We start from the raw sequence: 97,857 nt of genomic DNA on the forward strand, positions 1-97,857 counted from the left end.
CAAAAATCCCCTGTGGGAGCAAAGCTTGCTCGCGATAGCAGTGGGTCAGTCTGCCTTGATGCTGAATGTGCCGCCGTCATCGCGAGCAAGCTTTGCTCCCACAGTTTGGATGGGTGCCAGCCTGCGATTTGCCGACCAACAAAAATCCCCTGTGGGAGCAAAGCTTGCTCGCGATAGCAGTGGGTTAGTCAGCATCCACGCTGAATGTGCCGCCGTCATCGCGAGCAAGCTTTGCTCCCACAGTTTGGATGGGTGCCAGCCTGCGATTTGCCGACCAACAAAAATCCCTGTGGGAGCAAAGCTTGCTCGCGATAGCAGTGGGTCAGTCAGCATTCACGCTGAATGTGGCGCCGTCATCGCGAGCAAGCTTTGCTCCCACAGTTTGGATGGGTGCCAGCCTGCGATTTGCCGACCAACAAAAATCCCCTGTGGGAGCAAAGCTTGCTCGCGATAGCAGTGGGTCAGTCAGCATCCATGCTGAATGTGCCGCCGCTATTGCGGGCAAGCCTGCTCAGGGGGCAATCAGGCGGTGAAGTCGCTGGCGTGCAGCTCCTTGACGCCGACCAGTTCGAATTCGAACTCGGGGGTGGCGTCGGCGTTGGTACTGCCGGAGAGGATGCCATCGACGAAGCGCAGTTGGCCGGTGGCGTTGTTGGGATCGAAGGCGCTGTTGCCGATGAACGTGAAGGCATCGATTGTGGCGGTCAGCGGGTTGGCGTCCAGGCCGGTGAGGTCCAACTTGTCGAACTCCGCGCTCTTGAAGCCGCTGATCACATCGCGCAAAGCCCCGACGCCCATGTCCGACAGCGCACCAAATGCGTAGGTGTCCGCACCCGTGCCACCGCTGAGGTTGTCGGTGCCCGCGCCGCCGATCAGCCGGTCATCGCCCGAACCACCCACCAGCGTATCGTTGCCGGCCCCTCCGTCGAGGACGTTCGCCGCGCTGTTCCCCGACAGCGTGTCGGCGGAGGCGCTTCCTTCCAGGTTCTCGATGAACTTCAAGGTGTCGAGCCCGGACCCCACGGTGTTCTGCTGCGCAGACGTCGAGAGGTTGACGGTCACGCCGGACAGTGCCCGTTCATAGCTCGCCGTATCCATGCCATCGCGTCCATCCAGGACATTGTCGCCGGCACCGGCGAACAGCGTGTTGTTCAACGCATTGCCGGTTCCATTGGCAGCGCCGGTGCTGTCGACATACAAGTTCTCGACGTTATTGCCCAAGGTGTAGGCCGCCAGACTGCTGTGCACGCTGTCGATCCCGCCCGTCACCGCGTTGGTGCTGGTCTCGATCACGCTGTCGTCGGCATTGTCGACAAAGTAAGTGTCGTCCCCGTCGGCACCGCTCATGCTGTCTGCCCCGGCGGCGCCGTTGAGTACGTTGTTGGCGGTATTGCCGGTGATGAAGTTGCGCCGTTCATTGCCGGTGCCGTCGATCTCCGACACACCGGTGAGCACCAGGTTTTCCAGATTGGCCCCCAGCGTCCAACTGACAGAGGCTTGCACCGTGTCGATCTGCGCGGTCGAGGTGTTGGTTTCCACCACGCTGTCGAAAGCATTGTCGACCACGTAGATGTCGTTGCCATCGCCACCGGTGAGGGTGTCGGCGCCCAGATCGCCATCCAGCGTGTCATTGCCCGAGCTGCCCACCAGGGTGTCGTCCTGGTCGGTGCCGGCGATCATCCCGCCCTGGTTCTGGCCTTTGTTGAAGATGTCCTGCACGCTGTTGTTGTCGTCGGGGTTGCCCTGGAAGCCCAGGTCATCGGCAATGTAGTCCGCCAGGCGTTGGCCGACGATCTCCGCCGACTCCTCGTGCAGGTGCCAGACGTCATCGGGATACACCAGTGGATCGACTTCGTAGCGCAACGGCAGGTCGGTGTAGTCCACCGCCAGCTTGACGTCGGCGCGCTCGGCGGCCATGGCTTCCTGGGCGGCGCGGACATAACCGACGCCCTCGACAATGGACGCGATCTTCTCTTCCGAATAACCCCGGGCCCGGGCCGCGTCCTCCGAGTAATGACCGGTTTCCATCAGGTACACGTTGAAATTGCCAAATTGGGCATGCAGGTAATCGAACACCTTCAGGGTCGCGGCCTTGTACGCCGCCGCAGCCGCGGCCTTGTCGGTGGAGCGGGCGATTTCCTGGGCGGCTTCCTCGCCCTGGCCCCAGATGATGCCCATGGTGACGTTATCGATCGACTGCAGTTCGGTGCGCTGGTCGCGCAGCAATGTCACCGCGCGCAACAGCGCCTGCCCGGGTTGGTTGGTGTCGGTCAGCCACCAGCACAGCTGGAGCTCCTCGGCGCTGAGTGTGGAGAGGCCGTTGACCGTGCTGCCGCCCACCGCGATGTCGATGCCGTTGCCATCGGCATCGTTGAACTGGCTGCGCACGTCGTAGGTGGTGTAGCGGTTGAGGTCGTTGACCAGCATCGAGGTGCCGGATTGGTCGTCGTCCTCGGACATGCGCAACAGACGTGCGTTGGATTGGCCGAGGGTCGGCAGGTAGAGAATATCCTGCTGGGCGCGCTCGCCGAAGACGAAGTCGTTGGCCGTGAGGGTGTTGAGGTAGTTGCCGTTGAGGGCGATCTCGAAGCGATTGCCATCGGCATCGGCTTCGGCGGACTTGACGTAGGTCTTGTCGCCGGCCGCGTTGAGGGTCATGTACAAGGTGCTGTTGGTGCCGTCGCCGAGACCGAGAAAACCCAACCCGGAGACATCGATTTTGTCGACGCCGACGGTGAAGTCATAAATCGTATCGGTGGCCGTGACGCCCCCGGTGTCGTAGTCGCGGTAGCTGTCGGAGAGGTTGCTGTAGCGGAAGGTGTCGGCACCGTCGCCGCCGTACAGCGAATCGCGTCCGGCACCGCCGACGACGATGTCCGCACCGGTGCCGGCCTTGATCGTGTCGTTGCCGCCCAGGCCAAGGATCAGGTCCGCGCCGGTCGTGCCGTTGAGGGTTTCGGCGTTGTTGGTGCCGGTGATGGTATTGGCGGGCGCATCGGCCACCACCAGGGCGAAGTTGTCACTGACTGAGGCGCCAGAAGGATCGGTGGCCTTGACGAGTACGTCGTAGTTGCCCGCCGCAGTGCTGATTGGCGTGCCGCTGAAGGTCAGGCTGGTGGCATTGAAACTCAGCCACGCGGGCAGGGCGCTGCCGTTGGCGAGGGTCGCGGTGTAGGTCAGTACATCCTGGTTGGCGTCGGTGAAGCTGTTGCTCGCCACGGTGTAGCTGAACGGCGTGCTTTCACTGGCGTTCTGGTCCAGCAGCGGAGTGGCCACGACCGGTGCCACATTGGTGGGGGTGCCTTGGTCGGCGAAGACAAAGTGACTGGCCGTCAGGCTGCTGACGAAGTTGCCTGCCATCGAGACCTCAAACCGATTGCCGTTGGCATCGACCGTCAAGTCCTTGAGGTAGGTGCGGTTGGTCGACGAACTGTAAGTGACCTGCAGGGTGCCGTTGAGTCCGTTGCCCAAACCGGTATAGCCAAGCGCCGACACATCGATCTTGTCCGCCGTCACGTCGAAGTCGAGGATCTGGTCACTGGCGCTGGTGGAGCTGGTACGGTAGCTGTCGAGCTTCGAGGTGTAGCGGAACACATCGGCCCCCGTACCGCCGGTGAGCTTGTCCACCCCGGTGCCGCCGACCAGGACGTCGTTGCCGGCGCCGCCGTTGAGGGTGTCGTTGCCCGCGCCACCGAACAGTTGCTCATTGGCCGCGGTGCCGGTCAGCGTGTCGTTGTTCGGCGTGCCATTGATCACAATGGCGGTGGGGACGTCCTGCACGGCGAGGGTAAAGCTGTCGCTGACGGTGGCGTTACTGCCGTCGCTCGCGGTGACCTGGATGGCGTAGGTGCCCGACGCGGTGTCGGGTGGCGTTCCGCTGAAGGTGCGGGTGGCGGCATCGAAGACCAGCCAGCTGGGCAGAGCGCTACCATTGGCGAGCCTGGCGGTGTAGCTCAGGCTGTCGTTATCCGGGTCGGTGAAGCTGGTGGCCGGCACCACGTAGCTGAACGGGGTGTTTTCGGTGGCGTTCTGATCCACTAGCGGCGTCGCCAGTACCGGTGCCTGGTTGGTCGGCGAGGTGGTGGCGAAGACGAAGTTGGCGCTGGTCAGGGTGTTGAGGTAATTGCCGTCCAGCGCCACTTCGAAGCGGTTGCCATTGGCGTCGGCCTCCAGGGATTTGATGTAGGTCTTGGTACCGGCACTGTTGAGCACCAGGTACACGGTGTTGTTCTTGCCGTCCCCCAGGCCGGTGAAGCCCATGGCCGACAGGTCGATCTTGTCGGCGCTGATGTCGAAGTCGGTGATCAGGTCGCCCAGGTTGGCGCCGCCAGTGTTGTAGTTGCGGTAGCTGTCCAGGCGGTTGGCGAACACAAAGGTGTCTGCGCCAGTGCCACCGGTGAGGGTGTCCATCCCAGCTCCGCCGTCGAGCTTGTCGTCGCCGGCGCCGCCACTGAGGCTGTCGTTGCCTGCCAGGCCGAGCAGGGTGTCGGCCGCATCGCTGCCCAGCAGCGAGTCGCTGCCACTGGTGCCGGTGATGACGCGATTGAAGATGAAGTTACTGGCGGTCAAGGTACTGGCCAGGTTGCCCGAGAGGATCAGCTCGAAGCGGTTGCCGCTGGCGTCGGCGTCGAAGTCCTTGATGTAGGTGCGGTCGCTGGTGGCGTTGTAGCTGACTTGCAGGGTGCCGCCTCGGCCATTGCCCAGGCCGGTGAAACCGAGGCCGGCGAGGTCGATCTTGTCCTGGGTAACGTCGAAGTCGGTGATGGTGTCATCGAAGCTGGTGGTCGCGTTGCGGTAACTGTCCGACTGTGCGACGAACCGGAACGTATCGGCGCCAGTGCCGCCGGTGAGTTTATCGAGGCCTGCGCCACCCACCAGGATGTCGCCACCGGCCGCACCGTTGATGGTGTCGTTGCCGGCGCCACCGTAGAAAATCTCGGCGGCGGCGCTGCCGAGCAGGGTGTCGTTGCCCGCCGTACCTTGCACGGTGGTCATCGGCACTGTGGCGCTGACGTAGCTGCCGTCGCCATACACCAGTGTGGCGCCCTTGCTCGTGTGGCTGATGGTGTTGGCGATGATGGCGTTGCGGTCGGTGCCGTCTTCGTTGCGCTCTGCGACACCGTAGGTCGACAGGTCGCTCCCGCTGATGATGTTGCCCTGGATGAGGTTGTCGCTGCCGTTGAAGTACTTGCCGGACACGCCCAGGGTGTCGTCATAGGACTGGATGATGATTTCCGGTACGGCACTGCCCAGGGAATTGTTGTTGAGGGTGTTGTCGATGACCTCGACGTGGTTGCTGCCGTAGATACGGATCCCGGCGCTGGCGTTGTCGTGGATGTCGACGCCGGTGACGGTCACTTCGCTGGAGAGCTTGACCAGCACGCCTTCGGCGCCGTTGCCATACACCTCGCCACCGGTGATGGTGATGTTGCTGGGGGAGGGGATGTCCTCGCTGCCGCGCTGGATCACGATGCCGTTGCCGCCGTTGTCGTAGGCAACGTTATTGGTCATGGTGAAATCGTGGGTGCTGGTGACGACGTTGAAACCGTGGCGGTCGTTGTTGTAGGCGATGTTGTTTTCGAAGGTGCTGTCGCTGAGGAAGTCGGCGACGAAGCCGTCCAGGCCGTTGCCGTGGGACACGCTGTTCTTGATGACCATGTTGACGGTTTGCTCGTGAGGGTCGAAACCGTACCCGGAGCAATCCTTGATCTCGACGCTGTCGAGGGTGACGTTGGAGTCGTAGCCTTCTTCGCCGGGAATGTAGCCGTTGAACCAGCCGTCGACCTTGCCGGTGGTGCTGTCGCGGTTGCCGTCGATGGTGAGGTTGCTGACGCCGAAGTCGTGGGTTTCTTCGCCGTAGGCCGAGCGGATGATCCCGGTGATCTTGGTGTCGGAGCCGTCGGCCAGCTTGACCGTGGTGTCGCCCATGCCGTCGCCGTACAGGTAGACGTTGCTCTTGAGCATCAGGCAGCCATCGGAAGGTTCCTCTCCCCCCGAAACGATGTACGTACCGGTCGGCATGTACACCTGCCCACCGCCGGCCGCGGCCGCCGCATCAATCGCACTCTGGATGGCTGCCGTGTCGTCGGTGATGCCATCTCCTTTGGCGCCAAAATTTTGTACGTTGAAAATCATGAGCTTATCTCCGTATCAGGCTTAAACCTCGGTAGACGCCAACATTCCATCGACGACCTCGGTGTTATGACCCAACGCAGCGCAAAAGTTGTGACCGCATATCGGGGAAAGTGTCAAAAAGCTGGACTAACTGATCAGCGGTTGTGTGGGGATTGCGCAGGAGTAACGTTCTGTTGACGCTTTTAAGGCCGAGCGATGCCCCTTGTGGGAGCGGGCTTGCTCGCGAAGGCGGCGAATCAGCCACCATTGCCGTGACTGACACACCGCTTTCGCGAGCAAGCCCGCTCCCACAGGTTCTATGGCGACTGATGGCGCTTTCCTTGATTGGCATCAACCCCACTTTTGGGATGGCGCGATAACCTCGAATAAACCATCGCCCCGTTGAAGAGGGCGACCGAGGAAGCTCATGAGTTATCCGCTGTTTCTGACCTTGCACCTGTTTGCCGCGCTGGTGTTCATCGGCACGGTTTTCTTCGAAGTCCTGTTCCTGGAGAGCATTCGCAAGCAACTGCCCGCCAAGGTCATGGTGCTGCTGGAGCAAGGCATCAGCCAACGCGCCCGGCAGTTGATGCCGTGGGTACTGCTGGTGCTGTTCGGCGCAGGCATTGGCTTGGTCTGGCTGCGCTATTGGCCGGTGCTCTTGTCACCGTTGCAGTCATCCTTCGGTTTGCTGCTGGGGCTCAAGATCCTGTTGGCGGGCAGTGTGCTGGGGCATTTCCTCTGGGCCATGTGGCTGTTCAGGAGCGGGCGCATGAACGCCCGCTACGTGCACATCATCCATACCAGCGTGTTCCTGCACATGGTCGCGATCGTGCTGCTGGCCAAGGCCATGTTCTACGTCACCTGGTAAGCGCTGGCGCGTGGTTCCAAGGCGCTTGATACAGGTCAAGGTGGCCCGGCGGGTTACCCCGCAAACTGCTCGCGCACAGCCACTCGGAGATTGTCATGTTCGACCCGTTCCATACCCTCGGTGAGCGCCCCTCGGGACGTGCCCCTGTGGTGGCTGATTTCGATTGTCCGGTCGGTACGCGTAGATTCCACGCAGGTGTCGGTTCGCTCGACCTGCTTCGAGGGTTGCGCAGCAGCCGTCAGAAACGCCGACCCCTATCCGTTGCGGTGCACCTGCCTTCGCGCTTGCGGCTGGCGTCGTGTTCGCCCCTGGCCAGTGACTGCCGCTGCGGCGAGATCGAGGGCTACCTGCAACGCCTGACCTATGAGTTGGGCTTGGTCGGTTGTCACCTGGGCGCAGGGCGGCGCGTCGAGCAGTTTTGCCTGACCGGTGGCACACCGGTGATCGCTCATCTGCAGAAGTTGATGAGTGAGCTGCGCAAGCGCTTCGACTTCAGTGAATACGACGGCGGCGACCACAGCATCGAGGTGGACCTGCACCACACGGATTGGTCGACCATGGGCCTGATCCGTGACCAGGGTTTCTCCCATGTCAGCATCGGTGTGCCCGACATTGGCGTCGACAGCGATCTGTCGGTCGATTGCTATCAGAACCCGGCACCGATCCATTCGTTGATCGATGCGTCGCGCACGTTTGGTTTTCGCTCCATCAACATTGACCTGGGCTACGGCCACGCTTGGCAAACACCGAGCAGTTTCGCCCTGAAACTGGCGACGCTGATCGAACTGGAACCTGACCGGTTGCACGTTTTCGACTATGCCCGCGCGCCGTATCGTTACCGCTCGAAAAACGCCGGGATGGCCGGCGAGTTTTGCAGCCCGGCCGACAAGGACGCCATGCGGAAAATTTGCTGTGAACAGCTGATTGGCGCCGGCTATCACTACATCGGCCTGGGTCAGTTCGTCAGGGCCGACGATGACCTGGCGGTGGCCCAGGAGCACGGACGCCTGCATCGCAATTGCCAGGGTTTTACCCGTCACGGTTGCTGTGATCACGTGGGCTTCGGTTTGTCAGCCATCACGCAGATCGAGCACCTGTACGTACAGAACACCGACGACCTGCTTCACTATTACCAGCAGTTGGACGCCGGGCAATTGCCGGTGTGTCGCGGCTGGCGCTGTGAAGCGCAGGATCAGGTCAAGGCGAGCGTGACCGAGCAACTGTCCTGTGACCTGGAGCTGGATATCGTGGCCATCGAGGCACGCTTCGGCCTGGTGTTTCGCGAGCATTTCGCGTCCGTCTGGCCGTCGCTGGAAGTGTTGCATGACCAGGGATTGATCGAACTGTCGAGCCGGTTTATCGGCATCCTGCCCGCCGGGCGTTTGAACGTCGATGCGATCTGCAATCTGTTCGACCCAGGACTGGATGACGCAGGCCCACACCCTTTTGAAAAGTTGAACCCATCATGAATGCTGCATCCGGTTTCAATCGTGCCCTGGTGGAGAAGTACGACCGCCCGGGGCCGCGCTACACCTCCTATCCGACGGCGCCGCAGTTCCACCAGGCCTTTGCCATGGACGAATACCAGCAGGCTGCCCAGCGCAGTAACCAGGCGCCGCTGCCCAAGTCGTTATCGGTGTACATCCATATCCCGTTCTGCCAGAGCCTCTGCTATTACTGCGCGTGCAACAAGATCATCACGCGCAAGACCCATCGTGCCGTCGAATACCTGACCTACCTCAAGCGCGAAATTGCCCTGCAGGCGGCCTTGTTCGACCGCTCGCGCAAACTCACCCAACTGCACCTGGGCGGGGGCACGCCGACTTACCTGACCCATGAGCAACTGGCCGACTTGATGGACTGCCTGCACCAGTCGTTCGACATGGACGACAGCGACGCCCATGAGTTTTCCATCGAGGTCGATCCGCGGACCATCGATGCGCAACAGATCCAAGGCCTGCGCCAGCTGGGGTTCAACCGCCTGAGCTTTGGCGTCCAGGATTTCGATGCCCAGGTGCAGATCGCCGTCAATCGAGTGCAAAGCGAAGCCCAGGTCGTCGAGCTGGTGGAGGCCGCGCGCCGGGCGCGCTTCAAATCGGTCAGCGTCGATCTGATCTATGGCCTGCCTTTGCAGACCATCGCCAGTTTCGATGTGACCTTGAGCAAGATCATCGCCCTGCGTCCGGACCGGATCGCGGCCTACAGCTACGCCCACCTGCCGCAACGGGTGCGGGCGCAACGGATGATCCGGCCAGAAGACATGCCGCCGCCAGAGCGCAAGTTGGAGTTGCTGGAACTGACCATCAATCGCCTGACTGAAGCCGGCTACGTCTACATTGGCATGGACCACTTCGCCTTGCCGGATGACGAACTGGTACGCGCCCGCGCCCAGGGCAGTCTGCAGCGCAATTTCCAGGGTTATTCCACCCACGCCGACTGCGACCTGATTGGCCTGGGGGTATCCTCGATCGGCAAGGTCGGTGACAGCTACAACCAGAACGTCAAGGAGCTTTCCCAGTATTACGCCCGGCTGGACCAAGGCTTGCTGGCGGTGCAGCGCGGTTATCGGCTGAGTGACGACGATCGCCTGCGGCGCGAGGTCATCAGCGAACTGATGTGTCATGGGCGAATCGATTTCGGCCGGATCGAGAGTGCCCACGGCATTCGATTTACCGAGTATTTCGCCGATGCCCTGGAGCGGCTCCAGGAACTGGTGCGCGACGGGTTGCTGGACCTTCGCGACGACGAGCTGGTGTTGTTGCCCCAGGGGCAATTGATGATGCGCAACGTGGCCATGGCCTTCGACGCGTACCTGGGGGCGGACCAGACGGTCCAGTATTCGCGTACGGTCTGAGGTGGGGCGATCAGCTGATATACCTGTGGCGAGGGGATTTATCCCCGCTGGGCTGCGCAGCGGCCCCGAAACCTGACGTCGCGGTGTGTCAGGTTCATGTAATCAGCTTTTTTTGTGGGCTGCTTCGCAGCCCAGCGGGGATAAATCCCCTCGCCACAAGTGATTTGTTTCCCCTATCGAGAGCGGTTTCGTTTCGACTCCCCAGGCTGCAAAGCCCTTTTCAGAAACTCCGCCGTCCGGCTTTCCCGGCAGGCTGCGACTTCCTCTGGAGGCCCGCAGGCCACGACGTTCCCACCTTGGGAGCCTGCGCCCGGGCCGATGTCGATGACCCAGTCACTCTGCGCCACGACGCGCATGTCATGTTCCACCACAACCACCGTGTGACCTTCCTCCACCAGGCGATTCAGCTGTACCAGCAAGCGATCCACGTCTTGGGGGTGCAGCCCGTTGGTGGGCTCATCCAACACATACAACGTCGCCCCCCGGGCTTTGCGCTGCAGTTCTGTCGCCAGTTTGATCCGCTGGGCTTCGCCGCCGGACAGCTCCGTGGCCGGTTGGCCCAGGCGCAGGTAGCCCAACCCGATATCCTGCAGCACCTGCAATGAGCGCCTGGCCGCCGCTTGCTCGGCAAACACCTCAAGAGCCTGGTTTACGGTCAGTTGCAGCACTTGGGAAATGTCCAGGCCTTGCCAGCTCACCGCCAGGGTCTGCGGGTTGTAGCGCGCGCCGTGGCAGGTGGGGCAGGGCGCGTACACGCTGGGCATGAACAACAATTCCACGCTGACAAAGCCTTCACCTTCGCAGGTCTCGCAACGGCCCTTGGCGACGTTGAAGGAAAACCGCCCGGCATCGAATCCCAGTGCTTGCGCCTGCGCCGTCGCGGCGAACAGTTTGCGCACGTGATCGAACAGCCCGGTGTAGGTGGCGAGGTTGGAGCGCGGGGTGCGGCCGATGGGTTTCTGGTCCACCTGCACCAGCCGCTTGACCGCGTCGAGCCCGGCGGTAACGCGCCCGCCGCTGGTTTGCACGGGTTCGTCTTCCAGGCCTTGCTCATCGGGTTCGGCGTTGGGGCTGGCCTGGCCCAGGTGGGCGCCCACCAGATCCAGCAGGGCCTGGCTGACGAGGCTGGATTTGCCTGAGCCGGAGATGCCGGTCACGGCGGTGAAGCAACCCAAGGGAAAGGCCGCGCTCAGGTTGTCGAGGTTGTTGCGGGTGATGCCTTCCAGGCGCAGCCAATCGCTGGGCGTCCGAGGGCTGCGTGCCATAACGTGTTCCTCACCAAAGAGGTAGCCACGGGTGCGTGATTCCGGCACTTGGCCAAGGCCTGCCGGCGGCCCGCTGTAGAGGACTTTCCCGCCTTGTTCGCCGGCGTCCGGGCCGACGTCGATGAGCCAGTCGGCGCGGCGCATGGTATCGAGGTCGTGTTCGACCACAAACACCGAGTTGCCCGCTGCCTTGAGGCGTTGCAGGGCGCCAAACAGCGCTCCGCTGTCGGCCGGGTGCAGGCCGGCGGAGGGTTCGTCCAGCACGTAGATCACCCCGAACAACTGGGAATTGAGCTGGGTCGCCAGGCGCAGGCGTTGCAGTTCGCCGGACGAAAGCGTCGGTGTGCTGCGCTCCAGGGCAAGGTAGCCCAGGCCCAGGTCGATCAGGGTGACGATCCGCTCCAGCAGCTCGGCGGCGATGCGTTGGGCGGCCAGGCGTTTCTCCAGGGAAAGGTTGGGGGTGTGGCGGGCGTCGGGTCCACCCGCGTGCGGGTTGTCGCCCCTGGCGGCGCGTTGCTCGCGGGCTTCTCGGGTTTGCCGGTGGCTGAGGACGTCTCCGGTTTCTTCAGCCTGTTCCAGGTAGTCGGGTGCCAGGACGCCCTTGAGCACGTCGGCCAGCTCAAGCAATGGCAGGTGCGACAGCTCGGCGATGTCCAGGCCGGCAAAGGTCACGGTCAGCGCCTGGCGTTTGAGGCGCTTGCCCTCGCACACCGGGCAGGGGCTGGCGCGCATGTATTGCGCCACGCGTTTGCGCATCTGCGCGCTTTGCGAGTGCATGAACGTGTGCAGCAGGTAGCGCCGGGCGCCGCTGAACGTGCCCTGGTAACTGGGTTCGAGCTTGCGCTTGAGGGCGGCGCGGGTCTGGGCTGGGGTCAGTCCGGCGTACACGGGAGCGGTAGGGGTTTCTTCGGTGAAGAGAATCCAGTCCCTTTGCTTTTTCGGCAGGTCGCGCCAGGGAATGTCGACGTCATACCCCAGGGTCACCAGGATGTCTCGCAGGTTCTGGCCCTGCCAAGCCATGGGCCAGGCGGCCACGGCGCGCTCGCGGATGGTCAGCGACGGGTCCGGCACCATGGACGCTTCGGTCACCTCATAGACCCGGCCCAGGCCATGGCATTCCTGGCAGGCACCCTGTGGCGTGTTGGGCGAGAAGTCTTCGGCGTAGAGCATCGGTTGGTCGGCCGGGTAGCTGCCGGCGCGGGAGTAGAGCATGCGAATCAGGCTCGACAGGGTGGTGACGCTGCCCACCGATGAGCGTGCACTGGGGGTGCCGCGCTGTTGCTGCAAGGCGACTGCCGGCGGCAGTCCCTCGATGCTGTCCACGTCCGGCACGCCGACCTGGTCGATCAGGCGCCGCGCATAGGGTGCGACGGACTCGAAGTAGCGACGCTGGGCTTCGGCGTAAAGCGTGGAGAAGGCCAGCGACGATTTGCCGGACCCCGACACGCCGGTAAACACCACCAGGGCATCGCGAGGGATGTCCACGTCGACGTTCTTGAGGTTGTGTTCGCGGGCACCACGCACCCGCACGAAGCCGGTGCCTTGCGGCAGGTCGGCGGTTGAAGCAGGGGCGGAGCGTGGGGGCATCGGGCATTCCTTGTGGACGTTGGTGCAACGCTTCAGGGCGTTATGGCGCTGCATTATGGCGATGGCAGAGTGGACTGGATCACAGCGCTGACAATTATGCGACCGGGTTCAACCGTTCGCGTGCGATAAAAATTTACTCCGGGCGCAAGAGATGAGAAAAGCTCTGCAGATTTTTCCCATGGATACGGACGCCTCATGCCTCGATCGAAGTTGTTCTCCACACTGTTTGTCGCGCTGCTGGCCGGTGCCGCGCTCTGGTACATCTGGATGATTGCCAGCGCCAAACTGGAGTTGGGCGGCGACAGTCCTGACCAGCGACAAGTCGGTGAAGTGAAGGACACCGAGTTGCGAGCGATGTCCTCGTATTGCACGGGCGTGACGGTGACGCCACAGGGAACCTGGCTGGTGGCGCGCCTGGAGAGGGAGGCCCGAGAGCTCGAACCGTCCGCTGACGTGTTGGACCTGGATGCGCTGGTCTATGGCCAGCCGAAGCAGCCCAATGAAGCGGAAGAGTCTGGAACCTTTGCCGGTTTGTTTTCTCGCGCTGACAAGGAAACCACCTTCATTTCCCGCCTGGACGCCCAAGGTCAATTTCAGCTCGTGGCACATGTCAGCGGCAGCGCTTGTATGGTAGCCAGCCCCGACGGCACCAGTGTGTTCCTGCTCACGGGCCTTCGTCGCCCTGAAACGGCGAATACCCAGGACCCCGATCAGACCGTGGTCTTTCGCACTGATGATCAAGGCCAGCGCTGGACCTGGTTGACCAAGGGTTGGTTTCCCCAGGCCGAATCGTTGGCCTGGAGCCTGGCTCCTTATTTCCACGGCTCGAATGAAGTCTGGGCCGTGGGCACGCCGGACGCGGTGGATGAAGACAGCGAAGAAGAGAAGCCGACAGCCGTTTCCACCGGCGTCTTCTACTCGGCTGATCGGGGGGCGAACAGCGCGCCGATAATGGCGCCCGAGTCGCTGCTGGTGCCCGCCAAATACGCCCACGGCAAACGCCCTGACATCACTGACTGGGGCACAAACGCAGGCGAACAGGGGGAAATCCAGACCAATGTCCTGCAACTGGATGCACAGACGGCCTTTATCTGGGTGTCCCAACGCTTCTGGGGCGTCCATCCGGATGGCGTCAGCGACAATATCGCGATCAACGTCACGACACGGGCCCGGTTGCAAGCCAAGGCCGGACGGTGGCAGGTGGTCGACGTACAGCGTGACGACAACCTGTTTGTGAGCAAGCTGGTACAGAACGACGCCGGACGGGTGATTGGGCTGATTGACCAGGGTGACCGCGGGCAAGATGTTGTCGCCGAACTGGACACCGCCGCCCTGACCTGGATGACCATGGGTGACCTGCCCAGTGTGTTCGCCCCCCTGGCATCGCAGACCCAGGTACGTGGCGACAATCTCTGGCTGGGCCAGAACACCCTGCTGATCAACACGACCAGCGACCACCATCCACCGCGCTGGCTCTACTGGTGGTCGGACGCGAACATCTCCGCCGATGGGGTGTTCTACTCCAAGGATTGGGGCCGCTCCTGGCAGCGCCTCGCCATCGACGGTTACCTGGGCATTCTCGGCTTTCAACCGACGCAGGACCGGGTGTTCTGGGCCAACGGCAATTGGTACGACAATAATGACGGCCGTCTCTATGCCTATGGGTTGCGCTGAGGATTGGACCGCGCGCTGTTATTTGAACTGACACCAACTTGTGGCGAGGGGATTTATCCCCGCTGGGGTGCGAAGCACCCCCAATGAAGCTGATCAGAATCAACCTGACACACCACAGGGACAGGCTTTGGGGCTGCTTCGCACCCCAGCGGGGATAAATCCCCTCGCCACAGTTTTTGGGGGGGCGGGTTTAAGTTTTTTCCAAGTTGATTTCAATCAAGGGCCGAAGAAGGGGCCGGCCCCTACCATGATCGCCAAGATCCTGTCTTTAAGCCCTGGCGTCCATGACCCGTTCCTCTGCGATGTTGTACCCATCCCGCTCCTGGCTCCCCGGGCTGTTCGTTCTACTGCTGATCTTCGCCGGAATTGTCCAGGCCAAGGACTACGGTAACATCCAACAACAGCGCATCCACCACGTACTGAGCCAGACCGACGCGATCTCCGAGCCCGATGGGCCCTTCAAGGTTCGCAAATTGTCCGCTGCCGGCAAGGTCCTGGGCTATGTGTTCCAGAGCCTGGATGTGGTGGACATTCCCGCCTATTCCGGCAAGCCGATCAACGTCCAGGTCATTCTCGATCCGGCGGGGGTGATCCTCGATGCCTATGTGCTCGAACACCATGAGCCGATTCTGCTGATCGGCATCGCCGAAGAAAAACTCCACGCGTTCAGCGCGCGCTACAGCGGCATCAAGGTCAACCAGCGGGTGGTGGTGGGGCATTCCAGCGCCCCGAATGCCGTGACCGTGGATGCCATCGCCGGGGCCACCGTGACGGCAATGGTGGTCAACGAGGTCATCATGCGTGCCGCCCACGATGTCGCGGTGTCCCTGGGCCTGGTCAAGGGCGATGCGGGGTTGGCCGTGGCGCCGGCGCGTGTGCGTGAGGACATCTACGAGCGCGCCGACTGGAAGACCCTGACTGGCAACGGCGCTATCCGGCGCCTGCTCCTGACCCGCGGCCAGGTCGATGCGTCCTTCAAGGGCACCGAAGCCGAACAGGTCGAGACCGCCAGCGGCGAGCAGGTGAATGACACCTTCATCGACCTCTATGCCACCCACCTCAATCCACCCACCATCGGCCGCAACCTGCTGGGCGAGGCGCAATACCGCACACTGATGGCCGAGCTCAAGCCGGGCGAGCAGGCCATCGCGGTGATGGGCAGCGGTCGTTATTCCTTCAAGGGCTCGGGATACGTGCGTGGCGGCATCTTCGACCGGGTGCAGCTGCGTCAGTCCGGCGACACCATCAGCTTTCGCGACTTGGATTTTCAGCGCCTGAATGACGTGGCCCTCGATGACATGCCGGACTTCGATGAAATGGCGATTTTCATCATCCGCGCCTCCCACCGTTTCGACCCTGGCTCACCCTGGAACCTGGAGCTGCTGGTGCGCCGTCAGACCGGACCGGTCAGCGGCACCTTCAGCAGCTTCGAGCTGGCCTATCAGCTGCCGGAGCCCTACCTGGAGCGGCCATTGCCCACCGCCGAGCAACTGGCGGCCGCCGAAGAAGCCAGCCGGCCGATGTGGCTGACGCTCTGGTATCAGAAAAGTGTCGAAATCAGTGTGCTTGGGGCCGCGTTGCTGGTGCTGACGGCGATCCTGTTTTTCCAGGATTCACTGGCCCGGCGGCCGACGCTGTTGCATTGGCTGCGCCGCGGTTACCTGGTCTTCACCGTGGTTTTTCTCGGCGGCTACGCCTTGGCCCAGTTGTCGGTGGTCAACGTGCTGACCTTCGTCCACGCCTTGTTCGAAGGCTTTCGCTGGGAGTTGTTCCTCACCGATCCGCTGATCTTCATTCTCTGGGTGTTCACCGCCGCCAGCATCCTGCTGTGGGGGCGCGGGGTGTTCTGCGGCTGGCTGTGTCCGTTCGGCGCGTTGCAGGAGTTGATCAACGAACTGGCGCGCAAGCTCAAGGTGCCCCAATACGAGTTGCCGTTCGCCGTGCATGAGCGGCTGTGGGCGATCAAGTACATCATTCTGCTGGTGCTGTTCGGCGTCTCGCTGGAGTCGATGGCCAGCGCCGAACGGCTGGCCGAAGTCGAACCCTTCAAGACCGCCATCACCCTCAGGTTCGACCGCCAGTGGTGGTTCGTGGCGTACGCCGTGGGCCTACTGCTGATCAATATCTTTACCCGCAAAGTCTATTGCCGCTACGTCTGCCCGCTGGGCGCGGCCCTGGCGATGCCGACCCGGCTGCGCCTGTTCGACTGGCTCAAGCGCCGCAAGGAGTGTGGCAACCCCTGCCAGCTGTGCGCCAAGGAATGCGAGATCCAGGCGATTCATCCCGATGGCCGGATCAATGCCAACGAATGCCATTACTGCCTCGACTGCCAGATGACCTGGCACAACGAAAACAAATGCCCGCCGCTGATCAACAAGCGCAAGAAGCGCGGCAAGGCGACCGCGACCGATCCGCAACTGATTCCCGTGGTGCAGGTGAGCCCGGCGCCTTGAGGCACCTCAATGGCCTGTCCCTTGACCGTTTCATTCTTCATGGAGCACACAGCATGAGCGACAAAAAAAACCAAACCCCGGGCTCGGTGGAAGAACCCAGGGGTGTCAGCCGGCGCAGTTTTCTCGGCACTGGCGCGGTAACCGGTGCGGTACTGGCCGGCGCGACGGCGCTGGGGGCCGGGACGTTCACCCGTGAGTCCTGGGCGGCGGCGGCCAAGGAGGCCAAGTCCAAGGTTCACGTCGGGCCTGGGGAGCTGGACGAATACTACGGTTTCTGGAGCGGCGGCCACCAGGGCGAGGTGCGGGTGCTGGGGGTGCCATCGATGCGTGAGCTGATGCGCATCCCGGTGTTCAACGTCGACTCGGCCACCGGTTGGGGCCTGACCAACGAAAGCAAGCGCATCCTGGGCGATAGCGCCAAGTACCAGAACGGCGATTGCCACCACCCGCACATCTCCATGACCGACGGCAAGTACGACGGCAAATACCTGTTCATCAACGACAAGGCCAACTCCCGGGTCGCGCGCATTCGCCTGGACATCATGAAGTGCGACAAGATCCTCACCGTGCCCAACGTGCAAGCCATCCACGGCCTGCGCCTGCAAAAGGTGCCGTACACCAAGTACGTGTTTGCCAACGCTGAGTTTGTGATCCCGCACCCCAACGACGGCCATACCTTCGACCTGCAGGACAAAAACAGCTTCACGATGTTCAACGCCATCGATGCCGAGAAAATGGAAATGGCTTTCCAGGTGATCGTCGACGGCAACCTGGACAACTCCGACGCTGACTACACCGGCAAATACGCTGCCAGCACCTGCTACAACTCCGAGAAAGCCTACGACCTGGGCGGCATGATGCGCAACGAGCGCGACTGGGTGGTGGTGTTCAACATCCCGCGGATCGAGGCGGCGATCAAGGCCGGCAAGTTCATCAACCTGGACGGCTCCAAGGTGCCGGTGGTCGATGGCCGCAAGACCGATGGCAAGGACTCCGAATTCACCCGCTACATTCCCGTGCCGAAGAACCCCCACGGGCTCAATACCTCGTCGGACGGCAAATACTTCATCGCCAACGGCAAGCTGTCGCCCACGGTCTCGATGATCGCCATCGACCGCCTGGACGATTTGTTCGCGGACCGCTTCAAGGACCCCCGCGAAGTGATCGTCGCCGAGCCGGAACTGGGGCTCGGGCCGCTGCACACCACGTTCGACGGGCGCGGCAATGCCTATACGACCCTGTTCATCGACAGCCAGGTGGTGAAGTGGAACATGGACGAGGCCATCCGTGCCTACAAGGGCGAGAAGGTCAACTACATCAAGCAGAAACTCGACGTCCAGTACCAGCCTGGCCACAACCATGCGTCCCTCACCGAAACCAGCGAGGCGGACGGCAAGTGGCTGGTGGTGTTGTGCAAATTCTCCAAGGACCGCTTCCTGCCCACCGGCCCATTGCACCCGGAAAACGATCAGTTGATCGACATTTCCGGTGAAGAAATGAAGCTGGTGCACGACGGCCCGGCGTTCGCCGAACCGCACGACTGCATTCTCGCCCGGCGTGACCAGATCAAGACCCAGAAAATCTGGAGCCGCAACGATCCGTTCTTCGCCGGCACCGTGGAGCTGGCGAAGAAGGACGGCATCAACCTGGAAACCGACAACAAGGTCATCCGCGACGGCAACAAGGTGCGGGTGTACATGACCTCGATGGCGCCGGCCTACGGCCTGACGGAGTTCACCGTCAAGCAAGGCAACGAGGTGACGGTGACTATCACCAACATCGACCAGATCGAAGACGTGTCCCACGGCTTTGTCATGACCAACCACGGCGCGAGCATGGAGATCAGCCCGCAACAGACCTCATCGATCACTTTCACCGCCGACAAGGCCGGTTTGCACTGGTACTACTGCAGCTGGTTCTGCCACGCCCTGCACATGGAAATGGTCGGGCGCATGCTGGTTGAAAAGGCCTGAGTCATTCACGAGGGAGACAGGCGCAATGACCGGGAATATGCAGCATCCAAACGTTCGTCGAGCGGTCATTGCCCTGGTGTTCTGCCTGCTGTCGGGCGGCGCGCTCGGTGCGCCGCAGCCGATCACCGATTTGCCTTTGCAGGCCGAGGGCGACCAGCAATGGCGCCTGCCTGCGGGCCAGTACCGGGGCTCGTTCAGCATCGACCAGCCCATGACCCTCACGTGTGCGCCGGAAGCGGTATTCCAAGGGCAGGGCGAGGGCAATGGGCTGATCATTCGCGCCCCGAACGTCCAGGTCCAGGGCTGTACCTTCCTGGACTGGGGCCACGACCTGACGGCCATGAACGCCGCCGTGTTCATCCAGCCGGTTGCCCAAGGAGCGGTGGTGCGTGGCAACCGGATGCAGGGCCAGGGCTTCGGTATCTGGGTCGATGGCACGCGGGACGTCAGCCTGATCGACAACCGCATCCAGGGCGACCCCAGCCTGCGTTCCCAGGACCGTGGCAATGGCATCCATTTGTATGCCGTACACGGCGCCCGGGTTATCGGTAACCAGGTGCGCGAAACCCGCGACGGCATCTACATCGACACCTCCAGCGGCAACCTGCTCCAGGGCAATGTCCTGGAGGACCTGCGCTACGGCGTGCATTACATGTTCGCCAACGATAATCGCCTGCTGGATAACGTCACCCGGCGTACCCGCACCGGTTATGCCTTGATGCAAAGCCGCCAACTGACGGTCATCGGCAATCGCTCCGAACAGGATCAGAACTACGGGATCCTGATGAACTACATCACCTATTCGACCCTGCGCGACAACTTCGTCACCGACGTGCGCGACGGGTCCACCGGCGACACCATGATCAGCGGCGCCGAGGGCAAGGCCCTGTTCATCTACAACTCATTGTTCAACCGTATCGAAGGCAATCATTTCGAGCGCAGCGCCGTGGGCATCCACCTGACGGCCGGCTCGGAGGATAACCGCATCGCCGGCAATGCCTTCGTCCACAACCAGCGCCAGGTCAAATACGTGGCCACGCGGTTGCAGGAATGGTCGGTGGATGGCCGCGGCAATTACTGGAGCGACTACCTGGGCTGGGATCGCAACGGCGACGGCTTGGGCGATGTCGCCTATGAACCCAACGACAACGTCGATCGCCTGCTGTGGCTGTACCCCCAGGTGCGCTTGTTGATGAACAGCCCGGGAATCGAACTGCTGCGTTGGGTGCAGCGAGCCTTCCCGGTGATGAAATCCCCCGGGGTGATGGACAGTCATCCGCTGATGGAAACGCCTGTCCAACCCCCGCCACGCAACAGTGCCCAGGAGGACGCGTCTTGAACGTCGTCGAGATCGAAGGCGTCAGCCAGTACTATGGCGATGTCGCCGTGCTGCGCGGGCTGGACTTGAACCTGGCCCAGGGCGAGGTGCTCGGGCTGTTCGGGCACAACGGCGCGGGCAAGACCACCACCATGAAGCTGATCCTCGGTTTGCTGCAAGCCAGCGAGGGCGAGGTGCGTGTCTTCGGTCGCGCGCCCAGCGACCCGAGGGTGCGGCAGATGCTCGGTTATCTGCCCGAGAACGTGATGTTCTATCCGCAGTTGAGTGGGCTGGAAACCTTGCGCCATTTTGCCCGGCTCAAAGGCGCTGCACCGGAGCAGGTGCAGCGTTTGCTGGAAGAGGTTGGGCTGGCGGCTGCCGCGACACGGCGCGTGAAAACGTATTCCAAGGGCATGCGCCAGCGTCTCGGTCTGGCCCAGGCGCTGCTCGGCCAACCGCGCCTGTTGTTGCTGGATGAACCGACCGTGGGCCTCGACCCTATCGCTACCCAGGACCTCTATCAGTTGCTCGACCGCCTGCGTTGGCAGGGCACCAGCATCATTCTCTGTTCTCACGTCTTGCCTGGCGTGGAAGCGCACATCAACCGCGCCGCGATTCTCACCCGGGGGCGTCTGTTGGCCCTGGGCAGCCTGGCCCGGCTGCGCGAGGACGCTGGGTTGCCGACGCTGATCCGCGCCTCGGGCCTGTCGCGGGCCGACTGGCTTCGCCAGCATTGGCGCAGCGAAGGGCACGCCACCCAGGGCTGGGGCGTCGAAGGGGTGCAGGTGTCCGCGCCGGATGGCAGCAAGCTTAAATTGCTGCGCCAGTTACTGGCCCAGGATGATCCGTCGGATGTCGAGATCAAGCCGCCGTCGCTGGAGGATTTGTACCGGCATTACATGGTCCGTGCCGCGGCCGAGGAGACCCGCCTATGAATCCGGTCTGGAACATGGCCCGCAAGGAATTCAGCGATGGCCTGCGCAATCGCTGGTTGTTGGCGATCAGTCTGTTGTTCGCGGTGTTGGCGATCGGCATCGCCTGGCTCGGCGCGGCGGCGTCCGGTCAACTGGGGTTCACCTCGGTGCCGGCCACGGTGGCGAGCCTGTCCAGCCTGGCGACCTTCCTGATGCCGCTGATTGCCTTGCTGCTGGCCTATGACGCGATTGTCGGCGAGGACGAGAGCGGCACCTTGCTGCTGTTGCTGACCTACCCGTTGGGCCGTGGCCAATTGCTGCTGGGCAAGTTTGTCGGGCACGGCTTGATCCTGGCCCTGGCCACCTTCATCGGTTTTGGCTGCGCGATGCTGGCCATCGCCCTGTGGGTGGACGATGTCCAGTTGAGCCTGCTGCTCTGGGCCTTCGGTCGGTTCATGGTATCGAGCACGCTGCTGGGCTGGGTGTTCCTCGGCTTGGCGTATGTGCTGAGCAGCTTGTCGGCAGAGAAATCCACCGCGGCCGGATTGGCGCTGGGGGTCTGGTTTTTCTTCGTGCTGGTGTTCGACCTGGCCTTGCTGGCGTTGCTGGTGCTGAGCGAAGGGCGCTTCAGCCCGGAACTGTTGCCCTGGCTGCTGCTGTTCAACCCTACCGACGTGTATCGGCTGATCAACCTGTCCGGGTTCGATGCCACCTCCAGCGGCGCCGCGGTGCTGACCTTGGGCAGCGACCTGCCGGTGTCGGCGCCTTTGCTCTGGCTGTGCCTGGGCCTGTGGATGGCGGTGCCGTTGTGGTTGGCCTATCGGCTGTTCAATCGCCGGTGCCCGTGAATTTCAATCTTGATAAGGGAGCATGCAACGATGAACAGGGTGTATTTCAAGGCCGGTCGCCTTTGGGGCGCGGTGTTGATGTGCCTGGCACTGGCGGCCTGCGGCAAGGCCGAACCACCGGCGGCCAGCGAGGCGGCGCTGGCGTTCCATCCCAGTGACGAGTGCCATGCGTGCGGCATGGTCATCACTGACTTCCCCGGGCCCAAGGGCGCGGCGGTCGGGGCAGGGGGCGTGAAGAAATTCTGCTCGCCGGCGGAGATGCTGGGCTGGTGGTTGCAGCCGGAAAACCATCGGGCCGACGTCAAGCTGTATGTCCACGACATGGGCCGCAGCCATTGGGACACGCCGGATGACGCCCACCTGATCGACGCCCGGACCGCCTACTTCGTCATTGGCAGCGGGCTTAAAGGCGCCATGGGCGTTGTCCTGGCCTCGTTCTCCGACCCCCAGGCGGCACAAAAACTCGCCAGCGACACCGGCGGCCGAGTGCTGCGCCTGGAAGACATCGACCAGAAACTGCTGGGGCAGGCGAGTGCCATGGCGCCGATGAGTCACTGATATTGCCTGTTCGGCAAACCACGCTTGTGGCGGGGGCGCTTGTGGGAGCAAAGCTTGCTCGCGAAACAGGCGCCTCGATTCTGCCAGACCGCATCGCCTCTATCGCGGGCAAGCCTTGCTCCCACATAGAGGGAGCAATCTCATCCCATGGAAGCGGCCACCCGCTACCCAAGTAGCATTCGTGGAGCCGGCGCAGCTTCGTACACTCAGGGCTCCTATCACGCACCCGTCGGAGGCGAAGATGCAGCAGGCCCAGAGCGAAGGTGTGGTGAGCGCCATGTCCCAGGCGACGGACGTCCAGCAGGTGGCCCAGGCGTTGGCGCGGCAGTTGTTGCACCCGCACCTGGGCTTCGTGCTGTTTTTCTGTTCCGCCGAATACGACCTGCCGGCCCTGGGCCAGGCGCTGTCCCAGAGTTTCGGCGGGATTCGCCTGGTGGGCTGTACCAGTGCCGGTGAAATCACCGCGCAAGGTTATGGTCGCAACTGTGTGACGGCGGTGGGGTTCGATCACCGGCACTTTTCCATCGCCGCCGAACTGATCGGCGAAATGGAGCACTTCAGCCTGATCGACGCCCAGCAAATGGTCGAGCGTCTGGCGAGCGGCTGTCGCAGCAACGCCTTGGCGCCGATCAAGGGCCACAGTTTCGCCTTGACCCTGCTCGATGGCCTGTCCAGCCGCGAGGAAATGGTCCTGGCGGCCTTGAGCGCTGCGCTGGGGGATATCCCGCATTTCGGCGGGTCGGCCGGCGATGACAACTACCTGACCCACACCCACGTGTATTTCGAAGGCCAGTTCCACTGTGGCGCGGCGGTGGTGGTGTTGATCAACACCTGGCTGGAATTCGAAGTCTTCACCACCCATCACATCCTGCCCCGGGAGGAGAAACTGGTGGTGACCGGCGCCGACAGCGCTTCGCGACGGGTCTACGAGCTCAACGCCGAACCTGCCGCCGAAGAATACGCCCGGCACATCGGCGTGCCGGTGAGCGCCCTCGACTACCGGGTCTTCGCCGCCCATCCACTGGCGGTGCGCATCAACGACCAGTACTACGTGCGGGCGATCCAGCAGGTGCATTCGGACCTGAGCCTGAGTTTCTACTGTGCGGTGGAGAACGGCATCGTTCTCACGGCCATGACCCCCGGGCCCTTGCTGCACAACCTGCAAACGCTGTTTGACGGTTTGCAGGCACGCCTCGGTGACCTGTTGCTGACCATCGGCTGCGATTGCTTCCTCAGGCGCCTGGAGCTGGAAGATCGCGGCGGCCTGGAGCAGATCGGCCAGTTCCTGCGCGAAAAACGGGTGATGGGGTTCAACACCTATGGAGAACAGTTCAATGGCATGCACATCAACCAGACGTTCACCGGAGTTGCCATTGCCCGACATCGCGTCCCCGGCCATCGCTGAGCTGCAGGCCCAGCTCGCTGCCCTGCAGCATGAAAACCGCAAGTTGCGGCGCATCAATGAGGCGCTGATCGAGCGGGTGGAGTCCGGCGTCACCCGGGGCAACGACCCGTATGCGGCGTTCCAGCACTCGGTGGTGCTGGCCGAGCAGGTGCGCGAGCGCACTGATGCGCTGAACCAGGCCATGGCTGAACTCAAGGCCGGCAATCACTTGCTGGGCGAGGCGCGGCTGCGGGCGGAAACCGCCCACCGGCACCTGATCGACGCCATCGAAAGCATCTCCGATGCGTTTGTGCTGTTCGACGAGCAGCAACGCATTGTCCTGTTCAACAGCCGCTTCAAGGCCTTCTGGGCCAACAGCCGGGTGCGCATCAGCGCCGGCATGCGTCTTTCCGAGGTCAAGCGCTTGATGACCGCCAACGGGCTGTTCAGCGAAGAGCCCCGGGGCCAGGCCGATGAGCACGTGCTGTATCGCTTGCAGAACGGGCGCTGGTTGCAAGTCAGCGAGCGGCCGACCCAGGAGGGCGGCCGGGTCATCCTGTTCACCGATATCACCGACGTCAAGCTCAGTGAAACCGTGCGCCGCGAGCAGGCCATCGCGCAGAAATCCCACCTGTTGCAGCGGGCGGTGGACAACCTGTCCCAGGGTGTGGCGATGGTCAACGCCCAAGGCGTGCTGGAGCTGTGGAACCGACGCTTCCTCGAACTCAGTGGCCTGGCACCGGTAGCGGCCCACCGGCCGTTCAATGAAGTGATTGCCGACAGTGAGTTGCAACTGCTGACCCCAGCCAGTCGCGACAGCAACGGCCGGCTGATCCACGAATCCGAGCAGCGCCTGTCGGATGGCCGGGTCCTGGAGATCCGTACACATCCATTGCCCACGGGTGGCTACGTCAACACCTTCACCGACATCACCGAACGCTACCAGCACGCCGAGGCGCTGAGCGAAAGCGAACGCTGGATTCGCCTGATCACCGACCATGTGCCAGCGCTGATCGCCTACCTCAACGCCGACCTGGTCTATGAATTCACCAACAAGGTCTACGAGCAGTGGTACTGCTGGCCCCGTGGCGTGATGCTCGGCCAGAGCCTGCGCGAAGCCCATAGCGAGCAGCATTACCAGCGCCTGGAAGCCTACGTGGCGCGGGCGTTGGCGGGTGAGAGCGTCACCTTCGAATTCGCCGAGACCAACATCAACAGCCAGGAACGCTACATGCTGCGCTCCTATGTACCCAACCGCTTGGCCAACGGCGAAGTGGTGGGGATTTTCGTGCTGATCCGCGACATCACCGAACGCCGGCGCACCGCCGAAGCGCTGCACCAGGCCTACCAGAACCTGGAACAGCGGGTCCAGGAACGCACCGCCGAACTCACCACGCTCAACGACCAATTGCTGCGCGAAATCGACGAGCGCAGCCGGGTGGAGTTGCGCCTGCGGGAGGCCAAGCGCGAGGCCGAGCAGGCCAACCTGTCGAAGACCAAGTTTCTCGCAGCGGTCAGCCATGATCTGCTGCAACCGCTCAACGCCGCCCGGCTGTTCACCAGTGCCTTGCTCGAGCGCCGCGAGCCGGTTGCCAACGCGCAACTGGTGCGCAACGTCAGCCATTCGCTGCAGGACGTGGAGAACCTGTTGGGCACCCTGGTGGACATCTCCAAGCTGGACGCGGGGGTGATCAAGGCCGATGTCGCGCCGTTCGCCCTCAGCGAGCTGCTCGACAACCTGGCCGCCGAATACGCCCAGATCGCCCGCAGCGAAGGGCTGGCGCTGCACTTTGTCGGTTGTTCGGTGCTGGTGCGCAGCGACATGCAACTGCTCGCTCGGATCTTGCGCAACCTGCTGAGCAACGCCATTCGCTACACCCCCAGCGGCCGGGTGGTGCTGGGTTGTCGGCGGCACCGCCAGCGCGTGTCGATCCAGGTCTTGGACAGCGGCATCGGCATTGCCGAGAACCGCCTGGAGGAAATATTCCAGGAGTTCAAACGCGGCGACGTGCAGCGGCCGAACCAGGACCGTGGGTTGGGCCTGGGCCTGGCGATTGTCGAGAAAATCGCCGGGATCCTCGGGCACCGGATCCAGGTGCGCTCCTGGCCGGGCAAGGGCTCGATGTTCTCTATCGACGTGCCGCTGAGCGCCACCGCGCCCAAGCCGTTGCCGTGCCTGGACATGAGCGAGCCGATGCTCGAACGCCTGCGTGGGGCGCGGGTCTGGGTGCTGGATAACGATGCGGCGATCTGCGCTGGCATGCGTACGTTGCTGGAGGGCTGGGGTTGCCAGGTAGTGACGGCGTTGTCGGAGCAAGACCTGGCCCGCCAGGTGGACAACTACCACGCCGAGGCCGACTTGTTGATCGCCGATTATCACCTGGACAACGATCAGAACGGCGTCGATGCGGTGGCCCGGATCAACGCCCGCCGGGCCTCACCGATCCCGGCCATGATGATCACCGCCAACTACAGCAACGAGCTCAAGCAGCAGATCCGCGAACGCGGGCACACCCTGATGCACAAGCCGGTGCGGCCGATGAAGCTGAAGATTGCGATGAGTCATCTGCTAGGCCAGACCCAGGGGCATTAAGTCGAACGCTGTTGTGGCGAGGGGATTTATCCCCGCTGGGGCGCGAAGCGGCCCTAAGACCAGACAACTCGGTATGCCAGATAGATCCAGGGGGCTGCTTCGCAGCCCAGCGGGGATAAATCCCCTCGCCACAGGGATTTGTGCCGGTTGATCAACGCCGCAAATAAGCCCCGAAATCAATATCCCCGGCACTGAGGATCGCCTGTACCCGGTTGTGCACGTTGAGTTTGCGCAGGATCGCCGAGACGTGGGCCTTGACCGTGGTTTCGGCGATGTCCAGGGTGTAGGCGATCTGTTTGTTCGACTCGCCCTTGGTCATGCGTTCGAGTACCAGCAGTTGCTTGCGGGTCAAGGCCTGGAGCATTTCCGGCGGGAAACTCGGGTTTTCATTGAGGCGCCGGCCCATCGGGCTTTTTTGCGTGCGAATGATGTCGGGCGGCAGGTACACGTTGCCGTTGAGGATTTGTTCGATGGCGTCGGTCATCTGCGAGCGTGGCGAGGATTTGGTGATGAAACCCACCGCACCATAGGTGATGGCTTGCAGCACCACCTGCTTGTCCTGCTCGGCGGAGACAATCACCACGGGGATGGTCGGTGCCTCGTTGCGCAGGTTGATCAGGCCATTGAGCCCGTGCATGCCGGGCATGTTCAGGTCCAGCAGGATCAGGTCCAGGTCGTCGTGCTCGGCGGTCAAGGCCAGGGCACTGTCCAGGTCGGCGGTCTCCATGACCTCGCTGCCAGGAAAACCGTCGCTGATGACGTTGTGGATGGCTTCGCGAAACAGTGGGTGATCGTCGGCTATCAGGATTTTATACATGGCCATTCACCTCGTTATTGTCGTGTGGGGCAGGGCAGTTGCACGCACTTCTTGCAAGATCAGGGAAAGGGTTCGGGCCGGGCCGCTTGCAGGGGCAGGTTGGCCGCCTCCCAGGCATCGAGGCCATCGCGATACCAGTACACATGGTTATAGCCCATGGCGGCGGCGCGTTTTACCGCGTTCCAGCTCAGCCAGCAATCGGCGCGGCAATAAAAGACCAACGGCGAATCCAACCGCCCGCCGGTGGCCGTGCGCAGGTGATGGCTGAAGTAGTCCTGCCAGGTCGGATCGAGGTCGCCGTCACCGGTATTGGCCAGCCATAGGCTGCCAGGAAGGTTGGCGTGGGATTCGTTGTCGATGAAACGCCCCTGGAGCCACGGCCGACGATAAACGTCGATCAGCACCGGAGGCTGGGCTTGACCAAGCAGACGTTGCAGGGCCTGGGTGTCGAGGGTCTGGGCGCCGTCGACGGTGGCGGGCGTCGGGCTGCGGTATTGGGCGATGCGATAACCCTGCGCTGAAAACAGCGTGGTATCGGCCTGCGCGACATTCAGCGCCAGGCCCAGCAAGAGGATCGCCAGTAAACGGGGCATAGGATTTATCCTTTTTGTTATGCGCCCATTACATGCCAGGGTCGAGGTCTTGTGAATGCGACCATAGACAGGAAAACCAGTACTAAAGTAGTAATTTGAGTGCTAAAGACCCGCGCGAAATGGAGAACATGCACCGAACCCTGTGGGAGCAAAGCTTGCTCGCGATAATGGTGTGCCAGTCGGCATCAATTCTGGATGAGCCGCCGCCATCGCGAGCAAGCTTTGCTCCCACAGATTGTCTGTGCAATGAGGCGTTAGCTGCCGGCCTTGCGTAACGCCGCATGCTGCGGATTGAACGTCCACACCGCCAGCAGCGCAAACACCAGGGTCAACCCCACGCACACCGTCATCGCCAGCAGGTTGAACTGCTCGTACAGCGCAAAACGCACCAACTCCACGCCATGGGTGAACGGGCTGACCGCGCAGAGCCAGTACAGCCAAGGGCTGGCTTCCTGCATTTTCCACAGTGGGTACAGCGCTGAAGACAGAAAGAACATCGGGAAAATCACGAAATTCATCACCCCGGCGAAGTTCTCCAGTTGCCGGATGGCATTGGACAGCAGCAAGCCCAGGGCGCTGAGCATCAGGGCCACCAGCAACAGGGCCGGCAGGGCCAGCAGCAGGCCCATGGCCGGTGGCTGGATGCCGTACAGCCAGGCGATGGCGAGAAAGGCATAGACCTGCAACAGCGAGATCAACGACGTCGCCAACAACTTGCTCGCCAGCAGGAACGCCCGGGGCAGGGGACTGGTGAGCAACACGCGCATGCTGCCCATCTCCCGGTCGTAGACCATCGACAGCGAGCCCTGCATACCGTTGAACAACAGGATCATGCAGGCCAGCCCGGGCACGATGTACACCTCGTAGGGAATGTAGGTGTCGTAGGGCGCGATGATCGCGATGCCCAATGCCGCGCGAAAACCGGCGGCGAACACCAGCAGCCACAGCAGGGGCCGTACCAGAGCGCTGAGCAGTCGTGTGCGTTGCAACACGAAGCGCAGCCATTCGCGCGTCACGATGCCGCTGAAACATTGCCAGTACGCATTCATGGCCGGACCCCCGAGGCGGTCAAGTGGGTGAAGGCCGAGCCGAGGCTGCCGCCGTGTTCCAGGCTCACCGCGTCGGCCTGTCCGCTGGCGACCAGGCGGCCCTGGTGCACGATCAACAGGTCGTCGCTGGGCTGGACTTCATCGAGCAAGTGAGTGGTCCAGAGCACGCTGATGCCTTGCTCGCTGCACAGTTGCCGGATGTGCAGGCCCAGGGCGAGTCGGCTGGCCGGATCAAGGCCGACGCTGGGTTCGTCGAGCAGCAATAGGCGTGGTTCGTGGAGGAGCGCGCGGGCGATCTCAACCCGGCGTCGATGGCCACCGTTGAGGTCGCGCACCCGTTCATGGCGGCGCTCGGTCAGGTGCTGGCGGGTCAGTTCGGCGTCGATGCGGGCGCTGCCCTGGCGCCGCGAAAATCCGTGCAACGCCAGGTGATAGCGCAGGTTCTGTTCAATGCTCAGGTCCAGGTCCAGGGTGCTCTGTTGGAACACCACGCCCAACTGGCGCAGGGCCGGTCTTGGTGATTTCTGCAGGGAATGACCACCGATGCGGATCTCGCCACGTTGCAGGTCGTACAGGCGCGTGAGCAGAGCGATCAGCGTCGACTTGCCAGCGCCGTTGGGTCCCAGCAGCGCGGCGAAACGTCCGGCCGGCAAGCTGAAACTCATCTGCTTGAGGGCTTCGCGGGCGCCATAGGCAAAGCTCAAGTCGCTGACCTCCAGGGCGTTCATGGCGTGACCACCACGCCCCAAGGGTAGCGCCCGACTTTCACCGACTTCAGGACCTTACGGCTCTCTACATCGATCACTGAGACATCGCCGCTGACGCCGTTGGTCGCCAGCAGCTGTTTCTGGTCCGGGGTGAACGCCAGTTGCCAGACCCGCCGGCCCACCAGCAGGTAATCCAGTACTTCGAAGGTGTTGGCGTCGATCACCGCCACATGGTTGGCCGGGCCCAGGGCGACGAACGCCAGCTTGCCGTCGGCGCTGAGCTTGATGCCCACCGGTTGGACCTTGTCTGGATGCACGCCCTTGATCTGGAACGTCAGGGTCTTGAGGATCTTGCGCGTCGCCACGTCGAGCACGGTCAACGTGCCGCCGATCTCCGCCGAGGCCCAGAGCTGCGTACCGTCGCGATTGAACTCGACGAAACGTGGCCGCTGGTCCACCAGGGTGTTGTCGGCCAGGGTCTGGGTGCTGGTGTCGATCCAGTGCAGCATGTTCGTGGTTTCACTGGTGTTGACCGCCCACTTGCCGTCGGGGCTGACGGCCATGCCTTCGGGCTCGACACCCACGCCGATCTGGCCCAGTACTTCGGACGTTTGGGTGTCGATCACCGTGACCAGGGCATCGTCTTCGTTGGACACGTAGAGCCAGCGGTCGTTGGGGTGCAGGGCGAACTGCTCGGGGTCCTTGCCGGAGGGCAGTTCCTTGATGATCTTGCGGGTGGCGACGTCCATCACCTGGACCCGGTCCGAGTCGCTGGCGCAGATGTACAGCAGGCGATTGTCGTGGGACAGCAGCAGGCCCCGGGGGCGCTGGCCGACCGGCAGGGTCTCGATGACTTCCAGGCTCTGCATGTCGATCAGGCTCAGGCTGTTGTCCTTCTCGTTGGAGACCCAGGCGATGCTGGCGGCGGCGCAGGGGCCAGCGGCGAGCAATGCCGCGCCCAGGGCGAGGGCTTTGCATAACCGGGTCGGGCAGAGCCGGGCCGGGTGAATCAGGGAGCGGCGCATGGCGGTTTCCTTATTGTTGTTATCGATCAGGGGTAACGGCAGCTCACTTCGGGCTGGTCGTAACCCAGGCTGTCCATTTCATTGGAAGGGTGCAGAAAACCGTCCTGGGGTGAGGTGCTCACCAGTGCCCGTGGCTGGACCAGCGCAATGGGTTGGCGCAACTGGCCGTTCCAGAGCCGGTAGCTGAGCTTGCGACCCTTGAAACCGTCCAGGGGCAACTGGTCGCTGAGGGCCAGTTGGCGAATGGCGAGTGGGTCGTCCTGACGCAATTTGCTCACGGCGCTGGCGATGCTGCGCACGGCGATCCAGGCGGCGAAATCGCGGTCGTTCATCCAGCGTCCGGCCAGGGCTTCAAAGCGTTTTTGCAGTTGCGCTGCGCCGTAGGTTTCCACGGTCTTGTGCCAGCCGGTGGGGGTCAGCCCTTGGGTGCCGGCTACCGGGCGTGGGTACCAGGTCTGGTAGGGCAGGTATTCACCGAAATCACCGCGCTCGTCGGCCACCAGCACCACGTCGTACTCGGCGGTCTGGGTGAACAGCGGCATGTCGGCCTGGGCGCTGCGGCGCTGGTCGTTGTCGAACTGCCAGGTCTTCTCGGCGACGATCTTCATGCCGAAGCGTTTCATGGCCCGGCGTAATGCGGCGGCGTAGGCCTGGTCCTCGGGCGTCTGGCCGACGATCAGCAACGCCCGCTGCCATTTGCGCACGACGCTGAACTGCACCAGGGCATCGGCGAGCATGGCGCGGTCGGGCAGGCTGTGCAGCACGTTGCCCAGGCAATCGGTGGTGCGCAGGCTGTCGTCGGGGCTGCCGGCGTTGAACAGCAGGCTGTCGGGCAGGGCGGCGCTGAGTTGGCGCAGGCTGGCGGCTGGTGCGTTGACCACGAACAACCGCAAGCCCTGGTCGTGTTGGGCCCGGGCGGCCTGGAGCAGCGCTTCGGGCGTGTCGACGCTGGCGCTTTCCAGGCGGTAGTCATGCTTGAGGAAACGCCCGGTGCTGTTGCTGTCGACGATCGCCAGTTCAGCGCCGCGCAACCCGGCATCGGCCGGTTCGGCAATGACGTTGGACAGCAACGGGCCCGGATCGGGACGGTAACCCAGGTAGCCGATGCGCACTTGCAGCGGCGTGGCATCGCCCGCGTGAGCGGTTGCCGCTGCCAGCAGAGAAACCAGGGCGTAACTGACGAGCCGGCGCATGACATCCTCCATTGCAGGTAGCGCCAGCATAGAAAGCCCAGGGGCATGGGGAAATATGCAGAAAGTACCGCCGGTGCAGTACCAAGGTAGTAACTCACCTTGGCGGCTGGGGTTTTAGCATGCAAGGCATCGTCATTGACCAGGAGGGGACAGACCATGCGGATTCTCAAAGCGCTGCTGCTGCCGTTTCTGCTGATCCTGAGTTTAGTTGGCGTTGATCGGTTACCTGGCAAGCACAAAACCAGCAAACACCCACAACCCCATGTGGGAGCGGGCTTGCTCGCGAAGGCGGCAGTACTGTCGATACCTATGCAAGCTGACCCACCGCTTTCGCGAGCAAGCCCGCTCCCACAAGGGATCTGTGGCGTGCATACAAACTGCGAGCTCGTTCCGGAAATGGGTCACTAAACATGTCAGCCCTCTGGCGCATCAACCTCTGGGTTTGTGCTTTTTTCGCCCTGGTCACCCTGGCCTGTGCGGTCCTGTTGTTGCACCAGGCCACGGCCGATGTGAAACGCGAGCTGCAATCGGCCGAGTCGGTGGTGCATTACCTGCGCGAAACCGCCGAGCGTGATCCGGCCAGTCTCCAGCCGCGATTGACCGGCAGCCTGCGGCATGTGCGGGTCCGTTGGCTGGCCCCTGGACAACTGTTCCCGGCGGATGAAGCCGGGATGAAGGCCTGGCTCGGCCGCCGGTTACTCGATGACGGCCCTGCGGCTCAGGTGGTGGATTTGCCGGACGGTCGGCGGGCCTGGATTGCCGTCGACCCTCGCGATGAAATCGATGAGATTCTCGATTCCTTGGTGCAACTGTTGTACGTCTGCGCCCTGGCGCTGTCGCTCAGCCTGTTGGTGATTCGCTGGGGGGTACGCCAGGGCATGCGTTTGCTCGATGAGTTGCTGGATGCATTGCGTCAGGTGTCAGCCGGGAACCTGCAGGTGCGCCTGGGCACTGAGGGTGTCCCGGAGGCGCAGCAGTTGGCGGGGCATTTCAATCGCATGACCGCCGCCCTGGCCGAGGCCCAGGCCGATAACGCCCGGCTTACCCAGGCCTTGTTGGCCGTGCAGGAACAGGAGCGCACCCAACTGGCCCAGGCCCTGCACGACGATCTGGGCCAATACGTGGCCGGCATTCGTGCCCGCGCCTGCCTGCTGCGGTTGGTGATGGATCAACCGCCGGCGCTGGAGCAGACCGTCAGCCAGCTCGAAGAGCATTGCGAGCATTTGCAATTGGGTTTCCGGGCACTGGTGCATGACTTGTACCCAGTGGTGTTGCAGCACCTGCCGTTGTGCGAGGCCATCAGGCTGTTGGCCGGGCAATGGCAGGCCAGCCAGGGCATCACCTGTCAGGTGTGGATCGACAAAACGCTGCCGCCCTTGTCCGGTCCGGACAAGACTCACTTGTATCGTTTGTTGCAGGAAGCGTTGACCAACGTCGCCCGGCATGCCGGCGCCACGCAGGTGCGGATTCGCCTGCAACACCGCGCCGGGCGCCTGCGGTTGCTGGTGCGCGACAACGGTTGCGGAGCGACGCAACCATCGCGCGCCGGTGTTGGCTTGCACTCGATGTCCGAGCGGGCGCGCAGCCTGGGCGGTGAGCTGCGCATCATCAGCCAGCCTGGCGCCGGTTGGGCGCTGGCCTTGAATATTGCCCTGGAGGCGTGATGAACATTTTATTGGTGGACGACCATGCGGTGGTTCGGCAGGGCTATGCCAGCCTTTTGCGGGTGTTGATGCCGGACTTGCAGGTCCGCGAAGCAGCCACCGGTGAGGAGGCGTTGAGCCAGGTGCAGGAGCAGGTGCCGCATCTGGTGATCATGGACTTCGGCCTGCCCGGTATCAGTGGCTTGGAAACCACCCGCCGCCTACGCCAGCGCCTGCCGCAACTGCGGGTGTTGTTCTTCAGCATGCACGATGAATTGCCCTTGGTGCGCCAGGCCTTGGACGCTGGCGCTGCGGGCTACCTGACCAAGAATTCGGCACCCCAGGTGCTGGTGGACGCGGTGCGGCGAGTGCTGGCCGGGCATGTCTACATCGAGCAATCCCTGGCCACGCAACTGGCCTGCACCAGCTCGCGCCAGGATGTCGACCCGCGCCTGCAATGCATGACCCAACGGGAGCTGGAGATCTTCGTCATGCTCGCCAAGGGCACACCCGCCCGTACCATTGCCGAACAGCTGTGCATCAGCGCCAAGACCGTGTCCAACCACCTGACGCTGCTCAAGAGCAAGTTGCAGGTCAGTTCCCATGCCGAGCTGGTGCACTTGGGGATCGACATGGGGGTGGTGCGGGTGGCGGGGTGAAAATTCTCATTCCCAGGCGATGACGATCCACTGTGGCGAGGGGATTTATCCCCGCTGGGGCGCGAAGCGGCCCCCTAGATCTATTTCGCATACCGAGTTGTCTGGTTTTAGGGCCGCTTCGCAGCCCAGCGGGGATAAATCCCCTCGCCACAGGGGTTTGTGTGATCCAGGGCCTTCACTGATCCCAGGACGTTGGGCACCCGGTACAGCCTTGCATATTCGCATCCTGGAAATTCCCGTAATGCTGGCGAGAACCGCTCAGGTTGGCCTGTTCCAGGTTGCTTTCGCCGAGCTTGGCTTCCTGCAGGTTGGCGTCGCGCAGGTCGGCGCCCTTGAGGTCGGCCTTGCTCAGCCAGGCCATTTCCAGGTCTGCCGCCTGCAGGTTGGCCTCGTGCAAGCGGGCGCCGGACAAGCGGGCAAATTGCAGGTAGGCCGCCGTCAAGTCGGCACGCTGGAATTGCGCGCCCTGGGCGAACAGGCCCCAACCCTGGATCGCCTTGAGCGTGGCGCCGCTGAAGTCTGCCAGGCGCAGGTTGCTTTGTTGCAGGCTGGCACGGGTCAGGTTGGCGCCCTGTAGCTGGGCTTTCTCAAGGTTGGCCAGGTCCAGCCGCGCGTGCCGCAGATCAGCATCGCGCAGATCGGCCCCGCTGAGGTTCATTTTGCGCAGGTCCTGGTTGGCCAGTTTCGCACCGCGCAGGTTGGCGCCGGGGCATTGGCTGGATTCGGCGATGAGGCAGCCGTTGATTGTCAGAGGGGTGTCAGCGTCGTCGGCATGGGCAACGGCGCCGATGAACAGAAGCAGCAATAGCAATAGTTTCATGGCATGAACTCGGGCAATTGTGGGAGCGGGCTTGCTCGCGAAGACGTTGGCACAGTCAAAATCCATATCAACTGAACCACCGCTTTCGCGAGCAAGCCCGCTCCCACAGGGGATTGTGGTGTGGGTCAGGTTCAGGCTATTTCTGCGCCGTTGCCTTATCCCAACTCGGAATCTTGAACACCCAGAACGAACCACCCTGGGCCACCGGCTTGGTCAGTTCGGCCATGTCGCCGCCCCACAACGGCACGGCGCCGCCGTAGCCGACGGTCACGCCGATGAATTGCTCGCCGTCCTGCTCCCACGTGATGGGCGGGGAGACGATGCCGCTGCCGGTCTGGAATTTCCACAGCTCCTTGCCGGTCTTGGCGTCGAAGGCCTTGAAGAAGCCGTCGCCGGTGCCGGTGAACACCAGGTTGCCCTTGGTCGCCAGCACGCCGGCCCACAGCGGCAGCGGCTCCTTGTGCTCCCAGACCACCTTGCCGGTGGTGGGGTTCATCGCCCGCAGGCTGCCGACGTGATCGTCGTACATGCGCTTGATGCGAAAGCCCATGCCCAGGTAGGCCGAGCCTTTCTTGTAGTTCACTTCCTCGGTCCAGTATTCCTCTTTCCACTGGTTGCCGGGGACGTAGAACAGGCCGGTGTCCTGGCTGTAGGCCATGGGGTTCCAGTTCTTGCCGCCGAGGAAGGGTGGCGAGACTTCCACCGGTTTGCCCTTGGTTTCACCGGGCAATGGCTTGGCCGGCCGCTGGCCGGGGTTTTCCACCGGGCGACCGGTCTTGAGGTCGATGTGGCTGGCCCAGGTGATGTTGTCGACGAAGGGGAAGGCGTTCTGCAGCTTGCCGTTGTTGCGGTCCACCACGTAGAAGAAACCGTTGCGGTCGGCGTGGGCGGTGGCTTTGACCACCTTGCCGTCCTTGTCCTTGTAGTCGAACAGCACCAGCTCGTTGTTGCCGGAGAAGTCCCAGGCGTCGTTGGGCGTGTGTTGGTAGAACCATTTCACTTCGCCAGTGCTTGGGTCGACGCCGACCTGGCCGGAGGTGTAGAGGCTGTCGTAATCGTGAGGGTTGCCGTCCTTGGACGTGCGCGCCCAGGTGTTCCACGGGCCGGGGTTGCCCGCGCCGACGATGATGGTGTTGGTCTCGGGATCGAAACTGGCGCTCTGCCAAGGTGCGCCGCCGCCGTGGCTCCAGGCTTCGACCTTGCCGGTTTCAGTGGTCTTGTCGTCAGGCCAGGAGGGTGCCTTGACGTCGCCGGTCGGGGTGCTGTCCTTGCCGTTGAGGCGGCCCATGTGGCCTTCGACAAACGGGCGCATCCAGACTTCTTCGCCGGTGTCCGGGTCGCGGGCGAACAGTTGCCCGACCACACCGAACTCGTCGCCGGAACTGCCATGGATCAACAGGACCTTGCCGCTGGTCTTGTCCTTGATCAGCACCGGGGCGCCGGTCATGGTGTAGCCGCCGGCGTGGTCGCCGAACTTCTTGTTCCACACCACCTTGCCGGTGTTTTTATCCAGGGCGACGACTCGCGCGTCAAGGGTGCCGAAGTAAATCTTGTCGCCGTAGATGGCCGCGCCGCGGTTGACCACGTCGCAGCACGGGCGAATGTTGTCCGGCAGCCGGTGGTTGTAGGTCCACAGGCGCTTGCCGGTCTTGGCGTCGAGAGCGAACACCCGCGAGTACGAGCCGGTGACGTACACCACGCCGTCGCTGACGATGGCCTGGGACTCCTGGCCACGCTGCTTCTCGTCGCCGAATGAGTAGGACCAAGCCGGGGTCAGCTTGAACACGTTCTTGTCGTTGACCTGGGCCAGCGGGCTCCAGCGCTGGGCGTTGGTGCCCATGCCGTATTGCAGCACGTCCTGGGTGGTCAGGTGGTCGTTGGCGATGTCTTCCCAACTGACGCCTGGGGCTGCGGCGCGGGCCAAGGGGCTCAGCGACAGACTGCTGGCGAGCAGCAAGGCAACGGTCAGGGAGGAGAGGGCGGGTAGCGTTTTTATTCTCATGGTGGCAGTTCCCAGTGAAAGGTTTTGGCCTGACTAGGGTGAGTCGCGCCAAGGCCTGGCCGATACGGAAAAAGTCCCGCCCTTGCCGGGAAGACTTCCCGAACCGCCTGTCTTTACGACCTGCGTCGGATGGCCTGCTACCAAGGAACTAGACCCCGGCCACCAAAGCAGCATTCGGCTTGTGCCAGGGGGTTCCTAAGATGACGGCACGGCCTCCGCAAAGAGGTCTTGCGTGCAATCCAGAGGGCATAACAATGACAACAAAACGCAACGCCATCATCGCTACCGCACTGCTGATGGGGCTGACCGGCGCAGGCTCCGCATGGGCCCATGGCAACGTAGTGCCCCAGGCAGTGGAAACCAAGGGACTGACCCCGATCAAGGACGCCAACTTGCCGTTGGACGCTGATGGGTGGGCTGCCCAGAACCCGTATCGCAACTCCCCCGAGCGTGAAAAAGCCGTGGAAATCGGTGCCTCGGCCTACAACCAGAACTGTGCGGCCTGCCATGGCCTGGAAGCCAAGTCCGGCGGGATCGCCCCGGACCTGCGCATGCTCGACGCCGCCGAAGTCGGTGATGAGTGGTTTGTCGAGCGCGTACGTCACGGTGCGGTGCGCGACGGTCGGGTCTACATGCCGAAAATGGCCGACTACCTGAGCCAGGAAGCCTTATGGGCGGTGCGCACCTATCTCGACAGCGTGCACGTCGAGGAGTGACGGCCATGCGCCTGTTCGCGTGGGTAATGTGCAGCCTGCTCCTGTGGGGGCAGGCGGTGCAGGCGCAGGTGCGCAGTTACGACCAGATGATCGCCGCCGGGGAGTTGAAGGTCGCGGTCTACAAGGACTTCGCGCCCTACAGTTTCGAGGACCACGGCCAACCCAGGGGCGTGGACGTGGAATTGGCCCAGGCCCTGGCCAAAGCGCTTGGCGTGCGCCTGCGATTGATGTGGGCACCGCCGGGAGAAAAACTCGATGACGACCTGCGCGATTACATCTGGCGTAGCAGTCCGTTGCACGAGCGGCAATTGGCCGACCTGATGATGCGCGTGCCTTACGACCACGACTATGCGCAAAAGCGCAACGACATCGGCGAACTGGCAAACGCCCAGGTGGTGATGTTCGGACCTTATCAGCAGGAGTGCTGGCAGGTGGCGTACGACCGGCGCCGGTTGGATTCGGTGGGCAGTGTCGCGGTGTTCCAGCAGCACCCCATTGGCGTTGAAGTCGACAGCGTGCCGTCGTTCTACCTGACGTCGGTGTTCAACGGCATGCTCCGGACCAGGACCCACCATTACCCCGGTGTCAGCCAGGCCTTCAAGGCCATGCAGGCCGGGGAGGTGGACGCCGTCATGGCCATGCGCGGTGAGGTCGATTGGCAAGTGCACGAGGCGGCTGATCCGCAACTGGCGCTGGCGGAAAACGCCTACCCGAACATGGGCAAGCAACGCTGGGAAATCGGCATGGCGGTGCATGAAAGCAATCGTCAGCTGGCCTATGCGGTGGAAGAGGCGCTGGAAGGCTTGATCCGCGACGGCAGCGTCAAGACCGTCTATGCCCATTACGGCCTGCGTTACGAAGTGCCGGAGATGTATCAATAGGAGCACCGGGATGAAATGGGCGATGTGGTGCCTGCTGTGGTGTGGCCTGCCGATGACCACGTGGGCGGCGGTCGAGCCAGGAAAAGATCCGGTGCCGTCGGTGATGTGGGCCTTTTATCACAAGCAATTGCTCGCGGATGCGCCGTTCGTGTTTGACGACCGGGTGCGGCTGCTGGCACCACCCTTTGCCGAAGACGCACGCCAGGTGCCACTGGAAATCGATGCCCGGGCCTTCACCGGCGACGTCGTGCGGGTGCTGGCCTGGGCCGAACTGAACCCGTTGCCGAAAATCGTCGACTTCCAACCGGGGGAGCGAGTGCTGCCCTGGCTGTCGATCCGCATTCGCATCGAGCAAGCCACGCCGTTGCGCGCCGCCGTGCAGACCCGCGATGGCCTGTGGCACGTCGGTTCGACCCTGATCGACGCGGCGGGTGGCGGCTGCACCGCCCCCAGCGTGGTGCGCACCCAGCCGGGTTGGGAGGAACACTTGGGCGAGGTGCTGGGCGCCCGCTATCCCCGGGGCGATTCGAGCCGCCTGCGCCTGCAGGTGGCCCATCCGATGGATAACGGCCTGGTGAGCGGTATCCCGGAGTTTTTCCTCAACCAGGCGCAACTGCTGGACGCCGACGGCCAGGTGCTGGCGCGCCTGGAGCTGTTCCCGGCCGTCAGCGAAAACCCCAACCTGGGCTTCGACATCCGAGGCCCGGGCCAGACCCGCCTACTGCTGCGCGACAACAGCGGCAATACGTTCGAGGCGGCGATTCCCTGACCACAAGGAGCGCGCCATGCGCTGGTTGTTGCTGATGTTCCTGAGCCTGGGCTGGCCGACGTGGGCCGGGACGGACTATGCACTCAAACCCCGGCAGATCGCCGAAGGCACCTGGCTGCTGGAAGGCAGCACCGAGAATTTTGCCAAGGCCAACGGCGGCAACATCGTCAACACGGCGTTCATCGTCACCGATGCCGGCGTGGTGGTGATCGACACCGGGCCGTCGAAGCGCTACGGCGAGGCGCTGCGCCAGGCCATTGCCGCGACCACCGATAAACCGGTCATCCAGGTCTTGTTGACCCATCATCACCCCGACCATGTCTTGGGCAACCAGGCCTTCAGCGACGTGCCCATCGGCGCCTTGGCGGGCACCACCGACCTGTTGCGGCAACAGGGTGATGCGCTGGCGGAAAACATGTACCGGCTGGTGGGCGACTGGATGCGCGGCACCGAGGTGGTGTTGCCGACCCGGGAGCTGGCGGCCGGGACGTTGAATGTGGGCAATCATTCGTTGCGTCTGTTGGCATTGGCCGGCCACACCGGGGCTGATCTGGCGGTCCTCGACGAGACCACTGGCGTGCTGTTCGCCGGCGACCTGGTGTTTTACGAACGGGCCCTGACCACCCCGAACAGCCCCGGTCTGGAAGCCTGGCTCCAGGACTTGGACACCTTGCAGGCCTTGGCCTGGAAGCAGATCGTGCCCGGCCACGGCCCGGTCGCGACCGACGCCGGGCCTTTTGCGCAGATGCGCGACTACCTGGGCTGGCTCGACCAACTGCTGCGCGACGGCGCGGCGCGGGGCGACGACATGGCCGAGATGATCCGCAGCCCCATTCCCGAGCGCTTTGCCGGGATCAGTTTGAGTCGGTATGAGTTGATTCGTAGCGTCAGTCATCTCTATCCGCGCTACGAACGCGTCGCAATGAAACGGGTGGACACCCACAACCCTGGCTGAATACACCTCCTGTGGCGAGGGGATTTATCCCCGCTGGGCTGCGAAGCAGCCCCTGAGCCAGTTCAGTCACCCCAACAGTCAGCAAAAGACAGAGGGCCGCTTCGCGCCCCAGCGGGGATAAATCCCCTCGCCACAGGGAATGTGCACACCACAAGGAATGTGGGCAGGCACTGCCAACCCCCGTCCCATGTGTACCAAGGAACTAGAAAACTCAACACAGCGGGCAATTGTTGGCAACGGCCCCGAGCCCAAGAATCTGTGGCAGACCGGGAAAAATTCCCGGGTATAACAATAACCGCAGAGGTAGCCGTCATGAGTCATCCCGCACGTCGCCAACCCTTCGCCGTGAGCCTGCTGCTCAGTGCCATGCTGCTGTCCGGTTCGGCCCTTGCAGCCGTGACCGATCAGGAAATTCTCCAGGACCCGAAAAACCCGCAACAGATCGTGACCAACGGCCTGGGTGTCCAGGGCCAGCGCTACAGCCCGCTTGATACCCTCAATGTCAATAACGTCAAGGATCTGCGCCCTGTCTGGGCGTTCTCCTTTGGCGGTGAAAAACAGCGCGGCCAGCAAGCCCAGCCGATGATCAAGGACGGGGTGATGTACCTCACCGGTTCCTATTCGCGGGTATTCGCAGTGGATGCACGCACCGGCAAGAAGCTGTGGCAATACGATGCGCGTCTGCCCGATGACATCCGCCCTTGCTGCGACGTGATCAACCGCGGCGTGGCCTTGTATGGCGACCTGGTGTTCTTCGGCACTCTCGACGCCAAGCTGGTGGCCTTGAACAAGGACACCGGCAAGGTGGTGTGGAGCAAGAAGGTGGCCGACCACAAGGAAGGTTATTCCATCAGCGCCGCGCCCATGGTGGTGAACGGCAAGCTGATTACCGGCGTGGCCGGGGGCGAGTTCGGCGTGGTGGGCCAGATCAGCGCCTACGACCCGAAAAATGGCGAACTGCTGTGGACCCGCCCGACCGTGGAAGGCCACATGGGCTACGTCTACAAGGACGGCAAGGCGGTCGAGAATGGCATCTCCGGCGGCGAAGCCGGCAAGACCTGGCCGGGCGACCTCTGGAAAACCGGCGGCGCCGCACCTTGGCTGGGCGGCTACTACGACCCGGAAACCAACCTGCTGCTGTTCGGCACCGGCAACCCGGCCCCGTGGAACTCTCACCTGCGTCCTGGCGACAACCTCTATTCGTCGTCGCGCCTGGCCCTGAACCCGGACGACGGGACTATCAAGTGGCACTTCCAGAGCACGCCTCACGACGGCTGGGACTATGACGGCGTCAATGAACTGATCTCGTTCAACTACAAGGAAGGCGGCAAGGACATCAAGGCGGCAGCGACTGCTGACCGTAACGGCTTCTTCTATGTGCTCGACCGCACCAACGGCAAGTTCATCCGCGGCTTCCCGTTTGTCGACAAGATCACCTGGGCCACTGGCCTGGACAAGGATGGGCGGCCGATCTACAACGAGGCCAGCCGTCCGGGTGCGCCGGGCAGCGAAGCCAAGGGCAGTTCGGTGTTCGTTGCACCGGCGTTCCTCGGTGCAAAAAACTGGATGCCGATGGCCTACAACCAGGACACTGGCCTGTTCTACGTGCCGTCCAACGAATGGGGCATGGACATCTGGAACGAAGGCATCGCCTACAAGAAAGGCGCGGCGTTCCTCGGGGCCGGCTTCACCATCAAGCCGCTGAACGAGGACTACATCGGCGTGCTGCGGGCCATCGACCCCAAGACCGGCAAGGAAGTCTGGCGCCACAAGAACTACGCGCCGCTGTGGGGTGGGGTCCTGACCACCAAGGGCAACCTGGTGTTCACCGGCACGCCTGAAGGGTTCCTGCAGGCATTCAACGCCAAGACCGGGGAAAAGGTCTGGGAATTCCAGACCGGCTCCGGCGTGCTCGGCTCGCCCATCACCTGGGAAATGGACGGCGAGCAATACATCTCCGTGGTCTCCGGCTGGGGCGGCGCGGTGCCGCTGTGGGGTGGCGAGGTGGCCAAGCGCGTGAAGGACTTCAACCAGGGCGGCATGCTCTGGACCTTCAAGTTGCCGAAAGAGCTGGTGGCAAAACGCTAAGTAACTATTGAGCCGGGCGTCGCCCTTGTGGCGACGACTCTGTGGGAGCAAAGCTTGCTCGCGATGCAGTCGCCTCGGTTCCCAGGGAGACCGCATCGCCTTCATCGCGGGCAAGCCTTGCTCCCACAGACGTTTCGCCAAATATCCTCGTCCCAATGCTTGAAATCTACGACCAAATAACGAGAGTCCCCCCTGCCAACGACGCATTCGTCCGGCAGCCGGGGCTCTCTACCATCGGCCTATCGCCTGTCCCGTGACAGGCATCGACCAGGCAGAGGCCCCATCATGATCTACGCACAACCCGGAACCCCAGGCGCCGTCGTTTCCTTCAAGCCGCGCTATGGCAACTTCATCGGCGGCGAATTCGTCGCGCCAGTCAACGGCGAATACTTCACCAACACCTCCCCGGTCAATGGCGAAGTCATTGCCGAATTCCCGCGTTCCAGCGCCGCCGACATTGACAAGGCCCTGGATGCCGCCCACGCCGCAGCCGATGCCTGGGGCAAGACCTCGGTGCAGGACCGTTCCCTGGTGCTGTTGAAAATCGCCGACCGTATCGAGCAGAACCTGGAAATCCTCGCGGTCAGCGAAACCTGGGACAACGGCAAGGCCGTGCGCGAAACCCTCAATGCCGACGTGCCGCTGGCGGCCGACCATTTCCGTTATTTCGCCGGCTGCATCCGCGCCCAAGAGGGTGGGGCGGCCGAGATCAACGAACTGACCACGGCCTATCATTTCCACGAGCCGCTGGGCGTGGTCGGGCAGATCATCCCGTGGAACTTCCCGCTGCTGATGGCCGCCTGGAAACTCGCCCCGGCCCTGGCTGCGGGTAACTGCATCGTGCTCAAGCCGGCTGAACAGACGCCGCTGTCGATCATGGTCTTCATCGAGCTGGTCGCCGACCTGCTGCCGCCCGGCGTGCTGAATATCGTCCATGGTTTCGGTCGCGAAGCCGGTGAAGCCCTGGCCACCAGCAAGCGCATCGCCAAGATCGCCTTCACCGGTTCCACCCCGGTGGGCTCGCACATCATGAAATGCGCCGCCGAGAACATCATCCCGTCCACCGTGGAACTGGGCGGCAAGTCGCCGAACATCTTCTTCGAAGACATCATGCAGGCCGAGCCGGCCTTCATCGAAAAAGCCGCCGAAGGCCTGGTGCTGGCGTTCTTCAACCAGGGCGAAGTCTGCACCTGCCCATCTCGCGCCCTGGTGCAAGAGTCGATCTACGTGCCGTTCATGGCCGAGGTGATGAAAAAGATCGCCAAGATCAAGCGTGGCAACCCGCTGGACACCGAAACCATGGTCGGCGCCCAGGCGTCCGAGCAGCAATTCGACAAGATCCTCTCGTACCTTGAAATTGCCCAGCAAGAGGGCGCCGAGCTGCTCACCGGCGGTGCTGCCGAGCGACTCGAGGGGGATTTGTCGAGTGGTTATTACATCCAGCCGACCCTGCTCAAGGGCCACAACAAAATGCGCGTGTTCCAGGAAGAGATCTTCGGCCCGGTAGTGGGCGTGACCACCTTCAAGGACGAAGCCGAAGCCCTGGCGATCGCCAACGACACCGAGTTCGGCCTCGGCGCCGGCCTCTGGACCCGCGACATCAACCGCGCCTACCGCATGGGCCGGGCGATCAAGGCCGGTCGCGTCTGGACCAACTGCTACCACCTGTACCCGGCGCACGCCGCGTTTGGTGGCTACAAGAAGTCTGGCGTGGGTCGTGAAACCCACAAGATGATGCTCGACCACTATCAGCAGACCAAGAACCTGCTGGTGAGCTACGACATCAATCCGCTGGGGTTCTTCTAACCCGATAACACAGCACGACACCCTGTGGGAGCGAGCTTGCTGAGGGAGCAAGGCTTGCCCGCGATACAGGCAACTCGGTCTCCGGCCAGGCCGAGGCGACTCATCGCGAGCAAGCTTTGCTCCCACAGTAAGCCTTGCCCTCACAATGGGTTTTGTAGCTCTCCTGAATCGCTACCAACGCACCCCACCCACCGCTTCGAAAGTAGCATTCGAGCCCCAGGCGTGGCGTGCATTAATGACCTTGCCGGAATCGCCCGGTACAAGAAGAGGAAAGACCCATGTGGACTAAACCCGCGTACACCGACCTGCGTATTGGCTTTGAAGTGACGATGTACTTCGCCAACCGATGAGTGCCGGCCCGGCCTGACGCGTTCAGGCCGGGCTACCCATTGGTCTGATTGCAATCACGGTGGGATGCTTTAGGCTCAAGGTATCCCAAGACAATAACAACAGGCTTACCGATGAGCCACGTACCTGAAAAGATGAGCCTCAGCCCGCTGCGCAAGTTCGTTTCCCCTGAAATCATGTTCGGTGCCGGTTGTCGGCACAATGTCGGCAACTACGCCAAGACCTTCGGTGCACGCAAGGTGCTGATCGTCACCGATCCCGGGGTCATCGCCGCCGGTTGGGTGGCTGACGTCGAAGCCAGTCTCCAGGCCCAAGGCATCGACTATTGCGTCTACAGCGCGGTCTCGCCCAATCCGCGGGTCGAGGAAGTGATGCTCGGTGCCGACCTTTACCGGGAAAACCATTGCGATGTCATCGTCGCGGTGGGCGGTGGCAGCCCGATGGATTGCGGCAAAGGCATCGGCATTGTCGTTGCCCACGGCCGCAACATCCTCGAGTTCGAAGGCGTCGACACCCTGCACGTACCCAGCCCGCCGCTGATCTTGATTCCCACCACGGCGGGGACGTCGGCTGACGTGTCGCAGTTCGTGATCATTTCCAACCAGCAAGAACGCATGAAGTTTTCCATCGTCAGCAAGGCGGCGGTGCCGGACGTATCGTTGATCGACCCGGAAACCACCCTGAGCATGGACCCGTTCCTGTCGGCCTGTACCGGCATCGACGCCCTGGTGCATGCCATCGAGGCGTTCGTGTCCACCGGTCACGGCCCGCTGACCGATCCCCATGCGCTGGAAGCGATGCGCCTGATCAACGGCAACCTGGTGCAGATGATCGCCAACCCGGCGGACATCGCCCTGCGGGAAAAAATCATGCTGGGCAGCATGCAGGCCGGGCTTGCGTTTTCCAACGCGATCCTGGGCGCGGTGCACGCGATGTCCCACAGCCTGGGCGGTTTCCTCGATTTGCCTCATGGCTTGTGCAATGCGGTGCTGGTGGAGCATGTGGTGGCGTTCAACTACAACTCGGCGCCGGAGCGTTTCAAGGTGATTGCCGAGACGCTGGGCATCGACTGCCGGGGGCTCAACCACCGGCAGATCCGCACTCGGCTGGTGGAACACCTGATTGCCCTCAAGCGCACCATCGGCTTCCACGAGACCCTGGGCCTGCATGGCGTGAGCACCTCGGACATTCCGTTCCTGTCGCAACATGCGATGCACGACCCATGCATCCTCACCAACCCTCGGGAGTCGAGCCAGCGGGATGTCGAGGTCGTCTATGGCGAAGCCCTCTGACGAGCAGCAAAAAGCCCTGGAAGGGCTGCTGGGGCTGGGCAATCACTCGACGCGCAAGAGTCACTACCCGGAACTGGCGGCGCGCCTCGATGAGCTGGAACAGGCCCGGCAACACCTGCAACAGCTCAATGACCAACTGGAGCAGCGGGTGGCCGAGCGCACCGATGCGCTGTTGGAAGCCAACCACAACCTGCAGCAGCAGATTGCCCAGCGCGAGCTGGTCGAACAGCAATTGCGCGATGCCCGTGACGTCGCCCAGGCCGCCAACCGCAGCAAGGATAAATACCTGGCCGCCGCCAGCCATGACCTGTTGCAGCCACTCAACGCGGCACGCCTGCTGATCGCCACCTTGCGTGAACGCCAATTGCCTGCCGCCGAGCATGTGTTGGTCGAACGCACTCATCAGGCGCTCGAAGGGGCCGAGGACCTGCTCACCGACCTGCTGGACATTTCCCGGCTGGACCAGGCCGCCGTCAAGCCCGACCTGGCACCGTATCGGCTGGATGAGTTGTTGGGGCCGCTGGTTTCCGAGTTTCAATCGGTGGCCGGCGCCGCGGGGTTGGAATTGCGGGTGCGGTTTGGCGATGAAGCGGTGCTGACCGACCTGCGATTGATCAGCCGTATCCTGCGCAACCTGCTGAGCAATGCCTGCCGCTACACCGCTCAGGGCGGTATTCTCCTGGCGGCCCGGCGCCGGGGAGGGCAGTTGAGCATTGAGGTCTGGGACACAGGGCGGGGCATCGCGGCCGATTGCCTGGAGTCGATTTTCCTGGAGTTCAACCAGCTCGACGTTGGCCGGGCGGCGGATCGCAAAGGCGTGGGCCTGGGGTTGGCGATTGTCGAACGCATCGCCCACATCCTCGGTTACCGGGTCCAGGTGCGCTCTCGGCCGGGACGGGGCTCGGTGTTCAGTATCGAGGTGCCGCTGTCCAGCGAAAAACCCTTGCCCGTGTCCCAGGTCCCGGTGCAGGCGGTCGCCGGCAACCCGCTGCCGGGGCGCCGTCTATTGGTGATCGACAACGAACTGAGCATCTTGCAAAGCATGGCGGCGCTGTTGGGGCAGTGGGGCTGCGAAGTCTTGACCGCCACCGACGAAGCGGGCGCCCTTGATGTGCTGCAAGGGCGAGCGCCGGAGTTGATCCTGGCGGATTTCCACTTGGATCATGGGGTTGTGGGGTGTGAAGTGGTCAAGCACCTGCGCGAGCATTTCCACCAGGCGATCCCGGCCGTGATCATCACCGCCGACCGCAGCGACCAGTGCCGCCGCGCCTTGCGCAAGCTGGATGCACCGCTGCTCAACAAACCGGTCAAGCCTGGCAAGTTGCGGGCGGTGTTGAGTCAGATGCTTGGATAGGTTGGTGCTGTAGATACTCTGTAGGAGCTGTGTAGGAGCTGAGAGCCAGCAAAATGCCGTCATTTGGTCGGCGTTTTTGCCCGGAATGTAAAAAGACGCTTCGATCTGTTTATTTCCTTATGTAAACTCCCCTCGCTGCGACAATCGGGCACGGCCGCGCCAGGCCCGATGAACACCGTTTGCAGCGGCCCTCACCCCAGCTGAAGCCAAAACCTACAAGAAGTCAGCGCCGGAGAGACATAAACGAGAGGCCGACGTATTGCTCGGCCCTGTAGGTCCATCCTCCAGTCCGTCTCGATACCCATCCTGCTGGCGTTGCCGCTCGCGGATGTGGTCTATCCTTGACCAGGACAGGTGGGCGGAATGGCGTTCATCCTAGGGATACACACATGTTGAAGAAAACACACACGGCGCTACTGGGCCTGGCGATGGCGATGGGTCTTGCGACCACGCACGCCGCCGAGCCAAAAAAAGTGGATGTCTTGCTCATTGGTGGGGGCATCATGAGCTCGACACTCGGCGTCTGGCTCAATGAGCTGGAGCCGGGCTGGACCATGGAAATGGTCGAGCGCCTGGACGGTGTTGCCGAAGAGAGCTCCAACGGCTGGAACAATGCCGGTACGGGTCACTCTGCGCTGGCCGAACTGAACTACACGCCGGAAGACAAGAACGGCAAGGTCGAGATCGTCAAGGCCGTTGAAATCAACGAAGCTTTCCAGATCTCCCGTCAGTTCTGGTCCTGGCAGGTCAAGAACGGTGTGCTGAAGAACCCGCGTTCGTTCATCAACTCCACGCCGCACATGAGCTTCGTATGGGGTGATGACAACATCGCGTTCCTGAAGAAGCGCTACGAAGCCCTCCAGGCCAGCCCGTTGTTCGCCGGCATGCAGTATTCCGAAGATCGCGAGCAGATCAGCAAGTGGGTTCCGCTGATGATGCAAGGGCGTGACCCGAGCCAGAAAGTCGCGGCCACCTGGAGTCCACTGGGTACCGACGTGAACTTCGGCGAAATCACCCGCCAGTTCGCGGCTTACCTGCAAACCAAGCCGAACTTCTCCCTCAAGCTGTCCAGCGAAGTGGAAGAGATCACCCGCAACGAAGACGGCACCTGGCGCGTTTCGTACAAGAACCTCAAAGACGGTACCGAAACCGAGACCGACGCCAAGTTCGTGTTCATCGGCGCCGGCGGCGGTGCCTTGCACCTGCTGCAGAAGTCCGACATCCCGGAAGCGCGTGAATACGCAGGTTTCCCGGTGGGTGGTTCGTTCCTGGTCACCGAAAACCCGACCGTCGCCCAGCTGCACCTGGCCAAGGCCTACGGCAAGGCTTCGGTGGGCGCACCGCCGATGTCGGTTCCGCACCTGGACACCCGTGTGCTCGACGGCAAGCGCGTGATCCTGTTTGGCCCGTTCGCAACCTTCTCCACCAAGTTCCTGAAGAACGGTTCGTACTTTGACCTGCTGACCAGCACCACCACCCACAACGTGTGGCCGATGACCAAGGTCGGTATCGAACAGTACCCACTGGTCGAGTACCTGGCCGGTCAACTGATGCTGTCGGATGAAGATCGCTTCAACGCCCTGAAAGAGTACTTCCCGGAGGCCAAGCAAGAAGACTGGCGCCTGTGGCAGGCTGGCCAGCGCGTGCAGATCATCAAGCGTGACGAAGAGAAGGGCGGCGTGCTGAAACTCGGCACCGAAGTGGTCGCCTCCCAGGACGGCAGCATCGCCGGCCTGCTGGGTGCCTCGCCAGGCGCTTCGACCGCTGCACCGATCATGCTGACCGTGCTTGAGAAGGTCTTCAAGGACAAGGTTGCCAGCCCGGCCTGGCAGGAAAAACTGCGCCAGATCGTGCCAAGCTACGGCACCAAGCTCAACGATAGCCCTGAGCGTGTTGCCCAGGAATGGGCGTACACCAGCGAGGTCCTGCAACTGGACCCGCCACCGGCAATCGGCAAGCCAGGCGCTAACGTGGCACCGGCCAAGCCGGGCGCAGCCCCTGAGGCCAACCCAGCGGCTGACATGGCGCTGTAAGCCGGACGCTGTCTGGTGAAGTACAAGAACGCTGCGCATTGAGCGTAATGCTGTTCACTTAAGGATACGGCGCTTTTTCCGAGGGAGGGGAAGGCGCCGTTTTCTTTGGTGTTGGTGTTGGGTTGGATTGGGTTGGATTGGATTGGATTGGGTACATATCCTTTGCTGCGGTAACGGCGGCTTAGGGTTCCGCCCTGACGGCGGGTCACTTTTGGAAGAGCGCCAAAAGTAACCAAAAACGCTTTGCCCCACCACTCGGTGCCTCGCTTAGGCTCGGCATGCCCGAACGCAGGCATTGCTCCGTGGGCCGCCGCGAAGGGCCATCCATGGCCCAGCGCGGCTACCTCGGCATCCATGCCGAGGTGCCCACTGCACAATGCCTGCGTTCGGCCATCGTGGTTAACGGGGCGCCCCAGATCAAGATCAAAAGCGAGGCGGCCTGGTAGCCGACCTGGTTCTCTTGGTCGTACACCCATCAGATCTGTGGGAGCAAAGCTTGCTCGCGAAGACGGCCTGACAGCCGACCTGTCTCTGGCGGCTGTACATCGATCTGACTGTGGGAGGGGCCTGCTCGCGATAGCGGTACACCCACCAACATCAATGCCCGATCTGCCCCACCTGCGAAAGGTCAGCCCCGTCCTCTGCGTAAACCTGTCGAAACCGCGCGTCAAAATCCTCCGCCAACTGCGCCAGGGTAATTGCCCCCAAACGCTTGAGCAGCAATGCCTGGGCCTCGTCGAACGCATCCGTCAGCACCGCATTCACTGCTTGTTCCACCAAGCATTGCGGATGATCGGTGGACAGGCCGATGGCAAAGATCGACGTGCTGTCCAAGGCCTGGTGGATATCCAGCAACGTCATCTGCGACAGCGGCTTGCTCAAGCTCCAGCCACCGCGATGGCCTTTTTCCGAAGTGACATAACCCTGCTCCTTGAGCAGCGCCATGGTCCGGCGCACCACCACCGGGTTGGTGCCCAGCATCTGCGCGAGGGTGTCGGACGTGGCGGATTGTTGGTGGCGATCCATGTGGATCAGCACGTGGAGCATGCGGGACAGACGGGTGTCGGTTCTCATGAGCGTTGCAGCGTTCTGTGGCGGAGACGGGCGTAAGTATCGCCTGTAATTGCAAAAGTTACGAGATCGTTGACAGTTGCTTTTCAAGGAACTTACGATGTGTCGAGACTTTTCAATTCCACCAAAACCACGTTGGAGAATGATCATGCGCTACGACGTCATCATCGCAGGCGGCAGCTACGCCGGTATGTCCGCGGCCTTGCAACTGGCCCGTGCCCGCCGCACCGTGCTGGTGATCGATGCCGGCCAGCGCCGCAACCGGTTCGCTGCCAGCTCCCATGGTTTTCTCGGGCAGGACGGTCGGGCCCCTGGGGACATTGCCGATGATGCCCGTCGCCAGCTAATGGCCTATCCGACGGTGGAATGGGTATCGAACACGGCGGTCAAAGCCAGCCAGGACGCGGGTGGCTTCACTTTGGAAACCCTCGGCGGGCAACGCTACAGTGCCCGGCGCCTATTGTTGGCCACCGGAGTCATCGATGAGTTGCCGGACGTGGAAGGGCTGGCGCAACGCTGGGGGAAAAGCGTATTCCATTGCCCGTATTGCCACGGCTACGAGCTGGAACAAGGCCCCATCGGGGTGTTGGCGACCTCGTCGATGTCGCTCCACCATGCCTTGATGCTGCCCGACTGGGGCCCGACGACGTTCTTCACCAATGGTGTGTTCGAGCCTGACCTTGAGCAACTGGACAGCCTGGCACGACGTGGCGTAACCCTGGTGCCGGAACGTGTCGAGCGTATTGAAGGCGAACGGGCCGACGTGGTGCTGGCCGACGGACATGTGATCGCCCTTGACGGCCTGTTTGTCTTGCCGCGTATCCAGGTTGCCGGTTCACTCGCGGCGTCCTTGGGTTGCGCGTTTGAAGACGGCCCGCTCGGGGCTTTCATCCAGGCCGACCCCATGACGAGGGCAACCAGCGTCCCAGGTGCATTTGTCTGTGGCGATGCGGCGATGCCGTTCGGCTCGGTTGCGTTGGCTGTTGGCGATGGGGTGAGAGCGGGCTCGGGGGTGCATCGATCACTGATCTTCGATGCACATTGAGGCTTGCCCTTGAGCATTACACCTGTACCGCTCCAGTCATCACGGCGAAGGCGAGCATCACCAGGCTGACGCCCCAGGCCCAGAAGAACGTATAGGCGATGTGCTTGCGCAGCTCTACGCCGGACAACGCCAGCGCCAGGTACACGCTGGGCACCACTGGGCTGATGGAGAATCCGGTGTTCTCGCCGATCAGCATGGCCCGGGCCACGGCCTCGAGGGGGACACCCGCGGCAGCGGCCACGTCCTTGATCACCGGCAGCAGGGCGAAATAGTAGGCGTCCGGTGAGAAGATCATCCCCAGCGGAACGCCGAAGAAGCCGACGATCACATGCAGATACTGGGCGGCGCCCGCTGGCATGATATCGATCAGTGCCAATGCCATGCCATCGGACATCTTCGCGCCGGAGAGCACGCCCAGCAGGACGGCGGCGGCCATCATCACCAGGACCATTTGCAGCGCATCGGCCGCATGGGCCTTGAGGCGTTCGGCCTGGGCGTCCAGGGACGGGAAGTTCAGGGGCAGGGCGATGCCCAGTCCCACCATGAAGCAGGCATACAAGGGAAAAATGCCGGTGAACAGGCACGCCAGGATCCCACCGGTCAGCGCCACGTTCAGCCAGTAGCGCAGTTCTCGTGGGGAGAGGGCGAATTCACGGTCTTGGGGTTGCAGGCTGTCCATGTCACACGTTGCAGCCGCGCCCAGCGACATCGGTTGGCGACGCTGGGCGCGCAAGCCCAATACGGTCGCGACAACGAGCATGCACGTCAGGCCCACCATCTGCACCGGCAGCAAGCCTAGCCACAGTTGGGTGGCATCCAGCCCCGACACGGCGGCGGCGCGGGCAGTCGTGCCCCCCCAAGGGACCATATTGATCACGCCGGCCGTGGTGCCGACCAGGCACAACAGCATCGCCGGGCTCATGTTCAGGCGTTTATACAAGGGCAGCAGGGCCGGGATGGTCAGCAAGAACGTGGCGGCGCCGACGCCGTCGAGATGGACCACTGACGTCACCAATACCGTCACCAGTGCCACGGCCAGGGGCTTGCCGCCCGTGCTGCGGATCAGCAGATTGACCAAGGGATCGAACAATCCCCGGTCACGCATGATGCCGAAGAACAGGATGGCAAACAGAAACAGTGCTGCGGTCGGGGCCACCGTGATCAGGCCGGCCTTGATGAATTCACCGATCTGCCCGAGATTGAAGCCGGCCAACAGGCAAACGATCACGGGAAGGGTGGTGAACGCCACCACCGGACTGATCCTGCGCAGCAATATCAATCCGATAATGGCGAGCATCATCAGGAAACCCAGGGTTGTAATCATGTTGCAGCCTCTCTTTTTATTGTTGTCGAAGGTTCGTGGGCGGTGAGTCGATCAGCCTTGCGGTCCGGGCAGGCGCAAGGCCAGAAGCAGGTAACTCAGGCTCTTGCCGTGACGATCAAGACCGCAACTGCGGTTCACACCGCCCTCCAGGGCGTCCTCGAGCACGAAATTCAGCGCATTCAGGTTCGGCAGTTCATAGCGATGCACCTTGGAGGGCTGTCGTGTCGCGAATTGCTCGGCCACTCGGGCGCAGGTCAATTCCCGTAGCAGCCATGGATAGTGGGCCGGATCGTGGGGGAACAGGGCGATGCTGAGAATGTTGCCTTTGTCGCCAGCACGGGCATGGGCATAGTCGGCGAGGGTGACCAGGTTCATCAGTACCACTCCAGGGTTGTATGGATTTCATCTCGCGGCAGCAGGAAACTGCGGGTGGTCACGGTCTCGGTGAGATGCCGGCGGACGCCACCGCCACCCGCCGGCCCGTTGGTGTAGAGCGACTCGACCTCTGCCAGCAGGGCCTCCACCAGCCGTCGATCGGTGTGAGTCAGGCCGATCCGCACGCGCACATCCTCCAGGGCGGGCGCCTGGGCCAGTTGTTGTTGCAGATAACGGCCGCCCTGATCGTTGAAGAGGCTGGCGATCCCGGACAGGTCGATCCAGGGTTGGACCCCGGGTGCCAACTGGTCGAAGCGCTGCAGCAGGATTTCCCGCGCCAGAGCGGCACGCGCCACGGCGCCGGGGCCTGCGTAGGATATTTCCGCCTCACCGAACCAGAGGCCGCGCACACCCGCCAAGCCCTTGAGCGTGTCGGGACGCGGATGACCCAGCAGGCCACTGATTTCAACACGGTCATCGCCCAAGTCCTGTACACGGGCCTGGCCCAGGTCCAGCACGACATCCGGCGTCAGATAGCGTCGAGGGTCGTGTACTTCGTAAAGGAGTTGTTCCTTGACGGTCTGTTCGCTGACCCTTCCGCCGCAGTGGCGGGTCTTGCCGATGATCAGGCGGCCATCCTGATGGATTTCGGCAATGGGGCAGCCGAGATTGGCCGGGTCCGGAACGTCTTTCATCCCAGGATGAGCAAAATAGCCACCGGTGACCTGGGTGCAGCACTCCAGCAGATGACCGGCTGTGGTGGCGATGGCCATTTTCTGCCAATCGTCGGCCGACCAACCCAACCCATGGCGGATCGCCCCCACGGCCAACGACGGATCCGCGACCCGGCCACACAGCACGATGCCAGCGCCCTCGGCCAACGCCTGGGCGATACCGTCGGCCCCGGTGTAGACGTTCACTGAAACCGGGTGCTCCTCGGGACCTGAGGACAACCAGCGTTCGTAACGGGGCGGTGTTTCTTCCAACAGGTCATCACCCAGCACGCAGGCGATTTTCAGTGCAGGGAAGCGGCCCGCCAGCGTCTGGCGCAGTCGTTGCGCGGCCGCCCTGGGATTGGCGGCGCCGCCGTTGGTAATGATCGGGATGCCGGCCTCGATGCACACATCCAGCATGGGCTCAAGGAAATCGAACAGGCGCGCGGAGTATCCCGCCTGCGGGTCCAGGCGCTTGCGTAGCTGCGCCTCGGCCAGGGTCCGTTCGGCCAGCAGTTCCAGCATGATGTAGCGCTGGCCGCTGCGTTGTGCCAGGTCTTGGGCCAGGCGCAGGGCGGCATCGGGTCGATCATTGGCAAAACCGGCGCCGCAACCGACGAGAATTGTTTTTGTCATGTCGCTTTCCACTGAGGGGTGGCACTGAAGGGTGGCCCCATAGTGGAGAGACTGGATTATTCTGTGAATTTTAAATATAGAATCAATTGATTCATTAATTTTATGAGTGGGTCATGAACGTTTCTTTTCGTCAGCTTCGTGCCTTCATCCTTATTGCCGAGACTTCGAGCTTTACCCGCACGGCCGAACAGTTGCACCTGTCCCAGCCAGCGCTGAGCTATAGCGTCCGCAAACTGGAAGAGAGCATGGGGTTGCAGTTGCTCGCGCGTAACACCCGCAGCGTCGAGCTGACGCCCGCCGGTGAGCACTTCTTGCCCCAGGCCCGGCGCATGCTGCGGGACATGAACGACGCCGTGCGCGATGCTCGCGACACCCTGAGCCTGAGCCGTGGCACGCTCCGATTGGCAGCCTTGCCCACCGCTGCCGCGTCGTTCCTGCCGATCGCCATTGCTGCTTTCCAGCGTGAAAACCCTGGTGTGACGGTGAGCTTGCTGGACGGCCGCGCCGGGGAAATCATGGGCTGGGTGCAGCGAGGAGAGGTGGACGCCGGCATCAGTTCGTTGCCTGACGATCTGTCCGGACTGAGCTTTGTGCGCCTGCTGGATGACAATCTGGTGTTGCTGAGCCACAAGGAGCCGCAGCGTGACGGCCAGGACGACTGGAAGCGGCAACCCTATATTGCCCTCACGCCTGACACCAGCATCCGGCCCCTGGCAGACGCTGCGTTGCGCTATTTGAACGTCGATCCTGTGCCAGCCTGGGAAGTGGCGCACATGAGCACGGCCACGGCCCTGGTGCGCGAAGGCTTGGGATTTTCTCTGTTGCCGGCCAGCTGCACGGCGGTGTTCAACATCGGTGAGCAGTGCGCTGTCACCGCCATCGACCAGCCGGCGAAGCGCTCGATCGGCCTGTTGCAACGCAAGCCGCTGGCCCAATCACCTTCGTTGAGCCAGTTCATGCAGCATTTGCGGCAGGTGCTGCACAAGGACGATGTCAGCCACTGAGGTTGATCGGGCAATGGCTATCGCGCTATTGAGTGCCAAACATCGCCGTCCAATAGATCCCGGCATCGCTTTTCGGATCGGTCGCGTACCCGGCGCCCAATTCGCGGAACTGCGGGTTCATCAGGTTGGCGCAGTGCCCCGGGCTGGCCAGCCAGCCGTCCACCACCTTGAGCGCGGTGTCCTGTCCGGCGGCGATGTTCTCGCCGATCAACTGGCCCAGATAGCCGGCCAGTTCGGCGCGGTCGCCCGGCATGCGGTTGTCGCGGTCCTTGTGGTCGAAGAAATTGTTGTTGGCCATGGCCCGTGTGTGGGTCACAGCGGCCAGGGCCAAGGTGGCGTTCCAGGCCAGCGGAGTGGTGGCGGCGAAGGTTTCGGTGCCACAGCGACGCGGCTGGGTGCGGGCACTGTTGATCAGCTTCAGCAGCTTCTGGCCCTCGGCTTGCCAATCACCCAGGCGCGCCGACAACAGTGGGCGCGCGAGCACGATGCGCCATTCGCGGTCCAGGCGGCTGACGCCGATGTCGACGAACTGCGGGTCGAGTACTACCTGGCAGAAGCTTTCCTGGACGGCTTTCATGGCCGATTGCGCATCGCGCGGCCCGGACAGGCTGATGGCCTGCACATTGACCATTGGATAGGCCGCCCGCGCCAGCGCCTGCTGCAGGTCGCCGATGCCATTGGCCGACAGGATCAGCCGGGAATCCATCGCCAGCGGTGGCAACTCCAGCGAAGCCTGGCCGGCACAGCTTTGGGACTGGCTGCGGTAAAGATTGATGGACTCGACCAGTTGCGTCTCTTCGGTGGCCGCGGCACTGGTGGAGAACACCAGGCCCAGCGACAGCACAACAAGACCCACGACGGATGAAATGGCACGCATGTAAATCTCCCTTGAGCGGACGGCGCCTATGATGCGCAATTTTTGCCCCGCTGGGGCAACGGTATTCACGCTCTCTTGAAATCCCTTGGAACGGCACCGTCGGGTACCGTTCGGGACAATCCTCAGTAGTGGGATCAATTTTCAAGCGAATAAGTCCATTTCCGTCGTTTCAAGGCCATAAAAAACCAGATTATTAGCTCATCCAGTTACCGCCATCGACGTTATACGTCTGCGCCACCACGTATTCGCTCTCCGCCGAGGCCAGGAAAATCGCCATGCCGGTGAGGTCCTCCGCGGTGCCCATCCGGCCATAGGGCACCTGCAGCCCGACCTGGCGCTTCTTTTCCCCCAGCGGCAGGTTTTCGTGGCGGGCGAACAGCGCGTCCACACCGTCCCAATGCTCGCCATCCACCACGCCGGGGGCGATGGCGTTGACGTTGATCCGATGCTTGATCAAATCCAGCCCGGCGGACTGGGTGAGGCTGATCACGGCTGCCTTGGTGGCGCAATAGACGCCGACCAGCGCTTCGCCACGCCGACCGGCCTGGCTGGCCATGTTGATGATCCGGCCGCCATGGCCCTGGCGGATCATCTGCCGCGCCGCCGCTTGCAGGGTGAACAGCGTGCCGGCGACGTTGATGGAAAACAGCCGCTCGTAGCTCTGGCGGGTGATTTCCACGATGGGCGCCAGGTCGAACAGCGCGGCGTTGTTGATCAGGATATCCAGCTTGCCCACCCGTGCCACCACGGCCGCGATGGCCTGGTCGATCGAAGCCTGGTCCGTCACCTCCATTTTGACCGCGTAGGCGCTATCGCCCAGTTCGGCTGCGGTGGCCTGGGCCCGCTCCAGGTCGATATCGGCGATCGCCACTGTGGCGCCCTCGTTGAGATAGGCCTGGGCGAACGTCCTGCCGATACCACGGGCGGCACCGGTCACCAGGGCACTTTTTCCTTCCAGTCGTTTCATGGGGTTGTCCTTTTCGAAGTACAAAAAAAGTCCTGTGGGAGCAAGGCTTGCCCGCGATGAAGCCAATGCGGTCTCTCAGAAATCGAGGTGCCTGTATCGCGAGCAAGCTTTGCTCCCACAGAGGGGTAAACCTTCTAGCCACGGGGCCGGTGCCAATCGTTATTGCTTTGGATACCCGGCCCGCTTCATCTCCCGCTCGGTACTCGATTGCGCCGAGGCCAATGCCTGTTCCACCGTGATCTGTCCGGTGATGGCGGCGGTAAACAGCTTGCCGACGGAGGTACCGATGGCTTGGAACTCTGGAACCGTCACGTACTGGATGCCCACGTACGGCACCGGTTCTGCGGTGGGATGGGCCGGGTCTCGGGCATGCTCAGGCCGGCCTGTTTGAACAGGTCCGTGCGGTAATAGGTGACGGTGCTTTCGCCGTAAAAGGGCAGGGCGTAAAGCGTGTCGTTGACCGAGAGGCCTTGGCGAACGGCAGGGAGATGTCCTCCAGGTCATACTCGGCAGGCAGGTGGGTCATCGGCTCGAGCCAGTGCTTGGCCCCCCTCAGCGGGGTTTCGTAGGTGCCAATGGTCAGCACGTCGAACTGCCCGCCCTGGGTTGCGATGTCGGTGGTCAGGCGCTGGCGCAGGACATTTTCTTCGAGTACCACCCAGTTCAACGTGATGTCCGGGTGCTCGTTCTCGAAGGTTTTCGAGAGTTTTTGCATGCGGATCATGTCGGCGTTGTTCACCGTAGCGATGGTGAGGGTCTCGGTGGCCTGTCCGGCCAGGGCAAACGACAATTCCGCGAACATGACAAGCGCCTTGGGCACTGTTTTCATGAGCTTCTCCAGAGCTGCGCCTGGGCGCAGAATTATTATTGTTGTGGGGGCCGTGGCGTCGGGCTGAGCGGTTCGTCGCCAATGGCAGGCCGATTACAGCAGCGCCCGTGGAGGCCGACAAACGCAGGGAGGATCGTGTGCTGGTACTTTTTTAACGCCCTTGAGTGCGGCAGGTGCGGGTTAAAAAAGTATCAGTGGCCGGTCAGACCGAGGCTGGCGAAGCGCTGCGCACTCGGCGTAAGGTGCCCGCTATAACGATAAAAGAGGCGCGACATGCCTGATCACCGAACGCCCCTGTTCGAGCAGCGACCCGCTGAACTGGAAGTCATCCTGCCTGAGCCCGAACACAGTTTTCGCTGGTACGAGCATGACTACCCGTACCCGATGGCGCGCTGGAACCATCACCCTGAATTTGAAATCCACCTGATCCGCCAGGGCAGCGGCAAACTGTTGGCGGGCGACTACATCGGCCCGTTTGGCCCTGGCCATGTGGCGATGATTGGCCCGGACTTGCCCCACGACTGGATGGGCGACCTGGCGCCGGGCGAGCACCTGCCCGGGCGTGACGTGGTCTTGCAATTCGATGGTGCGACGCTGCTGACCTTGCGCCGAACCCTGCCCGAACTGGGCGATCTGCAGGGCCTGTTCGAACGCGCCCGCCGCGGCCTGGCCTTCGACGGCAACACCGCGCGGCAGGCCGCGTACCTGCTGGAAGCCATCGGCCCGGCCCAGGGACTGGCGCGGTTGGCGCTGTTCCTGGAACTGCTGCACACCCTCAACCAAGCCCCTGGCGACGAGGTCTTGAGCCTGGCAAGCCCTTGCTACGCGCCGACCCTCGATGCGCGCAGCTCCGAGCGCATCCATAAAGCCTTCGAATACCTGCAAGCCGAACTCACCGGCGACCTGCGCCTGTCGGTGATCGCCCGCCAATTGGACATGAGCGAGCCGGGCTTCTCGCGGTTCTTCAAGCGCATCACCGGGCACGGCTTCATTGACCTGATGCGCAAGCTGCGGGTCCAGCGTGCCTGTCGCTTGCTGTTGCAGAGCGAGATGCCGGTGACCGACATCTGTTTTGAAGTGGGCTACAACAACTTGTCCAACTTCAACCGGCATTTTCGGATAGAGATGAACCAGACCCCCAGCGAGTACCGGCGGGGCGCTTTTTCCCCTGTTTGATGGAGACGGTCATGTGAGCCCGCCGAGGCCTCGACGGGACAGCCAGCGACGAGCACGATCCACCGCCATCGCGAGCAGGCTCGCTCCCACAGGGGGATTTGTGTCGGACACAGACCTTGCAGTCACCCAGAAACCAGTGTGGGAGCGAGCCTGCTCGCGATGGCGTCAGCACAGCCAACATCAATGTCAGCTGATCCACCGCCATCGCGAGCAAGCTCGCTCCCACAGGGGATTTGTGGTGGCCCCCAGGTTCGGGATTAGTCCGGGACACCCCGTTGATGCTTCTTCAACCGATAGGCGAATTGTGCCCGGCTCAGCCCCAATGAGCGTGCGGCCGCTGCCAGGTTGCCGCTGCTCAGTTGCAGGGCTTCGTTGATCAGCCGTGACTCCAGGCCGTCAATGGAGAAGTCCGAGTCCAGTTGGCTGAGGGACTGGAGCAGGGCCGGTTTTTCCGCTGCGTCGTTGGCGGCCAGGCCCATCGGTGAGAGACCGCCGTGCAGGTCCACGGAATACGCGTCCACCGGCAGTTGTTCATTGCGAAACAGGTGGACCAGGTCAATCGCCTGGCCTTCTTCGCTGGCGATCAGGCCGCGCTCGATGAGGTTCTGCAATTCCCGCACGTTGCCCGGAAAGTCATAGCGCAGCAGGACCTTCAAGGCGCGCATGGTCAGGCCCATCGGGGTGCGGCCGTATTCCTGGCAAAAGCGCTTGAGAAAGGCATTGATCAGCAGCGGTATGTCATCGCGGCGCTCGCGCAAGGGCGGCAGGGCGATGGGGTAGACGTTGAGCCGGTAGAACAGGTCTTCACGAAACGCGCCGTCCGCCACGGCCTTGCGCAGGTCGATGTTGGTGGCCGCGACGACCCGCACATCGACCTTGATGCCGTGGCCGCCACCGACCCGTTCGATTTCCCGTTCCTGCAAGGCGCGCAGCAACTTGCTTTGCCCGGCCAGGCTCAGGCAGGTGATCTCGTCCAAAAACAACGTGCCGCCATGGGCGCGCTCGAAACGCCCGGGGCGTGAATGGGTGGCCCCGGTATAGGCACCGCGTTCGACGCCAAACAGTTCCGCCTCGATCAGGTTGTCGGGGATGGCCGCGCAGTTGAGGGCGATGAACGGACCATCACGTCGGCGACTCAGCTGGTGCAGTTGGCGGGCGAACATCTCTTTGCCGACGCCGGATTCGCCGCTGACCAGCACGGTGGCGGGGGTCAAGGCCACCCGTTGCAAGGCCTGGGTCGCGGCGTTGAAGGCGGCGCTGGCACCGATCAGCGGCTGTTCGCTGTCCGGCAGCGGGGCGGTTCCGGCAACACTGTCGGACTGGCTGTCGGTGCGCGCGACGACCGCTGGCGGTGAGGCGTTGAGGTAATTGAGGTCCTGCTCGACATCGCCCCATTGCTCGGCGGTCTTGCCGACGACACGGCAGCGTTCATGCCCCATGCCTCGGCATTCCACTTCGCGGAAGATCACCAGTTGCCCGAACAATCCGCTGACAAAACCGATGGCGTAGCCCAGTTCGGTCCAGCACACCGGATCCTGACCGGTGCCATAGGCGGCGACATGCTCGTCGGCCTCACAGGAGTGATGCCAGAGAAACTCCCCCTCATAGAACCCGGAGTCGGCATCGAACTTGAAATGCAGCGGCTCGACCTTGGTCATGCCTTCAAGGGTGTGCAGATGCGTGCCGGCGCGAAACACCGCCGCGGCATCGGCGTGGGGCCAGCGTTCGCGAATCAGCCGGGCATCGCGGGCACCGGAGGAATAGCCGGTGCGGGTGAGCATGCCACGGGCCTGTTCCAGCCCCTGGCGTTCGATGATTTCCCGGCGCAACGCACCGAAGGATGAACTGTGCAGCAGCAACATGCGCTGGTCGTTGAGCCAGATACGGCCGTCGTCGGGGGAGAAAAACAGGCACGCGGTGAGTTCTGCCGTCGTGGGCGAACTGCTGTCGGTCAGCTCGTTGCTGTCACCCCGTGGACGGAAATGCTCGGTGGCGATCCGGTGATCCGGCAACTGGCAGTGGGGATTATTCATTGTTATGCCCCTGATGGCGGGTGATCGAAATGATCATCTGGCGAGATAGTTATTAAGCATAACTTTATCAAATGAACAAGCGGCAGCTGGCCAACGGCCACGTCGGCAGATGCGTCATCAGTCTTGCACTCGATGCAGAGCATTGATCCAGAGCCCTGCGCCAGGTTTATCAAGGCCCGCAGGCAAAACCGGCACAGCGCTTGCTCAAGCACGAGTACGGCGTTTGCGTCGATACCTTCCAGGTGCGGCAAACGATGACAACAACAAAGAGCCGGGAGTGTTAAATGTCTGCATCCAAAAGCCACCTGTTGTCCCAGGTGATCGAGTCGGAATGTGTCTTCAACGGTGACTGGGTGCCTGCGTCGGGTCCGCTGCAATCGATCATTGAACCGGCCACCGGTGAGCGGCTGATGCGCTGTGCCACGGCCGACTCTGCCGACATCGCCAAGGCCAGCCGCGACGCCGCCGTGGCGCAGCCGGGGTGGGCGGCGCTGGGCCCGCGGCAACGCGCGGCGATCTTCCGCAAGGCCGCTGACGTGGCTGAGCAGTCCTTCGACGAACTGGCGCTGTACGTGGCCCGGGAGACCGGCGCCGCGCTGTTCAAGGGCCAGCATGAAGTGCGCGAAGCCATCGTGCTGCTGCACCAGGCCGCCGGCCTGCTGTCCCAGGCCCATGGGGTGGTCCTGCCCAGCGAGGCGGGGCGCCTGTCCTATGCGCGGCGCCAGCCCCATGGCGTGGTCGGGGTGATTTCGCCCTTCAACTTTCCCCTGGTGCTGTCCATGCGCTCCGTTGCGCCAGCCCTGGCGGCGGGCAATGCGGTGGTGCTCAAGCCGGATCCGCAGACCCCGGTGAGCGGCGGTTTCCTCATCGCTCGGTTGTTCGAGGTAGCGGGGCTGCCCAAGGGCTTGTTGCAAGTGTTGCCCGGCGCGGCGGATGCCGGTGAGGCGCTGTGCCGCGACCCGAACGTACGCATGATCGCCTTTACCGGTTCCACCGGCGCCGGTCGCAAGGTCGCTGAAGTCGCCGGGCGCAACCTGAAGAAGGTCGCGCTGGAGTTGGGCGGCAAGAACCCACTGATCATTCTTGAAGACGCCAACCTCGACCTCGCCGCCCGCAACGCGGCCTGGGGCGCCTGGCTGCATCAAGGGCAGATCTGCATGGCCACCGGGTTGATCCTCGCCCATGAATCCATCGCCGAAGAACTGACCCGCAAACTGGTGGAAAAAGCCCAGGCCTTGACCGTCGGCAACGCCGCCCAGGGCGAAGCTGCGTTGGGGCCGCTGATCAATCAGCGCCAGCTGAAACGGGTGCACGACATCGTCAGCGACTCCGTGCGCGCCGGGGCTAGACTGGAGGCAGGTGGCGAGCACGATCGGCTGTTCTATCAGGCCACGGTGCTCAGCGGCGTGAAACCCGGCATGCGGGCCTTCGATGAGGAGGTGTTCGGACCCGTGGCAACGGTGGTCAGCTTCGCCACCGATGATGAGGCCGTCGAGTTGGCCAACCGCACCGAGTACGGTTTGGCGGCGGCGATCATTTCGCCGTCGGTGGGTCGGGCCATGGCCATCGGTGAGCGATTGCAGTGCGGCATGTTGCACATCAATGACCAGACCGTCGCCGATGAGTGCATCAACCCGTTCGGCGGGCGCGGCGCCTCGGGCAATGGCGGCAGCGTCGGTGGCCCGGCGGACTGGGACGAATACACGCAATGGCAGTGGGTGACGGTCAAGGATCAGGCGCCGGTCTACCCGTTCTGACCGGCAGGTTTACAGGGCCCGATGAGCTGAGGGCCCTGCGAGTACACAAAAATAATAAGAGGACTCAACATGAAACTCGACAACAAGATTGTGCTGGTGACCGGTGTCTCATCAGGCATTGGTGCTGCCACGGCGAGCCTGCTGCGCGCCCATGGCGCCCAAGTGATTGGCGTGGACCTCAAGGCGCCGCACATGACCCTGGACGGTTTTGTGCAGGGCGATTTGAGCAGCGCCGAAAACATCGAACGGTTGCTGCCGCAGCTACCCGCACGGCTCGACAGCCTGTGCAACATCGCCGGGGTGCCGGGCACCGCCAACCCGCAACTGCTGGCGCGGGTCAACTACCTTGGGTTGCGCCACTTGAGCCGTGCGCTGCTGCCGCGCATCAACGCGGGCGGCAGCATCGTCAATATCGCCTCGATCCTCGGCGCCGAATGGCCGTTGCGCCTGGAACAGCACAAGGCGCTGGCGCGCATCGAAGATTTTGCCGCCGCGCAAGCCTGGCTGGCCGACCACCGGGTGCCGGACCAGACCTGCTACCAGTACTTCAAGGAAGCCTTGATCGTCTGGACCTATCTGCAGGCCCAACCCTGGTTTCTTGAGCATTCGGTGCGCATGAACAGTGTCGCCCCGGGCCCGGTGTTCACGCCCATCCTCGACGACTTCGTGAGCATGCTCGGCGAGGCCCGGACCCAGGCCGATGCCCATCGCATGAAACGTCCCGCTTACGCCGATGAGGTGGCGGCGGTGATCGCTTTCCTGTGTGCCGACGAGTCGCGCTGGATCAACGGCGTCAACCTGCCGGTCGATGGTGGATTGGCCTCCACCTACATCTGAATGCGCAGCCGTAGAACGCGGTGCAAGCCGCTACCTGAGCGTGTTGGCTGCAAAGCCATGCCAAAAAATAACAATAATGAGAAGCGTCCATGGATAACCTCAAAGATTGCTTTGGTTTCAAGCATTGCGCCCTGTTCCTGGCGTTATGCAGCACCGGTGTGATGGTCGAAAGGGTCCAGGCCATGCAAATGGACCTGGGTGACTCCGACTGGAAACTGCGCTGGGACAACACCATCAAGTACAGCCAGGCCTGGCGCCTGCAGGGACAGGACAGCCGCTTGGTCAATGCGCCAACCGCCAACGGCCTGTACCCCTCGATCCAGAGCCAGGGCGACAAGAATTTCAGCCGTGGCCTGGTCTCCAACCGCCTGGACCTGTTTTCCGAAATGGACTTGAGCCGGCAAAACTATGGTCTGCGCGTGAGCGGTGCAGCCTGGTACGACGATATCTACAACCAGGACACCGATAGCAGCGAGCAACCGAATTTCCTCAGTGAAACTCGCAAGCTTCACGGTCGCGACGCGGAAATTCTCGATGCCTTCGTGTTCTTGCGCGGGGATCTCGGTGAAGACTCCCAGGGCGTGGCACGCCTGGGCCGACACAGCCTGATCTACGGGGAAAGCCTGTTCTACGGTGGCAACGGCATTGCCAATGCCCAGGGCCCGACCGACGTTGTCAAATTGCTCAGCGTGCCGGGGACTCAGTTCAAGGAGATCCTGCGCCCGGTCAATCAGATCTCCGGGCAGTTGCAGATCAACCCGCAGCTGTCGGTGGGTGCTTACTATCAGTTTGAGTGGGAACGTTCCAATCTGCCCGGCGCCGGCAGCTACCTGAGCGACGTCGATGCCATCGGTTACGGCAGTGGCCCACTGCGCGAAGTGTTCGGCAATGACACGGTGAATGGCGGTGATCTTAAACCGCGCAACTCGGGGCAGGGCGGCATGCAGATCCGCTACAAACCCACCGGCACCGAGCTGGAGCTGGGTTTCTACGCGGCCCAGTATCACGATAAAGCGCCGATCGGGTTGTACGCCTACCTGGACGGTCCGGCGTCTGCGGCCACTGGCTTGCCGATCCTGGGTTCCTATCGTCAGGTCTACGCCGAAGACATCAAGACCGCCGGCGTCAGCTTCTCCACCGCCTACGGCCCGTTCAACTTTGCCGGTGAAACGTCGCTGCGCTGGAACGCGCCGCTGGTGAGCAATCTGCAAGTAGTGACCCCCGGCATGGCGGCCGATGGTGGCGACAATGAGTTGTTCGCCAGGGGCAAGACCGCCCACGCCAACCTGTCGGCCATCTACCTGTTATCGCCCACCGCGTTCTGGGACGGCGGCTCGGCCCTGGCTGAACTGGCTTGGAACCGCACCCTGAGTGTGACCAAGAACGCTGCCGCGCTGGACTCCAACACCACCCGCGATGCCACGGCGCTGCGGGTATTGATCGAGCCGGCGTACTTCCAGATTGTCGACGGAATCGACCTGACCGTGCCGATTGGCATGGGGATAGTGCTCGACGGGCGCTCATCGGCGGTCAACAAATCCGGCTTCGGCAACACCCATTCCGGTGACTGGAGTGTCGGGCTCAAAGCCACCTATCTGCAACGCTGGGATGTCGGCCTCAACTACGTGAACTTCTTCGGAGCACCGAAAGCCGGGCTGCGCGAGGACGGCAATTTCAGTTACGGACAGTCGTTGGCCGACCGCGACTTCGTCTCGCTCTACGTGAAAACCTCATTCTAATAAGGTGGATTCGCCATGCAGAACACAACATTCCTGAACACCTGCGTCCTGACCCTGGCCCTTGCTGGCATGGGGCTGGCGCAGGCGGCGGTGTCGCCTGAACAGGCCGCACGCTTGAAAACCGATCTGACCCCCCTGGGTGGCGAGCGTGCCGGCAATGCCGATGGCAGTATCCCGGCTTGGCAGGGCGGTTATACCCAGGTCACGCCCGGCTATAAACCGGGTGACAAGCGTCCCGATCCATTCGCCGGCGAGAAACCGCTGTATTCGATCAAAGCTTCGAACATGGAGCAGTACGCCAGCGAATTGGCCGAAGGGACCAAGCTGCTGTTGAAGAAATACCCGGACTATCGCCTGGACGTGTACCCGACCCATCGCTCGGCCGCCGCCCCGCAATGGGTGTATGACAACACCAGCAAGAACGCCACCCGCGCCGCGCTGGACGTGGCCAGCGAGAAGGTCTCCAACGCCTACGGCGGCATTCCGTTCCCGATCCCGGAAAACGGTGCCCAAGTGCTGTGGAATTACCGGTTGTCCTGGCAGGGTGGCGACACCATCAGCGCGCCTTTCGATACCTGGCTGATGACCGCCGGTGGCAAGAAAGTCCAGGCGACCCGGGCCCAGTTCTCCTATCAGTTTCCCTACTACTTCGAAGGCGGCAGCTTGGAAAACTATGCGGGCAAGTACCAGGTGGGCAAGCTGTTGACTGAGTTGCCGTCATCCAAGGCCGGCGAAGGCCTGATGACCCATTGGGACATGGACCCGGCCAATCGGGCGGCCTGGCAGTATCTGGTCGGCCAGCGCCGGGTTCGCCGGGCACCGAACATTGCCTATGACACGCCGGACTTCGTGACCTCCGGCGTCGGCCTGTTCGACGAAGCGTTCATGCTGTTCGGGCCTACCGATCGCTATGACCTCAAGCTGGTGGGCAAGAAAGAACTGATCGTCGGCTACAACAATAACCGCGCCGCGCTGGCCAAGAGCGACGATCTGGTCAAAGCGAACTTCCTCAATCCTGATCTGGTGCGTTGGGAGAAGCATCGGGTCTGGGTGGTCGAGGCCACGCTCAAATCCGGCAAGCGCCATGTCGTGCCGCGTCGGACCTACTACGTCGATGAAGACTCCTGGCAGATCTTGATGGCCGACGGTTATGACGCTCAGGGCAAGCTCGGCCGGCAGATGTATTCGCTGACGCTGCTGGCGCCGGATATGCCGGCCCTCACCGCACAGGTCATGTGGGGCAGCTACAACCTCGACACCGGGGCCTACTTCCTCAACGCATCGAGCAATGACCTGGCGGTTCAGTACCAGAAGATCGCGAGACCTTCGGCGTCCTATTACACGCCGGATGCCATGGCCAACGAAAACATGCGTTGAACCAGTGGCGGCCGTGGCGAGGAGGCGGTTCGTCGCGGTCGCTTACGATTTTCCGGGCGGAATAACGATATGAATGTTGAAAAATTTTTTGCGCGCCGCAGTCCGCTATGGGGTGTTTGTGTCTTGGTGGGGAGCCTGTTGATGAGCCTGCCCTTGGTTGCACAGGCCACGACATTGGCCGTGCTGCAACAGCCGGCATTGCCGACCGCCAAGGCCCAGCGCTCGGTGTTGCTCGGGCTGGCCCGGGCCGGCGAGCGTCTGGTGGCGGTCGGTGAGCGCGGGATCGTGCTGCTCTCCGATGACGCAGGAGTCACCTGGCGCCAGGCCAAGGTGCCGGTCAGCGTCAGCCTGACGGCGGTGCAATTCGTCGATGCCGAGCAGGGCTGGGCGGTCGGTCATCTGGGCGTGGTGCTGCACACCCGGGACGGCGGGGAAACCTGGCAGAAGCAACTCGACGGTCAGCGTGCCATCGCCTCGGCGGTGCAGTTCGCTGAGCGCGATGTCAATCAACCCGACGGTGCCAGCCACTTGGCGCAGGCACGGCGCATGCTCGATGACGGACCGGATAAGCCGTTTCTCGACCTGTACTTCAGTGACCGCCTGCACGGCTACGTCGTGGGCGCCTACAACCAGATCTTCCGTACCGACGACGGCGGGCGAAGCTGGCAGCCGTGGATGCGGCATGTGGACAATCCGCAGGGCTTGAACCTGTATGGCATCCGCGCCTTGGGCAACGATCTGTGGTTGGTGGGGGAGCGCGGTTTGCTGTTGCGCTCGACCGACGCCGGGCAGTCATTCCAGGCCTTGAAGTCACCTTACGAGGGCAGCTTTTTCGGCCTGCTCGGCACCCGCGACGGGGCCTTGGTGGTCTATGGCTTGCGCGGCAACGCCTGGTGGTCCGGTGACCGTGGCAACACTTGGCGCCGCCTTGATACCGGTATCGAGTCGACACTGGCGAGCGCCGTCGAACTGCGCGACGGCGGCCTGCTGTTGGCCAGCCAGAGTGGTGAACTTTTATTCAGTCATGACCAGGGTCGAAGCTTTGACAAGCGTCAGAGCCGCAGCGGCGGGACGCTCGCTGCCGTGCAACAGGCGGTCGACGGCAGCCTGGCCAGCGTCGGCTTGACCGGCGTGGCCGCTGACCAGGATCCGCGGGCCTCCGGTAAACCTTGAAACTTCACGGTGTAGCGCTATCGAGCCACGGCTCGTGCAACAGGAGTCAAACTTGAAAGACGACAGAACCCAAACCGTGATCGGCCGCCAGGAAGACTTCGACCGGGCGTCAGGCAACTTCGCTGAGCGGGCGATCTTCAACCATCGACCGCTGGTGATCCTGCTGTGCCTGCTAGTGACATTGGTGCTCGGCTGGCAAGCCACGCGCATCGGCATCAACGCCAGTTACGAGAAGACCATTCCCACCGGACATCCCTACGTCGCCAATTTCCTGGAGAATCGCAAAGAGTTGAGCGGCCTGGGCAACTCGCTGCGCATCGCCGTGGAGGTCAAGCAGGGGAGTATTTTCACCAAGGACTACCTCGACACCCTGGCCAAGCTCAACGACGAGCTCTATCTGCTGCCCGGTGTCGACCGCCCCTACATGAAATCGTTATGGACCCCGACCACGCGCTGGACCGCCGTGACCGAGGAGGGGCTCGACGGCGGCACGGTGATCCCCGACGACTACGACGGCTCGACGACCAGCCTCGAGCAGGTGCGGACCAACGTGGCCCGCTCCGGGGAAGTCGGACAATTGGTCGCCGGCAACTTCAAGTCCAGCGTGATCTTCGTGCCGTTGCTGGAAATCAATCCGCAGACGGGCAAGGCGCTGGACTATGGCGATTTTTCCCGGCAACTGGAGGCGTTGCGAGACAAGTACCAGACCGATGACCTGCGGATTCATATCACCGGCTTTACCAAGATCGTCGGCGACCTGATCGAGGGCATGACCCAGGTACTGCTGTTCTTCGTGGTGGCGGTGCTGGTGACGGTCTTGGTGCTGTTTGGCTACACCCGTTGCGCACGCAGTACCCTGGTGGTGGTGACCTGCTCACTGGCGGCGGTGCTTTGGCAACTGGGGCTGCTAGCGCTGCTCGGTTATGAGCTGGATCCCTACTCGGCGTTGGTGCCGTTCCTGGTGTTCGCCATTGGCATGAGCCATGGCGCGCAGAAGATGAATGGCATCATGCAGGACATTGGTCGCGGTACCCACCGGGTGGTCGCCGCGCGCTATACCTTCCGCCGACTGTTCGCCGCCGGTATCACCGCTTTGCTCTGTGACGCGGTGGGCTTTGCCGTGTTGCTGCTGATCAACATTCGGGTGATCCAGGACCTGGCGGTCACCGCCAGCCTCGGGGTGGCGGTGCTGATTTTCACCAACCTGATTCTGCTGCCGATCCTGCTCAGTTACATCGGCGTCAGCCCGGCGGCGGCGCAACGCAGCCTGAGTGCGGAAACCACCGAGCAACAGGCGCAGATCAAGCATCCCCTGTGGCGTGTGCTCGATTTGTTCACCCAACGGCGCTGGGCGATTGGCGCCATGTTGGCGGGCTTGCTGTTGGCCGCGTTTGGTTTTGCCGTGAGCCTGCACCTGAAAATCGGCGACCTGGACCCCGGTGCTCCGGAGTTGCGTGCCGACTCGCGCTACAACCGCGATGCGTTGTTCATGACCCAGAACTATGCGGCCAGCTCGGATATTTTCGTGGTCATGATCAAGACCCCGGAGGATCAATGCACCCGTTACGCCAGCCTCTCCGCGGTAGACGCGCTGGCCTGGCAACTGGAGCAATTGCCCGGCGTGGAATCGACCACCTCGATGGCGGCGCTGAGCAAGATCGCCACGGCCGGGTATAACGAAGGCAACTTCAAATGGTATGAACTGATCCCCAACGACGGCGCACTGGGTGCCGTGCAAACCCGTGCCTCGCGAGAACTGTTCAATCAGGGCTGCTCGATGCTGTCGCTGTACGTCTACCTGGCCGATCACAAGGCCGACACCCTGAGCCGGGTGGTGGAGGCCAGCGAAAACTTTATCGCTGGGCACCAGATGCCGGAGGTCAAGTTCATGCTCGCGGCCGGCAGCGCGGGGATCGAAGCGGCGACCAATATCGTGGTGAAAAAATCCATGCGCGAGATGCTGTTCTGGGTCTATGGCGCCGTCAGTCTGCTGTGTCTGGTGACCTTCCGCAGCTGGCGCGCCACCCTGTGCGCGATGCTGCCGCTGATGCTCACCTCGATCCTGTGCGAGGCGTTGATGGTGGGGCTGGGCATGGGGGTGAAAGTCGCGACATTGCCGGTTATCGCACTGGGCGTGGGCATTGGCGTTGATTACGCGCTCTATGTGTTGAGCGTGATCCTGGCGCGAATGCGTGCCGGCGACACTTTGGCCCAGGCGTATTACCAGGTACTTCTGTTCACCGGCAAAGTGGTGTTGTTGACGGGCATGACATTGGCAGTGGCGGTGTCGACCTGGGCGTTTTCACCGATCAAGTTTCAGGCTGACATGGGAATCTTGTTAGCCTTTATGTTCCTGGTGAACATGCTTGGCGCCTTGATTCTGCTGCCGGCCTTGGCCTGGTTGCTGCTGCCGCAGAAGGTTTTCTTAAAAAAGCCTGAACCGAGTCGGCGGGAGGGGTGGGTGAGGGGCTGAAGAAGGCGGCCATATAGACGACCTTGGCGCGGGTGAACGCGTTTCTTCTGCGGGAGCGAGCCTGCTCGCGATGAGGCCAGCACATTCAACTTCGCAGCCCAGCGGGAGCAAGCTCCCTCGCCACAGGTAAAACACTGCGCTTTGCTTAAAGTATCGGCTTGCCTCCGGTAATCCCGTAGCGAGTCCCGGAGATGTAGCTGGCTTCGTCCGAGGCCAGCAGCACATAGATCGGCGCCACTTCAACCGGTTGGCCGGGTCGGCCAAGCGGGGTCTGGGAACCGAAGTTCTGTACTTCCTCTTCTGGCATGGTCGCCACGATCAGCGGCGTCCAGATCGGTCCTGGTGCCACGCTGTTCACACGGATGCCCTTGGGGCCGAGCAGTTGCGCCAGGCCGCCGGTGAAGTTGGCGATGGCACCCTTGGTGGTGGCATACGCCAGCAACGTCGGTTTGGGCATGTCGGAGTTGACCGAACTGGTGTTGATGATCGAGCCCCCCGGCTTCATGTGTGGCACGGCAGCCTGGCAGATCCTGAACATCGCCGTGATGTTGATATCGAACGTACGCACCCATTCTTCGTCGGATATTTGCTCAAGACTTTCATGGGTCATCTGGAACGCGGCATTGTTGACCAGGACGTCGATATGCCCGAAGCGGGCGACGGTGTCATCGACGATTTTGCGGCACTGGTCTTTGCTTGCCAGGTCACCGGGTAGCAACAGGCATTGGCGCCCGGCCTGCTCGACCCAGCGCGCGGTTTCCTTGGCGTCTTCATGCTCGTCCAGATAGGCAATCGCCACGTCCGCGCCTTCACGGGCAAAGGCAATGGCGACGGCGCGACCGATGCCGCTGTCGGCGCCGGTGATCAGGGCGATCTTGTTCGCCAGTCGTCCGGAGCCGGTGTAGCTCTGTTCGCCGCAGTCCGGGTAGGGGTCCATTTTCCGTTGGCTGCCGGGCACCGGTTGGCTTTGTTTCGGGAAAGGCGGGAAAGGGTAGTCGACCATTGTCGTTCTCCAGGCTTGGTTGCGATGGAGGGTGGACTCTGGGGTTTCGAACAGAGTTCGGTCGGATTTTCTTGTCAGTCGATGAGCGTGACAATGGGCGTTTCGTCGGTGAACAAAGGACACCGGCGAACATTGGATGAACCTGTATTCTCCTATGTCAGTACGGGGTTTCGATAAGGAGCGGGACAATGTTCAGCCACATACAGATCGGTGCGCGTGACCTGCCGAAAATGGTCGCTTTTTATGACGCAGTCCTCGGCTGCCTGGGACTGGAGCGCATCGAGGGTGAACACGATTCGGGCCCGCCGGGGGAGGGTTGGCAGCGGCCCGGCAAGCATTGGCCACAGGTTTTCGTCCAGTTGCCTTTCAATGGCCTGCCCGCTACGTGGGGCAATGGCATGCAAGTGAGCTTCGCCGCCGACTCGCCGCAAACCGTCCGCGCCGCCTGGGAGCAGGCGATGGCCATGGGCGGTATCGACGAAGGCCCACCCGGCCCGAGGCCACAGTATTGCGAAGGCTATTTCGGGGCGTATTGCCGTGATCCTGAGGGGAACAAACTGTGCTTTGTCCATGCGCCGGATATGCATGAGTAACTGTTGTGGCGAGGGGATTTATCCCCGCTGGGCTGCGAAGCAGCCCCAATAAACAGCGCACGAAGTCAACCTGACACAACGAGTGATCTGTTTTTAGGGCCGCTTCGCAGCCCAACGGGGATAAATCCCCTCGCCACAGGGGATTGTTGTCGCCTGTTGGATCAGCCCCTGGCTTTCAGGCTGCGCTCCATCCGCGCGATGCCTTCCTCCAGCAGCGCCCGCGGGCAGCCGAAGTTCAAGCGCACGAACTGACCGGCGTCGTCGCCAAAATCCAGGCCGGCACTCAGCCCGACCTTGGCTTGTTTCAGGAAGAAGGCCTGCGGGTCATCCAGTCCCAACCCGGAGCAATCCAGCCAAGCCAGGTAAGTGCCCTGGGGCACGGTCATGGTGACGCCCGGCAGGCGCGTGTTCACCGCTTCGACCAGGTAATCACGGTTGGCTTGCAGATACGCCTTCAAGGCCTCTAGCCACGGGCCGGCTTCGCTATAGGCCGCACGGGTCGCTTCAAGGCCCAGGGCATTGACGCTGTCGACCATGCCGGCCCGGGCGCTGTTGACCCGTTCGCGCAGCTTGGCGTTCTGGATAATCGCGAACGAGGTTTTCAACCCGGCGATATTGAAGGCCTTGCTGGCGGACATCAGGGTGATGGTGCGCTCCGCAATCTCCGGGCTGAGGGAGGCGGTTGGAATGTGCACGCGGCCGTCGAAGCACAGCTCGGCATGGATTTCGTCGGAGATGATCCAGGCGTCCTGCTCCAGACAGATATCTGCCACGGCCTTGAGTTCCTGACGGTCAAACACCTTGCCCAACGGGTTGTGAGGATTGCTCAGCAACAGCGCGCCACCGCCCTGTAACGCGTCGCGCAATGCCGCCAATGGCGTGTGGAATTCACCGTTGACCCGGTCGAATGGCAATTCCACTTTGTTCAACCGCCAGTGACTCGGGGCGTTGCGCAGCGGCGGGTAGTTGGGCACCTGCACCACGACATTCTGCTGGGGTTCTACCAGGGCATGCAGCGCCATGTTGAAACCCGGCTCGACACCCGGCAGGAACACAATCTGCTGGGGCTCGACGCGCCACGCATACTTGTTCCACAGGTCGGCCACGACGGCGGCACGCAGATCGTCCTGGGCCACGCTGTAGCCCAGCATCGGATGCTCCAGGCGCTTGTGCAGCGCGTCGATGATCACGGGCGGGGCGGGGAAGTCCATATCGGCGACCCACATCGGCAACACATCGGCCGGGTAGCGGCTCCATTTGGTACTGCCGGTGCCGTGGCGCTCCAATACCGTGTCGAAATCGAAAGTCATGGGGGCTCCATCAGTCAGTCATGAGATGGCGAACATCATAAAGCAAAGGCCAAGGAGAAATGCCGACAACATTGGCATCCTGACCCAGGTGATTCCCTGCACCTCTCGGTTTGTCCGGCAAACCGAGCCTTGCGTATACGCATGTATCTCTGTGTATCTACGAACATCGCCTGATCGATGGTGGCGTCGGCCACAACTTGCCGCAAGAGGCACCGCAGGCGTTCGCCCAGGCGGTGATCGACGCCGATCATCTTCAATGATGCCGCGTTCCCAGCCTCTGGCGTGAAGAGTTGCCTGAAACAACGGATTTTCCTCCCAAGGGCTGATACCTGAAATCACCTTGGATCAGGCAAACATACCGGCGGATTCGGCAAGCGGATTGGCATTTCGCTCCACATACTCTCGCGGCCCTGAGGCCCTGCCACAGCTGTATCCGAGTGGCAGGGGCTTTTGTAGGTCATCGAAAACATGTGTGCGAGTGCTTGATATGGAAAACAACGCGATCCGCTTTGCCTGCAACGGCTGCGGGATTTGCTGCAAGGGTCGGCTGATTCCACTGACGCTGGACGAGGCAAGGCAGTGGCTGCAACGCGGACATGAGGTGGCGGTCGTAGTGGAGGCGTTCGATGAGTCGACCTGGCCTTCGGAGCCTGGACAATTTTCCCATAGCGCCCAACGGGCCGTGGAAGTCACCAGTGGCGATGCCCAGATTCGAGTCGTTGCAGTACTGGCGGGCAATGCGCTGACGCAGTGCCGCAATCTCGGCGACGATGGCCGTTGCGGTATTTATGAAGAACGGCCGTTGGTCTGTCGAATCTACCCAATGGAAATCAATCCGCTCATTGCCTTGCGTCCAGCCGACAAGATCTGTCCTCCCGAAGTCTGGGAGACGGGCGAGGTTTTGTTTACCGACCGTGTCGTCGATCCGGTCCTGGCCGATCAGATCGAACGTTCCCGACAGGCGGACAGGGACGATGCCCAGGCCAAGATTGCGCTGTGTGAAGCGATGGGCATGAACGTCGCGGCTTGGAAGGGCAACGCGCTGGCGGTGTACTTGCCTGATCGAGTGCAGTTGGCTGAGGCGATCATGCGCTACGACCGCGCCCCTGTGGCACCGACAGGCCTGGATTGGAAAGTGCGGGTCGAAACGGCGGCCCTGGCCCAACGACTGCTGCAAGTGGGTGTCGCGCTGGATGATCAACGGTCAACCGGCTACATCTTCCAGAATCTTTAGGCACCCAGCCAAACCATCACTTTGTGCCCACCCAACTCCTGAAACACATTGTCATTTCTGGCCCGAGGTGACTGATGCGAGCTACGGATCGTTAAATCGAGTAGAAATTGCCTCAATCAGGCAAGCGACTCGAACCGCCGACCCAGCATACTGCGTCCATATTGATCAACGACTTAGGGTGATGCCGAACAGCGTTCGCCATCACCGCCAGTCGTGGGTCCGATGTTTTCAAGGAGTGAGATGTGCACACCGATTTCAAAAGCGACCGGGGCGCCAGCGACATCAGTCGCCTGGCCGGCTCGGTCAGCCAGCTTGTGCCCAGCGAAGGCGACCAGATCACCGCCATTGCCGGCTTGAGCCTGCATCGGCGTAACGCGATCAGCGCGCCGACGCACTGCATCTATGGCCTGGGTATCGGCGTGACCTTGCAAGGCCGCAAGCAAGCCATGCTCGGGGACGAGATACTGACCTACGCGCCCGGCCAGTCCATGGTGACCTGCGTGGATCTGCCGGTCATTTCCCATGTTTCCCAAGCCAGTGTCGCCAAGCCATTCCTGGGCATGATGCTGAGATTCGACAGCACGATGGTGATGCAGGTGGCCGAGCGCATGCAGTTGTCACAGCGCATGAGGGACGACGCGTTTCGACCGATTACCGTACAAGCGCTGGATGCCGGGGTGCTGGACGCCCTGCGACGCTTGATAGACCTGCTGGAGGAGCCGCCGCTGCTTGAGACAGTGGCTCCGCTGATCAAGGAAGAGATCATCGCTCGCCTGTTGAGCGGTGCCCACGCGCCGCAGTTGCTGCATGTGATCGCTGCCGGGTCACCCAGCCAGCACATTGCCAAGACCGTCGCCTGGCTGAAACTGAATTTTCGCCAAGCGTTGCGCATGGACGATCTGGCGGCACAAGCGCACATGAGTCCTTCCACGTTTCGCCTGCATTTTCGCACCGTGACCGGTATGAGTCCGTTGCAATACCAGAAGCAGCTGCGGCTACAAGCCGCTCGGCAGTTGATGTTGAGCCAGAACGTCGACGCAAGCAGTGCCGGGGGCTTGGTTGGCTATGAAAGTGCCTCGCAGTTCAGCCGTGAATACAGCCGTCTCTTTGGGGCGCCGCCGCAACGGGATATCAAGCGCATTCGCTTGTGATTGTGAGGCGTGCCTGGCATTGCGACCAGACAGCCTCACACCCCGGTCACGCCAACTTGAACGGCAACTCACGCAACGGTTTACCCGTCAGGCTCGCCACGGCGTTGGCGAAAGCGGGGGCCAACGCCGGGAGACCGGGTTCTCCCATTCCGGTGGGCGGCTCGGCGCTTGGCACGATGTGGACGGCGAATTCCGGCATGTCGGTAATGCGCGGCACGCTGAAGTCCGCAAAATTGCTCTGCTGCACCACACCATCTTTCAGGGTGATCGCGCCACCTGGCAGGCACATCGACAAGCCCATCAGCGCCGCGCCTTGGACCTGGGCCTCGACACTGCGTGGGTTGACGGCCAGGTTGCAGTGCACACCGGCTGTCACGTTGTGCAGCACCGGACGGCCGTCCTGTACCGAGGCTTCGACGACGTAGGCCACCACCGAGCTGAACGACTCGTGGACCGCCACGCCCCAGGCATGGCCCGCCGGTAATTGGCGCTTGCCATACTCGCTCTTGTCCACGGCCAATTGCAGCGCCTCGCGATGGCGCGGGCTCTGGTCACCAAACAGCTTCATCCGGTAGGCCACTGGATCCTGCTTGGTCGTGCGGGCAATCTCGTCGATCAGCGTTTCCATCACAAACGCCGTATGGGTGGAGCCCACGCTGCGCCACCACAGCACGGGAACGTTGAGCTTGGGGTGATGAACCGTCAGCCGCATGGGCAGCGGATACGGATTGCGCAGGCCTTCCGTGGCGGTCGGGTCGATGCCATTTTTCACCCGCCCACCAAACACGGTGCCGGTGATGATCGATTGCCCGACCAGGGCGTGGTCCCAGGCGAGGACCTTGCCACTGTCATCAAAGCCGATGCGCGCGCGGTGCAGGTGCATGGGGCGATAGTAGCCACCCTTGATGTCGTCTTCCCGGCTCCAAAGGGTGCGAATAGGGGCGTTGACCCCAGCGGTGCGCGCGGCCTTGGCCACTTCGCAAGCCAGTACAACGAAATCGTTGGTGGGCACGCCACGTCGGCCAAAACCACCGCCGGCGGTCTGCACGTTCACCTGGATCTGCTCTGGCTTGAGGTCCAGCACCTTGGCGGCCGCAGCCGCATCGCCGCCGGGGAATTGCGTGCCGACCCACAATTGAGCGCCATTGCCAGCAAGCTGCACGGTGCAATTGAGCGGTTCCATGGGGGCATGGGCGAGGTAGGGGAACACGAACTCGGCGTCCAGTTGATGCGGCGCGGTGGCAAGCGGCGTCATGTCGGCATCAAAGTGCAACGGGCCTGGCTTGCCCGCCAGCTCCCGGTATTGAGCCAGTTGTTTTTCGCTGTCCACTTTTTCCACGGCGGACGTGTTCCATTCCACCTTCAGTGCATCGCGTGCCAGCTTCGCCTGCCAGTAACTGTCGGCAACCACCGCAACACCTTCGGCACCGCCGTCCAGCGGCACACGCACCACGGCCTTTACACCTTTCGTGGCCCGCGCCGCGCTGTCATCCAGGGAGGCGATCCTGGCGCCGAACACCGGTGGGCGGGCGACGACAGCCGTGAGCTGTCCCGGCAGATGCATGTCGATGCCAAAATCCTGCTGGCCGCTGCTCTTGGCCTTGGCATCGATACGGGTGGTGGCCTGGCCGATGATGCGGAAGTCCTTGGGATCCTTGAGCGTGATCTGCTCGGGCACCGGCATCGCCATCGCGGCTTCGGCCAGTTCGCCGTAGCTCGCTTTACGGCCTGCCGGGCCGAGTACCATGCCGGCCTGGGTGCTCAGGCTCGCCACGTCGACGTTCCAGCGCGCGGCGGCGGCACTCAGCAACATGGCGCGGGCACGGGCGCCGAGTTCGCGGTACTGGGTATAGCTGTTCTTGATCGAGTTGGAACCGCCGGTCAGGTGGATGCCGAAGGCCGGGTCCATGTAGGCGGCGTCACTGTTACCGTTGCGACTGCGTACCAGGCTCCAGTCGGCATCGAGCTCCTCGGCGAGAATCATCGGCAAGCCAGTCTGCACGCCCTGGCCGAACTCCAACCGGTTGATGGTCACCGTGACCTCGCCACTGGGCGCGATCTGTACGAATGCGGAGGGTTGCTGGGTCGGCTTGAGCGGCGCTGCGGCGGCGCCATTGGCCTCCTGGGCCAGGGTCAGGTGTGGAAACGCCCCCAAGGCCAGCCCGCCGATGCCGACGATCTTGAGAAAGCTGCGGCGGGGCAGCGCAGCGGGGCCGTCAGCCACGTCGCGTTCAAGCATGTGTTGCAAGGCGCGAGGCTGCTCGTTCGGAAAAATCTCGTTCAACATGGTCAGCTCCGATCAGGCAAGGGCTTTGGCGGCATCAGCCACCGCGGCGCGGATACGGGCGTAGGTGCCACAGCGGCAGATATTGCCGGCCATGGCCGAGTCGATCTCGGCGGCCGTGGGCTGCTTGCCCTTGGGCTGGGCCTTAAGAAAAGCGGTCGCGCTCATGATCTGGCCGCTCTGGCAGTAGCCACATTGCGCCACGTCATGCTTGACCCACGCTTCGTGCACGGCGCTGCCGACCGGGTCGCTGCCGTTGGTGGCCGCTTCGATGGTGGTGATCTTCTTGCCTTCGGCGGCGGCGATGGGCGTCACGCAGGAACGAATGGCCTGGCCATCCAGGTGCACGGTGCAGGCACCACACAGCGCCGCGCCACAGCCGAACTTGGTGCCGGTCATGCCTAGCGTGTCGCGCAGGGTCCAGAGAATCGGGGTGCTTGGGTCTACGTCGACCGTGTATTCACGGCCGTTTATGTTCAGGGCGCTCATAGGGGGACCAGCTCCAGATGGTTTGGCTCTGGTTAACTATAGGAAGGAATGGTTGGGGTGGATTGCACGATCCAGGCTGATTCTTGCCTGATCATGCGAATCGACATGCCCTGTGAAGGTGCACGCAGTTGGGTTAGCGCAACAGGGAGGGAGGAAAGGAGCCGCATTGGGAGTGCTGGCGGCTCCTTCCTTCTGCACGGTTACATCAACGGAATGCTATAGCTCACGATCAGGCGATTCTGATCCTGGTCACGAGCAATATCGCTGCGGGACATACCGTTGCGCCAGCCGAAACCGACGTTCTTCAACGCGCCGCTCTGGATCACATAGTCCAGGGAAATATCACGTTCCCATTCACTGGCATCCTGGCCGCTGGCGGTCTGGATGTTGTCGCCCTTGAGGTACATCACCGATGCCTTCAGGCCCGGAACGCCAAGTGCTGCGAAGTCATAGGCATATTGGGCGAATGCCGTGCGCTCACCGGCCTGGATGAACGTCTGGATGGTGCGGTCGGTGTAGAGATAAAGACTCGCGCCGCCTTCACCTTTGCCCACCAGGCCGCCCTGGTTCAGTTGTGTAAAGTTGCTGTCTTCGGACACGCTTTGATAACCGGCGGTAATGGCATGGCCGCCCAACGAATAAATGAACGCCGCACTCCAGGTATCGTTGTCGATTTCACCGCTGCCGTCCTTGGTATAGCCGCCAAGTTTGTAACCACTGGCGCGACCGGCTGCGCTGCTGTTCTTGCCATCGGACGTGGTCTTGAAATAACGCAGGTCGGTTTTCAACGAGCCGTATTCACCCAACGGTAATACATGCAGCAAGCCGGCGAAGTGCTGCTGGTAATAATCTTCCAGATTGGCGTAGTAATACTGGGCGGTCAGGTCCTTGGTCAGTTTGTAATCGCCACCGGCAAAGGTGAATTTGTTGCTCTCCTGGCTGCCGCCCGCCACGGCCAGGCCGGCGCTGTCGCTGGAAGCACGGCCGGTGGCGTGTTCCAGTTGTCCGGCAGTGAAGGTCAGGTTGTCGATTTCATTGCTGGTGACTTGGCCACCCTCGAAGGTTTGCGGCAGCAGGCGGCCATCGTTGGAAACCAGGATCGGCAATTTTGGTTGCAAGGTGCCGTAACGCAGCTCGGTCTTGGAAACACGCATCTTCGCTGTTGCACCGAGACGCGACCATTGGTCCGCCGCCTTGTCACCATCGTTTGGGAACATCGAGCCGCCGACATGACGACCCGCGCCGCTGTCGAGTTTCAGGCCCAGCAGACCCATGGCATCCAGGCCGAACCCCACGGTACCGTCGGTGAACCCGGATTGATAATTGAGCATGAAGGCCTGGCCCCATTCTTCGGTCTTCGAAGGTGCGGCGGCGCCGTCACGGTTATCGTTGTTGAAGTAGAAGTTGCGCAAGTTCAAGTTGGCTTTGCTGTCGCTGATAAAATCAGCAGACGCCAATGGACTCAGGACCAGACTCACACCGCCAGTTAAAACACTCAGCACTTGAAATAGGGCTTTCATCAGGACGAACTCCACCGCGGAATCACTGTTCCGGGCATGTTGAAAAGGCAGCAGGAAGCTCTCGGCCGATCACCTGATGGGCCGATGCGTTAAATGACTCGTTAGAAAATCTTCAATGCTTAGAGTGGGGTAGGGGATAAATCTCCAAAGAGTGCCGTCAATGAAAGTCCCTGGGTTATCAGTCGATCAATCCATGAGCGTCATAAAAGGGGTACGGCCCGGGATATTCGCCAAACACACCGTTATGGGTCACCAACCCCTGTCCATGCCAGTGGTGCAGCAGGTAGCCGGGTGGTTCCAGGTTGAAATGCGCGGGAGCGGTTGGCTGTAGATCCAGGACAATTTGATGGGAGGTGCCGGGACACACGCAGCTCAGGCTGCCACCGAAGCGTCGCTGCATCGGCCGATGCAAATGCCCGCACAGCAAGCGCTCCACCTGCGGATGACGGGCGATGACCTGCTCCAGCGCCGAGGCGTTGATGAACGGTTCGCGGTCCATGTGGCCGATGCCGCTGATAAACGGCGGATGGTGCAGGACCAGCAGCGTTGGCACGTCGGGACGGCAGGCCAACTGTTCATCGAGCCAGCTCAACTGGCTGTCCAGCAACCGACCGCCATGGCCGCCGGGAATGGTGCTGTCCAGGCCGATCAGGCGCAGCGGATGCTTGTCAACCACCCAGTCCAACGGGGCGCAGGCCACGCTTGGCAAATAGTCATGATCGGCAAATGCCGCCCGCAAATGCTCGCGGTTGTCATGGTTACCCGGCACCAGGTAGCAAGGCATGTGCAGGCGCGCCAGTTCGGGGTGCAGCACGGCGTATTCATCAGGGCGACCGAAGTCCACCAGGTCGCCACTGATCACCACGATGTCGGGACGCGGCACCCGGGCATTCAAATGATCAACGGCATGACGCAACGCGGCGAGGGTGTCGACGACGCCATAGGTCAGTTTTTCCCCGGCCTTGAGATGCAGGTCGCTGATCTGCGCAATGAGAAACGGATGATTCAAAATAAGCCCTCTGAAAACACGAAGATCACGATGACAGGGTGAACAGCACCTGCGGCTCGACGGCCAAGGCAACCAGCGCGCCGGGGGTATGTATGACGCCGTCGGTGCTGTCCACCAGCAATGGTTGGGCGGCGCCGACGTCCACCAACAGGCGGCTTTGGGCGCCCTGGAAAAACTGGCCCACCAGGCGCCCGCGCAGATGCCCCTCGCTGTCCATCACCCGCAGATGCTCGGGGCGGCAATAGACGGTGGTGGGCAGCCCGGCACCCAGCCATGGCAACTCTCCGCCATGGACTTTCAAGCCCAGGGGCGTGTGCTTGAGCACTGGAAAAGCGTTGAGGTTGCCGACAAAACTGGCGACGAAAGCGTTGGCCGGTTGCTGATAGATTTCCCGTGGGCTGGCCAACTGCGCGACGCGGCCTCGCTCCATGACCAGAATCCGATCGCCCAGCGCCATGGCTTCGCCCTGGTCGTGGGTGACGAACACGGCGGTAATACCCAGATGGCGTAGCAACTGATCCAGTTCGCTGCGAAGGCGCTCGCGCAACTGCGCATCCAGCGCCGCCAACGGTTCGTCAAGCAGCAATACCCGAGGCTTGGGTGCCAGGGCGCGGGCGAGGGCGACCCGCTGGCGTTGACCGCCGGACAACTCGTGGATGCTGCGCTTGCCATGATCCTGAAGGCCCACCAGTTCCAGCAGCTCTGCGCAGCGCTTGTTCCGTTCGGCAGGCGCCATGCCGCGAATCTTCAAGCCATAGACGATGTTGCCGGCCACATCCAGGTTGGGAAACAACGCATAGTTCTGGAACACCATGCCCACGTCGCGCCGTTCGATGGGCAGGCGGGTAACGTCGGTGTCGCCAAAAAATACCTGCCCCACATCCGGGCGCTCGAGCCCGGCGATCAGCCGCAGGGTGGTGGTTTTACCGCAACCGGACGGGCCGAGGATCGCCAGGGTTTCGCCGGCCTCTATGGTCAGGTCCAGGTCATGCACGGCAACGGTGCCGTCCGAGAACGCCTTGCGGCAACCCGCCAGGCGAAGGGTGGTTCCGGTCATCGTTTTTCTCCACGGGAAAGGCGCGCGCTGATGGCCTGCAACGCAATCAGCAGCGGCACGATCATCAGCAGGAATATGAGGGTGTAGGCGCTGGCGACTTCCAGCCTGGCCGAGGCATAACTGTCGGCCAGGCCCACCGGCAGCGTCTTGGTCATCGGTGTGTGGAGCATCCAGGTCAGGTTGAACTCGCCCAGCGACAGCGTGACAACCATGAGTACCCCGGCGAGAATCCCTGCCCGGCAATTGGGTACCACCACGCTGAAAAATCGTCGCAGCGGCCCGGCGCCAAGACTGGCCGCGGCTTCTTCCAGGACGGGCAAGTGCTGGCGTTGCATCACTGCCATCACCGGGCGCACCAGGAACGGCAGGGTGAACAGCACATGGCCGACGAGAATGAACAGCCAGCTGCTGCGAAATCCGCCGAATTGGCCATAGGTGAGCAGCAACGCCAGGGCGCTGGCCAGGCCTGGCATCGCCACCGGTAGCACCATCAACTCCTCGAACGCACGGCTGAAGCGGTTGTTCATCCGTACCAGCGCGTAAGCCGCTGGAACACCCACCACGCAGACGCACAGTGCGCAGGCCACGGCCAGTTGCAGGGAGAGCCAGACCGTCGGCGAATAGGCCTGCCAGACTTGCACCAGCCAATCGAACGTCAGGCCGCTGGACACACCCTGGAAATAATTGCGTGTCAGCCCGGCCAGCAACGACATCAGCACCGGCACCAACATGAACGCGCAGACCAGCAGGGTGAACAGCAACTGGCCGATAAACAGCGTTGAGCGCTTCACAAGACTGTCCTCGAGTTTTTCGCCAGGCGCCTGGCCAATAGCAGCACCGCCCAGGTCAGCGCCCCCAGCACCACCGACAGCGCAGCGGCCACGGCGAAATTGGCGTAGTTGGTGAACACGTTGTAGATCGCCACCGGGGTCACGTTCAGGCGGGTGCCCAAGGTGAAGGCCGTGCCGAACGCGCCCATGGAGGTGGCAAAGCAGATCGCTCCGCACGAGACCAGCGCCGGCGCCAGGCCTGGGACGATGACATCGCAGAGCACTCGCCAGTGGCCGGCGCCCAATGAATGCGCGGCTTCTTCCAGGCTGCGATCCAGGCTTTCGCAAGCGGCCATCACCGTGAGGATCACCCGCGGAATCGAGAAGTACAGGTAACCGATACAAAGGCCCATCAGCGAGTAGGCGAAGATCCAGCGCTCACCTGCCAGCTCAAGACCGAGACTGGCGAACAAGCCTTGGCGACCAGCCAGCAGAATCACCAGGAAACCGACAACCACACCGGGGAATGCCAGCGGGAAGGTCAACAAGGCGACCAACAGCGAACGACCGAAGAAGCGCTGGCGACTGAGGAAAACCCCACTGATGCCACCTACCAACAGCGCCGCGAGGGTCGTTGCCAGAGCCAGCAGGCAAGTCTGTGCCAGGCTGCCCAGGTATTGCGCACTGCCCAGTACCTGCCAATAACCGTTTTCGCCGCCGTCGCGACGTTGCCCGCCCAGCACGATCAGGTGCGCCAGCGGCAACAGCCAGAACGCGAACAGCACCGCTGCCGCAGGCGCCAGGGCCCAGGCCGCGGTTAGCCGCAAACGCGGCACCGTGGCCTGGCCCGACGAGACTCCCCGGGCTTTTATTACCGAGGCGGTCACTTACTTGACCTCTTTCAGATAACGCGCGGAAAAGGCTTCCTGCGCCGCCGCCATCTGCTCGTAGTTGACCACGCCGGCCCGGGCGTAATCGCTGTCCGGCAGGAACTGCGCGGCGATGTCGGCAGGCATTTTCATCGCCCGCACTGGCCGCAGGTACGCCTTGGCCCAGAGCGCCTGGCCTTGCTCGGACAGGACGAAATCCAGGACCTTCTCGGCGTTGGCCCGATGGGGCGCGTTGTCGACGATGCTCATCACGTAAGGCACGCTGATGCTGCCTTCCTTGGGAATCACGAAAGCGACGTTGGCCTTGTCCTTGTAGCGCGCCCGGTAGGCGTTGAAATCGTAATCGACCAGGATCGGCAACTCCCCGGACAACACCCGCGCATAAGCGGTCTGCTTGGGCACGATGGGCGAGTTTTTCGCCAGTTTCTGGAAGTAGTCGATCGCTGGCGTGAAGTCATTGAGGCTGCCGCCCATGGCCTGGTTGATCGCTACCGCAGACACGTAGCCGACGAACGCGCTGGACGGATCAAGGTAGCCGACCATGCCTTTGTACTCAGGCTTGAGCAGATCGCCCCAGCTTTGCGGCACGGGCAGGCCGCCCAGTGCATCGACGTTGACCATGATGCCCAGGGTGCCGGAGTGAATGGCAAACCAGTGTCCTTGCGGGTCCTTCAAACCGGCCGGGATCTGCTCCCAGCCCTTGGGTTTATAGGTGCCGACCACCCCGGCTTTTTGCGCCTGCAAACCGAAGGTCACGCCGTAATACACCACATCCGCCACGGGCGCGGCCTGCTCGGCCACCAGTTGTGCCAAGGCCTGTCCGGAGTTCTTGTTGTCCAGCGGGACCTGCACGCCGGTGGTATCGGCAATGGCCTTGAGCTGCGTGCCCCAGTCGGCCCATTCCGGTGGGCAGTTGTAGCAAATCGCCGTTTCGGCAGCCTGGGCCAGGCTGGCAACGCCGCAAAACAGCAACGTCGCCAGGGTTTTACTGAAGCGGATCATCAAGCGTCTCCTCGTAGGGTTGAGTACTTTCGCCCGGCCGGATATGGCAGGGCAGGCAATAGGAAACCGGTGTGGCGCCGCCGATCTGCGCCAGCAGTTGGTCGATCACGGTGCAGGCCAGGGCCTCGATGGGCTGGACGACGCTGCACAGCGTCGGGTGCATCTGAGTGCCGAGGGCGATGCCGTCAAAGCCAATGACCGAAAGCTGCTGGGGGACGTGCCAGCCGTTGCGGCGCAGTTGTGCAATCAGGCTGATTGCCAACAGATCGTTGGAGCAAACGAGGGCACTGAGGGCTTGCGGGCCTTGCAGCAATGGCTCGATGGCGGCGAAGTCGGCTTGGGTATGGGCCGGCATCTCAATCACCGGCAGGCAGTCGAGACCGGCCTCACGCATGGCGTCGCAATAACCGGCGTAACGCAGGCGAGCACGGTCCGATTGCAGCGCAGGGCCGGCAACCATGCCAATGCGCCAATGCCCGGCTTCCAGCAGATAACGCGTGGCGAGGGCCATGCCGGCGCGGTTGTCCACCGACACGGCGCTGTAGTCCGGATTGCCCGGTTGGTGATAGGCCAGCACAAAAGGCGTGTCCTCGTTGTCCAGGCTTTGCAGCACGCGGTTGCTCTCGGCGTCGGTCACCGTGAGGACCAGGCCATCGACGCGCTGGCGCAACAACTCCTCGACCACCACGCTTTCGCGCTCGCTGCTGTAGTCGGTCGTCGCCAGGAGCAGGTTGTAGCCGCGCAGACGCGCAGCGCGCTCCATGGCCTGGAATTGCTCGGCGAACACGGGGTTGAGCAGGTTGGGGACCACCACGCCGATCAGCTTGGTTTCTTGCAGGCGCAGTTGGCGGCCAAGACGATTGGGCCGAAAACCCAGCTGGCGCGCGGCGGCGAACACTTGCTCGCGGGTGGCCGGACGCACCACTTCAGGGGAGGCAAAGGTGCGCGCCGCGGTTGCCCGCGAAACCCCTGCCAAACGTGCTACTTCTTTCAAATCAGTCATTGTCACTCGCTTGAGATCGATCTCATTGGCGAGGACAGTACTCAGGGCTTATGGCGTTTTGGCGACGCAGTGATGACGATTTGATGTCAGTGGCTGAGGTCTATCGTTGATGACGATTCATTGAGCGTATGTCTGTTCAGCGCAGGCTTGCGGTAAACCCGTACTGCCTGGCAGACCAAACCACCGCCAACGTCAGCAGCAGGAGAACGACCAGGACCGGCGCAAACGCCACGACCCCCAGGTGATCGAGCAGCAGGCCCCCCACGATCCCGCCACCGGCAATGGCGACGTTCCAGGCCGTGACCAGCATCGACTGGGCGAGATCCGCTGCCTCTGCGGCCGTCTTGGCGATTGCCGTCTGGAACAACGTCCCGGCCCCTCCAAAAGCGATTCCCCAGGCCGCCACTGCGATGTAGATCGCAGCAGGGCGATCGCTCATGACGCCTAGCGTCAGTGCCGAGATGGCGAACAGCGCCGTGCTGGCAAGGGTCAATGCCCGTAGATGGCGATCGATCAGCACGCCGACGACCCAGATGCCCAGCAACGATGCGACCCCGAAGACCAACAGGACCAGGTCGGTCCGCTCGCCCAGGCCCGCCGTCATCAGGAACGGTGCGATATAGGTAAAGAGGATGTTGTGCGCCAGGACAAAGGCCAACACCACGAACAACACCGAGCGAACGCCTGGCAGGGTGAAGACCTGGCGCAACGCAAGGCGCTTATTGGTGGTTTGCCCAGGAAAGTCAGGCAGCTTGAGTCGTACCCAGACCATCAAGGCGACGGCGAACAGGCTCATGATGGCGAAGCTCATCCGCCAACCGATCAAATTACCGAGCAAGGTGCCGGCCGGTACGCCCAGGGATAACGCCAAGGGTGCACCCACCATGGCAATCGCAATCGCCCGGCCTTTCTGGCTCTCGGGCACCATGCGGGCGGCATAACCGGCCAACAAGGCCCAGAGCAGCCCGGCCGATACGCCACCCAGCAAGCGCGCGACGATCGTCAAACCATAGTGGGATGAAAGCGTCGTCACCGTATTGGCCACGGCAAAACCGGCAATGGCCAGCAGCAAGAGCGCCCGGCGCCGCATGCCTTGGGTCGCGGCCGTCAACGGAATGGCCGCCAGCAATGAACCTATCGCGTAGACCGTGACCAACTGGCCGGCGAGGGCTTCGGAGATCGCCAGCCCTTCGCTGATCTGTGAGAGAAGGCCGGCAGGCAAGGCTTCGGTGAGAATGGTCACGAACGCCGCCAGCGCGAGGGCAAACAGTGATCCGATGGGGAGCGGCGCAGCGTCTTGAACGATCTCGGCACCAGCGTCGATATGGGTATTGGCAATCGTCATGTGTCACCTGCTTGAAAACGCTTCTGACCCGCCGGATAGCGGCGTCAATCGCAGATTGATAAGTGCCGACAACGGTAAGTGTCCCTCCTTGGCGAGACAAGAATGCTAGAGTGCGCAACACATCGGAAAAAATGTCCGCAATTGGAGCCTGGCGTGGAATCACTGAGCGGGATTGGTTTTTTTGTTCGCGCGGCCGAAACCCGCAGCTTTTCAGAGGCGGGCAGGGCGCTTGGCATTTCGTCTTCGGCGGTGGGCAAAAGCGTCGCCCGGCTCGAGGAACGGCTGGGTGTGCGGCTGTTTCATCGCAGCACGCGCAGTATCACGCTGACGGCGGAAGGGACGCTTTTCCTCGAGCGTTGCCGGCGCATTCTCTGCGAAGTCGAAGCGGCCGAACTGGAACTGTCGCAAACCCGCCAAGCGCCGCGGGGCAAACTGCGCGTGAGTTTGCCCCTGGTTGCTGATTTGGTGATGCCGACGCTGATCGCCTTCATGCGCCGCTACCCCAGTATCGAACTGGACCTGGATTTCTCCGACAGGCTGGTGGACATCATCGAGGAAGGTTTCGATGTCGTCATTCGGACCGGAGAACCGAACGACTCCCGGCTGATGTCCCGCCCGTTGGGCCCGTTCAAGCTGGTTGTGGTCGGTTCGCCCCAGTACTTCGCCGAGCACGGTACGCCGCAGGTGCCGGCGGATCTGCTGCGCCATGCCTGCCTGCTATACAAGTTTCCCAGTACTGGCAGGATGCAGGTCTGGCCGGTCAATGGGGAAGGACAGCCCGATCTCAACCTGCCGGCCACCCTGGTCTGCAACACTACCGAGGCGTTGCTGCACGTAGTGCACGACGCGCTGGGGATTGCCTGCGTGCCGGACTTCACCGTGCGCGATGCCATCGCCAGCGGTGAACTGGTCACCGTCCTCGACGAGTTCAATCGGCATCAGAACACCTTCCGCATGCTCTGGCCTTCAAGCAAACACCTGGCGCCGAAACTGCGGGTGTTCATTGATTTCATGAGCAGTGAGTTGTTCAAGTGACTGAACCACCGCTATCGCGAGCAAGCTCGCTCCCACAAGGGAAATGCGCTGGTCCTAGCTGCAGTTTTTTTGTTTGCACGGGTGCGTTTCCCGGGCGCGCCACTCCTTGACCAGCTGTTGCCTGGGTCGGGCGTAGCGCTCCTCCAGGATAGCCACCTCGACAATCCGGTCCGTTCGGAATAGACGATAGTCGCCACGCAGCTCACACCAGCCGGCGATATAGCGCTGCGACTCGACAAACCCCAGCATGATCGGCCAGAAGGTTCGCTGCGTCTGCTCTCCATTCTCGTCCTTGTAGACGATCCGCATTTTTCGCTGTTCGCGAAGCGCCAGCCGGACCTGCGCCAGATCCAACGCAGCCGGCGCGCCTTGATTGCGACTGACATAGATCGTGTCGTTGTCCAATGTTCGCCGCATGTGCGGCGGCAGGACACTGTCGATTTTTGCCAGGGCGTTTTGAACGGCGCGGGCCAGGCCTTCATCGGTTTGGCGGCTGACCCTCTGTGCGCCGGCCATCAACGCTTGGATCTCTTCCTCGGTAAAACTCAACGGCGGCAACAGAAAACCCGGGCGCAAGACGTAGCCAACGCCGGGTTCGCCAACGATGTCCGCCCCCATCGACTGCAGCGTGATGACGTCTCGCCGGATGGTACGCAACGACACATTCAGCTCACGGGACAGCGTGATACCGGAAACCGTCCCGCGGTGGCGCCGAAGGACTTGCATGAGGTCGAATAATCTATGGCTTCTTGACACGCTTCAGTCCATGGCCACGAGGGCCTTGCCACGGAGCTTCCTGCCGCCCTCGATGGCCGCGATAAGCTGGATCGCATCGCCGAGCGGCACCACCTCCGCTACAGGAAGCCGGAAGCTGCCATTCTGGGCGGCTTGGGCGAGCGTGTCGAGAACGTCGGGGCGCGGTGTACAGATGACGGGTTTCAAGCGTTTATCAAAGAGTGCGCGAATGAACTTGCCAGGGCTTGGATTCAGGTCCAGCAGTACGCCACCCTTGCGCAGCAGGCTGAAGCCGAGTGACAGGGGCATTGTGGCCGCCGTGTCATACACCACATCGAAACGTTCAGGCAGGTGGGAGAGGTCGGTCTTCTGATAGGCATAAACCGTATCGACCCCCAACCGTCGCGCTCGCTCCAGGGTCTGCTCACTGCAAGAACCGCTAACCTTGGCCCCCACCATACGGGCTATCTGCACGCAGGCTTCACCTACTGCGCCACTGCAACCGTTGATGAAGACATGCTGGCCCGCGCTCAGCCTGGCCTTGTCCCGCAACCCGTTCCACGCGGTCATCCCCGGTGTCCCGAGGCAGGCGGCTTGCTCGAAGGATACGTCGTCGGGTTTGCCGGACAGCAGCGATTCCTGGGTGACCACCGCTTCTGCCAGGGCGCCACTTTCCTTGAAGCGGGCGAGACCAAACACAGCATCGCCCACCTTAAAACGCGTGACGTCGCTGCCCACCGCAATGACCGAGCCGGAGAAGTCCATTCCCATGGCCCTAGGGAAGGACCTACCCGTAACGATCTTCATCTGGCCGCTGCGCAACTTCCAGTCGATCGGGTTGATGGCGGCGAATCTGACTTTTACAGCAACTTCGCGCGGGCCCGGTGAAGCCAACGTGAATGACTCGAGTTTCATCACATCCGGCCCGCCGTAATTGTAATACTGGATACGCTTCATAGCTGACGCTTACTCTGGATGATTGATGAGATAGAAGTAGGGCCGGGGGCAGGGGCGCGGTTTCCAGCGCATCGTTGAGCCTGCGGCCAATCACTTCACTCTAACCATCGACAGGGTCAGTTTTTGTCACCATTGTTTTTCCGCAGGGCACCTGCCTGGCACCGGAAGGCATCGTCCCGGTTTCACTTCGAACTCAGTTGGATCGGCGTCGTCTCGATCAATCGTCTGGAGAGGATCATCGACTGGGTTTGCTCTACGTACCGTTTGAAATGCGCAGAGCCAATGTGGGACAGGTAGGCTTGCTCGTCAGCGTAGATTTCGAAGAAGTGGAGCAAGTGAGGGTGGTCTTTATCCGCCACCGAATAGATGGAAATCACCCCGGGCTCCACGCGCGCGGAGATCTCCATCTCTTCCTTGACGATCTGGGTATAGCGTTGCAGTTGCTCCGGATCGATCTCGAGCTGTGCGACACGCACCACCACCGTGGATGGAAATGTCTGCGCGCTGGCCCCGCCGGATGCAAACAGGCAAAGCACCATTGCGCACTTGGAAAACCACTGACGAATGTTCATGACAAACTCCTGGCAAGGGCTGGGTGAATTCAATGACTCACCCACGGGCGACACGCTGTGGGCGACGGTTTCTCTGGCTCACAGCTTCATGATGTCTGGCAGTCGGCTGGCCAGCACATCGATGATGTGCCGCAGCCGCATGGGCATTTGCCGCATCTGGGGTGAAACGGCATGACAATCCATCGTGGTGGGCGGATGCGTTTCCAGGAGCTGAACGAGAGCGCCCGAGCGCAAGCGATCACGCACCAGCCACGAGGGCAGCCAGCCAATACCCATGTCAGCCTCGACAGCATCGGCGATCAATGAAAGGTCATTCAAACGAATGCGCGGGGAAAGGGACACCGTCTTGAGTTGGCCATCGGTATCCGTAACGGCCCAGGGCTGCGTGTAATCGCGCCGGTGATACAGCACCGCGTCGTGGCCGAGCAATTCTGGCAGGCTGCGGGGCTGCCCGTTTTTGACCAGATAACCTGGTGATGCGCATAGCAGTTTTTGCTGGACCGCCAGGCGTTGTGCGCGCAGACCGTTGAGTTGCGCCAGGGGGCCAAAGCGAATCGCCAGATCGAAGCCTTCGGCGATCAGGTCTACGGACTGGTCGCTGAAGTGCAATTCAAGTTCCAGCTTGGGATGTTGGCGGGCCTGTTCCAGCAGGATCGGACCGGCACAGTATTGGCCGAACAGGACCGGCATCGTCACGCGCAGGCGCCCCGTGATTTCTTGCTGGCCCGATTCCAGCAGGGACTGAGCCGAGCGGACTTCTTCCAAGGCGCGCAGGCAATGCTCGTAATACACCTGGCCAGCCTCGGTCAGGCTTTGGGTCCGGGTGGTCCGATGGAACAGGCGAACGCCCAGCCGCTCCTCCACCCGGCCAATCGCTTTGCCCACCGCCGACCGCGTCAGCGACAACTGTTCAGCCGCGCGGGCAAAACCGCCGGCGTGAACGACTTCGACGAACAGTGCTACGCCGTCCAATGGATCTCTCATACGGCCCTGGCTCCTGGATTGGTTCCCTTGATTCAACTTTATGGAGAAAAAATATCGTTAATGGTGATTATTATTCCACTATAAGCTACAGGTTCATTGATATTGGTGTCCAGGCGGAGCCAGTGCGTCGATTCCACTGCGCCTAAGCCCTGCACCCGACCAAGGAGCCGAACCATGAAACTGCTTTGTCTCGACATTCCTCAACCTGGCGCCAGTCTTGAGAAATATCAGCCGCATCTGTTCGACGAAGCCCGACATGCCTGGCAGCTCTACAAGGGCGGCATCGTGCGCGACTTCTATTTTCGCCAGGATCGCCCAGGTGTCGCGATCATCGCCGAGGCCGACACCGTGGAATCCGCCAGGGCGGCATTGAACGAATTCCCCCTGGCCAAAGCGGGGCTCATCGACTGGGAGATCATTCCGCTCGGGCCGTTCATGAACTGGGAAATGCTCTTCGCGCCTGGTAACGCCTGACGTTTATTGCGGCGCTGGCATCGTGATGAACGCGCCTGTCTTCTTCGTCTCAACCAAGAGCCTGAGACCATGAACAAACAAGCTTCTGAACTCAAACCGGTCCTTTTCGTCGTTACCAGCAACGCGGTGAAGGGCGCGTCCGGGATCCCCACCGGCTTCAACCTGGCCGAGGTCACTCATCCATTGGAGAAACTGCAGGAGGCGGGCATCCGTGTCGAACTGGCCTCCATCAATGGCGGTGCCGCGCCCTTGGACGGGCTGGAGGATATGAGTGATCCCGTCATCGCCCACTATTGGGCCGATGCGGATTTCCGGCATGCACTTGAGCACACCTTGCCCATGAACGAGGTGGATCCATCACGCTATTCGGCCATTTTCTTCGCCGGTGGTCACGGCACGATGTGGGACTTCCCTGATAACCCTGCCGTACAAGCGGCGATCCGCGAAATCGATGCGGCCGGCGGCATCGTTTCGGCGGTCTGTCATGGGCCGGCGGCCTTGGTCAATGCACGTCGCGCCGACGGCAGCCTGCTCGTGGCCGGTAAACGGGTCGCAGCTTTCACTGACAACGAGGAAGAGGAAGTGCAGTCCACCCACGTTGTGCCATTCCTGTTGGCATCGACGCTCAACCGCCGCGGCGCACATCACCAGCAGGCGGCTAACTGGGCCGACAATGTGGTTGTCGACGGTCGCCTCATCACCGGTCAAAACCCCCAGTCCGCCGCCAGCCTGGGCGAAGCACTGCGAGATGCGCTGTTAGCGTGATGACTTATGAGTAGGGCGCGCGATATGAAACTGATCTGTGTTGAAGAGCATGTACTCGACCCCGCCATGGGCGTCGCCACGCAGGCGCTCGTGCAGGCCGAGGCGCCCTATCTTTCGGGCTGGGGCAGTCGGGTGATCGATGGTGTACAGGTAGCGGACCTTAGTCGGCCGCATGTTGTTGCGCCCAGCGAGTCAGCTCGCAAGGCGTTGGAAACAGGCAAGTCACGCTTGGCCGATATGGACGCAGCAGGAATCAGCATGCAAGTGCTTTCCTATGGCGGGTTTCCTCAGCTATTGCCCGCCTCGCAAGCCATTGAGCTGTGTCGTGCTGCCAATGACCAGCTGGCGGTGACCGCGCAAGCTCAGCCCGATCGTTTCAGCGGTTTTGCCACGCTCCCGTGGCAGGCACCCGAGGCGGCGGCGCGTGAGCTGGAGAGGGCGGTGACGGAGCTGGGCCTCAAAGGCGCGCTGATCAACGGTCGTCCGGGGGATACGTTCCTGGACGACGCAGGCTATGCCCCGATTCTTGCCGCCCTCAATGAGTTGAAGGTTGCGTTGTACGTCCATCCGGGTCTGCCGCTGCCTGCCGTTCAAACGTCGTATTACGGCGGGTTCGAGCGTGAACTCAGTGCACGTCTTTCGATGTTTGCCTGGGGTTGGCACAACGAGGCAGGCATTCAAGTCGTGCGGATGTTGCTCGCGGGCGTGTTCGACCAGTATCCCCATCTGCAAGTCATCAGCGGCCACTGGGGCGAAATGGTACCGTTTTTCCTGCAGCGTCTGGAGGACGCTATTCCCCAGGATGCCAGCGGCCTGCAACGTCCCATCGGTCAGACTTACCGCGAGCATGTCTACGTTTCGCCCAGTGGCATGCTCACGCTCCCGCATTTCCAGTTCATTCACGCGCTCATGGGCGCGGAGCGAATCCTGTATTCCATCGATTATCCCTACCAGAGCCTGGATGGCGCCCGCGCTTTCCTCGAGAGCCTGCCCATCACTGAAGCGGACAAGGCGCTCATCGCCCACGGTAACGCCGAGCGATTGCTGGGCCTATGACGCGAATCGTGGCGAATGCCTGGGGCGCCTGTTCAGCTCAAGGGGCCTTGTTCTCGACCAGGCAGTTCCCACCATCCACCACGATGACTTCGCCCGTGAGGTAGCTCGCCTCTGAAGACGCAAGGAAAGCCACCAATGCCGCCACCTCTTCGGGACGTCCGGCGCGGCCCATCGGCGTGTAACCGGCCGCCTTGGACTCCTCGGCAGTGGTCGACCCGGTAGTGATCCAGCCGGGAGCGACGCTGTTCACCGTGATCCCTTGCTGGGCGACTTCCAGCGCCAGGCTCATGCTCATTCCAACCATCGCGGCCTTTGCGGCGCTGTAAGCCGCTTCACCGGGGTTACTGCAGCGGGTGCCGGTCGTAGAGCTGATGTTGACGATGCGTCCGTAACGGCGCGCCCGCATGCCGGGCAGAACCGCCCGTGTCAGCAGAAAAGCCGTGGTCAGGTTTCGCGCCAGTGTCAGGTTCCAGGTGTGCAGGTCCATGCTTGCCACGTCGGAAAAGAACTCCGGGCTGCCTTGCATGGCCATACCCGCGTTGTTGACCAGAATATCGATCTGCCCCCAGAGGGACTCTGCCCACAGGATGAACTCGCGTACCTGGTTTTCATCGGTAAGATCGAGGGCCCGGCCTTCGACTTCGAACCCTTCGGCACGCAGTTCTGCAACTCGATCATTGATTCGCGCACTGCTGGCGGTGACGATCAATCTCGCTCCCGCCGCGCCCAGCCTGCGCGCGATCGCCATGCCGATTCCGATCTCGCTTCCAACCCCACTGATGAGGGCCACAGGGTTCTGTCCGGTTACGTTTGGCACGGTGCCTCCAGAGGGTTGTCAGTGATTGCCAGGCGTCGGCGCGCTATATAAACACGCAGATCAACGCCCGAACACCGTCGTCATCCCCAACAAGCGCTTTTGCCGCCAGGCCGGTGCGCTGGTAGGGAAAAGCACCTCGTCTGGCCGGAAGCGGGCGAGACCGCAGGCGGCGGCGATGCGTTGGCGTTGCTGGCCGCGGACAAGGGCTTGCTGAAAACTGTGTTCGCTATGGGCCAATCCCAGCATATAACGCGTACCCACCTGGAAGTGTCCGCCATTGGCTTGCCACCAGCCATCGATTGCCTGCGGGTCGGGCCAGGGCAGGTTTTCATCGGGGTCCATCGCGACATTGGGGTCATCAGGGTTGTCGTTCGGGCCTACATCGAAATCCGGCAAGGCCTGCAATTCCAGGTCGAGTAGCGCCAGGTCCGCGCCGGTGATCAGGCTGAAGGCTTCACCGGCGACGCGGGCATAGGGCAGGTCGCTCATCTGCTGGATCAACCAGGGCACGCTGACCGGATCGCCCAGCAGCCCTAGGGCCTCGATGCCGATGCGCCGATCCCGGGGATCCTGTACCAATTGACGTATCCAGGCGATGCTGGGCTCGCGTTCCTGCCAAGCCAGCAGTACGCAGAGCGCGCGGTACTGGAATTCGCCCGGGTGCTCGGCGAATGAGCGCAGAGGCTCCAAGGCCTGCTGATCACCCATTTGAGTGGTGGCCCAGTTGGCCCAGAAACGCGTGGCGGCGTCTTCATGCTGGCGGCGGGCACGAATCGCCGGCAGCAGGTCACGCCGGCGCAGCTCGCCCGCCGTGCGCGCGGCACGTGCCAGCACGCTGGGGTCGGCATCGGAAAGTCCGGCCAGCAGGGCGGGGCCTGGGTCGTGGCGATGCATGCCGCAGGCCGCGAGGCCGAGGCGACGGAACAGGGGCTCGGGGGAGGCGAGCATACGTTCGATCCAGGGCGATACACGCTCCCAGTCGAGCCACCCCAAGGCCATCAGGTAGCCGCGTTCGGTTTCCAAGGCACTGCGCAAATGCTCGCTGAGCCGCGATAGTACTTTGGCGTTGGCCGCCTCGAAAGCCAGTACCACGCAGGCGAACATCTCGCCGATGGCGTGCGGGCCGAGTTGGGCCAGCAGGGTTTCCAGGCCCTTGGTGCCGGCGATTCGAAGGCCGTCGAGGTGGGCGTCGAGGCGGTTATCGAGCGTGCCTATGTGGTCCAGATCGTAGTGTGGTGCATGCACGGCATGGCCCCGCAGGGCAGAGAGGAAACTGGCCTCTTCGGTGTGTTGATCGAGAATCGGTGACAAACTTTCCATGTACGTCTCTACATTCGTCTTAAGGACTGGGTATGCGTGTCCAATTCACTCCGTCATAAGCGGCAAGGTGTCGTTCACCGGATGACCATAGACATTGCTCATTCGCGTCCAGGTATCTGAAGGTCTGATCGCCGGGAAGCCCTGTCTCGACCTTCTCCAGCTTGCCGCCTTGTAACGTGTAGAGTGCTTTGGTGGTTGAAAGCCAGAGTCGGTCATTGAACCAGGCCATGTCCCAGAATGTATCGTCCGTGAGTTCATGCTCAATGAGCTCCCAGCGGTCGAGACGACCTCGTATGACGATGCCCAACTGGCCTGAGATGTAAACCACTCCGTCGGGTGCGCAAAGAATGTTTTCCAGAATGATGTTGGTCGGACTTTCGCTTCTCTGCCAGGCACCTTGCCAGCGATACCATATCTCGCCCCGGTTGCCGGCAGCATAGATTTCATCTTCACCAAAGCCGCCGATGGATTCGAAGCCATTGAGGCTGTCGGCGGTCGGATCTTCGACCACCCCTTGATCGCAACGCTGCCAGGTTCTGTCCTTTCGAACATAGACTTGGCGGCCGAAGCCTGTGGCATAGACACTTGCACCGATAGCGCGGATGTCGCGCAGCAGGCCATGCTTACTGGGTTTCTCCTCGACGATATCTTCGTAGGCTTGCCCGTCAGGCGCAGCGCGATGAACGCTGCCATTGGCGCATAGCGTCAGGATTTCGGGAGGCGCGCCGCGAACCGCGCAGATACCGGCGCAGATCGCCTGGACATAATAGTTGTCCCATGTTCCGGTCCATCGAAAGACTCGAGTACCGGGCTCGCGTTTGGAGTAGGCGAGCACATAGACGCGGTTTTTATCGAAGACGGCTACTCGGCTCAGCGTCCAATCCAATGTCTGAGTCATGTCATCCTTGCTCCCATTGAGCTACCAAGCACTGATAGTGACCTCTGGGATCATATCGTGGGCTAGCGCTTTCTGATTGTCTTGAAGGTTGGGTGTGTGTGTCCTCACAGGGGTTTTGTCCCTGACTCCGACCGTATTCTTGTGATAGGCGTCCAACTGCGCTTCCAGACATTTCTTTGAGCATTTCGACTTCGGAAAGGTCTGCTGAAGCGCTCGCACACCCGCTGAACGGGATTGGCCATAATTCCAGGCGTAGTCCTTTTGACCGGGCGGCGCGCCCTCAATGGCGGCCTGTTCCAGCTTGCCTTGGGCTGCATGCATGAAGCCATGGTCCCCTTCATAGCGTCCGCTTCCGTCTTGAGGGCATTGCACGCAAATGCACGGCGCATCTTTTTCATCGTAATTGGGGAACTGAGGAAGAGGCGTTTGGCGACCTGACCCTGTCGCTGTAAAACTATGGGCTTCAACGAGGTGGTGGCCGGTTTCGCCAGGGCAACAGGCAACTTGACTGTTCTGCGCCTTGGAATCCGCCTGCTTCTTGGACACCAGCAAACACTTTTTTGCGGAGGTACAGGCCTTGTCGTCACACCGTTGCGCTTTGGTCGGCAGTCCCCCGCACGCTTTGTTTTTCCTGGCCACTTCTTTCTTGCACTGCTCGATGGGCGTCGTCGCTGCTGCGTCGGCATAAGCCCAAGGAGGCGTATTTCCTGGCTTGGATGCGTGGTTATGAGTCATCAGGTCTAAATGCCTGACTACATTTTCCCCTTCGAACTTCACGTCCATCGACCAAGCAATGAAGTACACCTTCCCCTTGATCTTGCTAGTGACCACGCCTTTCTTCGGCGTGTTCCCGGCTTCATCTCCCGTACTGGTCTTGAAACAACTCTTGTCCTTGAGCATCACCTCTTTGCCGGTGATTTTGACCGTTCGTGTACCCCGTGTCGTGTCCTTAGCCATGCCAGTATTGGGGTAGGGGATCGGCACACCCAGCGGGGTGGGCCGATCCCCTACCCCAATACTGG

General features: G+C 62.2%; 79 protein-coding genes and 2 pseudogenes. 42 read left to right on the forward strand and 39 right to left on the reverse strand.

Annotation, left to right across the window (positions count from 1 at the left end; translation table 11 throughout):
• Positions 1 to 522: 522 nt before the first annotated feature.
• Positions 523 to 6,135, reverse strand: a complete 5,613-nt coding sequence (locus B0E42_RS23675) for a putative Ig domain-containing protein (RefSeq protein WP_077507789.1) — start codon at positions 6,133 to 6,135, stop codon at positions 523 to 525.
• Between the two features lie 406 nt (positions 6,136 to 6,541).
• Here B0E42_RS23675 and B0E42_RS23680 point away from each other — a divergent pair, with 406 nt between their 5' ends.
• The 3 genes from B0E42_RS23680 (at position 6,542) to hemN (ending at position 9,839) form a co-directional block, all read left to right on the forward strand.
• Positions 6,542 to 6,985 (forward strand): CopD family copper resistance protein, encoded by a 444-nt coding sequence (locus B0E42_RS23680; RefSeq protein ID WP_077507792.1) that lies wholly within the window; start codon positions 6,542 to 6,544, stop codon positions 6,983 to 6,985.
• Between the two features lie 95 nt (positions 6,986 to 7,080).
• Complete coding sequence (locus B0E42_RS23685; protein WP_077507795.1) at positions 7,081 to 8,454, forward strand: coproporphyrinogen III oxidase; 1,374 nt, start codon at positions 7,081 to 7,083, stop codon at positions 8,452 to 8,454.
• Positions 8,451 to 9,839 carry an oxygen-independent coproporphyrinogen III oxidase gene (hemN, locus tag B0E42_RS23690; RefSeq protein WP_077507798.1) on the forward strand — a complete coding sequence of 463 codons (1,389 nt, stop codon included), beginning with the start codon at positions 8,451 to 8,453 and terminating at the stop codon, positions 9,837 to 9,839. The genes B0E42_RS23685 and hemN overlap by 4 nt, the downstream gene beginning before the upstream one ends.
• Positions 9,840 to 10,012: 173 nt before the next feature.
• Here hemN and B0E42_RS23695 read toward each other — a convergent pair whose 3' ends face one another.
• Positions 10,013 to 12,691 carry an excinuclease ABC subunit UvrA gene (locus B0E42_RS23695; RefSeq protein ID WP_077507801.1) on the reverse strand — a complete coding sequence of 893 codons (2,679 nt, stop codon included), beginning with the start codon at positions 12,689 to 12,691 and terminating at the stop codon, positions 10,013 to 10,015.
• Between the two features lie 195 nt (positions 12,692 to 12,886).
• Here B0E42_RS23695 and B0E42_RS23700 point away from each other — a divergent pair, with 195 nt between their 5' ends.
• The 9 genes from B0E42_RS23700 (at position 12,887) to nahK (ending at position 26,406) form a co-directional block, all read left to right on the forward strand.
• On the forward strand, positions 12,887 to 14,365 hold the full coding sequence (locus B0E42_RS23700; RefSeq protein WP_077507804.1) for a hypothetical protein: 1,479 nt from the start codon (positions 12,887 to 12,889) through the stop codon (positions 14,363 to 14,365).
• A gap of 302 nt (positions 14,366 to 14,667) precedes the next feature.
• Positions 14,668 to 16,818, forward strand: coding sequence for a transcriptional regulator NosR (gene nosR, locus B0E42_RS23705; protein ID WP_077507898.1), 2,151 nt, complete (start codon positions 14,668 to 14,670; stop codon positions 16,816 to 16,818).
• Positions 16,819 to 16,871: 53 nt separating this feature from the next.
• Positions 16,872 to 18,791 carry a TAT-dependent nitrous-oxide reductase gene (gene nosZ, locus B0E42_RS23710; RefSeq protein ID WP_024617190.1) on the forward strand — a complete coding sequence of 640 codons (1,920 nt, stop codon included), beginning with the start codon at positions 16,872 to 16,874 and terminating at the stop codon, positions 18,789 to 18,791.
• A 25-nt stretch (positions 18,792 to 18,816) separates the two neighbouring features.
• Positions 18,817 to 20,130 (forward strand): nitrous oxide reductase family maturation protein NosD, encoded by a 1,314-nt coding sequence (locus tag B0E42_RS23715; RefSeq protein ID WP_077507807.1) that lies wholly within the window; start codon positions 18,817 to 18,819, stop codon positions 20,128 to 20,130.
• Complete coding sequence (locus B0E42_RS23720; RefSeq protein ID WP_077507810.1) at positions 20,127 to 21,044, forward strand: ABC transporter ATP-binding protein; 918 nt, start codon at positions 20,127 to 20,129, stop codon at positions 21,042 to 21,044. Before B0E42_RS23715 ends, B0E42_RS23720 begins: the two co-directional genes overlap by 4 nt.
• Positions 21,041 to 21,871: an ABC transporter permease gene (locus B0E42_RS23725; protein ID WP_053179736.1), complete on the forward strand. Its 831-nt coding sequence runs from the start codon at positions 21,041 to 21,043 to the stop codon at positions 21,869 to 21,871. Before B0E42_RS23720 ends, B0E42_RS23725 begins: the two co-directional genes overlap by 4 nt.
• A 30-nt stretch (positions 21,872 to 21,901) precedes the next feature.
• Positions 21,902 to 22,429, forward strand: a complete 528-nt coding sequence (locus B0E42_RS23730) for a nitrous oxide reductase accessory protein NosL (RefSeq protein ID WP_077507813.1) — start codon at positions 21,902 to 21,904, stop codon at positions 22,427 to 22,429.
• Between the two features lie 241 nt (positions 22,430 to 22,670).
• Positions 22,671 to 23,834 (forward strand): nitric oxide-sensing protein NosP, encoded by a 1,164-nt coding sequence (gene nosP / locus B0E42_RS23735; RefSeq protein WP_077507816.1) that lies wholly within the window; start codon positions 22,671 to 22,673, stop codon positions 23,832 to 23,834.
• Positions 23,764 to 26,406 (forward strand): hybrid sensor histidine kinase/response regulator NahK/ErcS', encoded by a 2,643-nt coding sequence (gene nahK, locus B0E42_RS23740; protein WP_077507819.1) that lies wholly within the window; start codon positions 23,764 to 23,766, stop codon positions 26,404 to 26,406. Before nosP ends, nahK begins: the two co-directional genes overlap by 71 nt.
• A gap of 151 nt (positions 26,407 to 26,557) precedes the next feature.
• Here the strand turns inward: nahK and B0E42_RS23745 are convergent, their stop codons facing one another.
• The 6 genes from B0E42_RS23745 to B0E42_RS23770 form a co-directional block, all read right to left on the reverse strand.
• Entirely contained in the window at positions 26,558 to 27,223 is a 666-nt protein-coding gene (locus B0E42_RS23745) for a response regulator transcription factor (RefSeq protein ID WP_053179947.1), read from the reverse strand.
• Between the two features lie 59 nt (positions 27,224 to 27,282).
• On the reverse strand, positions 27,283 to 27,816 hold the full coding sequence (locus tag B0E42_RS23750; protein WP_077507822.1) for a PQQ-dependent catabolism-associated CXXCW motif protein: 534 nt from the start codon (positions 27,814 to 27,816) through the stop codon (positions 27,283 to 27,285).
• A gap of 254 nt (positions 27,817 to 28,070) precedes the next feature.
• Positions 28,071 to 28,865, reverse strand: a complete 795-nt coding sequence (locus tag B0E42_RS23755; protein WP_077507825.1) for an ABC transporter permease — start codon at positions 28,863 to 28,865, stop codon at positions 28,071 to 28,073.
• The gene (locus tag B0E42_RS23760) at positions 28,862 to 29,593 is read right to left on the reverse strand and encodes an ABC transporter ATP-binding protein (protein ID WP_077507828.1); all 732 of its coding nucleotides are present in this window, start codon (positions 29,591 to 29,593) and stop codon (positions 28,862 to 28,864) included. The genes B0E42_RS23755 and B0E42_RS23760 overlap by 4 nt, the downstream gene beginning before the upstream one ends.
• Complete coding sequence (locus tag B0E42_RS23765) at positions 29,590 to 30,597, reverse strand: YVTN family beta-propeller repeat protein (RefSeq protein WP_053179746.1); 1,008 nt, start codon at positions 30,595 to 30,597, stop codon at positions 29,590 to 29,592. Before B0E42_RS23765 ends, B0E42_RS23760 begins: the two co-directional genes overlap by 4 nt.
• Positions 30,598 to 30,623: 26 nt before the next feature.
• Positions 30,624 to 31,790 (reverse strand): ABC transporter substrate-binding protein, encoded by a 1,167-nt coding sequence (locus B0E42_RS23770; RefSeq protein ID WP_018604049.1) that lies wholly within the window; start codon positions 31,788 to 31,790, stop codon positions 30,624 to 30,626.
• A gap of 410 nt (positions 31,791 to 32,200) precedes the next feature.
• Between B0E42_RS23770 and B0E42_RS23780 the strand changes: the two genes are divergently transcribed.
• Together B0E42_RS23780 and B0E42_RS23785 are read left to right on the forward strand one after the other, a co-directional pair.
• On the forward strand, positions 32,201 to 33,454 hold the full coding sequence (locus B0E42_RS23780) for an ATP-binding protein (RefSeq protein ID WP_077507831.1): 1,254 nt from the start codon (positions 32,201 to 32,203) through the stop codon (positions 33,452 to 33,454).
• Positions 33,454 to 34,092 (forward strand): response regulator transcription factor, encoded by a 639-nt coding sequence (locus tag B0E42_RS23785; RefSeq protein ID WP_018604052.1) that lies wholly within the window; start codon positions 33,454 to 33,456, stop codon positions 34,090 to 34,092. Before B0E42_RS23780 ends, B0E42_RS23785 begins: the two co-directional genes overlap by 1 nt.
• Before the next feature lie 175 nt (positions 34,093 to 34,267).
• On the opposite strand, the gene B0E42_RS23790 is transcribed toward B0E42_RS23785, so the two are convergent.
• Positions 34,268 to 34,912 carry a pentapeptide repeat-containing protein gene (locus tag B0E42_RS23790; RefSeq protein WP_077507833.1) on the reverse strand — a complete coding sequence of 215 codons (645 nt, stop codon included), beginning with the start codon at positions 34,910 to 34,912 and terminating at the stop codon, positions 34,268 to 34,270.
• A 136-nt stretch (positions 34,913 to 35,048) separates the two neighbouring features.
• Positions 35,049 to 36,914 (reverse strand): quinoprotein ethanol dehydrogenase, encoded by a 1,866-nt coding sequence (gene exaA / locus B0E42_RS23795; RefSeq protein WP_033062536.1) that lies wholly within the window; start codon positions 36,912 to 36,914, stop codon positions 35,049 to 35,051.
• Positions 36,915 to 37,168: 254 nt separating this feature from the next.
• On the opposite strand from exaA, the gene pedF reads away from it, so the two are divergent.
• The 11 genes from pedF (at position 37,169) to B0E42_RS31210 (ending at position 49,602) form a co-directional block, all read left to right on the forward strand.
• On the forward strand, positions 37,169 to 37,630 hold the full coding sequence (gene pedF, locus B0E42_RS23800) for a cytochrome c-550 PedF (RefSeq protein ID WP_018604055.1): 462 nt from the start codon (positions 37,169 to 37,171) through the stop codon (positions 37,628 to 37,630).
• Positions 37,631 to 37,635: 5 nt separating this feature from the next.
• Positions 37,636 to 38,511 carry an ABC transporter substrate-binding protein gene (locus tag B0E42_RS23805; RefSeq protein WP_018604056.1) on the forward strand — a complete coding sequence of 292 codons (876 nt, stop codon included), beginning with the start codon at positions 37,636 to 37,638 and terminating at the stop codon, positions 38,509 to 38,511.
• A 10-nt stretch (positions 38,512 to 38,521) separates the two neighbouring features.
• On the forward strand, positions 38,522 to 39,280 hold the full coding sequence (locus B0E42_RS23810; RefSeq protein WP_018604057.1) for a quinoprotein dehydrogenase-associated SoxYZ-like carrier: 759 nt from the start codon (positions 38,522 to 38,524) through the stop codon (positions 39,278 to 39,280).
• A 16-nt stretch (positions 39,281 to 39,296) separates the two neighbouring features.
• Positions 39,297 to 40,235, forward strand: a complete 939-nt coding sequence (locus B0E42_RS23815) for a quinoprotein relay system zinc metallohydrolase 1 (RefSeq protein ID WP_077507836.1) — start codon at positions 39,297 to 39,299, stop codon at positions 40,233 to 40,235.
• Positions 40,236 to 40,547: 312 nt separating this feature from the next.
• Complete coding sequence (locus B0E42_RS23820; protein ID WP_077507839.1) at positions 40,548 to 42,323, forward strand: PQQ-dependent methanol/ethanol family dehydrogenase; 1,776 nt, start codon at positions 40,548 to 40,550, stop codon at positions 42,321 to 42,323.
• Positions 42,324 to 42,608: 285 nt separating this feature from the next.
• A complete protein-coding gene (locus B0E42_RS23825; RefSeq protein WP_018604060.1) occupies positions 42,609 to 44,129 on the forward strand; it encodes an aldehyde dehydrogenase family protein in 1,521 nt (506 codons plus the stop codon).
• Positions 44,130 to 44,407: 278 nt separating this feature from the next.
• On the forward strand, positions 44,408 to 44,479 hold the full coding sequence (pqqA, locus tag B0E42_RS23830) for a pyrroloquinoline quinone precursor peptide PqqA (protein ID WP_003243383.1): 72 nt from the start codon (positions 44,408 to 44,410) through the stop codon (positions 44,477 to 44,479).
• Between the two features lie 132 nt (positions 44,480 to 44,611).
• Positions 44,612 to 45,769, forward strand: a complete 1,158-nt coding sequence (gene ercA, locus B0E42_RS23835) for an alcohol dehydrogenase-like regulatory protein ErcA (RefSeq protein WP_095963606.1) — start codon at positions 44,612 to 44,614, stop codon at positions 45,767 to 45,769.
• A complete protein-coding gene (locus B0E42_RS23840; protein ID WP_053179757.1) occupies positions 45,753 to 47,123 on the forward strand; it encodes a hybrid sensor histidine kinase/response regulator in 1,371 nt (456 codons plus the stop codon). Before ercA ends, B0E42_RS23840 begins: the two co-directional genes overlap by 17 nt.
• Before the next feature lie 389 nt (positions 47,124 to 47,512).
• Positions 47,513 to 49,156 (forward strand): malate dehydrogenase (quinone), encoded by a 1,644-nt coding sequence (gene mqo / locus B0E42_RS23845; protein ID WP_077507842.1) that lies wholly within the window; start codon positions 47,513 to 47,515, stop codon positions 49,154 to 49,156.
• Positions 49,157 to 49,458: 302 nt separating this feature from the next.
• Positions 49,459 to 49,602, forward strand: coding sequence for a hypothetical protein (locus tag B0E42_RS31210; protein WP_168188537.1), 144 nt, complete (start codon positions 49,459 to 49,461; stop codon positions 49,600 to 49,602).
• Between the two features lie 151 nt (positions 49,603 to 49,753).
• Here the strand turns inward: B0E42_RS31210 and B0E42_RS23850 are convergent, their stop codons facing one another.
• A complete protein-coding gene (locus B0E42_RS23850) occupies positions 49,754 to 50,230 on the reverse strand; it encodes an Rrf2 family transcriptional regulator (protein ID WP_018607716.1) in 477 nt (158 codons plus the stop codon).
• A 145-nt stretch (positions 50,231 to 50,375) separates the two neighbouring features.
• On the opposite strand from B0E42_RS23850, the gene B0E42_RS23855 reads away from it, so the two are divergent.
• On the forward strand, positions 50,376 to 51,272 hold the full coding sequence (locus B0E42_RS23855; RefSeq protein ID WP_053179762.1) for an NAD(P)/FAD-dependent oxidoreductase: 897 nt from the start codon (positions 50,376 to 50,378) through the stop codon (positions 51,270 to 51,272).
• A 16-nt stretch (positions 51,273 to 51,288) separates the two neighbouring features.
• On the opposite strand, the gene B0E42_RS23860 is transcribed toward B0E42_RS23855, so the two are convergent.
• The 3 genes from B0E42_RS23860 to B0E42_RS23870 are packed head-to-tail and all read right to left on the reverse strand — an operon-like array spanning position 51,289 to position 54,320.
• A complete protein-coding gene (locus B0E42_RS23860; RefSeq protein WP_077507845.1) occupies positions 51,289 to 52,596 on the reverse strand; it encodes a CitMHS family transporter in 1,308 nt (435 codons plus the stop codon).
• Positions 52,597 to 52,647: 51 nt separating this feature from the next.
• A complete protein-coding gene (locus tag B0E42_RS23865) occupies positions 52,648 to 52,971 on the reverse strand; it encodes a hypothetical protein (protein WP_003201468.1) in 324 nt (107 codons plus the stop codon).
• Positions 52,971 to 54,320, reverse strand: a complete 1,350-nt coding sequence (locus B0E42_RS23870) for an acyclic terpene utilization AtuA family protein (protein WP_077507848.1) — start codon at positions 54,318 to 54,320, stop codon at positions 52,971 to 52,973. The genes B0E42_RS23865 and B0E42_RS23870 overlap by 1 nt, the downstream gene beginning before the upstream one ends.
• A 113-nt stretch (positions 54,321 to 54,433) precedes the next feature.
• Between B0E42_RS23870 and B0E42_RS23875 the strand changes: the two genes are divergently transcribed.
• Positions 54,434 to 55,324, forward strand: coding sequence for a LysR family transcriptional regulator (locus tag B0E42_RS23875; protein WP_018607708.1), 891 nt, complete (start codon positions 54,434 to 54,436; stop codon positions 55,322 to 55,324).
• A gap of 25 nt (positions 55,325 to 55,349) precedes the next feature.
• Here the strand turns inward: B0E42_RS23875 and B0E42_RS23880 are convergent, their stop codons facing one another.
• The 4 genes and pseudogenes from B0E42_RS23880 to B0E42_RS23890 all read right to left on the reverse strand — a co-directional run bounded on the left by B0E42_RS23880 (position 55,350) and on the right by B0E42_RS23890 (position 57,997).
• Positions 55,350 to 56,201 carry a CAP domain-containing protein gene (locus B0E42_RS23880; protein WP_018607705.1) on the reverse strand — a complete coding sequence of 284 codons (852 nt, stop codon included), beginning with the start codon at positions 56,199 to 56,201 and terminating at the stop codon, positions 55,350 to 55,352.
• A 193-nt stretch (positions 56,202 to 56,394) separates the two neighbouring features.
• On the reverse strand, positions 56,395 to 57,168 hold the full coding sequence (locus B0E42_RS23885) for an L-iditol 2-dehydrogenase (RefSeq protein ID WP_077507850.1): 774 nt from the start codon (positions 57,166 to 57,168) through the stop codon (positions 56,395 to 56,397).
• A gap of 159 nt (positions 57,169 to 57,327) precedes the next feature.
• Positions 57,328 to 57,495 carry a hypothetical protein gene (locus B0E42_RS31875; protein WP_371915905.1) on the reverse strand — a complete coding sequence of 56 codons (168 nt, stop codon included), beginning with the start codon at positions 57,493 to 57,495 and terminating at the stop codon, positions 57,328 to 57,330.
• Positions 57,477 to 57,997, reverse strand: a pseudogene (locus B0E42_RS23890) (ABC transporter substrate-binding protein). Before B0E42_RS23890 ends, B0E42_RS31875 begins: the two are co-directional and overlap by 19 nt.
• A gap of 273 nt (positions 57,998 to 58,270) precedes the next feature.
• Here B0E42_RS23890 and B0E42_RS23895 point away from each other — a divergent pair.
• Positions 58,271 to 59,173 (forward strand): AraC family transcriptional regulator, encoded by a 903-nt coding sequence (locus tag B0E42_RS23895; protein WP_053179770.1) that lies wholly within the window; start codon positions 58,271 to 58,273, stop codon positions 59,171 to 59,173.
• Positions 59,174 to 59,430: 257 nt separating this feature from the next.
• Here B0E42_RS23895 and B0E42_RS23900 read toward each other — a convergent pair whose 3' ends face one another.
• Positions 59,431 to 61,206 (reverse strand): sigma-54-dependent Fis family transcriptional regulator, encoded by a 1,776-nt coding sequence (locus tag B0E42_RS23900; RefSeq protein ID WP_024618520.1) that lies wholly within the window; start codon positions 61,204 to 61,206, stop codon positions 59,431 to 59,433.
• Positions 61,207 to 61,490: 284 nt separating this feature from the next.
• Here B0E42_RS23900 and B0E42_RS23905 point away from each other — a divergent pair, with 284 nt between their 5' ends.
• The 6 genes from B0E42_RS23905 (at position 61,491) to B0E42_RS23930 (ending at position 70,562) form a co-directional block, all read left to right on the forward strand.
• Positions 61,491 to 62,963: a benzaldehyde dehydrogenase gene (locus tag B0E42_RS23905; protein ID WP_077507853.1), complete on the forward strand. Its 1,473-nt coding sequence runs from the start codon at positions 61,491 to 61,493 to the stop codon at positions 62,961 to 62,963.
• Positions 62,964 to 63,032: 69 nt separating this feature from the next.
• Positions 63,033 to 63,800: a coniferyl-alcohol dehydrogenase gene (locus B0E42_RS23910; protein ID WP_018604029.1), complete on the forward strand. Its 768-nt coding sequence runs from the start codon at positions 63,033 to 63,035 to the stop codon at positions 63,798 to 63,800.
• An 89-nt stretch (positions 63,801 to 63,889) separates the two neighbouring features.
• Positions 63,890 to 65,539 carry a DUF1302 domain-containing protein gene (locus tag B0E42_RS23915; protein ID WP_053188390.1) on the forward strand — a complete coding sequence of 550 codons (1,650 nt, stop codon included), beginning with the start codon at positions 63,890 to 63,892 and terminating at the stop codon, positions 65,537 to 65,539.
• A 15-nt stretch (positions 65,540 to 65,554) separates the two neighbouring features.
• On the forward strand, positions 65,555 to 66,916 hold the full coding sequence (locus B0E42_RS23920; protein WP_053179774.1) for a DUF1329 domain-containing protein: 1,362 nt from the start codon (positions 65,555 to 65,557) through the stop codon (positions 66,914 to 66,916).
• Between the two features lie 69 nt (positions 66,917 to 66,985).
• On the forward strand, positions 66,986 to 68,089 hold the full coding sequence (locus B0E42_RS23925) for a YCF48-related protein (protein WP_077507856.1): 1,104 nt from the start codon (positions 66,986 to 66,988) through the stop codon (positions 68,087 to 68,089).
• 52 nt (positions 68,090 to 68,141) lie between these two features.
• Positions 68,142 to 70,562, forward strand: coding sequence for an RND family transporter (locus tag B0E42_RS23930; protein WP_077507859.1), 2,421 nt, complete (start codon positions 68,142 to 68,144; stop codon positions 70,560 to 70,562).
• 145 nt (positions 70,563 to 70,707) lie between these two features.
• On the opposite strand, the gene B0E42_RS23935 is transcribed toward B0E42_RS23930, so the two are convergent.
• On the reverse strand, positions 70,708 to 71,565 hold the full coding sequence (locus B0E42_RS23935) for an SDR family oxidoreductase (RefSeq protein ID WP_077507862.1): 858 nt from the start codon (positions 71,563 to 71,565) through the stop codon (positions 70,708 to 70,710).
• Positions 71,566 to 71,753: 188 nt separating this feature from the next.
• Between B0E42_RS23935 and B0E42_RS23940 the strand changes: the two genes are divergently transcribed.
• A complete protein-coding gene (locus B0E42_RS23940) occupies positions 71,754 to 72,158 on the forward strand; it encodes a VOC family protein (RefSeq protein ID WP_018604023.1) in 405 nt (134 codons plus the stop codon).
• A gap of 161 nt (positions 72,159 to 72,319) precedes the next feature.
• Here the strand turns inward: B0E42_RS23940 and B0E42_RS23945 are convergent, their stop codons facing one another.
• Positions 72,320 to 73,468, reverse strand: coding sequence for a MalY/PatB family protein (locus tag B0E42_RS23945; RefSeq protein ID WP_077507864.1), 1,149 nt, complete (start codon positions 73,466 to 73,468; stop codon positions 72,320 to 72,322).
• 158 nt (positions 73,469 to 73,626) lie between these two features.
• On the opposite strand from B0E42_RS23945, the pseudogene B0E42_RS31575 reads away from it, so the two are divergent.
• The 3 genes and pseudogenes from B0E42_RS31575 to B0E42_RS23955 form a co-directional block, all read left to right on the forward strand.
• Positions 73,627 to 73,728: pseudogene (locus tag B0E42_RS31575) on the forward strand (alpha/beta hydrolase); the annotation flags it as partial.
• Positions 73,729 to 73,955: 227 nt separating this feature from the next.
• The gene (locus B0E42_RS23950) at positions 73,956 to 74,702 is read left to right on the forward strand and encodes a YkgJ family cysteine cluster protein (RefSeq protein WP_077507867.1); all 747 of its coding nucleotides are present in this window, start codon (positions 73,956 to 73,958) and stop codon (positions 74,700 to 74,702) included.
• A gap of 242 nt (positions 74,703 to 74,944) precedes the next feature.
• Positions 74,945 to 75,853, forward strand: coding sequence for an AraC family transcriptional regulator (locus B0E42_RS23955; RefSeq protein ID WP_018604019.1), 909 nt, complete (start codon positions 74,945 to 74,947; stop codon positions 75,851 to 75,853).
• 46 nt (positions 75,854 to 75,899) lie between these two features.
• Here B0E42_RS23955 and B0E42_RS23960 read toward each other — a convergent pair whose 3' ends face one another.
• The 10 genes from B0E42_RS23960 to B0E42_RS24005 form a co-directional block, all read right to left on the reverse strand.
• Positions 75,900 to 78,140 (reverse strand): xanthine dehydrogenase family protein molybdopterin-binding subunit, encoded by a 2,241-nt coding sequence (locus B0E42_RS23960; protein WP_077507870.1) that lies wholly within the window; start codon positions 78,138 to 78,140, stop codon positions 75,900 to 75,902.
• Between the two features lie 12 nt (positions 78,141 to 78,152).
• A complete protein-coding gene (locus B0E42_RS23965; protein ID WP_003201837.1) occupies positions 78,153 to 78,626 on the reverse strand; it encodes a (2Fe-2S)-binding protein in 474 nt (157 codons plus the stop codon).
• A 200-nt stretch (positions 78,627 to 78,826) separates the two neighbouring features.
• A complete protein-coding gene (locus B0E42_RS23970; RefSeq protein ID WP_053179786.1) occupies positions 78,827 to 80,146 on the reverse strand; it encodes an OprD family porin in 1,320 nt (439 codons plus the stop codon).
• Between the two features lie 178 nt (positions 80,147 to 80,324).
• Positions 80,325 to 81,155 (reverse strand): phosphodiesterase, encoded by an 831-nt coding sequence (locus B0E42_RS23975; RefSeq protein ID WP_053179788.1) that lies wholly within the window; start codon positions 81,153 to 81,155, stop codon positions 80,325 to 80,327.
• Between the two features lie 25 nt (positions 81,156 to 81,180).
• Positions 81,181 to 82,212, reverse strand: a complete 1,032-nt coding sequence (locus B0E42_RS23980; RefSeq protein WP_053179790.1) for an ABC transporter ATP-binding protein — start codon at positions 82,210 to 82,212, stop codon at positions 81,181 to 81,183.
• Positions 82,209 to 83,003, reverse strand: coding sequence for an ABC transporter permease (locus B0E42_RS23985; RefSeq protein WP_053179792.1), 795 nt, complete (start codon positions 83,001 to 83,003; stop codon positions 82,209 to 82,211). Before B0E42_RS23985 ends, B0E42_RS23980 begins: the two co-directional genes overlap by 4 nt.
• Positions 83,000 to 83,854 (reverse strand): iron ABC transporter permease, encoded by an 855-nt coding sequence (locus B0E42_RS23990; protein WP_139353213.1) that lies wholly within the window; start codon positions 83,852 to 83,854, stop codon positions 83,000 to 83,002. Before B0E42_RS23990 ends, B0E42_RS23985 begins: the two co-directional genes overlap by 4 nt.
• Positions 83,855 to 83,869: 15 nt before the next feature.
• Positions 83,870 to 84,874 carry an ABC transporter substrate-binding protein gene (locus B0E42_RS23995; protein ID WP_077507873.1) on the reverse strand — a complete coding sequence of 335 codons (1,005 nt, stop codon included), beginning with the start codon at positions 84,872 to 84,874 and terminating at the stop codon, positions 83,870 to 83,872.
• Positions 84,858 to 85,877, reverse strand: coding sequence for a LacI family DNA-binding transcriptional regulator (locus tag B0E42_RS24000; RefSeq protein ID WP_077507876.1), 1,020 nt, complete (start codon positions 85,875 to 85,877; stop codon positions 84,858 to 84,860). Before B0E42_RS24000 ends, B0E42_RS23995 begins: the two co-directional genes overlap by 17 nt.
• A gap of 136 nt (positions 85,878 to 86,013) precedes the next feature.
• The gene (locus B0E42_RS24005; RefSeq protein ID WP_077507879.1) at positions 86,014 to 87,222 is read right to left on the reverse strand and encodes an MFS transporter; all 1,209 of its coding nucleotides are present in this window, start codon (positions 87,220 to 87,222) and stop codon (positions 86,014 to 86,016) included.
• Positions 87,223 to 87,375: 153 nt separating this feature from the next.
• Here B0E42_RS24005 and B0E42_RS24010 point away from each other — a divergent pair, with 153 nt between their 5' ends.
• A complete protein-coding gene (locus B0E42_RS24010; protein WP_077507882.1) occupies positions 87,376 to 88,257 on the forward strand; it encodes a LysR family transcriptional regulator in 882 nt (293 codons plus the stop codon).
• 54 nt (positions 88,258 to 88,311) lie between these two features.
• On the opposite strand, the gene B0E42_RS24015 is transcribed toward B0E42_RS24010, so the two are convergent.
• From B0E42_RS24015 to B0E42_RS24030, 4 genes are all read right to left on the reverse strand, one after another.
• The gene (locus B0E42_RS24015) at positions 88,312 to 89,013 is read right to left on the reverse strand and encodes a YafY family protein (RefSeq protein ID WP_168188538.1); all 702 of its coding nucleotides are present in this window, start codon (positions 89,011 to 89,013) and stop codon (positions 88,312 to 88,314) included.
• A 3-nt stretch (positions 89,014 to 89,016) separates the two neighbouring features.
• Positions 89,017 to 89,949 (reverse strand): NAD(P)-dependent alcohol dehydrogenase, encoded by a 933-nt coding sequence (locus B0E42_RS24020; protein ID WP_053188439.1) that lies wholly within the window; start codon positions 89,947 to 89,949, stop codon positions 89,017 to 89,019.
• Between the two features lie 182 nt (positions 89,950 to 90,131).
• Positions 90,132 to 90,521: a putative quinol monooxygenase gene (locus B0E42_RS24025; protein ID WP_077507887.1), complete on the reverse strand. Its 390-nt coding sequence runs from the start codon at positions 90,519 to 90,521 to the stop codon at positions 90,132 to 90,134.
• Positions 90,522 to 90,599: 78 nt separating this feature from the next.
• On the reverse strand, positions 90,600 to 91,505 hold the full coding sequence (locus B0E42_RS24030; protein WP_053188442.1) for a LysR family transcriptional regulator: 906 nt from the start codon (positions 91,503 to 91,505) through the stop codon (positions 90,600 to 90,602).
• 174 nt (positions 91,506 to 91,679) lie between these two features.
• Here B0E42_RS24030 and B0E42_RS24035 point away from each other — a divergent pair, with 174 nt between their 5' ends.
• From B0E42_RS24035 to B0E42_RS24045, 3 genes are all read left to right on the forward strand, one after another.
• Positions 91,680 to 91,979: a hypothetical protein gene (locus B0E42_RS24035; protein WP_024617681.1), complete on the forward strand. Its 300-nt coding sequence runs from the start codon at positions 91,680 to 91,682 to the stop codon at positions 91,977 to 91,979.
• A 69-nt stretch (positions 91,980 to 92,048) separates the two neighbouring features.
• A complete protein-coding gene (locus tag B0E42_RS24040) occupies positions 92,049 to 92,744 on the forward strand; it encodes a type 1 glutamine amidotransferase domain-containing protein (protein ID WP_018604009.1) in 696 nt (231 codons plus the stop codon).
• A 24-nt stretch (positions 92,745 to 92,768) separates the two neighbouring features.
• Positions 92,769 to 93,800, forward strand: coding sequence for an amidohydrolase family protein (locus B0E42_RS24045; RefSeq protein ID WP_077507890.1), 1,032 nt, complete (start codon positions 92,769 to 92,771; stop codon positions 93,798 to 93,800).
• 37 nt (positions 93,801 to 93,837) lie between these two features.
• Here the strand turns inward: B0E42_RS24045 and B0E42_RS24050 are convergent, their stop codons facing one another.
• The 4 genes from B0E42_RS24050 to B0E42_RS24065 all read right to left on the reverse strand — a co-directional run.
• Complete coding sequence (locus B0E42_RS24050) at positions 93,838 to 94,617, reverse strand: SDR family NAD(P)-dependent oxidoreductase (protein WP_077507893.1); 780 nt, start codon at positions 94,615 to 94,617, stop codon at positions 93,838 to 93,840.
• A 60-nt stretch (positions 94,618 to 94,677) separates the two neighbouring features.
• A complete protein-coding gene (locus B0E42_RS24055; protein WP_077507896.1) occupies positions 94,678 to 95,937 on the reverse strand; it encodes a TIGR02270 family protein in 1,260 nt (419 codons plus the stop codon).
• A 19-nt stretch (positions 95,938 to 95,956) separates the two neighbouring features.
• Complete coding sequence (locus B0E42_RS24060) at positions 95,957 to 96,835, reverse strand: hypothetical protein (RefSeq protein ID WP_053179811.1); 879 nt, start codon at positions 96,833 to 96,835, stop codon at positions 95,957 to 95,959.
• A 21-nt stretch (positions 96,836 to 96,856) separates the two neighbouring features.
• Positions 96,857 to 97,857, reverse strand: a 1,001-nt coding sequence (locus B0E42_RS24065; RefSeq protein ID WP_077507904.1) for a PAAR-like domain-containing protein, incomplete at its 5' end; no start/stop codon positions are given.

Origin of the sequence: Pseudomonas sp. A25(2017), from assembly GCF_002001065.1 — a bacterium.
Classification (GTDB): Bacteria; Pseudomonadota; Gammaproteobacteria; order Pseudomonadales; family Pseudomonadaceae; genus Aquipseudomonas; species Aquipseudomonas kilonensis.

What these genes read in the sequence shown, in the direction of transcription:
- B0E42_RS23940 (WP_018604023.1), top strand. Translation starts at nt 71,754, where the DNA reads ATGTTCAGCCACATACAGATCGGTGCGCGTGACCTGCCGAAAATGGTC.
- hemN (WP_077507798.1), top strand. Translation starts at nt 8,451, where the DNA reads ATGAATGCTGCATCCGGTTTCAATCGTGCCCTGGTGGAGAAGTACGAC.
- B0E42_RS23725 (WP_053179736.1), top strand. Translation starts at nt 21,041, where the DNA reads ATGAATCCGGTCTGGAACATGGCCCGCAAGGAATTCAGCGATGGCCTG.
- B0E42_RS23685 (WP_077507795.1), top strand. Translation starts at nt 7,081, where the DNA reads ATGTTCGACCCGTTCCATACCCTCGGTGAGCGCCCCTCGGGACGTGCC.
- B0E42_RS24045 (WP_077507890.1), top strand. Translation starts at nt 92,769, where the DNA reads ATGAAACTGATCTGTGTTGAAGAGCATGTACTCGACCCCGCCATGGGC.
- B0E42_RS23950 (WP_077507867.1), top strand. Translation starts at nt 73,956, where the DNA reads ATGGAAAACAACGCGATCCGCTTTGCCTGCAACGGCTGCGGGATTTGC.
- B0E42_RS24060 (WP_053179811.1), bottom strand. Translation starts at nt 96,835, where the DNA reads ATGACTCAGACATTGGATTGGACGCTGAGCCGAGTAGCCGTCTTCGAT.
- B0E42_RS23815 (WP_077507836.1), top strand. Translation starts at nt 39,297, where the DNA reads ATGCGCTGGTTGTTGCTGATGTTCCTGAGCCTGGGCTGGCCGACGTGG.
- B0E42_RS23810 (WP_018604057.1), top strand. Translation starts at nt 38,522, where the DNA reads ATGAAATGGGCGATGTGGTGCCTGCTGTGGTGTGGCCTGCCGATGACC.
- B0E42_RS23935 (WP_077507862.1), bottom strand. Translation starts at nt 71,565, where the DNA reads ATGGTCGACTACCCTTTCCCGCCTTTCCCGAAACAAAGCCAACCGGTG.
- B0E42_RS23820 (WP_077507839.1), top strand. Translation starts at nt 40,548, where the DNA reads ATGAGTCATCCCGCACGTCGCCAACCCTTCGCCGTGAGCCTGCTGCTC.
- nosR (WP_077507898.1), top strand. Translation starts at nt 14,668, where the DNA reads ATGTTGTACCCATCCCGCTCCTGGCTCCCCGGGCTGTTCGTTCTACTG.
- B0E42_RS24005 (WP_077507879.1), bottom strand. Translation starts at nt 87,222, where the DNA reads ATGACGATTGCCAATACCCATATCGACGCTGGTGCCGAGATCGTTCAA.
- B0E42_RS24035 (WP_024617681.1), top strand. Translation starts at nt 91,680, where the DNA reads ATGAAACTGCTTTGTCTCGACATTCCTCAACCTGGCGCCAGTCTTGAG.
- B0E42_RS23715 (WP_077507807.1), top strand. Translation starts at nt 18,817, where the DNA reads ATGACCGGGAATATGCAGCATCCAAACGTTCGTCGAGCGGTCATTGCC.
- B0E42_RS23925 (WP_077507856.1), top strand. Translation starts at nt 66,986, where the DNA reads ATGAATGTTGAAAAATTTTTTGCGCGCCGCAGTCCGCTATGGGGTGTT.
- B0E42_RS23765 (WP_053179746.1), bottom strand. Translation starts at nt 30,597, where the DNA reads ATGCGCCGCTCCCTGATTCACCCGGCCCGGCTCTGCCCGACCCGGTTA.
- nosZ (WP_024617190.1), top strand. Translation starts at nt 16,872, where the DNA reads ATGAGCGACAAAAAAAACCAAACCCCGGGCTCGGTGGAAGAACCCAGG.
- B0E42_RS23770 (WP_018604049.1), bottom strand. Translation starts at nt 31,790, where the DNA reads ATGCGCCGGCTCGTCAGTTACGCCCTGGTTTCTCTGCTGGCAGCGGCA.
- B0E42_RS23895 (WP_053179770.1), top strand. Translation starts at nt 58,271, where the DNA reads ATGCCTGATCACCGAACGCCCCTGTTCGAGCAGCGACCCGCTGAACTG.
- B0E42_RS23880 (WP_018607705.1), bottom strand. Translation starts at nt 56,201, where the DNA reads ATGCGTGCCATTTCATCCGTCGTGGGTCTTGTTGTGCTGTCGCTGGGC.
- B0E42_RS23980 (WP_053179790.1), bottom strand. Translation starts at nt 82,212, where the DNA reads ATGACCGGAACCACCCTTCGCCTGGCGGGTTGCCGCAAGGCGTTCTCG.
- exaA (WP_033062536.1), bottom strand. Translation starts at nt 36,914, where the DNA reads ATGAGAATAAAAACGCTACCCGCCCTCTCCTCCCTGACCGTTGCCTTG.
- B0E42_RS24040 (WP_018604009.1), top strand. Translation starts at nt 92,049, where the DNA reads ATGAACAAACAAGCTTCTGAACTCAAACCGGTCCTTTTCGTCGTTACC.
- B0E42_RS23780 (WP_077507831.1), top strand. Translation starts at nt 32,201, where the DNA reads ATGTCAGCCCTCTGGCGCATCAACCTCTGGGTTTGTGCTTTTTTCGCC.
- B0E42_RS23860 (WP_077507845.1), bottom strand. Translation starts at nt 52,596, where the DNA reads ATGATTACAACCCTGGGTTTCCTGATGATGCTCGCCATTATCGGATTG.
- B0E42_RS23760 (WP_077507828.1), bottom strand. Translation starts at nt 29,593, where the DNA reads ATGAACGCCCTGGAGGTCAGCGACTTGAGCTTTGCCTATGGCGCCCGC.
- B0E42_RS23875 (WP_018607708.1), top strand. Translation starts at nt 54,434, where the DNA reads ATGAACGTTTCTTTTCGTCAGCTTCGTGCCTTCATCCTTATTGCCGAG.
- B0E42_RS23885 (WP_077507850.1), bottom strand. Translation starts at nt 57,168, where the DNA reads ATGAAACGACTGGAAGGAAAAAGTGCCCTGGTGACCGGTGCCGCCCGT.
- B0E42_RS24000 (WP_077507876.1), bottom strand. Translation starts at nt 85,877, where the DNA reads ATGACTGATTTGAAAGAAGTAGCACGTTTGGCAGGGGTTTCGCGGGCA.
- B0E42_RS24020 (WP_053188439.1), bottom strand. Translation starts at nt 89,949, where the DNA reads ATGAAGCGTATCCAGTATTACAATTACGGCGGGCCGGATGTGATGAAA.
- pedF (WP_018604055.1), top strand. Translation starts at nt 37,169, where the DNA reads ATGACAACAAAACGCAACGCCATCATCGCTACCGCACTGCTGATGGGG.
- B0E42_RS23960 (WP_077507870.1), bottom strand. Translation starts at nt 78,140, where the DNA reads ATGTTGAACGAGATTTTTCCGAACGAGCAGCCTCGCGCCTTGCAACAC.
- B0E42_RS23805 (WP_018604056.1), top strand. Translation starts at nt 37,636, where the DNA reads ATGCGCCTGTTCGCGTGGGTAATGTGCAGCCTGCTCCTGTGGGGGCAG.
- B0E42_RS24030 (WP_053188442.1), bottom strand. Translation starts at nt 91,505, where the DNA reads ATGAGAGATCCATTGGACGGCGTAGCACTGTTCGTCGAAGTCGTTCAC.
- B0E42_RS23745 (WP_053179947.1), bottom strand. Translation starts at nt 27,223, where the DNA reads ATGTATAAAATCCTGATAGCCGACGATCACCCACTGTTTCGCGAAGCC.
- B0E42_RS23730 (WP_077507813.1), top strand. Translation starts at nt 21,902, where the DNA reads ATGAACAGGGTGTATTTCAAGGCCGGTCGCCTTTGGGGCGCGGTGTTG.
- mqo (WP_077507842.1), top strand. Translation starts at nt 47,513, where the DNA reads ATGTTGAAGAAAACACACACGGCGCTACTGGGCCTGGCGATGGCGATG.
- nahK (WP_077507819.1), top strand. Translation starts at nt 23,764, where the DNA reads ATGGCATGCACATCAACCAGACGTTCACCGGAGTTGCCATTGCCCGAC.
- nosP (WP_077507816.1), top strand. Translation starts at nt 22,671, where the DNA reads ATGCAGCAGGCCCAGAGCGAAGGTGTGGTGAGCGCCATGTCCCAGGCG.
- B0E42_RS23995 (WP_077507873.1), bottom strand. Translation starts at nt 84,874, where the DNA reads ATGATCCGCTTCAGTAAAACCCTGGCGACGTTGCTGTTTTGCGGCGTT.
- B0E42_RS23790 (WP_077507833.1), bottom strand. Translation starts at nt 34,912, where the DNA reads ATGAAACTATTGCTATTGCTGCTTCTGTTCATCGGCGCCGTTGCCCAT.
- B0E42_RS23910 (WP_018604029.1), top strand. Translation starts at nt 63,033, where the DNA reads ATGAAACTCGACAACAAGATTGTGCTGGTGACCGGTGTCTCATCAGGC.
- B0E42_RS23750 (WP_077507822.1), bottom strand. Translation starts at nt 27,816, where the DNA reads ATGCCCCGTTTACTGGCGATCCTCTTGCTGGGCCTGGCGCTGAATGTC.
- B0E42_RS23680 (WP_077507792.1), top strand. Translation starts at nt 6,542, where the DNA reads ATGAGTTATCCGCTGTTTCTGACCTTGCACCTGTTTGCCGCGCTGGTG.
- B0E42_RS23970 (WP_053179786.1), bottom strand. Translation starts at nt 80,146, where the DNA reads ATGAAAGCCCTATTTCAAGTGCTGAGTGTTTTAACTGGCGGTGTGAGT.
- B0E42_RS23900 (WP_024618520.1), bottom strand. Translation starts at nt 61,206, where the DNA reads ATGAATAATCCCCACTGCCAGTTGCCGGATCACCGGATCGCCACCGAG.
- B0E42_RS23700 (WP_077507804.1), top strand. Translation starts at nt 12,887, where the DNA reads ATGCCTCGATCGAAGTTGTTCTCCACACTGTTTGTCGCGCTGCTGGCC.
- B0E42_RS23920 (WP_053179774.1), top strand. Translation starts at nt 65,555, where the DNA reads ATGCAGAACACAACATTCCTGAACACCTGCGTCCTGACCCTGGCCCTT.
- B0E42_RS23965 (WP_003201837.1), bottom strand. Translation starts at nt 78,626, where the DNA reads ATGAGCGCCCTGAACATAAACGGCCGTGAATACACGGTCGACGTAGAC.
- B0E42_RS23915 (WP_053188390.1), top strand. Translation starts at nt 63,890, where the DNA reads ATGGATAACCTCAAAGATTGCTTTGGTTTCAAGCATTGCGCCCTGTTC.
- B0E42_RS24055 (WP_077507896.1), bottom strand. Translation starts at nt 95,937, where the DNA reads ATGGAAAGTTTGTCACCGATTCTCGATCAACACACCGAAGAGGCCAGT.
- B0E42_RS23825 (WP_018604060.1), top strand. Translation starts at nt 42,609, where the DNA reads ATGATCTACGCACAACCCGGAACCCCAGGCGCCGTCGTTTCCTTCAAG.
- ercA (WP_095963606.1), top strand. Translation starts at nt 44,612, where the DNA reads ATGAGCCTCAGCCCGCTGCGCAAGTTCGTTTCCCCTGAAATCATGTTC.
- B0E42_RS23695 (WP_077507801.1), bottom strand. Translation starts at nt 12,691, where the DNA reads ATGCCCCCACGCTCCGCCCCTGCTTCAACCGCCGACCTGCCGCAAGGC.
- B0E42_RS23675 (WP_077507789.1), bottom strand. Translation starts at nt 6,135, where the DNA reads ATGATTTTCAACGTACAAAATTTTGGCGCCAAAGGAGATGGCATCACC.
- B0E42_RS23855 (WP_053179762.1), top strand. Translation starts at nt 50,376, where the DNA reads ATGCGCTACGACGTCATCATCGCAGGCGGCAGCTACGCCGGTATGTCC.
- B0E42_RS23905 (WP_077507853.1), top strand. Translation starts at nt 61,491, where the DNA reads ATGTCTGCATCCAAAAGCCACCTGTTGTCCCAGGTGATCGAGTCGGAA.
- B0E42_RS23865 (WP_003201468.1), bottom strand. Translation starts at nt 52,971, where the DNA reads ATGAACCTGGTCACCCTCGCCGACTATGCCCATGCCCGTGCTGGCGAC.
- B0E42_RS23840 (WP_053179757.1), top strand. Translation starts at nt 45,753, where the DNA reads ATGGCGAAGCCCTCTGACGAGCAGCAAAAAGCCCTGGAAGGGCTGCTG.
- B0E42_RS23870 (WP_077507848.1), bottom strand. Translation starts at nt 54,320, where the DNA reads ATGACAAAAACAATTCTCGTCGGTTGCGGCGCCGGTTTTGCCAATGAT.
- B0E42_RS23850 (WP_018607716.1), bottom strand. Translation starts at nt 50,230, where the DNA reads ATGAGAACCGACACCCGTCTGTCCCGCATGCTCCACGTGCTGATCCAC.
- B0E42_RS24025 (WP_077507887.1), bottom strand. Translation starts at nt 90,521, where the DNA reads ATGAACATTCGTCAGTGGTTTTCCAAGTGCGCAATGGTGCTTTGCCTG.
- B0E42_RS23945 (WP_077507864.1), bottom strand. Translation starts at nt 73,468, where the DNA reads ATGACTTTCGATTTCGACACGGTATTGGAGCGCCACGGCACCGGCAGT.
- B0E42_RS23755 (WP_077507825.1), bottom strand. Translation starts at nt 28,865, where the DNA reads ATGAATGCGTACTGGCAATGTTTCAGCGGCATCGTGACGCGCGAATGG.
- B0E42_RS23785 (WP_018604052.1), top strand. Translation starts at nt 33,454, where the DNA reads ATGAACATTTTATTGGTGGACGACCATGCGGTGGTTCGGCAGGGCTAT.